Below are 108,822 nucleotides of genomic sequence, written 5' to 3'. Positions count from 1 at the left end.
GCCGCCCGCTCGCAGGCGCAGGCGCACCCCTACACCCCGGGCTCCACGGTCTTCGGCCTGGCCCCCGAGGCCACCAGCAGCCCCGAGTGGGCCGCGTGGGCCAACGGCGTCGCCGTCCGCGAGCTCGACTTCCACGACACGTTCCTCGCCGCCGAGTACTCGCACCCGGGCGACAACATCCCGCCGATCCTGGCCGTGGCGCAGCACGCCGGCCGCTCGGGCCGGGACCTGGTGCGCGGCATCGTGACCGGCTACGAGATCCAGGTGGACCTGGTCCGCTCGATCAGCCTGCACAAGCACAAGATCGACCACGTGGCGCACCTCGGCCCGTCGGCCGCGGCCGGCATCGGCACGCTGCTGGGGCTGGACACCGAGACGGTGTTCCAGGCGATCGGCCAGGCCCTGCACACCACCACCGCCACGCGGCAGAGCCGCAAGGGCCAGATCTCCACCTGGAAGGCGCACGCGCCGGCCTTCGCGGGCAAGCTCGCGATCGAGGCCGTGGACCGCGCCATGCGCGGCCAGACCTCCCCCGAGCCCATCTACGAGGGCGAGGACGGCGTCGTCGCGTGGCTCCTGGACGGGCCGGGCGCCGCCTACGACGTGGTGCTCCCCGAGCCCGGCGAGGCGCGGACCGGCATCCTCGACACGTACACCAAGGAGCACTCCGCGGAGTACCAGGCGCAGGCGATCATCGACATGGCCCGCGCGCTGGGCAACGAGCGCCCCGAGCTGCGGGACCCCGCGAACGTCGCCTCGATCGTGCTGCACACCAGCCACCACACGCACTACGTCATCGGCTCGGGCGCGAACGACCCGCAGAAGTACGACCCGACGGCGTCGCGCGAGACGCTCGACCACTCGGTCCCGTACATCTTCACGGTCGCGCTGCAGGACGGCGGCTGGCACCACGTGGACTCCTACGCCCCCGAGCGCGCGCAGCGGCCGGACACGGTCGAGCTGTGGCGCAAGGTCACCACCGCCGAGGACCCGGAGTGGACGCGCCGCTACCACTCGACCGACCCCGCCGAGAAGGCGTTCGGCGGCCGCGTCGAGATCACGCTCACCTCGGGCGAGGTGGTCACGCGCGAGATCGCCGTCGCCGACGCCCACCCGCTGGGTGCCCGCCCGTTCGCCCGCGCGAACTACGTGGCCAAGTTCCGCACGCTGGCCGCGGGCATCCTGTCGGACGCCGAGATCGACCGGTTCCTCGACCTGGCCGAGCGCCTCCCCGAGCTCACCCCCGCCGAGGTCCGTGAGCTCACGATCGTCGCCGCCCCGGGCGTCCTGGACGCCGTCCCGGCCCCGACCGGCCTGTTCGAGCTGGGGCGCGCCTGATGCTCTACTCCCACCTCACCCCCGCGGCCAAGCGCCGGGCCTTCCGCGAGGCCCTCGCCGGGCCGGACATCCTGCGGCTCCCGGGCGCGTTCAACCCGCTGAGCGCCAAGCTGATCCAGGACAAGGGGTTCGACGGCGTCTACGTCTCGGGCGCCGTCCTGTCGGCCGACCTCGGCCTGCCCGACATCGGCCTCACGACGCTCACCGAGGTGGCCGGCCGGGCCGGCCAGATCGCCCGGGTCACCGACCTGCCCGTGCTCGCCGACGCCGACACCGGGTTCGGCGAGCCCATGAACGTGGCCCGCACGGTCCAGACCATGGAGGACGCCGGCGTGGCCGGCATCCACATCGAGGACCAGGTCAACCCCAAGCGCTGCGGCCACCTCGACGGCAAGGAGGTGGTCGGGCTCGGCGACGCCGTCCGGCGCATCCGGGCCGCCGCCGACGGCCGACGCGACCCCGACTTCCTCATCATGGCGCGCACCGACGTGCGCGGCACCGAGCCGGGCGAGCGCGGGCTGAGGCTCGCGATCGACCGCGCCAAGGCCCTGGCCGACGCCGGGGCGGACGCGATCTTCCCCGAGGCGATGAAGGACCTCGCCGAGTTCGAGGCCGTCGCCTCGGCCCTCGACGTGCCGGTGCTGGCGAACATGACGGAGTTCGGCAAGTCCGAGCTCTTCACGGCGAAGCAGCTGCACGACGCCGGGGCGCAGCTCGTGATCTATCCCGTCACCCTGCTGCGCATCGCGATGGGCGCCGCCGAACGGGCGCTGGACCAGATCTCGGCGTCGGGCACCCAGGCGGACCTGGTGCCGCAGATGCAGACCCGGGCGCGGCTCTACGAGCTGACCGACTACGCGGCCTACAACCACTTCGACTCGAACGTCTTCACCTACGAGCCCTGATCTCGAAACAAACCCTGACTTAGTCTCGACACGAAGGAGTGCGCATGACCGAGACCACGGAGATCCGCAAGGGTCTGGCCGGAGTCGTCGCCGACACGTCGGCGATCTCGAAGGTCAACCCCGACACGAACTCGCTGCTGTACCGGGGCTACCCGGTGCAGGAGCTGGCGGCGAAGAAGTCCTTCGAGGAGGTCGCCTACCTGCTGTGGCACGGCGAGCTGCCGACGCCCGCGCAGCTCACCGAGCAGACGGCGGTCGAGCGCGTGCACCGCGAGCTGCCGGACAACATCCGGGACGCGATCCTGGAGCTGCCCACCGACTGCCACCCCATGGACGTGTGCCGCACCGCGGTGTCGATCCTGGGCGCGCACGACCCGCAGGCCGAGGACTCCTCGGTCGAGGCGGAGCTCGCCAAGGCGCTGCGGCTGTGGGCGGTCCTGCCCGCCGTCGTCGCGCTGGACCAGCGCCGCCGGCGCGGCCAGGAGATCGTGCACCCGCGCGAGGACCTCGGCTACTCCGCCAACTTCCTGTGGATGACCTTCGGGGAGGAGGCCGAGCCCGCCGTCGTGCAGGCGTTCGAGGCCTCGATGGTGCTGTACGCCGAGCACTCGTTCAACGCGTCCACGTTCACCGCGCGCGTCATCACCTCGACGCTCGCCGACCTGCACTCGGCCGTCACGGGCGCCATCGGCGCCCTCAAGGGCCCGCTGCACGGCGGCGCGAACGAGGCCGTGCAGGCCACGTTCGAGGAGATCGGCTCGGCCGACCGGGCCGAGGCCTGGCTCGAGGACGCGCTGGCGCAGAAGAAGAAGATCATGGGGTTCGGTCACCGGGTCTACAAGAACGGCGACTCGCGCGTGCCGACCATGCGCGCCGTGCTCGGCGACCTCGCCGCGCACTACGGCGACACGGAGGTGATCGCCCTGTACGACACCCTCGAGAACGCCATGGTCAGCCGCAAGAACATCAAGCCGAACCTGGACTACCCCGCCGGGCCGGCGTACCACCTGATCGGGTTCGACACGAACATCTTCACGCCGTTGTTCGTGGCCTCCCGGATCACCGGGTGGACGGCGCACGTCATGGAGCAGCGGGCCGCCAACTCGCTCATCCGGCCCGTGTGCGAGTACGTGGGGCCGGAGCAGCGCGAGGTGCCCTGACAAGTTCCCAGGACGCCCGTTCCGAACTCCCAGGTGACACCCCTAGGATTTATGGACGGGCGTCCTACTTCGTGCTGGGCAAAGCCGACATCCCGCATGAGGCGGACGATCGCGTCGGGCTGCACGCCACGCGGACGCCACGAGAGACACCGATGACCCGGCAATCTCGTGACATTGAGGCAGACTGAGAGGTGGAAAAGACTGATGGACGAAAGTCCCCGACACGTGAGGACACCACTGGTGGACGACGAAGTCGTACTCTCTGCCCCCCTCTTCGCGGACATGGAAGGCGAGGAGACGCACGCGCTCTTCGAGTCCATGGTGCCCGTGGAGCTGGTCCGGGGTGACGTGCTCTTCCGCGAGGGCGAACCGGGCGACCGGCTCTATGTCATCGCGCAGGGCAAGATCAAGCTGGGCCGCCGGTCGAGCGACGGCCGCGAGAACCTGCTGTCGATCCTGGGCCCGGGCGAGATGTTCGGTGAGCTGTCCCTGTTCGACCCGGGTCCCCGCACGGCGTCCGCCTCGTCCGTCTCGGACTCCGTGGTCTACGAGCTGCGTCACGACTCGCTCGTGAAGTGGATCGCGGACCACCCGGGAGTCGCGACCCAGCTCCTGGGTGCCCTCGCGCGCCGGCTGCGTCGCACCAACGAGACGCTCGCCGACCTCGTGTTCTCCGACGTCCCCGGCCGCGTCGCCAAGGCGCTGCTGGACCTCTCGACCCGCTTCGGCGAGCCCAACGACGACGGCATCCGCGTCGCGCACGACCTCACGCAGGAGGAGCTGGCACAGCTCGTCGGCGCCTCGCGCGAGACCGTGAACAAGGCCCTGGCCGACTTCGCGACCCGCGGCTGGGTGCGCCGCGAGGGCCGCGCCGTCGTGCTGCTGGACCTCGACCGCCTGGAGCGCCGGGCCCGCTGACCCGTCCGCCGGGGTAGAACCGCTGGTTCTACCTCGGCGCCGCCGTCAGCGTCATCAGCGTCGCCTCCGGGCGGCACGCGAAGCGCACCTGGGCGTACGGCGACGTTCCGGCGCCCGCCGACACGTGCAGCCACGCCGAGTCCTCGCCGCCCTCGCGGTCGGGGCGCGGGCCGGGCCAGCCGTGCAGGCCGGACGCCCGGCCGCGGTCCAGGTCGCAGTTGGTCACCAGGGCGCCGTAGTACGGCACGCAGAGCTGCCCGCCGTGCGTGTGGCCCGCGATGATCGCGTCCACGCCGTCGTCCTTGAGCTGGTTCAGCACCCGCTGGTACGGGGCGTGCACGACGCCGAGGCGCAGCACCGCGTCCTCCTCGCCGGGCGCGCGGCCCGGCTCCGGCATGACGTCGAGGTCGAGGTGCGGGTCGTCCATGCCGACCAGCCCGATGGTGCGCCCGTCGCGCAGCTCCACGAGCCCGCGCCGGTTGTCCAGGTCCACCCAGCCGGCGTCGGTGAACGCCTTCCGGAGCGACTCGGTGGGCAGCGGAATCTTCTCGCCGCCCTCGGTGCGGGCGTCCGGCAGCAGGTACCGGGCGGGGTTCTTGAACGACGGCGCGTAGTAGTCGTTCGACCCCATGACGAACGCACCCGGCACGTCCATGAGCTGACCCAGGACGTCGAGCAGCGGGGCCAGCGACTGCTGGTGGCCGAAGTTGTCGCCCGTGTTGATCACCAGGTCGGGCTCGAGCGCGGCCAGCGACCGGACCCACGCCTGCTTGGTGCGCTGGCCCGGCGTCAGGTGCAGGTCGGCGACCTGCAGGATCCGGACGGGCCGCTGCCCCGGGGACAGCACCGGCACGGTCACCCGGCGCACGCGGAAGAGCTTGGTCTCCACGTGCGCGTAGGCGATACCCGCGACGGCGATGCCTCCGACGATCCCGAGGGCCTTGCCGACGTTACCCAGCGTCCCCATGCGGATCAGTCGTCTCCGCCCGGGCCGGGGCCGCCACCGCCGGGTCCACCGCCACCGGGTCCGGCCTCGCCACCGGCGTCGCCGCCACCGCCACCGCCGGCGCCGGTGTCGCCACCGTTGCCGCCGCCGGTGTCACCGTCGCCGCCCTTGTCCGAGCCCTCGTCGCCGTCGTTGCTCTCCTCCGTCTTCGGCGGGGTCGGAGCCTTGCCGACGAGGGCGGGGTCGGGAGCGGGGAACGCCGTCTTGGGCAGGTCGGCCATCGCCTGGTCCATGTACCGGCGCCACGTCGGCGCGGCGATCGTGCCGCCGTACATCGGGCCGGCCTTGGCCGAGGCGCCGTACCAGGACATCGACGGCAGGTAGACGTTCATGTGCGGCACGTTGCCGCTGGCCTCGCCCACCCAGACCGAGGTGGAGAGCTCGGGGGTGTAGCCGGTGAACCAGCTCTGCATCGCGTCGTTGGTCGTACCGGTCTTGCCCGCCACCGGACGACCGTCCGCGAGGCCCGGGGCGATGCCCCAGGCCGTGCCGAACGGGCTGGTCTGGAAGACCTTGGTCATGGCGTAGGCCACCGTGTTGGCGACCTCGGGCTCGAGCGTCTGCTTGCAGTCGGCCGACGGGACCGGGACGTCCTTGCCGTCGTGGTCCTTGACCTCCAGGATCGCGACCGGGTTGCAGTAGATGCCGCCCGAGGCGAACGTCGCGAAGGCCGACGCCTGGTTGATCGGCGTCGAGGCCTGCGTACCGAGCGTCATCGACGCCAGCACGTCGATGTCCGCCTGCTGGGGGTTGTCGATGGTCCGGAAGGTACCGGTGCCGTCGCGGGTCAGGCCCGACGTCATCGGCCGGAAGCCGGCGTCCCACGCCGTCTTCTGCACGTTGCACAGGTCGAGCTGCTGCGACATCCGGGCGTAGACCGTGTTCAGCGACTGGAAGGTGCCCTGGAGCACGCTCACCGTGCCGCTGGCGGCGCCGTCGACGTTGGACACGTTCCAGGGCTGGTGCGTGAAGGCGTGCACGCAGCCGTTGGCCTGGAACGACGTCTCGTAGGCGGAGAAGGCGTTGGCGCTGACGCGGTCCTGGAGCGTGCGGCCGCTGCGCAGCCACTCCGCCAGCACGAACGGCTTGAAGTTGGAGCCCACCTGGAAGCCGCGCGAGTTGCCGTGGTTGTAGTCGGCCGAGTAGTTCTGCGCCGTCGTGCGCGCCGCGGGTTCGGCCCGCGCGTCGTACGGCACGTTCTGCGCCATGGCCTTGATCTGCCCGGTGCCCGGCTCGACCGACGTGACGGCCGCCTCGAGGTCGTAGGCGTTGTCTGCCGGGACCGAGTCGTTGATCGTCTTCCAGGCCGCGGCCTGCATCTTGAGGTCCAGCGTGGTGACGATCCGCAGGCCGCCGCGGTACAGGAGGTCGTACCGGTCGTCCCTGGTCTCCCCGAACTCGGGGTTGGCCATGATCTCCTTGATCACGTAGTCGCAGAAGAACGCCGCGCCGCCCGCCGAGTCGCAGCCGACGTCGATGGGCTGCACGTCGAGCGTGTCCTCCAGCTTGGTCGCCATCGCCTCGTCGCGCTCGGCGGTGGAGATGTAGCCGAGCTGCCACATCTTGCCGATCACGAGGTTGCGGCGCACCGACGCGTCCTCGGGGTTGGCGACCGGGTCGAACTGGCTCGGCGCCTTGGTGATACCGGCGATCGTGGCCGCCTCGACGATCGAGAGGTCCTTGGCGGACTTGTCGAAGTAGTGCTGCGACGCCGTCTCGACGCCGTACACGCTCGTGCCGAACTGCGCGATGTTGAGGTAGCCCTGGAGGATGTCGTCCTTCGACATCTCCTTCTCGAGCGCGATCGCGAGCTTCGCCTCACGGAGCTTGCGGGTGAGCGAGTCCTCGCGGGCCTCCAGCACGCCGAAGGTGTCGCCGGCGCGGTCGGCCTCCTCGATCAGCACGTTCTTCACGTACTGCTGCGTCAGCGTCGACGCGCCCTGGGTGTCGCCGCCGCCGAAGTTCTGCACCGCGGCGCGGGAGATGCCCTCGGGGTCGACGCCGCCGTGGGTGTAGAAGCGCTCGTCCTCGATCGCGATGACGGCGTTCCTCATGTTGGCCGACACCTTGTCGAGCGGCACCACGATGCGGTTCTGCGCGTAGAACGTGGCCAGCTTCGTCTTGCCGTCGCTCGCGTAGATCTGCGACTGCTCCGACAGGGGCCCGGGCACCAGCTCGGCGGGCACCTCCTCGAACACCTCGACGCCGGTGTCGACCGCGGTGTCCATGCCGGACGCCAGCGGGATCACCAGCCCCGCCGCGATCACACCGCCTGCGCCGGCGGTGAGCACGAATGCGAGAAGAAGTCCGATGAGCTGAGCCGCGGGTATGGTCCGAGTGATCCGGCGCGGCTCGCGAGGGTTCGCCATGGCCATGCGCCCAGGTTACGGGGTGTCACTGACAGGGCGCGCCGAAAACCTCCCCGGCCGGTGTGCAGGTCTCGTGGGGAATCGCCGTCGCCGATCGCGGGCTAGCATCGTCGGCATGGCAACGAAGTGGGAGTACGCGACGATCCCCCTCCTCATTCACAACACCAAGGCGATCCTCGACCAATGGGGCTCGGACGGCTGGGAGCTCGTGCAGGTGGTCCCCGGACCCGACGGCACCGGTCTCGTCGCCTACCTGAAGCGCCCCACGGGCGGTGACGCATGAGCCACGAGCAGCGGCTCGCCGAGCTGGGCATCAAGCTCCCCGAGGTGGCGGCCCCGGTCGCGGCCTACGTGCCGGCCGTGCAGACCGGCCGCTACGTCTACACGTCCGGCCAGCTGCCGTTCGCCGAGGGTGCGCTCCAGGCCACCGGCAAGGTCGGCGAGGGCGAGGGCCTGGTCTCCCCCGAGGACGCCGCCCGCTACGCCCGCACCTGCGCGCTCAACGCGCTGGCCGCCGTCCGGTCGGTCACGGGCTCGCTCGACTCGATCTCCCGGATCGTCAAGGTGGTCGGCTTCGTCGCGAGCGACCCGTCCTTCACTGGCCAGCCCGGCGTGATCAACGGGGCCTCGAACGTGCTCGGCGAGATCTTCGGCGACGCCGGCCTGCACGCCCGCTCCGCCGTCGGCGTGGCAGTCCTCCCGCTGGACTCGCCGGTCGAGGTGGAGCTCGTGGTCGAGCTCGCGTAACGCTCTCGCAGCGGCCCGGAACGGGCGTGACCGGAGCCACTACGGATTCGGTTTCCGTTCCGGGCCATGCGTCGGCTATTCTGAGCAGGCTTCCGCGGAAGGGCTTCGTGCCTGATGCGCGGTCGACTCCATCGGGGTGTGGCGCAGCTTGGTAGCGCGCTTCGTTCGGGACGAAGAGGTCGCAGGTTCAAATCCTGTCACCCCGACCATGTGAGAGGCCCTCCGGCCAGCAGAAATGCTGAGCCGGGGGGCCTTTCTCGTTGCGCAGGCGCGGTTGCGCCGGGCAAGTGCGCTGGGCACGGGAGCCGGCCCGGAACTGGTGCCCCCATCCAGCTCGGGTGCAAGACTGATCGCCTACCCCAAGCCCGGGAGCCCGAGCCCAGGAGGAGTCCTATGAACCCGCACGTTCTGGTCGGTGGTGGACTGACGACGGCCCGCGCGGCGGAGGCGCTGCGCAAGGAGGGATACCGCGGCGATCTCGTAGTCGTCACCAGCGAACCCCATCATCCGTACGAGCGCCCGCCGCTGAGCAAGGACTACCTGCGCGGCGAGGCGGAGCGCGACGCCGTCTTCCCGCTGGACGAGACCTGGTACCGCGAGCACGAGGTCACCGTCCGGACCAACGAGACCGTGGTCGGGCTGAACCCCGACGAGCACACGCTGACCCTGTCCGACGGCACGACGCTCCCCTTCGCCAAGCTGCTCCTCGCGCCCGGGTCGACGCCGCGGCCGCTCGACGTCACGGGCACCGATCTCGCGGGCGTGCACTACCTGCGCACGATCGACGACTCCGACCGCATCTCCAGCATGCTGCTCGAGGCCTCGCTGGAGGGCGTGGGCCGGGTCGCCGTCGTCGGCGACGGCTGGATCGGGCTCGAGGTCGCGGCGTCGGCCCGGACCCTCGGGCTGGACGTCACGGTCGTGGGCCGCGGGACGCATCCCCTGGGCCGCGTCCTGGGACCGGAGATGGGCGACTTCTACGCCGGGGTCCACGTCGAGCACGGCGTGCGCCTGCTGCGTCGGACGTCGGTCTCGGGGTTCCAGGGCGCGGAAGGCCGGGTCACCGGCGTCGACCTGTCGGACGGGACGCGCATCGGCGCCGACGTCGTCGTCATCGGCGTCGGCGCGACCCCGAACATCGGGCTCGCCGACGTCGCCGGCCTGGACCTGCGGGCCGCCTCGGAGGGCGGCGGCATCGTGGTCGACGGCACGCTCGCGACCTCGCACCCGGACATCTTCGCCGCGGGCGACGTGGCCAGCATCCCCTCGCCGCACTACGGGCGACCGCTGCGGGTGGAGCACTGGGCCACGGCGCAGCGGACCGGCGCGCACGCCGGCCGGGCGATGCTCGGCGCCGCCGACCCGTTCGACCGGCTGCCGTACTTCTACAGCGACCAGTACGACGTCGGCATGGAATACACCGGCTGGGTGGACGTGCCCGGCGGGTACGACGACGTGGTGGTCTCCGGCGACCTGGGCGCCCGCGAGTTCGTGGCGTTCTGGCTGCTCGACGGGCAGGTCGTGGCCGGGATGGCCGTGAACGTGTGGGAACAGATGGACCGTGTGGAGGAACTGATCAGGTCTCGGAGGAAGGTTCCGCGCGAGGAGCTGGACGCCTTCGTGAGCTGAGGCGCGGTGGGACGATCGCGGGGTGCCGCCACTCCGCCGGGTCCTGCTGCTCGCCACCGCGTCCGCGCTCGTCCTCGCCGGGTGCACCCCCGGGCCGCCGGACGAGATCGAGTCGGCCGCGGAGGCGGTGCGCGCTCTCCCCGGCGTCGCCGACGTGGCCGTGACCAGGACGTTCGGGCCTGAGCCCGTCCAGGGCAACTTCGGGCAGCGGAGCGAGACGAGGCCGAGCACCGTGCGCGTCGAGGTAGTCCTGGCGGGGGCTCTCGACCCGGGAGAGGCGGGCGAGGCCGCCGGCTCGGCCCACCGGCTCCTGTCGAGTGCGGCGAGGGACGTGGACGAACGCGAGAACGTCACCGTGGCGTCGGACTTCGTCGGGTCCGGACTCCGTGTCGGTGCCGGCCCGGACACCGCGGCCGACGCCGTGGTCGACGCCGTCGAGGACGGTTACGACCTGCTCGCGGCAGGAGCCACGACCGTCGGCCTCGCGCTGGGCGAGGGCAACGGCTCCGACCCGATCGCCGCGACCGCGCACGTGGCCGCGGCCGCTCCGAGCGACCTGGTCGACGTCGCCGAGGCGGCCGACGAGCTGGACCGCCGGGCCGAGCTGGAGGCCCCCGGCGTCCGCTACCGGTCCGCGGGCAGAGTGCCCGACGTCGACACGGTCCGGCTGCTGGTCGCAGCGGCCGGCCGGCCGGGTGTCCAGGACGCCACCTACCTCGCCCAGGAACGACGGATCACGCTCCAGACCGATGCCGAGTCGGGCGCCCAGAGCCTTGCTGACCTGCGACGTTGGCTCGAGGCGCAGGACTTCGCCACGGCGGACGCCCCGTTGGCCTACACCGTCCTGGACGCCGGGTACGCCGAGACGACCGGCTGGGTGTCCGGCGCGGAGCCCGCTCCGTCGTCCCCCGAGCCGGCCGGGGGCGCGACCCCCTGGCCCGACGACGCCGCCGCCCCCGACTGCACGGGGCCGGACCTGGACGTCACGCTCGGCGTCGTCGACTCGGCGGCGGGCACGCGGGGTGTCTCGGTCCGGGCCCGCAACGTGTCGGGCCGGCCGTGCGCCGTCCAGGGCGTACCCGACCTCGTCTTCGAGAACACGGCCGGGCAGCCCCAACAGGACGTCACGGTCCAGCCGGCCGAGCCCGGCCTGGTGCCCGCCCGCGTGGTGGTGCCCGACGGCGAGGCCGTGCTCGCCCTGCTGCTCTGGCACACCATGTCGACGGCCAACGACCCGGACACCACCACGACGGTCCAGGTCACCCCGATCCCGGGCGCCGACCCGGTGCCGCTCGACGCGACGACGGACGGGACACCGGCGACGGGGCTCGACGTCCTCGACGGCGCGGAGGTCCGCGTCGGCCCCTGGACGCGGGGCGACTAGCGCCCTCAGGCCTCGCACGCCTCCTGCAGCGCACGGTCGAGCCGGGCGGCCGTGGGCTCGCCCCCACCCACGGCGATCGTTCCTCGCAGCGGCATGGGGAGCTCACGCTCCACGCCGAGCACGCGGACGGCGAGCTCCGCGGTGTCGTACATCATCCAACCGTCGGCAGTCGGGAGGTCGCCCTGCGGATCGACGATCCACATGGTCGCCTCACGGTCGGGCGGGATGATTACGTGGTCGGAGGTCAGCGAGCGGTCCGGTGCGCCGTCCGCGACATCCTGCAGGGGCAGGTAGTCGTCAAGGAAGTCCTCGGCCATCGGCTCGAACCGGAACACGTCGGGATTCGTGCTGATCACCGTGACCGGCCACCGGGAAGCGTTCCGCACCGACTGCACCAGCACCACGTCCTCGTCGGTACCGAACATCGCCCACAGGTCTTCCCCGGGAACGCAGTCGGGGAGCGTCGCACCGGCCCCACTGTTGCTCCACGAACCCGTCTCCACCACGGCCGTCCGAGCCGCGACCTGCCAAGCCGCGACCCCAGCGACCAGAGCCAGCGCCACGCAGGCACCCACGATCCGGACGACCCGCCGCCCGCGGGGCCGCTCGCCCTGCACGGGCTCCGCCGATTCCACCGCTGCGCCGCTGGTCATGGCCGGACAGTAGGGCCGGACCGCACCGGCAGTCCACGAAAACGCCCTCAGGCGCGGCACGCCTCCTGCAACGCCGCACCGAGCTGGTCGCCGTCCTTGCCACCGCCGACGTAGAGCGTGCCGGGAAGCTGGACCGAGGACTCGCGCTCCACACCGAGCGTCCGCAGCGTCACGGGCACCTCGCTGAACTCGTACCAGACAGTGGTGGAGTCCTGGATGCTGTGGCGCTGCGGGTCCACGATCCACATCGTGACCTCACCCCCCGGCGGGAGGACGACCTGGCCGGAGGCATCGGCGGGTGGGGCGCCGTCGGCGGACGAGACGCCCGCCGGACCGTCGCTCGGCACCTCGAACCGGTAGACCTCCGGGTCGGAGCTGGTCACCGTGACCGGCCACCGTGACGGGTTGCGCACCGTCTGCCCCACGAGCACGTCGTCGGTGGTGCCGTACACGGCGAGGGCCATCCGGGGCAGACAGTCCGGGAACTCCATGCCTCCGCTCAGGGTGGCGCCCTCCGCCACGATCCGAGTGCTGCGGGCCGCGTACTGCCAGACGCCGGTGCCGGCGACCAACCCCACGACCACGACGGCCGCGCCCACGATCCAGGCGGTCCGACGGGACCGCCGCCGTCCCGATGCTCCGACAACCTCGACCCCACCCGTGTCCACCATCCGCACAGGATAGGGGCGGAAGCACGGAGCCGGCCGGGCGACAGGCCCGGCCGGCTCCGAAAAGAGATCAGGTCAGCCGCGCCGCTCGCGGACCGCCTTGGCGAGGTCGCGGAGCAGGTCCTCCGTGGTGTCCCAGTCCATGCACTTGTCGGTGACGGACTGGCCGTACGTGAGCTCCGACAGCGGGCCCGGCTGCTGCGCGCCGGCCTCGATGAAGCTCTCCATCATCAGGCCCGTGATGCCGTGCTCGCCGTCGGCGATGCGGTTGGCGATCTCGTGCACGACGCCCGCCTGGCGCACGTGGTCCTTGCCCGAGTTGCCGTGGCTCGCGTCGACGATCACGCCGTTCTCGACGGCGCCGCCGAGCCCGGAGGTACGCGCCACGCGCAGGGCGGCGGCGACGTCCTCGGCCGAGTAGTTGGGGCCCGACCGACCGCCACGCAGGATCACGTGGCAGTCCGGGTTGCCCGTCGTCTCGACGGCGGCGGCACGGCCCTCGGCGTCGGCGCCGAAGAAGGTGTGCTCGCTCGCGGCGGTGATGCAGCCGTCCACGGCGATCTGGACGTCGCCGTCGGTCGCGTTCTTGAAGCCGACGGGCATCGACAGGCCCGAGGCGAGCTGCCGGTGCACCTGCGACTCCACGTTGCGCGCGCCGATGGCGCCCCAGGTCACGGCGTCGGCGATGTACTGCGGGCTGGTGGGCTCCAGGAACTCGGCCCCGGCGGGCACTCCGGCGTCGAGGACGCCGAGCAGCACCTCGCGGGCCAGGTTCAGGCCGTGCCGCACGTCGTGCGAGCCGTCCAGGTGCGGGTCGTTGATGAGGCCCTTCCAGCCCACCGTGGTACGCGGCTTCTCGAAGTACACCCGCATCACGACGACGAGGTCGTCGGACAGCTCGCGCCGGAGCGCGGCGAGCCGGGCGGCGTAGTCGAGCGCGGCCACCGGGTCGTGCACCGAGCACGGGCCGACGATCGTCAGCAGCCGGTCGTCCTCGCCGGTCAGCACGTCGCGCACCTCACGGCGGGACGTCGTGACGAGGTCGCTGCGGGCGGTGCCGAGCGGCATCGCCTCCAGCAGGCTCCGCGGGGCGGGCAGCGGGTCGAGAGCGCGGATGCGCAGGTCGGAGGTGCGGGTACCGAGGTCGGTGGTCGCCTCGGTGCTGGGTTCCGCGGGGGTGATGCTCATCGGGATCGGGGCTCCTGGTTGGAGGGGTCTGGTTCGAGGAACCGGACGGCCCGCCACCGACTCCTGGTCCGGAGCGGCCCGTCTCGGTAAAGACGAAGGGCCTGGACGCGATCAGCGTCCCAGGCCCTGGCTCCGGGTGGAAGGTTGGTCAGGCGTACGCCCGCCGAGCTCCACCAGGAGCCGACGTAAAGCGCCAATACCAACGGATGTCCACGGCCAAAACGGTAGCCCCACCCCCGGCGACTGTCTACCGGATCCCAGGATGCGGTCGATCACACCCGGGCGTAGCGCTCCACGAACGCGCGCAGCACGCGGAGCGGCTCGGTGACCGATACCGCGAGGCAGCGCTCCCGCACCGCCTCCGCCTCCTCGGGCGGGAAGTAGCCGTAGTCGCGGTAGACCGCGATCCGCTGGTCGATGCCCGGGCCGTCGAGCTCGGGGTGGAACTGCGTGGCGTACAGGTTCTGCTTGACCCGGAACATCTGGACCGGGCAGCCGGCCGACGACGCGAGCAGCACCGCGTGGTCGGGCAGCTTGCGCACCGCCTCCTTGTGGCCGACGTACGCCGCGAAGGACTGCGGGAGCCCGGCCAGCAGCGGGTCGTCCGCCGCGTCCGGGGTGAGCTCGATGGTCACGGGCCCCACCGGCTCGGCGTAGGTCGCGTCGATCACCGCGCCCTGGTGCGCCCCGAGCGTGCCGACGCCGTAGCAGGCGCCCAGGAACGGGAAGTCGCGCGCCACGACCTCGTCGAGCAGCCCGGACAGCTCGGCCTCGACCCGCCGCTGCGCGGGACCCTTCGTCTCCTCGGGGTCCGAGGAGTTGAAGGGTCCCCCGCCAACGAGGACGCCCGAGTAGTCGTCCAGGTCGATCGGCGGCAGCGGCTCGCGCTCGAGGCGGACCCGGTGCAGCTGCTCCGGTTCGAGGCCTCCGTACCGGAGGAACGCCTCGTGCTCACCGTCTGCGGCGAGGTCCTCCGCACGCGTCGCGAGCAGCAGAAACGGCTTCATGACACGAGCGTAGGGGACCCCTGACCAGGGGTCACGTCCAGCGGAAGAGCTTGACGCCGAGGGGGAAGAGCACCACGGTCCAGCCGACCAGGACGAGCACCTGGGCGAGCGGGAAGCCGTCCGTCCCGAACCAGCCGACGGTGAGCCCCTGGGCCGCGGCGCCGAGCGGCAGGTAGAGGCCGATCGTCTCCATCCAGTCCGGCATGACGGACAGCGGGACCCACACCCCGGAGAACATCAGGGACGGGAAGTAGAGCAGCATGCCCAGCCCGGACGCCGTCGCGCCCTTCTCGGCCCGCGCCGCGACGAGCAGCCCGAGCGAGAACATGGCGGTCGTCGACAGCACCAGGACGAGCAGCACCGTCAGCGGGTCGGCCGCGAACGGGACCCCCAGCACGACCATGCTGCCGACGACGGCCGCGCTCGTGGACACGATGAGTGCCAGCACGTTGATCACCAGGTGCGCGCCGATCAGGTTCTGCGGCGGCATCGGGGTGGTCGACAGGCGCTTGAGGATGCCCTTCTCGCGGAAGGTCGCGAACTGCACCGGCATGGTGGTCAGCGCGATGGTCCCCACCGCGAGCGCGATGATGGTGGGCAGGTAGCTGGTGACGCCCGGCGCCTCGTTCCAGGGCGGCGGCGCGTCGGTCATCGGCTTCGAGAAGTCGGGGATGGCCAGCCCGAGGCCGAGCAGCAGCAGGCTGGGGAAGACGAGCGCGAAGAAGACGCCGGTCGGCTCCCGCAGCCACACCCTGAGCTCGGTCGCGAACAGCGTGCCGAAGCCCCTGGCCCGCAGGCCCCGCGGGACGACGGCGGTCTGGACGGCGGTCATGCCGCCACCTCCTCGTTCTCCTCTGCCCGGTACGCACGACCGGTGACCTGCACGAACACGTCCTCCAGGGTGCGTTCGACGGTCCGCACGTCGTCCGGGACGACATCGGCGGCCGCGAGCGCCTGCACGACGGCGAACAGCACCTTGCGGGTGCCGGTCACCTCGATCTCGTCCCCGGCGGGGACGACGCCGGCGACGTCGGCGTCCCGCTCGGAGAGGGCGGTGAGCAGCAGGGCCGCGCGGTCGCGGGCGGCGTCGTCCGCGAACCGGAGCCGGACGCCGCGGTGGCCCTCGAGCCCCTCGATGAGGGCGGCCGGGGTGCCCTCGGCGACGACGCGGCCGGCGTCGATCACGACGAGCCGGTCGCAGAGCCGCTCGGCCTCGTCCATGAAGTGGGTGACGAGCAGCACGGTCACGCCGGAGTCGCGCACGCGTTCGACGAGGTCCCAGGTGGCGCGCCGGGCGGCGGGGTCGAGACCGGTGGTGAGCTCGTCGAGGATGGCGACCTGGGGCCTGCCCACGAGGGCCAGGGCGATGGAGAGCCGCTGCTTCTGCCCGCCGGACAGCTTGCCGAACTGCTGGTCGCGCTGCGCGGTCAGGTCGAGCAGATCGAGGAGCTCCGCGGAGTCCGCGCGCTGTGGGTAGAAGGAGCCGAAGACGTCGAGCGCCTCGCCGACGGTGATCTTGTCGTGCAGGGCGGCCTCCTGGAGCTGCACGCCCACGTGCTCGCGTACCGCGGCCGGGTCGGCCTGGGGGTCGTGGCCGAGGATCCGGACGGTTCCGCCGTCGGCGTGCCGCAGCCCGGCGACGCACTCGACGGTGGTGGTCTTGCCGGCGCCGTTGGGGCCGAGGATCCCGAAGATCTCGCCGCGGGCGACCTGGAAGGACACGTCGGCGACGGCGGTCTTGGGGGCGGCGCCGCGACCGGCGCCGGGATAGGCCTTTCTGAGGTGGCTGACTTCGACGACTGGGGACGTCATGGTCACACTCTTTCTGGGTCGGGTCGGGTCGGGTCCGGTCGGGTCGGGCGGGTTCGGATCGGGTCGGTTCAGGCGGCGCGCACGGGCGCCGTGCGCAACAGGGCGCGGAGCACGACGGCGGCGATGACGGCGGCGAGCGCCGCCCCGCCGAGTCCGATCAGCAGCGTCGCGAGGCCCTCGGACGGGGGCACCTCCGCGTGCTCGATGTCGGGCACGAACTGGATGTTGGCGATCGTGCCGATCACGCCGCTGCGGGTCGCGAGGTCGGCGAGCACGGCGGGCAGGGCCAGCGGGACGATCAGGAGCGTCCCCCAGGCGCCGGTGTGCGTGAAGCCGAGGCCGATGCACGCGCCGACGAGGATGTAGGTGGTGAGCACGAGGGCCTCGGCGACCGTGCTGCCGAGCACCGTGAGGGGCGAGTCGAAGGGCAGTGCCCCGAGCCGGCGCCAGGTCATCCCGAGCGACGTGCTGAGCAGGCGCTCGCCCAGCAGGGCGAGGGTGGTCACGACGCCGAAGCCCGCGCCGACGACGACGGCGCCGCGCACCACGCCCTCGGCCAGGGACCGGCGGCTGCCGCCGGCGGCCACGTGCAGCGTGAGGATGCCGGAGGACGCGAGGACGCCGAGCGCGATCATCGGCCAGCGGGCGGCGCCGAGGGTCACGTCGAGCGCGCTGATCTCCAGGTCGTTGCCGGCCAGGGCGTTGCCGACGGTGAGCCCGACGGCGTAGAGCGCGTAGACGCCCCAGAACCAGATCCCGACGGTGACGCCGGATCCGCGGAGCCGCCGGGCCACGGCCGCGACGCCGCGCAGGTGCCCGGCCCGGGTCAGCTCGTTGCGGCTCATCGTGCTCTCCTCGATGGTCGGTGTTGTCATGGTCGTGCCCCTCAGACGGAAGGTCGCAGCGGGACGGAGCGCAGCGGCGTGCCGAACAGCCAGGCCGCCAGCGCGACGGCGACCGCGCCGCCCGCCAGGCCGAGCAGCACGCCGGCCCCGCCGTCGGGCAGGTTCTGCGGGCCCGCGATCAGGGCGGTGACGCCCGTGTGCGTGGCCAGGTCGACGAGCGCCGCCGGGACGAGCGCGGCGAGGACGTAGAGCGAGCCCCGCACCCCGCCGAGGCGGTAGTAGCCGGCCGAGATCGCGGCGCCCACCAGGTAGTACGTGGCCGCGACGAGCGACTCGGCGACGAACGTCAGGGCGATGCCCCCGTAGCCGTCGACCGGCAGCCCGAACTCACGTGCCCAGGTCAGGTCCAGTGCGGCGAACAGCGCGCGCTCGGCGACCAGGTAGAGCGCGGTCACCGCCCCGATCAGCAGCCCGCTGACGAGGGCGCCCTGGAGGGTCCCGGTCGTCATGGACCTGCGCGTGCCGCCGGCGGCGACGTGCAGCCGGAGGTACGCGGCGGGGACGATGATGCCGAGCACCAGCACGAACCAGCGGGACGAGCCGCCCATCTGGGCGTCGACGATGCCCTGGTCCAGGTCCCCGCCGTACCGGGCGTTACCCAGGATGACCGCGAGGGCCACGACGGCGAAGATCGCCCAGTACCACCCGCCGATCGTGCTGACGACGCGCAGGGTCATGCCGGCCGCGCGGCGGGCGCCGCGCCGCTCGGCCTCGCGGACCAGCGTGTCCCGCCCGGGGCTCGTCACGGCCGACGTGGTGGCGCTCATGATCGCCCCGGGCCGGTCAGGCGGACGAAGAGGTCCTGCACCGGGACGGAACCGACCTCGACGCCCGCACCGCGGGCGGCGGCCAGCTCGTCGTCGTCCAGCGCGCCCTCCAGCGTGACCTGCACGGTCGCGCCGAGCTGCTGACGGTGCAGCACCCGGCGCTCCCCCGCGACCCGCTCGACGGCGTCCTTGGAGCCCGTGAGGCTGAACCCGCGCGCCCGCATCTGGTCGGCGGGCTCGGCCAGTAGCACCCGGCCCCGGTCGATGACCACGACGTCCTCGAACAGCCGCTCGACCTCCTCGACCAGGTGGCTGGACAGGAGGATCGTGCGCGGGTGCTCGGCGTAGTCGGCGAGGAGCTCGTCGTAGAACGCGTACCGCGTGGGCGCGTCCATGCCGAGGTACACCTCGTCGAAGATGGTCAGCGGCGCGCGCGTGGCCAGGCCGATCGTGGCGCCGACCGCCGAGCGCTTGCCGCGCGACAGGGCCGACGGGTGCTTGCGGACGTCTACCTCGAACAGGTCGAGGAGGCGTTCCGCCGTCTCCGCGCTCCAGTCCGGCCGCATGTCGGCGTAGTACTTGAGCGAGGTGGAGACCTTCTCGTCGGTCATCAGGTCGCCGCTCTCGCGGACGAGCTGCGTGCCGGAGGTGATCCACGGGTTCTCCCACGGGTCCTCCTCCTCGCCCTCCGGCCCGACGCGGACGGTGCCGCTGGTGGGGCGGGTGAACGCCGCCAGCAGCGAGAGCATCGTCGTCTTGCCGGCGCCGTTGCGGCCGAGCACGCCGGTGATGACCCCGGGGCGGATCGCGAGCGTGGCGCCGTCGAGCGCCGTGCTGGCCTCGTCCCGGATCAGGGTGCCGTTCTGCAGCACCCGGTGGCTCCTGCCGAAGTGGACGACGACGTCGTCCAGGCGGGCACCGAACGGTGCGGTGGTCGTCATGACTCCTCCGTCTGTCGCTTGCCGGCGCCCAGGACGTAGGCGACGACGTCTTCGGTCGGGATGCCGAGGATGTCCGCCTGCTGGAGCGCAGGGGCCAGGACCTCCTCGAAGTAGCGCTTGCGATGGTCCGCGAGCAGGCGCTCCCTGGCCTGGGGCGCGACGAACATTCCGAGGCCACGGCGCTTGTAGAGCACGCCCTCCTCGACCAGACCGGCGAACGCCTTCTGGGCGGTGGCCGGGTTGATGCGGAACGTCGTCGCGAACTGTGTGGTGGACATGACCTGTTCCTCCTCCTTCAGCTCACCGGCGAGTACCTGCGCGCGGATCATCTGCGCGATCTGGATGTAGATCGGCTCGGGCCCGTCGAACACCGGCTCACCCCCTCCGTTGGTTCATTACTTGACTAATGAACCATAGATGCAGGAGTCGGCGCAAGCATCTCGGGGAAACTCGTGCGAAGAAGATTCGTACGAAGACAGAGAGGGGCGGGACGGACAAGTAGTCCGTCCCGCCCCTCGGCGGCGCTGCGGCGGGCTCTACGTGTCGGCCGCCTCCGCGGCATCGAGCACCGCGAGCTCCGCCAGGTCGTTCGCGATGAGCTCCGCGATCTGGATGGTGTTCAGGGCCGCCCCCTTGCGGAGGTTGTCGTTGCTGACGAACAGGACGAGGCCGCGGCCGTCCGGCACGGACTGGTCCTGCCGGATCCGGCCCACCAGGGACGGGTCGACGCCGGCCGCCGCGAGCGGCGTCGGGACGTCGGCGAGCTGGACGCCCGGGGCGTCGGCCAGCAGCTTGCGGGCCTCGTCCGGGGTGATGGGCCGGGCGAACTCGGCGTGGACCGACAGCGAGTGCCCCGTGAACACGGGCACGCGCACGCAGGTGCCGGCGACGGCCAGGTCGGGCAGGCCCAGGATCTTGCGGGACTCGTTGCGGAGCTTCTGCTCCTCGTCGGTCTCGCCCGAGCCGCCGTCGACCAGGTTGCCGGCCAGCGGCAGCACGTTGAACGCGATCGGCGCCGCGTAGATCGTGGGGTCGGGCAGGTCGACGGACCCGCCGTCGTGCACCAGCCCCTCGATCTCCTGCCCGACGGCGGCCCGCACCTGCCCGGCGAGCTCGGCCACGCCGGCCAGCCCGGAGCCGGACACGGCCTGGTACGTCGCGACGCGCAGCCGCTCCAGCCCGGCCGCCTGCGCCAGGGGCGAGAGCACCGGCATCGCGGCCATCGTGGTGCAGTTCGGATTGGCCACGATGCCCTTGACGGCGTCCCCGATCGCGTCGGGGTTCACCTCGGAGACCACCAGCGGCACCTCGGGGTCGCGCCGCCAGGCCGACGAGTTGTCGACCACCAGCGCGCCCGCGTCCGCGAACCGCGGCGCGTGCTCGCGCGACGTCCCGCCGCCGGCGGAGAAGAGCGCGATGTCGATGTCGGCGAGATCCTCGGTCGACGTCGCGGCGACGTCCTCGACGGGCACGTCCACGCCCGCGAACGGGAGGGTGGTGCCCGCCGAGCGGGCCGAGGCGAAGAACCGGATCGCCGCCACGGGGAACTCCCGCTCCTCCAGCAGGCGGCGCATGACGGCGCCCACCTGGCCGGTGGCGCCGACGACAGCGACGTTGACGCCCTGATCGGAGATGGCAACCATGTCAGCGCCCCGTTCCCGCGTAGACGACGGCCTCGCCGTCGGACGCGTCGAGCTCGAACGCGGTGTGCACAGCGCGCACCGCGTCGTCCAGCGAGTCCGCGCGGGTCACCACGGAGATCCGGATCTCCGAGGTGGAGATCATCTCGATGTTGATGCCCGCGTCGCGCAGCGCGCCGAACAGCCGCGCCGAGACGCCCGGGTGCGACTTCATGCCGGCGCCCACGAGCGACAGCTTGCCGATCTGGTCGTCGAACTGCAGCGAGTCGAAGGCCAGCTCGCCCTGCACGGCGGTCAGCGCGGCCATGGTGGCGGGGCCGTCGCCGTCGGGCAGCGTGAACGAGATGTCGGTCAGGCCCGTGGCCGCGGCCGACACGTTCTGCACGATCATGTCGATGTTGGCGCCGGCGCCGGCGACCACCTCGAAGATGCGGGCGGCCATGCCGGGCACGTCCGGCACACCGATCACGGTGATCTTGGACTCGGAGCGGTCGTGCGCGACACCGGAGATGATCGGGGCTTCCATGGCGTTCTCCTTCGACTTCTCGGCCGCGACCACGCGCGTGCCGTCGTGGGCGCTGAACGAGCTGCGCACGTGCACCGGCACGCCGTAGCGACGCGCGTACTCCACGCTGCGCAGCGCCAGCACCTTGGCGCCGCAGGCTGCGAGCTCCAGCATCTCCTCGTAGGAGACCTGGTCGATCTTCCGGGCGGCGGGGACGATGCGCGGGTCGGCCGTGAACACGCCGTCCACGTCGGTGTAGATCTCGCAGACGTCGGCGTTCAGGCCGGCGGCGAGCGCCACCGCGGTGGTGTCGGAGCCGCCGCGGCCGAGGGTGGTGACGTCGTTCGTCGCCTGCGTGACGCCCTGGAAGCCGGCCACGATCGCGACCTGGCCCCGGTTCAGGGTCTCGCGGATGCGGTGCGGCACGACGTCGACGATCCGCGCCCGCCCGTGCACGGCGTCCGTGATGACGCCGGCCTGCTGGCCCGTGTAGGACTTGGCCTTCACGCCCAGGTTGGTGATCGCCATCGCGAGCAGCGACATGGAGATGCGCTCGCCCGCGGTGAGGAGGATGTCGAGCTCGCGCTGGGGCGGGAGCGGGGTGATCTGCTGGGCGAGGTCGAGGAGCTCGTCGGTGGTGTCGCCCATGGCGCTCACCACCACGACCACGTCGTTGCCCGCTCGCTTCGCCTCGGCGATCCGCTTCGCGACGCGCTTCACGCTGCGCGCGTCCCCGACCGAGGATCCGCCGTACTTCTGCACGACAAGTGCCATGCGCCTGCCTTCCGTTGCCGGCCTCCGTCTGTCTCAACGGCCCGCCGGGTGGTTGGGTTTGCGGATCGATGGTACGACGGCGGGCATCTCGGACGCCGTGCCGGTTCACCGTGCGGGACGGCGCCGTCCTAGCCTGCGAAGACGTCCCAGGCGAGGCGGGCGATCAGAGCCCCCACCACCACGACGAAGATCACGCGGACGAACTTCGAGCCCTTCGCCACCGCCATCCGGGCGCCGACGTAGGCGCCGATGATGTTGGCCACGCCCATCCCCAGGCCGAGGGCCCAGATCACGGCGCCGCTCGGGACGAAGAAGAGCAGCGCACCCAGGTTGGTCGCGAAGTTCACGATCTTGGCGATGGCCGACGCCGGGAGGAACGAGTACCCGAGGAAGCTCACCAGGCTGATCACCAGGAACGTGCCGGTGCCGGGGCCGAGCAGCCCGTCGTACGCGCCGATCAGCAGGCCGATCAGGGCCGCGATGCGCCGGTGCCCGTTGCCGACCCACTTCAGGTCGTCGTGCTGCCCGACGTTCGGCTTGAGCAGGGTCCAGGCCAGCACGCCGACGAGCACCACGAGGATGATCGGCTTGAAGAGCTGGGCGGGGATGTGCGACGCCCCGACCGCGCCGCCGAACGCGCCCACCAGGGCCGCGAGCGCCATCGGCCCCGCGGTGCGCAGGTCGGGCTGGACGCGCCGGTAGTAGGTGAGGGCGCTGGTGGAGGTGCCCATGATGCTGGCGAGCTTGTTGGTCGCCAGGGCCTGCACGGGGCTGATCCCGGGGACGAGCAGCAGCGCGGGGAGCTGGATCAGCCCGCCCCCGCCGACCACGGCGTCGACCCACCCGGCGGCGAGGCCGGCGAGCAGGAGGAGGGCGATGGTCGTCAGATCTAGTTCGGGCACCCGTGCATTGTGCGTGAACCTCGCGCTTCACCCGGCCTCGTCTCGCGCTCGCATGTCGGTGCCGCCCCGTAGGCTGACCTCTTGTGTACGAAGGCGCGGTCCAAGACCTGATCGACGAGCTCGGCCGGCTTCCCGGCGTCGGGCCCAAGAGCGCGCAGCGCATCGCGTTCCACCTGCTGGCCACGGACAACCACGAGGTCAAGCGGCTGGTCGACGCCCTCACCGAGGTGAAGCTGCGCGTGCGGTTCTGCGAGTTGTGCGGCAACGTGGCCGAGGCCGAGCGGTGCCGCATCTGCCTCGACCCGCGGCGCAGCGACGACGTGATCTGCGTCGTGGAGGAGCCCAAGGACGTCGTCGCCATCGAGCGCACCCGGGAGTTCCGCGGGCGCTACCACGTGCTCGGCGGGGCCATCAATCCCATCGAGAACGTGGGCCCGGACGACCTGCGGATCAGCGAGCTGCTGGCCCGCCTCGCGGACGGGACGGTGCAGGAGGTCATCCTCGCCACCGACCCCAACGTCGAGGGAGAGGCCACGGCGACCTATCTTTCCCGACTGATGGCCCACATGGGAATCACTGTCTCGCGGCTGGCCTCGGGTCTGCCCGTGGGTGGAGACTTGGAGTACGCGGACGAGGTGACGCTCGGTCGTGCGTTCGAAGGCCGCCGTGTCATCGGCAACGACAAGTAGGTGGGGATCACGATGAGCGAGATCACGCCCGGGTCGGACCTCCGAGAGGTCGCAGACCAGGTGTCCGTACAGGCACGGACGTTCCTGTCGACGGTGACCCAGGTCGCCTCCGGCGCGATGCCCGGGGCGGAGCTCTCGCTGCTCGTGCTGGCGACGTCCGACCTGCTGGCCGCAGGCGCGCGGCTCGCCGCGATCGTGGACGTGGTGCCCAAGGAGCGCTACGAGCCCGACGCCGGCCCCGACACCGACCTCGACCCGCTGCGCGAGGCCCTGTCCAAGATGTTCGACGGGTTCGACGACTACACCGAGGTGGTGGACCCCGTGCTCGGCGAGGACGTCGGGTCGGCGTCGCTGTCGGGCGACCTCGCGTGCGTCGCCGAGGCCCTGGCCAAGGGGCTCCAGCACTTCGACAGCGGCCACGAGCTCGAGGCCCTGTGGTGGTGGCAGTTCTCGTACTTCTCGCTGTGGGGCGAGCGCGCGGCCTCCGCGCTGCGCGTGCTCCAGGTGCTGCTGGCGCACCTGCGCCTGGACGTGGAGGACGACGTCGCCGCCGAGGCGGAGTACGACGCCCTCCACTCCTGACGGTCAGGCGACGCGGGTGCCCTGCGGGAGCTGCGCCGTCGGGACCCGCAGGCGGTTGACCGCCACGATCACGCCGGCCGCGCCGAGCAGCAGGTCGAACCCGAGCCCCCACGGCCAGACGAGCTGGTCCGTGACCTTGACGGGCTCCACGGGCGACTCGGCCTGCGGGCCGCCGTCCATGTAGACCCCGGAGCACCAGTCCTGCGGCCCGGTGTCGCCCGTCCGGGCGTACCGGACGCCGTACTGCAGCAGCGCGAGCACGTTGCCGTCCTCGGAGAGCGCCTCCGGGTCGCCGAGCGGCTGCGCGTCCGCGACCACCACGAACGGGTTGGGGGCCAGCAGCCACCACGTGCGCTCGCTGTGCCACACGTCGACCTCCTGGGTCTGCCACTCGCACTCGGGCGCGGTGGTCTCCTCCCAGGTGTACCCGGCCTCGACGCCCCACACCCGCACGTTCTCGGTGGTGGTCGTCGCGGGGACGAGCAGGCCGAACATGATGGGCAGCACCGCGGTGATGCCGCCCACCGTGAGGTAGGTGAGCACGGCCGACCCCGACGTCTTGGAGACCACGGCCGAGAAGCCCAGCCCGATGGCGCACACGACACCGAGCACGAGCGCCAGCATGAGCACCGTGGTGAGCAGCGCGAGCCAGGACACGCCGCCGCCGACCAGCGCCCACACCAGGAACGGGATGCTCGCCACCAGGAAGGCGAGCGCCGCGATCCAGGCAGCGGCGAGCTTGCCGAGCACGATCTCCGCGGGCGTCAGCAGCGTGACCTGCAGGGTCGCGAGCGTTCCCGCGTTCCGGTCACCGTTGATCGCGCCCGACGACAGGGTCGGCGCCACCAGCAGGCCGAGGAACAGGACGAAGCCGACGACGATGCTGTAGACCATCCCGCCGAACGTCTCGTCGGTGCTCTCGCCCGAGATGATGGCGAACGCGCCGGTGGTCAGCATCGTGATCACGCCGACCACGACGAACCACACGATCAGCGCGGTCTTCCACCGCGTGGAGCGCACGCGCTGGCGCAGCTCCAGCACCGTGACGGTGCGCAGGCCGTGCCAGGACAGGGACCAGGTGCCGCGCCCGGCGGGCTCGCCGCCGTGGGCCGACGCCGGCTCGGTCACTTCCACGTCAACGCTCATCGCCGCTCCTCCTCAAGGGCCAGGTAGGCCTGCTCCAGCACGCCGCCCGCGGGGGCGAGGCTCGACACGTCGACGCCGGCCTCGACCGCGGACCGCAGCAGCGCCGCGGCCGCGGCGTCGCCCGCCAGCTCGACGAGCACGGCGGGGCCGTCGGGCTCCCGGCGGTAGGCCGGGCCGTCCTGGTCCAGCCAGGCCGTGAGCGCCTCCGGGTCCAGCGCGGTCAGGCGCCACTCGCGCGGCCGGTCGCCGTCGGCCACCGACTGCGTGGCGACCGTGCGCCCGCGCGAGATGAACACGGCGTCGTCGGCCATCTCGTCGAGCTCGGTGAGCACGTGCGAGGAGACCAGCACCGTCTTGCCCTCGGCCGCCAGCCGGCGCACGAGCACACGCAGGTCCACGCGGGAGCGCGGGTCCAGCCCGGAGGCGGGCTCGTCCAGCAGCAGGACGGCGGGGTCGTGCACCAGGGCACGGGCCAGGCCGAGGCGCTGCTTCTGGCCGCGGGACAGGACGTGCGCGGGCTGGTCGGCGAGCTCCGACAGGTGCACCAGCTCCAGCAGCTCGCCGGCGCGGGCCTGGCCGGCCGCTGCGTCCATCCGGTACGCCGCCGCGACCGTCGTCAGCACCTCGCGCGCGGTCAGCGAGTCCCACGTGCCGAACACGTCGGGCATCCAGCCGGTGCGCGAGCGCGCGGCGTAGTTCTGGGTCACCGGGTCCGCCCCGGCGATGCTGATCGTGCCCGCGTCGGGCGTCAGCAGCCCCGCGAGCATCAGCAGGAGGGTCGTCTTGCCCGACCCGTTGGGACCGATGAGCGCCGTGACGCGGCCCGGTGCGGCGACCAGGTCGACGTCGGCCACGGCGTGGACCGGCCCGAACGAACGCCGCACGCCCTGCGCGCGGATACCACCGTCTGGTGTCATGCGGGGACAGTAGCGTGAGTCGCCCACACCGGCCGTCGACCCCCGGGATGAACCGGGCGTACGACCAGGGGATGACGTCGCAGGTCAGACGCGGCGCGCCGTGCCCTTCACGGCCAGCAGCCCACGCTCGCCGAAGGCCACGTTCTGGTCGATCGTCACCACCACGTCGTCGCCGGAGAACCGCAGCTCCAGGCGCCACTCGAACGGGGTGCCGAGGAAGACCATCCGGCCGCGCAGCGTCGACTCGTCGGCCCAGGCGGCCGCGGTCGCGACGTCGGCCGGGGTGCCCAGGAGCGAGCCGCTCCCCGATACCCAGGCTTCGTGCCCGAACGACACGGCGTGGTCCAGCCCGCCGACGGTGAACGTGATCTCGGTCCGGTCGTCCGCGGCGCGGCGCACGGCGAGCGCGGTGATGTCCCGCTCGTTCGGCTCCAGCGCGTAGGTGGCGCCGCTCTCCGCGAGCGGGGACGACGCCGCGCCGGCCGGCGTCGGCAGAGCCTGCTCGAACGGGGCTGCCTCCGCGTCCGGCGTCGCGGCCGGGGCGACCCAGGCGGCGTCGGGCAGCAGGGTGTCCCAGACCACGTCCAGCACGGACTGCAGGTCGGAGAGGCCCGAGGTCATGGTGATGACCAGGTCCTTCTCCGGCCAGACGACGACGTACTGCCCGAACGCGCCGTCGGCCCGGTAGGCGCCGTGGCGGCACTGCCAGAACTGGTAGCCGTACCCCTGGTTCCAGTCGGGCCAGCCGTGCGGGCCGTTCGGGACCTGCGCGGAGGTCGCCGCCGCCACCCACTCCGCGGGCACGAGCTGCCGCCCCTGCCAGACGCCGCCCTGCAGGCAGAGCTGCCCGAACGCCGCCATCTCCTCGGTGGTGACGGACAGCCCGAAGCCGCCCACGTCGATGCCGTCGGGGTCCTGCTCCCACGTGGCGTGCGTGATGCCGAGCGGCTCCAGCAGGCGCGGCGTCAGGTAGTCGAGCAGCCGCTCGCCGGTGAGCCGGTGCAGGATCGCCGACAGCAGGTAGGTCGCGCCCGTGTTGTAGACGAAGTGCGTGCCCGGCTCGTGCTCCACGGGCTGCGCCAGGATCGCGCGCGCCCAGCCCGCGCCGGGCAGCGAGATGGTGCGGTCGATGCCCTCCATCGTCGAGGCGCTGTGGCCCGTCGTCATGGTCAGCAGGTCGCGCACGCGCAGGGCGCGCAGGTGCTCGCCCGGGTCGGCGGGGGCGTCGTCCGGCAGGAGGTCGACGACCCGGTCGTCCAGGGTCAGGAGCCCCTCGTGGACCGCGATGCCGACCGCCGTGGACGTGAAGCTCTTGCTCACCGAGAACATGACGTGCGGGCGGTCGGCCGTGTGCGGGTGCCACCAGGCCTCGCCGACCACGCTGCCGTGCCGCAGCACCATCACGCTGTGCACGTCCTCCAGGGCGTCCAGGCGGTCGACCAGACGGCGCAGCGCCGCGGGGTCGAGCCCCTCGGCCTCGGGGGTGGACCGGGGCAGGATCCGCGACATGCTGGAGCACGTCCTCTCGCTCGGCGACGCGCCATTGTCGCGGACCGGGCACGACGCCGGAAGCCCCGGCCCGGCATGCGATACGGCGGTCAGCCGACGGGCTGGGGAACGCCGCCGATCAGCCGCCGGAACACGTCGTCCGCGAGGGACCAGGCGCGGTCGCGGGCTCCGTCCGCGCGGGACGGTGCGGTGTCCGCCAGCGTCGCCTCTGCCAGCCGCAGCTCCGCCTCGACGAACTCCGGCAGCACGTCCGGCACCGCGATCGCGCCCATCTCCCGCGTGGCCGACTTGTGGCGGACCAGCTCGTCGACGGCCGCCCGGACGTCGGCGGGCACGGCGGAGCCCGCGACGAGCGCCGGCAGGTCCATCGGCGGCGTCGCCGCGCCCTCCCGCACGCGCATCCAGCGCAGCGCGACCGCCGGCCGCAGGGCGTAGAGGAACTTCTTGGCAGCGCCGGTCGACGCGTACAGGCCCAGGCTGTTCCTGCCGACGTGCAGGTAGTGGTTCCTCAGGGCGCGCCGGTCCGTGACGTCGTCCGACAGGGCCAGCAGCTCGTCGCGGACGGCGGCGTCACCGCGGTACACGATCGGCGAGCGCAGCCACTCCCCGACCGTCGCGTTGCCCTTGACCATCAGCCCGAGCGCCTTGCGCACGTCCCAGCCGTTGACGTCGAAGATCTTGTCCAGCGGCGTCTCGATCACGTCCCGGCGTGCGCGCAGACCCAGGTAGTCGTGGGCGCGGCGCACGTACAGGAACCGGCAGTCGTAGTCCGAGTCCGGGGACGGGAAGCCCCAGGCCCGGCTGCCGCTCTCGATCGCCCACAGGACGCGGACGCCGTACTGCTGCTCGACGTGGTCCAGGCGTGCGTCGACGGCCCGGACGACGTACGGGTCCATCGAGTCGGGGATGCTCCGCATGCCCGGACCGTAGCCGCCGGACGCAGCCTCAGTCGTGGTCTTTTCGCAGCCGTTCCCGGGCCTCCATCAGGGCGAAGCCCAGCAGGTTGAGGCCCCGCCAGCCCGCCGGGTTCTCGGCGTCCTCGTGGTGGGCGCCCATCCCGATGCCCCAGACGCGGTCGCGCGGGCTGGCCTCCACGAGCACCCGGGACCCGGTACCCACCAGGTACTCGCGCAGGCCCGGATGGGCGGCGAACTTGTGCTCGTTGCCGCGCACCACGATCTCGAAGCGCTCTCGCACCCACACCGCGTCGTCGAAGTCGCGGACCGTGCGCCCGGCGGCCTTCGCGAGCGCGGGGTTGGACGCGTCGACCGCAGCGCGCTCCGCCTCGGGGTCGTCGAACAGGCGCGCCTTCTGCGCCATCATCCAGTGCTCGGCCGTGCGGTACCGGACGCCGTCCACCTCGAACTCCGCCTCGAACCACTGGCTCAGGCTGCCCTTCCCTGCGGTCCCGCCCGGCTCCGGCTGGTGCCCCCAGAAGTGCAGGTACTTCGGTGTGGCCCCGGCCTCGACGAGCATGCGGAGCTCGTCGACGGTGCGGGCGGAGGCAGGTCGGAGCGTGGTGGGGTCAGGCATGCCGGGAAGTGTGCCAGGAGCCACTGACACGCCCCGCTACACCGTCCGCGCCGCGACCCTGACCGCCTGTTCCCGCATGGTCGCGGTGGTGAGCTCCACCCACCGCGCCACGACCAGCAGCTCGTCGGCGGAGAACTGCTCGGTCACGCGGCCCATGGCCTGCGCCATCTCGGCCACAGCCGCGTTCACCCGCGGCGACGCCGGTGCGGTGGCCTCGATCACGAGCCGGCGCCGGTCCGTCCCGTGCCGGGTGCGCCGGGCGTAGCCGGCGTTCTCCAGGCGGTCCACGAGCCCGGTGACCGCCCCGGCCGTGAGCCCGGTCCGGTCGGCGATCTCCCGCGCCGACATCGGCCCCTCACGCCGGATGACGCCCAGCGCCTTGTTGTCGGCGGCAGAGAGGCCCATGAGGGCGCCGAGCGCCTCGTGGAACATCACGACGGCGTCGCTCAGCTCGGTACCGAGCCGGGCCCCGGGATCGGTGGGTGTTGACATGAGCCCATTGTGCACCCCACCATATGATTCAGTTCACTAAATCATTTAGCGGAGCGAATGGAGTTGACGATGGTCACCGAAGCAAAGGCCACGAGGCCGGGCGCCTGGCGCGACGCCGTCGGGATCCTGGCCGAGGCCTGGCGGTTCTTCGCGCGCCACTACCCGGTCGTGTTCGCCTTCGGCGCCCTGGCCTCGGCGCAGCGCTTCCTCTCGGTGAGCGGCACGGTCGACTGGGCCGGAGGCGCGGGCGGCGAGATCTTCACGGCAGCGGCCCGCGTCGCGTTCATCGCCTGGGCGGTCGCGACGCTCCTCCGCGGCACCCACGCCGGGTGGTCGGACGCCAGGGCGCGGTGGTCGGCCTGGAACACGCGGAACTGGCCCACGGTCCTGGCGACGACGGGCCTGCTCCTGGCGTTCCTGCTCGTCTTCAAGGCCGTCCCGGACGCGCTCGCCGGGCGGGTCGGCGGCATCGACCGGGAGACCTGGCTGTCCTGGGAGCTGGCGATCAAGAACGTCACGGTGATCCCGTTCACCATGCTGTGGATGACGGTCCTCCTGGCGGTCCGCCCGCTCAGGCAGGCTCAGCCCGCGACGACCTCGACCTCGTAGCCGTCCTCGTTCTCCAGGTAGGCCGCGTAGTGGTCGGGGCCGCCGGCGTGGGGGTGCCTGTCGGGGAAGAGGAGCGCCCAGCCGTGCGCGGCCGCCTCCTCGACGAGCCGGTCCACCTCGCCGCGCGTGCCGCCGTGGAACGCGAGGTGATTGAGACCGGGCGCGAGGCGGTCGTGCGGGCCGGCACCCTGCGCCGGGCTGTGCTCGACGACGACGTAGGTGCCGTCCAGGATCCAGCTCACCCCGGCGGACCAGCGCTGGTGCTCGGTGTAGCCGAGCGTGGTCAGGAGCCAGCCCCAGGAGCGCTCGGCGCGGGCGAGGTCCGGGACCCAGAGCTCGACGTGGTGCAGGCGGCCGCGGGTCACGGGGCGGCCGCCGCGATGACGCGGGTGAGGCTGCGATGGAGCAGCCCGAGCTCCTCCGCGGACATGCCCAGGCGCTCCATGATGGCGGGCGGCACGCGCAGGGCCTGCTCGCGCAGCGCGCGACCCTCCTCGGTGAGCTCCACGGCGAGGGCGCGCTCGTCGCGCGGGTCCCGGCGCCGGCTCACGTAGCCGATCGCCTCGAGCCGCTTGAGCAGCGGGGACAAGGTGCCCGGGTCGAGCTGCAGCAGCCCGCTGAGCTGCTTGACCGACAGGGGCGACTGCTCCCACAGGGCGAGCATGACCAGGTACTGCGGGTGCGTGATGCCCATCGGTTCGAGCAGCGGCCGGTACAGCGCGATGACGCTGCGCGACGCGACGGCCAGGGCGAAGCACACCTGACGGTCCAGGGCCAGCAGGTCCTCGGGGTCGGGCGCGACGCCGGCATAGGACGTGACGGTCATGCGGCTCCTCTCGGATCTTGACCAGCGTAACAGTTGGTGTGCAAACTATTGGTACACCAATTAAACGGAGGCAGAACATGCGCAACCGCGACGGCCTGACCCTGGGCTACCGCGTCCTGTGGCGGCTCAACTGGCTGCTCCTGCACGTGGCGGGACCGGCCGAGCAGTCCGAGGACCGCGACCCGCGGCGCAGGCTGGAGCGCGAACGCGCCGAGAAGGTGGCCCGGTACCGGGCGCAGCACGCCGGGGACTGACAGCCCCGGACTCAGTGCCCGGCCGCGACCAGCAGGTCGCGCGACAACGGCGCGATCGGGTAGCTCGCCACCGGGTCCGCGGGATCGATCCACACGAGCTCCTCCAGCTCCGCCCGGACCGCGATCTCCGCGCCCGGCCGCAGCCGCACCCGGTAGGCGTGGGCGTCGACGACGTGGTCGGGCTCGTTCGCGGCGGGCGCCCCGAACCGGCCGAGGCTCTCGATGTCCGCCGGGTCGAGCCGCAGCCCGACCTCCTCCTCGAACTCGCGGACCAGCGCCGCCAGCGGCTCCTCGCCCGGCTCGATCTTGCCGCCCACCTGCATGAACGCCTCGGTGCCCCGCTTCCGGACCAGCAGGTGCCGGCCGTCGGCCCGCTCCACGACGGCGGCGACGATGCGCAGCGTCGTGATCCCGTTCTCCGCGCTCATCCCTGCTCCACGATCTCGTCGATCACCGTTCCGCCCAGCACCTGCACCACGAGCGACACCCCCGCGAGCCCGCCCGAGACGATGTCCGGATCGTCGTCCGAGGGCTCGTCGTAGTACTCGGACGTGTCACCCGGCGGCGTCGCCTTCGAGGCGGCCGGGCTCGCCGTCCGCGGCTCCGCGGACGCGCCGCTCGCGGCGGCCCGGGCGCGGCGCTCGGCCGCCTGCCGGAGCGCCTCGCGCGCGCTGACCGCACCCGACATCGGCGGCCCCGCCGGGGGCGGGGCCTGGTCCTCGTAGACCGGCTCGGGCTCCGGCATGTCGTAGTCCGCGGGCGGCTCGGTCGCGCTGGCGCCCGACAGCCAGGCCTGGTCGGCCGCGCTGGCCGCGGACGGCGGTGCGGCCGCGGGACGCGACGGCTCCGGGCGACCGGCCTCGGGGCCGGACGGCTCGGGCCGGGCCGGCTGGGGACGCTCGGCGACGGCGACGGCCCCCTGGGCCGGGGCGGCCGGCTGGCGCGCACGGGTCGTCGCGGCGGGGCTCGTGGTCGCGGCGGGGCTGACGGTCGCGGCAGACGGCGCCGACACCGTGGCGACGCTGCCGCCCGGCGTCGGCACGTCGGGCCAGTCCGGCTCGGGTGCCGCGGCGGGGGCCGGGGCCTCGTGCCGCGGCTCGCCGGCCGGCGCCGCCTGGCCCGAGCCGCCACCCGACGGGCTGCCGCCGGGCGCGCCCCCGCCGCCGGACGAGCCGCCGCCAGGGCCTTCGTCGAGTGTCGCCTCGACCCGGACCCGGATGCCGAGGGTCTGGTAGACCGCCTCCTCGACGGCGCTGGTGTGCCGCGCGTTCGAGAAGGCGCGGGCCAGGCCGGGGGCCGCGAAGCCGAGCTTGAGCGTTCCGCCCTCGAGGGCCGCGACCTGCGCGTTCGGGCCGACGAGCGACCACGTCACACGCGCGGCGGCGAGCGCCCCGAGCACCTCCTGCCAGCGGCGGCGGATCGTCTCGGTGGTGACCTCGGGGTCGGTGCCGGAGGGCGCGGGCGTGCTCGCGGCGGGGGCCGCCGTCGGCTCGGGCCGCGCCGGCTCCGCCGCGGACTGCTGGGGCTCCGGAGTCGCCTCGGCGGCGGGCTCGGGCTCCGCGGGTGCCGGCGATGTGGACGCCGACGGGGCAGGGCTCGGTTCCGGCTCGGGGGCCGCCTCGACGGCCGGGGCCGGTTCGGGCGTGGGAGTGGGGGTGGGCGCCGGCTCGGGGGCCCGTGCCGCAGGTGCGCGGCCGGCCGCGGCGGGCTGCTCCCCCCGCTTCTTGCGCGCGTCGAGCACCGCCCGCGCGGCGGCGGAGCCGGCGAGCCCGACGGTCGCCGGGTCCTGGGCCGGGACGGCCTCGTCCGACGGCGCCGCGCGGCCGCCAGGAGCGGCCGAGCCGCCGCCGGGGGCGACCCCGCCGCCCGCCGGACCCGCGACACCGCTCGACGCCACGATGCCGCCCCGTTCGAGGCGGTCGATCCGCGCGGCGAGACCCGCCGCGCCGTCGTCGGCCCCGGGCAGGAGCAGGCGCGCGCACAGGAGCTCCAGGTGCAGGCGCGGCGAGGTGGCGCCGGTCATCTCGGTGAGGGCCACGTTGACGAGGTCGGCCGCCCGGGAGAGCTCGGCCACCCCGAGCCGCCCCGCCTGGGCGCGCATCCGTTCGAGCTGGTCGGAGGGGATGGCGCGCAGCACGGCGTCCGCGGCGTCGCCCGAGACCGAGATGACGATGAGGTCGCGCAGCCGCTCCAGGACGTCCTCGACGAACCGGCGCGGCTCGTGCCCCGTCGCGATGATCTGGTCCACGACCCGGAAGATCGAGCCGCCGTCCCGCGCGGCGAGCGCGTCCACGACGTCGTCCAGGAGGGTCGCGTGGGTGAAGCCGAGCAGGCCCACGGCGAGGTCGTAGTCCACGACTCCGCCCGTGGCGCCCGCGATGAGCTGGTCCATCACGGAGAGGGAGTCGCGCACCGAGCCGCCGCCCGCGCGCGTGACGAGCGGGAGCACCCCGCCGCCCACCTCGATGCCCTCGGCGCCGCAGAGCTGCTCCAGGTAGGGGGACAGCACGTCCGGCGGCACCAGGCGGAACGGGTAGTGGTGCGTGCGCGAGCGGATGGTGCCGATCACCTTGTCCGGCTCCGTGGTCGCGAAGATGAACTTGATGTGCGGCGGCGGCTCCTCGACGATCTTGAGCAGCGCGTTGAAGCCCTGGGGCGTCACCATGTGCGCCTCGTCCAGGATGAAGATCTTGTACCGGTCGCGGGCCGGGGCGAACGTGGCGCGCTCGCGCAGGTCGCGCGCGTCGTCGACGCCGTTGTGCGACGCGGCGTCGATCTCCACCACGTCGAGGGAGCCGGGGCCACCACGGGCCAGCTCGACGCACGACGGGCACTCGCCGCACGGGGTGTCGATGGGCGACTCGGGGGTGTTCCTGGCGCAGTTGAGCGTGCGCGCCAGGATCCGGGCCGACGTCGTCTTGCCGCAGCCGCGTGGGCCGCTGAACAGATAGGCGTGGTTCACCCGTCCGCTGCGCAGGGCCTGCATGAGGGGGCCCGTGACGTGGTCCTGGCCGATCACCTCGGCGAACGTCTCGGGCCGGTAGCGGCGGTAGAGGGCGGTGCTCACCCCCGCAACGATAGACGCCACCACCGACACTGACGACGTGGCCGTCCACAGGTGGACGGCCACGTCGTCAGGTCACGCCGCGGTACCGCCGAGGGCCTGCGGCGTGCGCCGCACGCGCGCCCGCATGACCAGGCCGGGGATCCCGGCGCCCAGGAGGAGCGGGAACACGGCGACGATCGCGAACCAGAGGAAGATCGCGAGGTAGCCGTACGCGGCGGCCCCGCCGCTGGGGCTGTTGTCCGCCACGACGAGCAGCACGATGCTGGCCACGACCGCGACCACCACGAAGGCCAGCAGGATCACCGCGATCCAGAGCAGGGCGGTGGCCCACTTCCGGTATGCGGGGCTGATCGGCTGCGGCGCGAGCGGCTGCTGGGCCGGGTACGGGGCTTGCTGCTGGTCCGACATGGGCCACACTCTCCCACGTCAGCGGCGCAGCGCGCGGCGCGCCAGGCCGTTGCCGAGCCACTGCACCGCCTGGACGATCACCACGATGATCACCACCACGACGGCGGTCACCGCCCAGTCGTACTGCCGGTAGCCCTGGACGATCGCGAAGTCACCCAGGCCGCCCGCACCCAGGTAGCCGCCGATCGCGGACATGTCGAGCACACCCACGAACAGGAAGGTGTAGCCGAGGACCAGGGGCGCGAGCGCCTCGGGCACCAGCACGGTGCGCACGATCCGGAAGGGCGACGCCCCCATGGCCCGTGCCGCCTCGACCACACCGGGGTCGATCGAGACGAGGTTCTGCTCCACGAGCCGCGCGAAGACGAACGTCGCCATGATCGACATCGCGAACGTGAACGCCTCGATGCCGATCGTCTTGCCGACGACGGCGCGGGTCAGCGGACCGAGCGCCACGAGGAAGATGATGAACGGGATGGGCCGCACGATGTTCACCGCGAGGTTCAGCACGGCGAACACGAACCGGTGCTGCAGCAGGTTGCCCGGCCGGGTCAGGTACAGCCCGAGCCCGAGCGCCAGGCCGAAGAACCCGCCCACCGCCAGGGTGATCAGCACCATGTAGGCCGTCTGGCCGGCGGCCTCCCAGAGCAGCGGCGTCAGCCGCTCCCAGTCCGCGCTCATGCGTCCGCCCTCCCGTGATCGTCCACCCAGGTCACGGCACGCAGTGCCGCGACGGCGGCCTCCACGGAGCCGCCGTCGCCGACGAGCTCCACCGTCAGCGACCCGTACGGCCGCTCCGCGACCTCCGTGATGCCGCCGTACACGACCGTGCCGTCCACGCCGTGCTCGCGCAGGGTGCGCGTGAGCACGGCCGACGACCCGGCCACCTCGTCCACACCCACGGTCACGATGTGCCCGGTGTGCCGCGTCCGCAGGCGCGCCAGCACCTCGGGCGACGGCCGGTCGCGCAGCGCGGTGGCGACGAACCGCCGCGTGGTGTCGTGCCTGGGCGAGCTGAAGACCTGGTAGGCCTCCCCCACCTCGACGACCCGCCCCCGCTCCATCACCGCGACGCGGTGGCAGATCGAACGCACGACGTCCATCTCGTGCGTGATGACGACCACGGTGATCCCGAGCTCACGGTTGACGCGCTGGAGCAGGTCCAGCACGTCGCGCGTGGTCTCGGGGTCCAGGGCCGACGTCGCCTCGTCCGCGAGCAGGATGCGCGGGTTCGTGGCGAGCGCGCGGGCGATCCCGACGCGCTGCTTCTGCCCGCCCGACAGCGTGGACGGGTAGACGCCCGCCTTGTCCGCCAGGCCGACGAACTCCAGCAGCTCGGCGACCCGCGCGTCGCGCTTCGCGCGCGACCAGCCGGCGACCTCCAGCGGGTAGGCGACGTTCCCCGAGACGGTCCGGGAGGTCAGCAGGTTGAACTGCTGGAACACCATCCCGATCCCGGCCCGGACCGGCCGCAGGCGCGCCTCGCTCAGCGAGCCGAGCGAGAGGCCGTCGACCACCACGTCGCCGCCGGTGGTGCGTTCGAGCGCGTTGATCAGCCGCACCAGGGTGGACTTGCCCGCACCCGACTGCCCGATGACGCCGAAGATCTCGCCCGTACGGATGTCGAGCGTGACGTCGTCGACGGCGCGCACCTCGACGCCCTTACCCCGGCCCGGGAACACCTTGCTGGCGCCCTCGAACCGGATGATGCTGCTGGTCGCCGCAGGCATCAGGAGGCGTCCTCCTGGATGCCGGCCAGGATCTCCTGCAGCTCGGCGGCCGAGTTGTCCTTGATGACGCCGGTGCCGCCCGAGGCCTCGAGCACGCCCTTCTCGACCTCCGGGGAGTGGTAGATCTCGACGAGCTGCTGGAACACCTCGTTGTCCGCGTCGTCGCCGCGGGCCACCCACACGTTGATGTACGGCTCGGCGGCCGAGGCGTCCGGGTCGTCGGAGAAGATGGCGTCGTCGGAGGTCAGGTCGGCGTCGCCCACGAAGTCGTTGTTGATGATCGAGGCGTCGACGTCCTGCAGCGCGAGCGCCGTCTGGGCCGCGTCGACCGGGGTCACGGTGACCTTCGACTCGTCCTCCAGCACGTCGGCCGGCGTCGAGAACGCGCTGCCGCCGTCGCGCAGGGCGACCAGGCCGGCCTCCTGCAGCACGAGCAGCGCGCGGGCCTGGTTCGTGTCGTCGTTCGGGATGGCGATCTCGCCGCCCTCGGGGATCTCCTCCACGCTGTCGTGCTTGAGCGAGTAGAGGCCCAGCGGGTAGACGGCGGTGGCCGCGATCGGCGTGAGGTCCGAGCCGGTGGCGGTGTTGTAGTTGGCGAGGAACTGCAGGTGCTGGAACTGGTTCAGGTCCAGGTCGCCGTCGGTCAGCCCCTGGTTGGGGAGCTGGTAGTCGCTGAAGTTCACCAGCTCGACGCTGATGCCCTCCTCCTCGGCCAGGTCGGTGAACGTGGTCCAGTAGTCGTCGCCGGAGTTGACGACGCCGATGCGGACCGGGTCTTCGGCGGAGCCGGCGGCGGGCGCGGCCTCTTCGGCGTTGCCGCAGGCGCTCAGCGCCAGGACGGCGGTGACGGCGAGGCCGGTGGTCAGGACAGAGGTGAAACGAGACATGGGTGGTCCTCTCGGGCGCACGGGCGCGGGTATGCCTGTGCTCAGGATGCGGGGGGCCTGCGTCGGGCGCAGGCCGAGGGTGTGAGACGACGGCGGGCCACGGCCATCAGCAACGTGGCGAGCTCGGGACGATGCGGGGCGGTCCGGGAGGGACCGCGGGAACGTGCGGCGCTGTCAGCGCTCGCGCATTCGCCCGCCACGCACGCGGCCGCGACACATGGCGTCGCGACAGGTGCGCGACGTCGTGGCGGAGGTCCGGGTGCGGGTCATACGGACATCGTGCGTCACTGCACGGCGTCGAAGCCAATCCCTGCGGGGAAAATCCCACGATGCGGACCAAAATCCGTCCACATTGTGGCGGACCCGCGAGATTCCGGGCATGAAAGGACCCCTCGCACACCCACCAGAGCTCACTTACCCTTGCTGCCTTCCGGCCCTGGGGGAGTTCGGCGAGATGGTGCCGCACGAGGGGTCTGCCGCAAGCCTAACCGATCCGGCGGCCCGGACCGAACCGGGCAGAACCCGCTGTTCGCGACCTCACAGCGCCGCTCCCGGATTCCGATTCGTTGTCCGGGCACGGCGTCCGGTATCCTCGTCAGGCCGCGCCAGACTCCGGTCCGTGGTCGCGCGCCCGCCCTGGTGCGGAGCGCGAGGAGGATTCGCCTAGTGGCCTATGGCGCACGCTTGGAAAGCGTGTTGGGTTAACGCCCTCGGGGGTTCGAATCCCCCATCCTCCGCAGTCCGATGACGCGAGACATCCACCGATGTCTCGCGTCATCGTCGTTCTCAGGACTCTTCCCCGGCCCGCGCCGTGGCGTCGTCGAGGACGGCGAGCACCTCGTCCAGGGCCGCCAGCCGGTCCGGGCCTAGGTCGCCGAAGATCCGCCGCAGGATCTCGTCGCCCGCCGCCTCACCGACGGCGAGCGCCCGGGCACCCTCCTCGGTCATCGTCACCTCCTTGGCGCGCAGGTCCGCCGGATCCACGGCACGCCGGACGAGGCCGTCCCGCTCCATGCCCTCGACCGCCTGGGTGATCGAGCGCGCCGCGTACCCGAGCTCCACGGCCAGCCGCGCCTGCCTCATCGGGCCGCTCCGGGCCAGCACCTGCAGGATCTTCGTCTGCGCGAGCGACACCCCGCTCCCGGCCAGGTGCTCGTCCACCGTCCGCCGCAGCCGGGCCGACGTCGTCAGGTAGCGCAGGCCGATCTCCCCCGCGCCGTTGCTGTCGCCCATGCCCGCTCCCTTGATTTCGTGAGGTACCTCAGTATCGTGCATCATTGAGGTACCTCACGATAAGGGAGATCCCTCATGACCACCGCCGTCATCACCGGAGCGACCCACGGGCTCGGCCGGCTCGTCGCGCTCGACCTCGCCCGACAGGGGCTCGACCTGGGGATCGTCGCCCGAAGCGCAGCCCGGGCGGACGCGCTGCGCGCCGAGATCGCGCACGTCGCCCCGGCCGCCGCCGTCGACGTCTTCGTGGCCGACCTGTCCTCCGCGGACGACGTGCGCCGGGTGGGCCGGGCCGTCGGGGCGCGCTACGACCAGATCGATGCCCTCATCAACAACGCCGGGCTGCACGCGTTCAGCAGGCGTCTCACCGTGGACGGCCTCGACGAGATGACCGCAGTGAACTACGTTGCGCCCTGGCTCCTCACGAACACGCTGCTCGACCAGCTCGTCGCATCCGCGCCGGCCCGCGTGGTCACGGTCGCGTCCGAGGCGGCGCGGCACTCCGGCGGCATCGACCCGGCCCGCGACCTCACTCTCACGACCCCGTACGGCCGGCGCGCGTCGGCCGCACGCTATGGGCGGACCAAGCTGATGGACATCATGTTCAGCCAGGAGCTGGCGCGCCGGCTCGCGGGCACGGGCGTCACGGCCAACTGCTGCGACCCCGGGTTCAACACCACCGGCCTCGGGCGCGAGCTCCCGTTCGCCGGGGTCCTGGAGAAGACGCTGCACCGCCTGCGGATCGGCGACCCCGCACGCGGAGCCGGGATCATCACGCGGCTGGTGACCGATCCAGGGCTCGCGACCCGCACGGGCGGCTACTTCTCCGTGCGGGACGCCAGGCCGCTGGAGTGCCCGGAGCCGGGCCGTGACCCGGCCGTCCAGCGCACGCTGTGGGAGGCGACCGAACGGCTGCTCGCCTGACCCCGCCGCCGCCGGTCAGGCGCCGCCGTCCGTCAGGCGGCGTCGGGCACCGGGACCAGCCGCACCGCCGGACTAGGCACCAGGCCCACCAGCTCCAGGAGCGACCGGTTGAGCTGGGGGATCGCGTCGCCGAACGCGCTCACGGGGCGGGCGGCCGGGTCGAACGAGAGCATGCACAGGAAGCCGAAGATCTGCCGCCAGCCCACGGTCATCAGGTAGACGACGCCCAGCGGCAGGTCGTCCCCCAGCGCGGGGTTGGCCCGCAGGAGCAGCCGCCGGTACACGCCGAGCTGGGCGGCCAGCTCCGGCGGGATGTCGGCGTCGGGCGGGCAGGGCGCACCGGTGCGCCGGACCCGGTCGAACAGGGGGACCCAGGCGCCGCCGAGCCGGGAGGCGACACTCTGCCGCACGGCCGCGCGGGCGCCGACGGCCTGCCGGAAGCCCGGCCCCATGAGGAGGTCGAACCCGGCACGATCGGTGCCGCACCAGACGACGATCGCGTGCGTGCCCGCCTCGACCTGCGCCGCGAGGTCGTCGGGGTCCTGCTGGGCCACCGCCGCGCCGAGGAACGCCAGCAGGCGGTCCATCGTCGACTCGTACAGGGCCTCCAGCAGCGCCACGCGGTCCAGGCCGGCGCGGCCCAGCTCGGCGTCCGGCACGCCGAGGTCGCGGGCGACGGCGGACGACGTGACGCCGCGGACGCCGTCGGCCTCCAGGAGCCGGCGCGCGGCCAGGAGCGCGTCCCGTCGCAGATCGCGCTCCATCCGACTCCCGTCCCGGGCGAAAACTCCGAAGTGACCGGCGCAGCACTCTATCCGGACAGCCGGCTCCGGGGCGAGGAAATCAGGGCTCGACGAGGCGCACCCGGGGGCTCGGCTCGAGCCCCAGCGACGCCAGGAGCCCCCGCATCATGTCGTCGAACATCGCGTCGAAGTTGCCGAACGCGTAGTCGAGCTGGTCGTAGGCCACCATGCAGAGCAGGCCGTAGACCTGGCGCCAGAACACCATGATCGTGTGGACCACGCCCACGGGGAGCCCCTCGGCCACGCCGGGGCTGTCCTGCGTGAGCACGGCCCGGTACGCGTCGAGCTCCGGCGCCAGGCCGGGGGCGACGTCGGCGTCCGCCGGGAAGGGGACACCCTGCCGCCACAGGGCGGCGAAGCTCGGCACGAACACGGAGCCGAGCCGGTGCACGAAGTGCGGCCGGGCCGCACCGGAGACCCCGACCGCGTGCTGCGCGTCGGCCCCGAGCAGGAGGTCGAACTCGTTCCGGTGGCCCCGGCACCACACGAACAGCGAGTGCGTCGCGGCGTGGAGCCGCGCGGCGTGGTCGTCGTCCGGCTGCCGCGCGACCGCGGCCTCCAGGTAGGCGACGAGCTCGTCCAGCGTGTCGTCGTAGACGGCGGCGAGCAGCCCGGGGCGTCCCTCGAAGTACCGGTACATCCCCGGGCCGGCGATCCCGACCTCCTTGGCGACCGCGACCATCGTCACGCCGTCCACCCCGTGCTCGGCGAGGAGCCGGCGGCCGGCGGCACGCGCGTCACGCAACAGCTCGGCACGTAGTCGCTGCCTGCGCGTCGGGGTGGCGGTCACGGTCCTCCTGCGGTGCTGCTCACGCGCCACTCGTCCGGCGCGTGAGCTCCCAGTCTTGCACGCGGGACCGCCACCCCGACGGCCGGTCAGGCGCGGCGGCGGGTGACCAGCGCGACGCCGATCCCGACGGCGCCGACGAGGATCCCGGCCGCGCCGAGCCAGCGGCCCACGGGGTCGACGGCGGGCTCGTCGCCGTCCGCCGCGGCGCCGTCCGCGCCGGACGCCGCGGCGTCCGTGTGGCCGCCGCCGTGCCCGTCGCCCTCGGCGGCGGTGGTCGTGAACAGGGGCGCGGGCGCCTCCGGCTCCTTGCCGTCGTCGCCGGCCAGGTCGTCCCAGTCGACGACGCTGCCGTCGGTGTACGTCTGGTGGGCGGGGAGGACCACCTCGGTGCCCTCGGCGGGGAGCGCCCCGACGCGCACCGCGAACTCCTGGTACTCGTGCGGCGGCACCTCGTGCCCCTTCTGGGCAGTCCAGGTGACGCGCGCGGGGGCCTCGTCGACGGTCGCGCCCTCGACCTCGAACGGCTCGTCGAGCTTCTCCACCTCCACCTCGACGTCCCAGCCGGGCAGGCTGCGCGGCGTGACGCTGAGGAACGGGGTGTCCGTGGGCAGGTCGACGACGAGCTGCTCCGTCGACGCGGTGTCCGACTCGGTCGGCACGCGGAACGTGAGGCTCGCGTAGCTCTCGGCGGCGGTCGTGTCGGGGCTCACACCGACGTGGGCGTAGGCCACGGTCGGCAGCAGCACCAGGACGGCGGTGGCGGGGACGGCCGCGAGGGCGCGGCGGGTGGGCAGGCTGAAGCGAGTCATGTGCTCGGTCCTTCGGTACGGGGTGGGTGGGGGCGTGCGGCTAGGCCGGGGCCCACACCGGCGGTCCCCGCTCCGGCGCCACGTGCACGTCCACCCGGCCCGGCACCGTGCGGAGCACCGCCCGCACGGGGGCGCGGCGCACGGCCGGGAGCCGCAGGGGCTCCACCGTGAGCGGCCGGACCAGCCACGTCGCGAGCAGCCAGACACCACGCTCGACGCCCACGAGCAGGCCGACCGAGACGACGGTCGCCACCGCGTGCCACGCGAGCATCCCGGGGGCGATCGCCGCCGGCTCGGCGGCTCCGACGCACGCCCCGTACACCCCGGGGACGGCGCCCGCCAGGTGCGCGTGCGCCCCGGACGCGGCCCCGCCGTCGGGCAGCGCGGACGGCGGGCAGGCGCCGGCGAGGAAGGAGAACGCCTGGTGCGAGGCGTACTGGCCGAGGCCCGCCAGGGCGAGGCCGCCCGGCCAGCGGATCTGCCGCCGCACCGCGACCGCGGCGGCCGCGAGGAGCAGGGCGCCCAGCAGGGCGATCGCCTCGGTGGGCGGCACGTGACCGCCCGCCTCGAAGTGCGCGGTCAGGGACAGCGCGAGCACGACCGCCGCCCACAGGAGCGCGCGGCCGAGGCCCACTGCTCCCGAGGACGGCGTCAGCACGGCACAGACCCTACTTGGCGGGCTGGCCCTCGTCGCCGGTCTTGGTCCGCTTGACCTGCTCCACCGGCTCGATCGACTTCGCGGGCACGCAGCCCTCGGCGTTCAGCAGCGGCTGGTCGGACGCCAGCTCGACGTCCTCGACGTCGAGCGGCGCTTCGAACTCCTCGCCGATGAGCAGGTCGATCTTGCGGTCGGTGCGGTCGTCGAGGACCAGCCGGATCTCGGGGAACTGCGCGGCGAGCGTGTACGCCTGCACGATCCCCTTGCGGCCGAACCGGATCTCCGACTCCTGGAGCTGCATCGGCACGTTGCCCTTGGCCACGATGCTGAACCCGCGGTCCGCGAGCACCGACTCGTGCGCGCTGGCCAGGCCGATCTCCTCCGACGCGTTCAGCAGGCGGACCTCGACGTCCGAGTAGGCGGTCGGCAGGGCGCCGTCGGGCTGGCCCTTGATCGGCGGCAGGCACGGGACCGGGTAGGTCTCCTGCTCCCCCACGCCGACCGTGGTGAAGGGGCGGTTGAACGGCGAGCTGATCGCGCCGGAGTAGACCGCGAGCGCGAAGATGCCACAGACCGCCAGGAAGGCGATGAGCACACCGAAGACCACGGCCTGGCGCTCGTGCTCTCGGCGCCGGCGCTCCACGCGCGCCTGGTCGTACCCGGGGGATGTCACGCGACGAACCTACCTGAGGTCAGCGGATGGTGAGCACGCGAGCGTGCAGGACTGGACGTTGCTGGAGGGCGGCGCGGACGGCACGGTGCAGGCCGTCCTCCAGGTAGAGCGTGCCCTCGTACTCCACGACGTGGGCGAACAGGTCGCCGTAGAACGTGGAGTCCTCCGCGAGGAGCTGGTCGAGGTCGAGGGTGCGCTTGGTGGTCACCAGCTCGTCGAGCCGCACCTGGCGTGGCGGCACGTCGACCCAGTCACGGGTGCGCGTCCGCCCGTGGTCGGGGTACGGGCGGCCGTCTCCTACGGCCTTGAAGATCATCGGTCCGTCCTCACTGGACTCGGCGGGGGCACGGTCCGGGAGCGGCTGTGCGAACCTGCCTGCTGACACCGGACGGCGTCCTGAACCCTACCGGAACGCGGAACCCGAGAACAGTTGGCCCCCTGCCCGGCGGCGGTCAGACGACCGGCACGTCGCGGCGGCGGAATCCGGCGAACGCGAGCGTGAGCAGGGCGAACGCGATCAGGAGCAGCCAGCCCAGCGGGGCCCGGTCCACGTCGGCCCACGCCACTGCCGGCACGGCCGGGGCGTGCGCGAACGGCGACAGGTCGACGACGGCGTCCGGCAGGTCGAGCAGGCTGCCGAGCAGCGTCACCAGGAAGCTCGCCGCGATGACGGCCCACCCCAGGCCCACCAGCCGCGGGAACCAGCCGAACAGAGCGGACGTGAGTCCGATCACGACCAGCACGGCCGGCACGTGCACCACGGCCGCGCCGAGCCCGTCGCCGAGCGACTCGCCCCACCCGGTGTCGGACGCCAGGGCGTTGCCCGCCCCGAGGGCGAGCCCCGCCACGCCGAGCAGCAGGATCGCCCCGCCGACCGCCCCGGCCAGCCAGGCGCCGAGGTATCCGGACCGGGACGTACGGGTGGCGAGCACCGCCTCGGTGCGCCCCAGCGCCTCCTCCCCGCGGATGTCCTGGACCACCGTCACGCCATACCCGGCACCCGCGTAGGCCGTCCAGGACATGATGAGCGCGGCGAAGCCCGCGGCGATGTCGGAGCCCCGGACGCCCATCGCGGCGATGTAGTCGGCGAACTGCTCGTTCTCGGTCACCAGGTCCCCGGCGGTCGCCATGAGGTACCCGACGAAGAACATGTAGACGCCGATCGAGACCGCCCAGACGACGAACGAGGAGCGGGTGAGCCGGGCCATGAGCGCCCCGGTCGAGGTGAGCGACGTGGAGTGCGCCGGCCCGCGCCGTTCCGCGATCAGGCCCGCGCCCAGGTCGCGGTGCAGCGTCAGCCAGCCGGCGGCCGCCCCGCCCACGACGAACAGCGCGGCGCACAGCAGGAACGGCCCGTAGTCGTTCGCGCCGTAGGGGTCGATCTGCTGCGCCCAGCCGACCGGCGAGACCCAGTGGAGCCAGCCCAGCGCGTCCGGGTCGACGTCGGCCCCGCCGCGCAGCAGGTAGCCGCCGATGACGACCCACACGCCGAGCGCGTTCGCCGCGCGGGACGACGAGGCGACCTGCGCCGCCACCGCCGCGAGGCCGGCCGCCGCCAGCCCGATCCCGGCGACCTGCGCGCCGAGGGCCACGGCGCCGGCGGACGGCCCCTCGGACCACACCACCGCGGTCGTCAGCGCGCCCGAGACGACCGAGAAGATCACCCCGATCACCAGGCCGGTGACCAGCGGCGCCAGCGAGCCCACCCGGGCGGCCCGCACGAGCTCCAGCCGGCCGAGCTGCTCCTCCTTGCGGGTGTGCCGCACCACCGCCATGGCGGCGAGCACGCCGAAGACGGCGACCATGAAGATGCCGACGCGCCACGAGACCGTCGACGCGATCGACCCCGTGTTCTCGTAGGGCCCGAGCAGCACCAGGAACGCCGGGTTGGTCACCAGGGTGGCCTGGATCGTGTCGCGCTGCTCCTGGGTCCCGTACAGCTCGGACACCGAGCTCAGGGTGCTTACGAACAGCAGCACGCACACGAGGATCTGCGCGGGCAGGAGCACGCGGTCGCGCCGCAGCGCGAGCCGCAGCAGGTCGCCCGTGCCCGCGAAGGCGCCGCGCAGGGCGAGCGCGGGGCGCTCCAGGACCGGGACGGCCGGCAGCGTCGTCGCGGTCATCGCCGGCCCGCCTTCAGGGAACCGCCGTCGGCGTGCGCGTCCTCGAGCCGCTCGAGCTCGTCGCCGTACTGCCGCAGGAACAGCTCCTCCAGCGACGGCGGCTCGATGGTCAGGCCGTGCGGCTCCAGGCTCGCCAGGACCTTCGTGACCTGCGGCAGCGCGTCGTCGTCCACGTGGAACGCGACGCGGGACGACGCCGCACCCGACGCCGCCGCGCCCCCGCCGTCGCTCACGACGAGGTCGTGCACGCCCGCGACCGAGTCCAGCGCGGTGACGTCCCCGCTGACCACGGCCGAGACCTTGGACCGCGTGAGGTGGCGCAGCTCGGCGAGCGTGCCGGACTGCACGTCCTTGCCGTTGCGGATGATCGTCACGGTGTCGCACAGCGCCTCGACCTCGCCGAGGATGTGGCTGGAGAGCAGCACCGAGGTGCCCGTGGCCGTCGCCTCGCGGATGGAGTCCTGGAACACCGCCTCCATGAGGGGGTCCAGCCCGGAGGTCGGCTCGTCGAGCACCAGCAGCTCCGCGTCGGCGCTCAGCGCCGCGACCAGGGCGACCTTCTGCCGGTTGCCCTTGGAGTACGTGCCGGCCCGCTTGGTCGGGTCGAGCTCGAAGCGCTGGAGCATGCGCTCCTTGCGCGCCCGGTCGACCTTGACCCCGCGAAGCCGGAGCAGGAGGTCGATCGCCTCGCCGCCCGTGAGCTTGGGCCAGAGCGTGACGTCGCCCGGCACGTAGGCGAGCCGCCCGTGCAGGTCGACGGCCTGGGCGAACGGGTCACCGCCGAGCAGGCTGGCCCGTCCGGAGTCGGGCCGCAGCAGGCCGAGCAGCACGCGGATGGTGGTGGACTTGCCCGCCCCGTTGGGGCCGAGGAAGCCCGCGACCTCCCCCGGGCGGACGGTCAGGTTCAGGCCGTCGAGCGCCTTCACGGCGCCGAAGGACTTGTGCAGGTCGTGGATCTCGATCGCGGGTGTCACGGTCATGAGTTGCTCGCTCCCGGTTCTGGGACGTACTGGAGGTACTCGTCGAGCGTGCGGCGAGAGGTGAGGAACCCTTCGGTGAACAGCTCCATCATGGGCAGGTAGCTGTTCGTGAAGAAGGTGCGGACGATGCCCACCAGGTCGGCGGGGTCCGACGGCGGGCTGAGCGTCACCTCGAGCAGCAGCGCACCGAGGGACGAGAGCGTGAGGTACCGCGCCCGGGCGGCGTCGTCGCGGCTGGGCACGATCACGCCGGCGGCCACGCCCTCCTGGAGGTAGCCGACGGCGTCGGTGACCATGTGGTCGATGAACTCGCGGGCCAGCGGGCTACCGTCCTGCATGGACCGCAGGATGTAGCCGACCAGGGGCGCGTTCTCGTCCACGGCGGCGAACCGGTGGAAGAAGCTCTGGCCCGCCGCGACGATGGCGACGTTCTCCTCCTTGAGCCGGCGGATCGTGGCCAGCACCTGGGCGTCGCACTCGGCGCGGAGGTTGTCCTTGGAGCCGAAGTGGTGCATCACCAGGCCGGCGCTCACCCCGGCGTCCGCCGCGACCGTCCGGACCGGCGCGCCGAAGCCCTCCACCGCGAACCGGTGGATCGCGGCGTCGCGGATCCGGGCGCGGGCCGTGAGGTCCTCGTCGGCTGGTCCGGGGCGGGCTGAACGCATGTTCAACATGCTAACCACGCGTTCAGCCCACTGTCCATACCCGTGTCAGACGTACAGGTCACCGGGGTGACCAGCACGCCTGACAGGTGGTGGGGATCAGCCCTGGGCGGTGCCGCGCCAGCGGCCGATCGCCCGCATGACGTGGTAGATGACCAGGGCCGCGGCGGTGCCGAGCGCGATGCCGCCGAACTCCAGGTCGCCGACGATCCACGTGAAGTTGGCGATGCCGATGATCAGCGGCACGGCCGCCGTGGTCAGGTTCACCGAGTCGGAGAAGTCGACCTTGGCCTGCACCCAGATGCGGGCACCGAGGATGCCGATCATCCCGTAGAGCATGGTCGTGACGCCGCCGAGCACGCCCGCCGGGACGGTGTTGATCAGCGCGCCGAACTTGGGCGAGAGGCTGAGCGCCAGCGCGCCCAACGCGGCCACCCAGTAGGCGGCCGTGGAGTACACGCGGGAGGCGGCCATGACGCCGATGTTCTCCGCGTACGTGGTGGTGCCCGAGCCGCCGCCGAGGCCGGCCAGGGTGGTCGCGAGGCCGTCGGCGAAGAGGGCCCGTCCGGTCAGCCGGTCGTAGTCCCGGCCGGTCATCGCGGCCACCGACTTCACGTGGCCCACGTTCTCCGCGATGAGCACCAGGACCACCGGGAGGAACAGCCCGAGCACGTTCGGGTCGAACGACGGCGCGGTGAAGTGCGGCAGGCCGAACCAGTCGGCCTTCGTCACCGGGGAGAAGTCGACCTCGCCGCGCACGCTCGCGAACGCATAGCCGATCACCACGCCGAGCAGGATCGCGAGGCGGCCGATGATCCCCTGGAACAGCACCTGGATCAGGATGATCGAGGCAAGGGTGACCACGGCCGTCAGCGGGGCGAGCTGGAAGTTGCTCCACGCCACCGGCGCCAGGTTGAGCCCGATGAGCGCCACGATCACACCGGTGACCACGGGCGGCATGATGAGCTGGATCCACCGCGCTCCCGCGAAGTGCACCACCACGCCCACCAGTGCCAGGAGGAGGCCGGTGGCGAGGATGCCGCCGACGGCGACGGACTGCCCGCCCGACGCCGTGGCCGCTGTGATCGGCGCGATGAACGCGAAGCTCGACCCCAGGTAGCTCGGCAGCCTGTTGCCCGTGATGAGCAGGAAGGCGATGGTGCCGATGGCCGAGAAGAACAGCGTGGTCGCCGGGTCGAACTTGGTCAGGACCGGCACCAGGAAGGTGGCGCCGAACATCGCGACGACGTGCTGCAGGCCGATCCCGACGGTCCGTGGCCAGCTCAGCCGCTCGTGGGGGGCGACCACCTCTCCGGGTGCGATGCGGGCACCGTCACCGTGCAGCTTCCAGCCGAGTCGCATTGTGTTGTCCTTGATCTCGCAACGGGATTGTCGCGCGGATCCTATAGGTCAACAGGTGCGGCCGGGTCAGCAGGTGCTGCGGTACTCGCTGATCTGCTCGTCCGGCTCCGGGGCGGGGCAGAGGAACCGGGCGTAGCGCTCGTCGTCGTCCACGTAAAGCTTGAGCCACGAGATGCTGTACCGGGCGATGGTCGGGTCGGGGAAGTTCGGCGCGTCGTGCGCCGCGCCGCGCAGCTCCAGGTAGGCCTTGTCGCCGCCGCCCGGGAGCGACTCGTACATCGGCTCGGCGTGCAGGCGCACCCGGGCGACCGTGTCGCGCTCGGCCCCTACCACCAGGGTGGGCGCGCTGACCTCGGGAAACGTCTTGTCCACGTTCCACGGCGTGAGCGGCACGACGGCGCGCAGCGTCGGCCGGTCCTTGGCCGCCTCCAGGCTGCCGCCGCCGCCCATCGAGTGGCCCATCACGGCCAGCCGGGCGGGGTCGATCCGGTCGGCCACCTCGGTGCCCCGCAGCTGGTCCAGCGCGGCGAGGAGCTGGTCGCCGCGACTGGCGGGCGAGTCGCCGCCCGTGAACGTGTCGATGGTCACGACGACGAAGCCCTGGGAGGCGAGCCGCGGGCCGAGCCACGCGATGCTCGCCTGCGTGCCCGTGTAGCCGGGCGAGACGGCGACCGCGCCGAACGTGCCCTCGGAGGTGTCGGTCGGGTAGTAGACGGTGCCGCCGCCGAACCCGACGGCGGCGGCCCGGGAGATGACGGCCGCGCCGACGTCGAACGGGCCCAGCGCCGCCGCGACGCTCGCCTCGGTCGGGTCCGGCCCCCGCCGGAAGCTGTCGACGGCGGAGGCGGCGGGTCCGACGACGAACATCCCGGCGACGAGCGCCGTGGCGGCCAGGGAAGCACGGGCGGCACGAGAAAAGCTCTGCATGACTTCTCCTGGGTGCGTCGCAGGGAGCGGCTGGCACGACCCTAGGGAACATTCACCGCGACGGCCTGCGGAAGCGGACGGGCCGCCCCGCGGTGGCGGGGCGGCCCGGGAGCCAGGCGGAGCGGCGTCAGCCGAGCTGCGACCGCACCTCGCGCGCCACCAGGTCGAGGTGGTCGAGGTCCGCCAGGTCGAGCACCTGCAGGTAGACGCGCTGGACGCCCTCGGCCTCCAGAGCCTTGAGCCGGTCCGCGGCCTCGGCGACGGTGCCGGCGATGCCGTGCTCGCGCAGCTCGCCGGGCTCGCGCCCGATCGCGGCGGCGCGGCGGGTGAACTCGGCCTCGTCCTGGCCGATCGCGGCCACGAGCGCCACCGACTGGACGATCGAGCCGGGCTCCCGCCCGGCGTCGGACAGCGCCTTCTCGACCACCTTGATCCGCGGGCCGATCGCGCTGATCTCCGGGAAGGACTGGTTGTACTCGTCGCCGTACCGCGCGGCCAGCGCGGGCGTGCGGCGCGGGCCGCCGCCCCCGACGAGCACCGGGATCTTCGCCTGCGCGGGCTTCGGCAGCGCCGGCGAGTCGGTGACCTGGTAGTGCTCGCCCGAGAAGGAGAACTTCTCGCCCACGGGCGTGCCCCACAGCCCGGTGACGACGGCGAGCTGCTCCTCCAGGATGCCGAACCGCTTCTCGGGGAACGGGATGCCGTACGCGGCGTGCTCGGCGGCGAACCAGCCGGTGCCGAGGCCCAGCTCCACACGGCCGCCGGACATCTGGTCCACCTGCGCCACCTGGATGGCCAGCACGCCCGGGTGCCGGAACGTCGCCGAGGAGACGAGCGTGCCGAGCCGCACCGTGGACGTCTCGCGGGCGAGGCCGGCGAGCGTGATCCAGGAGTCGGTGGGGCCGGGCAGGCCGTCGCTGTCACCCATGGCGAGGTAGTGGTCGGAGCGGAAGAACGCGCTGAACCCGAGCTCCTCGGTCGCGCGCGCGACGGCGAGCTGGTCGTCGTAGCTGGCGCCCTGCTGGGGCTCGATGAAGATACGCAGGTCGAGAGTCATGTTTCCTCTGGTGCCGGTGGGTCTGGTGCCGGTGGTGGTCAGTCGAACTGGGGGTCGGTGGTGCGCGACCGCTTGATCTCGTAGAAGTACGGGTAGCGCGCCAGCGTCACGGAGGCGTCGAACAGCGCGCCCGCCTCCTCGCCGCGCGGGATGCGCGTGAGCACCGGGCCGAAGAACGCGACGCCGTCGACGTGGATCGTGGGCGTGCCGACGTCGTCCCCGACCGGCTTCATGCCGGCCTCGTGGGACGCTGCGAGCTCCTCGTCGTAGTCCTCCGAGGTGCCCGCCTCCGCGAGCGCGGCGGGCAGGCCGGCCTCGGCGAGCGCCGCGACGGCCACGTCGTCGAAGGCCTTGTCCTGCTGGTTGTGGATGCGCGTCCCGGCGGCGGTGTAGAAGGCCGAGAAGGCCTCGGGGCCGTGGTCGGTCTGCACCGCCGCGGCGATGCGGCCGATGCCCCGGGAGCGCTCGATGCGGGCCCGGTAGTCGTCCGGGATGTCCCGGTCCTTGTTGAGCAGGTAGAGGCTCATCAGCTTGAAGGTGAGCTCGACGTCGCGGATCTGGGCCACCTCGAGGGCCCAGCGCGACGTGATCCAGGCGAAGGGGCACATGGGGTCGACGTAGACGTCGACGACGGGACGGGCTGCGGTCTCGGTCACGCGCAGCAGACTACGCTCAACCGCGTGACCGGGATCCGATGGGGAAGCCTCGCCACCGTCGTGGCCGGCGGGGTGATCTTTCTGGTGTGTCTGGTGGGCGTGCTCCTCGGTCACCCGTGGTCCGCCGTACCCGGTGTTCTCGGCCTGCTGACGGCCGTCCGCGAGGTGCGCTACCTGCGCAGACTGCAGTCAGGGAAGATCTCCGGCAAACGGGAAAATTCGCATCATGAACCGCATTCTTCGCTCAAAGACTCTTCACGGCGCCCGGGGAGCACGCGGTAGCCTGCCTGGCATGACCGCCGTCCGTACCCACACGCACGCACAGGCAGTCGACGCCGCGGTGGACCTGTTCACTCGACAGGGGTACGAGGGAACCACCGTCGAGGAGATCGCCGACGCCGCGAAGGTGAGCCGCGCGACGTTCTTCCGCCGGTTCCGCTCGAAGGAGGACGTGGTCTTCGCGGACCACGAGCTGCTGCTCGAGGAGGTGGTGGTCATGCTGGCCGCGACCCGCCCCGACGCGCGGGCGAGCGAGGAGTCCGGCCACGACCTGGGGCGCGCCTGGGACCCCGACGTCGACCCGTACCTCGAGGTGTGCCGTGCGGCGCGCATGGTGTTCGACCACCACGTGGGCCAGCGCGAGACCTCCCTGGCCCGGTACGCGCTGCTGCAGCAGGTCCCGGCCCTGCGCGACCGCGAGCTCATCACCACGCACCGCTACGAGCGGGCGTTCACGCACTACCTGCGCGACACCCTGCCGCCCGAGCGCTCCGCCTCCACGGCGTCGATCGCGTTCGCGGCCTCGGTGGTCGCGGTGCACAACGCGATCCTGCGGCGCTGGCTGCGCACGCCGTCGCTCGAGCTGCGGCCCGAGCTGGAGGAGGCCTTCGCCGACCTGCGCCGGGCCGCCGTGCTCGGCACCGCCGCCAGCCCCCTGGCCGACGACGGCACCCCGGTCACACGCCGCGTCGTCGTCACCGTCGTCGAGGGCGTGGCCGGGCCCGACGAGGTGGCCCGCGCCGTCCGGGACGCGCTGGTCTGACACCCGGGGCCTGCGGCGCTTCCGGCCGGGAATGCCGTCGTGGCATCCTGTGTTCCGCTAGACATCGTGCAGCAGCAGTTGCACACGTGCTCCGGGGTCGGTGAAATTCCGAGCCGGCGGTAATAGTCCGCGACCCGGGTGCTCCTTCGGGAGAACCCGGTTGACCTGGTGGAACTCCAGGACCGACGGTGAAAGTCCGGATGGGAGGAAGCACGTGCGGCGCGCGCCGTCGACCCCTCGGGGTCCCGGCACCGCACCGTCGTCGGCGCCCTCGTGGCGCGCCGGCCCTCACCCCGGAGTCCAGTGTGCGGACTTCGGAAGAGGGAAGAGACATGGACTGGTTCCGCGCCGCCTACGACGCGACGTTCCTGGTCGGCGACCAGCAGATCTACTGGCGCGAGGTCATCGGCAACCTGTTCGGCCTGGCCTCCGCGCTGGGCGGCCTGCGCCGCAAGGTGTGGGCGTGGCCGGTGGGCATCGTCGGCAACATCCTGCTCTTCACCGTCTTCATGGGCTCCTGGTTCGGCGAGACGGGCCGGGCGGACATGCTCGGCCAGGCCGCCCGCCAGATCATGTTCATCGCGGTCTCGATCTACGGCTGGTACCGCTGGCGGGAGACCCAGCGGGCAGGCGGGGCCGGCACGGTCGCCGTGCACCCGCGCTGGGCCTCGTGGCGGGTCCGGATCGGCCTCGTGACCGGGATGCTCGCCGGGACCCTGCTCCTGACCCCCCTCTTCCGCGCCCTCGGCTCGTACGAGCCGGTCTGGGCCGACGCCTGGATCTTCACGGGCTCGGTGCTCGCCACCTACGGCATGGCCAAGGGCTGGGTCGAGTTCTGGCTGATCTGGGTGGCCGTCGACCTCGTGGGCGTCCCGCTGCTCTTCTCCGCCGGGTACTGGGCCACCGCGATGATGTACGTGATCTACGGCGCGTTCACGCTGTTCGGCTTCTTCGCGTGGTGGCGCATCAGCCGCCGGGAGAACGCCGGCCCGGACCGCACGGCGGTCGCGACCGCCTGATCGCGTACCGTCGGCGCTCGTGAACGCACAGGAGCGCACGGCCAGGATCGGGATCGTCGGCTCGGGCTTCCGCGCCCGCACCATGCTGCGGGTGCTGCACGCCCTGCCGGACCGCTTCGAGGTGGCCGGGATCGCCACCCGCAACGCGGCGGACCGCGCGGCCCTGGCGACGCGCGGCCTGCCGGCCGCGAGGCTGCCGGGGCTGCCCGCCCCGGCCTTTGCCACCGTGCGGGAGCTGCTCGACGGCGGCGCCCCGGACCTGGTGCTGCTGACCCTCCCCGCGGGCGCGGCCCAGCCGGTGATCCGCGACCTGGCCGCCGCCGGCGTCCCCGTGCTCACGGAGACGCCGGCGGCCGGCACGGTCGGAGAGCTGGCCGCGCTGCAGCAGCTCGTGGACGACGGCGCCTGCGTGCACGTGGCCGAGCAGTACCACCTGGAGCCGCTGATCGAGGCCCAGCTCGCGGTCGCGGCGTCCGGCCGGCTCGGCGCGGTGACCGACGCGCACGTCGCGGTGGCGCACGACTACCACGGCCTCAGCGTGCTGCGCCGCGCCCTGGGCGCCGGCTTCGAGGACGTCGAGATCACGGCCCGGCGCGACGCCCGCCGGGTGCTGCCGAGCCCCAGCCGGGCGGACGACCCGGACGACCTCACCCTGGTCGACACGGTGCACGCGACCGCGTGGCTGGACTACGGCGACCGCCTCGGCACCTACGAGTTCGACGACGTCCAGTACCGCTCCTGGGTGCGCTCCCCCGCGCTGCTGGTGCGCGGCGAGCGGGGCGAGCTGCGCGACGACGTCGTCCGCACGATCGGCGCCGACGGGCAGCCGCGGCGCTCCACGCTGGAGCGGGTGGCCGCGGGCGGGGCCGGCAGCCACGAGGGCCTGTTCCTGCGCGGGTACACGCTCGACGGCGAGTGGCTGCACCACAACGCGTTCCGCCCGGCCCGCCTGCCCGACGACGAGCTGTCGATCGCGCGCATCGTGGCCGACATGGCCGACCACGTGCTGCACGGGGCGGCGGCGCCGTACTCCGTGGCCGAGGCGGCGCAGGACCAGTACCTCCAGCTCGAGGTGCGGCGCGCCGCGGCGTCGGGCGAACGGGTGCGGACCCGGCCGCAGCCGTGGGCGCACGGACGCGCCTGCCACCACGCCGAGGCGCCGATCGGGTGAGACGTAGTATCGCTTGACCTGAGATCCGGTACCGGCGCACCATGGGGAGCATGACTCAGACCCCAGGAGTGACGGCGCCCGACTACGACGTCACGCAGCCGCTCGACATCGACTTCGCCGGCGCCTTCGCCGACATCACGGCGGAGGAGCGGGCACAGCAGCTCGCCGTCCGCCAGTTCGTGCAGGACGAGGTGCTCCCCGTCATCGACGGCTACTGGGAGCGGTACGAGGTACCGATGGACCTGGTCAAGCGCATGGCCGAGCTGGACTTCCTGCGGGACGGCGTGGACGTGCCCGGCTTCCCGAAGATCTCCAAGATGGCCGAGGGCCTGTCCGCGATGGAGATGTCGCGCGGCGACGGCTCCGTGACCACCATCTGCGGCGTGCAGGGCGGCCTCGCGCTGCGCTCGATCGTGATGCTCGGCTCCGACGAGCAGATCGAGAAGTACGCCGGCCCGATGGCGCGCGGCGAGATCCTGGGCGCCTTCGCCCTCACCGAGCCCACGCACGGCTCGGACTCCGTGGGCCTGGAGACCTCTGCGGTCAAGGAGACGCGCGACGGCGTCGAGGGGTACGTGATCAACGGCGAGAAGAAGTGGATCGGCTTCGGCTCGATCGGCGACATCTCCGTGGTCTGGGCGCGCGGCGAGGACGGCCAGGTCCACGGCTACATCGTGCCGCAGGACACCCCCGGCTACGAGGCCACGACCATCCAGGGCAAGCTCTCCCTGCGCGCCATCCACCAGGCCCACATCGTGCTGGACGACGTGTTCGTGCCGGCCGACGCCCTGCTGCCGAAGTCGCGGTCGTTCAAGGACACCGGCCGGGTGCTGTTCGCCACGCGGCTCGGCGTGGCCTGGGGCGCCGTCGGGCAGGCCATCGCCTGCTACGAGACCGCCGTGGCCTACTCCAAGCAGCGCGTGCAGTTCGGCCGCCCGCTCGCGGCGAGCCAGATGGTGCAGGAGCGCCTCACGAAGATGCTGTCGATCCTCACGCAGATGCAGCTCCTCGTGAAGCAGATGACGCGGCTCGACGAGGCCGAGCAGCTCACCGGGCCGCGGGCCTCGCTCGCCAAGTACACCTGCACGCGCGGCGCCCGTGAGATCGCGTCGATCGCCCGCGACCTGCTCGGCGGCAACGGCATCCTGTTGGAGAACCGCGTGGCCCGGCACTTCGCCGACATCGAGGCCCTGCACACCTACGAGGGCACCGAGAGCATGCAGGCCCTCATCATCGGCCGCGAGATCACGGGCACCAGCGCCTTCGCCTGAGCACTCCGTAGGTAGGGAAAACCCCACCCGCACCCGGTGGGTGCACTCAATGTGCCGGGGGCGCCGGTCCGCCTAGTGTCGTGTCCATGACCAGCGATGACGGCCCGACGCCGGCGCCCCCGCCCCGCACCCTCGCGGACCAGGTAGCCCCCGCGCTGACCTCGGGCGCGGGGTTCCTCCGGGGCCCGTACGACCCCGCGACCCGGCGCGCCGTCGCCGCGCTGGCCGTGGGCTGGATCTGGCACCTGACGGCCGGCCTGGTCCTCTGGATCCTCGTCCTGGTCTCGGCCGGGCTCGTCCCCGCGCTCGGCATCGGGGTGCCGATGCTCGCCTTCTGCCTCGTCCTCGCCCGCCGGTACGGCACGGCCGAACGCGCCCGCGTCGCCCGGCAGACCGGCGTCCGGATCCCCGCCCCGCAGCCGCCGCCGGCGCCGGTCCGGCCCACCTTCTGGTCCCGGCTGTGGGCGCCCGTCCGCGACGACCGCGCCTGGGCCGCCACGCTGCACGCCTTCCTCGGGATGCTCACCACCTGCGTGTTCTTCTCGGTCACGACCGCCCTGGCGGCCGCGGCGGTCGCCGCCGTCGTCTTCACGCTGGTGGGCCGGGACAGCGCGCTCGCGCAGTGGTCCGGCCTGCCCTGGCCGGCCACGGTCGTCGGAGCCCTCGGCGGCGCCGTCGTGCTCGTCTGGGCGGCCGCCGCCCTCGCGCAGTACGGGTCGTACCTCATGGTGCGCCTCTCGACGGTGCTGCTCGGCCCGTCCGCGGCCGAGGTGGCCCACGCCCGCGCCGCCGCCGCCGAGCGGGAGACGCGCCTGGCCGAGGCCGCCGCGCACACCGCCCGCGAGCGCGCCGTGGTGCTCACCGAGTCGCGCACCGCGGCGGTCTCCGCCGCCGACACCGAGCGCCGCCGCATCGAGCGCGACCTGCACGACGGCGCCCAGCAGCGCCTGGTCGCCCTCGGCGTCGAGCTCGGCGTGGCCCGCCGCCTGGCAGACAAGGACCCCGAGCACGCCGTCGCCGCCCTGGAGCTCGCGCACCGCGAGATCAAGGAGACCCTCGCCGAGCTGCGCGACCTGGTGCGCGGCATCCACCCCGCCGTCCTCTCGGACCGCGGGCTCGACGCCGCCCTGTCCGCGCTCGCGGGCCGCAGCCCGGTCCCGGTGCGCGTGGAGGTGACGGGCGACCTCTCGCCCGCCAGTCCGGCCGCGCAGGCCGCGGCGTACTTCGTGGTCGCGGAGGCGCTGACCAACGTGGCCAAGCACGCCGCGGCGGACAGGGTCCTGGTGCACGCGAGCCTCGTGCCCGACGACCACCCGGTGCGCCTGCGCGTCGCGGTGTCCGACGACGGCCGCGGCGGGGCCGGGCTCTCCGCCGGCAGCGGGCTCGCCGGCCTGCGCGGCCGGGTCGCGGCCCTGGACGGCACCTTCGAGCTCGACAGCCCGCCCGGCGCGGGCACCCGCCTGACCGTGGAGGTCCCGTGCGCATCGTGATCGCGGAGGACTCCGTCCTCCTCCTGGACGGCCTCACCCGCCTGCTCGCGGCGGAGGGGCACGAGGTGACCGGGTACGGCACGGCGGACCACCTGGTCCGCGCGCTGTCGACGCCGGGGACCCCGCTGCCCGACCTGCTCGTCACCGACGTCCGCATGCCGCCGTCGCACACCGACGAGGGGCTGCGCGCCGCCGTGCACCTGCGCAGCCTGCACCCGGACCTGCCCGTGCTCGTGCTGTCGCAGTACGTGGAGCAGAGCTACGCGAGCGAGCTGTTCGCCCGTGGCGCGCGCGGCCTGGGCTACGTGCTCAAGGACCGCGTGGCCGACGTCGACGAGTTCCTCGACGCCGTCGCCCGGGTGTCCGGGGGCGGCACCGTCGTCGACCCCGAGGTGGTCACGCAGATCATCGCCCGCCACCCCGGCTCCGACCTCGACGTCCTGACCCGCCGCGAGCGCGAGGTGCTCGCGCTCATGGCCGAGGGACGCTCCAACGCCGCCATCGCGGACCGCCTCGTCGTGGGGCTGGCCGCGGTGGAGAAGCACGTCACCAACATCCTGACCAAGCTCGGCCTCCCGCCGGCCGCCGACGACCACCGCCGGGTGCTCGCCGTGCTGCGCTGGCTCGACCAGAACGGATCCCGCTGATGACACAGCCTGCTCCCGACAGCTACCCCCAGGACGCCGGGTACGCGCCCGGCCCCCCGCAGCGAGGCGCGACCGCCCGCGTGCTGACCACGCTCGGCGTGGTGCTCGGTGTGGTCGTCGTCGGCTTCGGGGCGCTGTTCCTCGTCGACCTGATGATGTCCGACACCACCACGACCCGGCACACCTACGCGGCCGCGGGGACCGTCGAGCTGGTGTCGGACGGCGACGTGACCGTCACCGCGGCCGACGGCGACGTCGAGGTCGACGCGATCGCGCACAGCGGCGTGCGGTCGCCGCGGTACGCGGCGGACGAGTCCGCGAACCGGCTGGAGATCACGCACCGCTGCGGGTGGTCCGTCATCTTCTCCCGCTGCTCCGGGGAGCTCGACGTGACCCTGCCCGCCGACACGGAGGTGGTGATCCGCACCGAGAACGGCGACGTCGTCGCGAGCGGCGTGGCCGGCGACGTGTCCGCGCAGTCGAGCAACGGCCACGTCGAGGCCATCAACCTCGACGGACAGCTGTCGGCCCGCTCCAGCAACGGCGACATCACGGTCGCGAACGCGGGCGCGGACGTGGACGTCTCCACCTCCAACGGCGAGATCTCCGTGAGCGACGTGGACGGTACGGTCACCGGAGACACGAGCAACGGCCGGATCACCCTCGAGTCGGTGCGGGCCGACGCCTCGGCGACGACCAGCAACGGGTCGATCGAGATCTCGGCCGTGGCAGGGAACGTCTACGCCGAGACCAGCAACGGCCGGATCACGGTGCACGGCGACGGCGGGCCGGTGGCCCTGACGATGCAGACGTCGAACGGCGACGAGATCGTCGAGGGACCAGTCGACCCGGACGCCGCCCGCACCGTCGAGATGCGCAGCTCGAACGGCGACGTCGCCTACCTCGACGAGTAGACGCCGCCGCACCGCACCGCCCCGCCCAGCCCCACCCCGCCGCACCGCCCGACGCTCAGCCGGTGAACGTGAGCCAGAGCAGGGTGACGTTCAGCGCCACGATCACGCCCGCGACCACCCAGGCCAGCACCTGGGTGGTCACGGCGTTCCGGTGCTCGCCCAGCAGCTCGGGGTCCCGGGTGAGCCGCACGAGGGGGATCATCGCGAACGGGATGCCGAAGCTCAACACCACCTGGCTCACGACCAGGAGCCAGGTGGGCGAGATCCCGGTCATGAGCAGCACGATCGCGGGCAGCAGCGTGACCACGCGGCGGGTCAGCAGCGACACGCGCACCTTCAGCAGGCCCGACATGATCTCCGCCCCCGCGTACGCCCCGACGGACGTGGACGCCAGGCCCGAGGCCAGCAGCCCGACCGCGAACAGCACGCCCACGACCGGACCGAGGGTGCCTGCGATGGCGGCGTGCGCGCCCTCGATGGTGTCTGTCCCCTCCCGGCCCGCGAGGTTCGCGGCCGCGAGCAGCAGCATCGCGATGTTCACGCTCCCGGCCAGGATCAGGGCCAGCACCACGTCGACGCGGGTGGCGCGAAGGATGCGCGGCACCGACGTGGACGGCGCGTGCAGGTGGTCGCGGGCCAGCGAGGAGTGCAGGTAGATCGCGTGCGGCATCACCGTGGCGCCGAGCATGGACGCGGCCAGGAGCACGGAATCGGCGCCCTGGAGGCGGGGCACGAGGCCGGCCAGCATGGCGGCCGGGTCGGGCGGCGAGAAGAAGAGCCCGGCGCAGAAGCCGACCGTGAGCACGGCGAGCATCGAGGTGACGACGCCCTCGAACGCCCGCTGGCCGCGCTTCTGCTGCACCGCGAGCACCAGCAGGGACACCACCCCGGTGATGACGCCGCCCAGCACGAGCGGCACACCGAACAGCAGGTTCAGCGCGATGGCGCCGCCGATCACCTCGGCGAGGTCGGTCGCCGCGGCGACGACCTCGGCCTGCGCCCAGTACGCCAGGCGCGCCGGGCGGGGCAGCCGCTCCCCCAGCACCTCGGGCAGCGACCGGCCGGTGACCACGCCGAGCTTGGCCGACAGGTACTGCACCAGCACCGCCATCGCGTTGGCCGCCACGAGCACCCAGACGAGCAGGTACCCGAACCGCGCGCCCGCGGTGAGGTTCGCGGCCACGTTGCCGGGATCCACGTAGGCGATGGCCGCCACGAAGGCAGGTCCGAGCAGGACGAAGAGGCGGGCGCGGCCGGTGCGTGGCTGCGCGGCGGTGCGAGTCATCTGGGCTCCAGAAAGTTCGGGTACCCGAACTCTAACTCGCGAATGTCCGAACTTGTACCCGTCCGGGCCGATCGCCGACGCGATCCTCGATCAGTGCAAAGATGTGGCCCGTGCCGAGCCCGTCAGACCTGTCGACATCGCCCAAGGCCGTGGGCCAGGACATCCTGCGGTCCGCCGTCCGCGTGCTCTCGTCCTGGCCGGCCCTCTGGGTCGCGTTCGCCCTCACCCACGCCTGGATCATCTTCCAGACCTGGGTCTTCGGGGGGCAGATCCTCGGCGACGTCAACCTGTACGAGTGGTGGGTCCGCAACGGCATGAACACCGGCTCGTGGCCCGTGTTCACCTACGCCTGGGTCTACCCGCTCGGCGCCCTGGGGCCGATGACGGTCCCCGCGCTGTTCACCGACACCACGGTCGCCTACGACTGGGTGTGGATGGGCATGGTCACCGCCGCCAACGCCGGGGCCGTCGCCCTGCTCGGCCGGGCCAAGCCCCACGGGCGCGCCGCCGTCTGGTTCTGGCTGTTCTTCCTCGTGATGCTCGGGCCCATCTGGATCGGCCGCCTCGACGGCCTGCTCGCGCCGATCATCCTCGTCGCGCTGCTCATCGCGGTGAAGCGGCCGGCCGTCGCGATGGCCCTGGCCACCGTGGGCGCGTGGATCAAGATCGCCCCGGGTGCGGTGGCCCTGGCGCTGGCCGCCACGGCGAGGGACGCCAAGGCCTTCCTGAGGAACGTGGTGCTGCCGGGCGCGGCGGTGTCCGCCGTCGTCATCGGCATCGCCTTCGCGGGCGGCGGGCAGGACAACGTGCTGGACGTGTTCGGCGAGCAGGGCGACCGGCAGCTCCAGGTCGAGGCCGTCGCCGCCACGCCGTTCACGGTGGCCCGCCTGTGGGACTCCTCGATCCAGGTCGAGTACGACGACGTCATCTACACCTACGAGGTGCTCGGCGACGGCGCCGACGCCGTCGCGCAGGCGCTCGACGTCGCCCTCCCGCTCGCCGCGATCCTGATCGCGGCCCTGATCTGGTGGGCGGCCCGGCGCCGGCCCGAGCGGGTCGGCGACATCCTGCTGGTCGGCGCGGCCGCGGAGCTGCTCGCGCTGATCGTCTTCAACAAGGTGGGCTCGCCGCAGTTCATCGCGTGGATCGGCCCGCCCGTCGCGGCGGCGATCGCGCTCGGCAGCCGCAGCCAGGGCACCCGGCGCACATGGTTCGTGCCCGCCGTCGGCACGCTCATCGTGGCCCGGCTGACCATGGAGATCTACCCGCTGCGGTACGGCGAGTTCCTGGGCGGCTGGCCCTTCGCGACGAGCGTCGGCGCCCTGCGCAACGCGCTGCTGGTGGCCCTGCTCGTCGGCGCGCTCGTCCGCCTCTCGCAGCTCGCCTTTGCCCGCAAGGTGCCGACCAGAACGAGTTGAGGGTCACTTCAGGGGTGTTCCCCATGCCAGGGGCGTGGTGGCTCCGCTACGGTCAGGATTGTGACTTCGTGTGTAGCGGTTACCGTCTCGACGCCACCCGTTCCCCGACTCGCCGCACGGAGGACTTCGTCCGGACATCGACGACCGGCAGGTTCGTAGCGTGCGAGTAGCCATCGTTGCGGAGAGTTTCCTCCCGCAGGTGAACGGGGTCACCAACTCCGTCCTGCGGGTCCTCGAGCACCTTCACGAGCGGGGGGACCAGGCCATGGTCCTCGCGCCCGACGCCGACGCGTCGATCGGCCACGTCCCGCCCTTCGTGAGCGGCGCCCCCGTGGTCGAGCTCGGCTCCATCGGCTTCCCGGGGTACCCGGACGTGCGCCTGGTCGTGGGCAAGAAGTGGCGCACCGAGCGCACACTGGCCACGTTCGCGCCCGACGTCGTGCACCTCGCCTCCCCCTTCATCCTCGGCTGGCGCGGCATCCTCGCCGCCGAACGGCTGGGCCTGCCGAGCGTCGCCGTCTACCAGACCGAGGTGCCCGGCTATGCGGCGCGGTACGGCCTGGGCCACTTCGAGCCGCTGCTCTGGAAGCGCGTAAAGGACATCCACGAGCGCGCGACGATGACGCTCGCGCCGTCGACCGCGACCATGCGCCAGCTCGAGAACCACGGCATCCCCAACCTGCGCCTGTGGGGCCGCGGCGTGGACACGCAGTCGTTCCACCCGGGGTTCCGGGACGAGGCCTGGCGGCGGAAGGTCGGCGCCGGGCGCGAGATCCTCGTGGGCTACGTGGGCCGCCTGGCCGCCGAGAAGCAGGTCGAGGCGCTGCGCGTGGTGCAGGACCTGCCGAACGTGCGCCTCGTGATCGTCGGCGACGGGCCCGAGCGGGACGAGCTGCGGCACGTCCTGCCGGCCGCCCACTTCACCGGGCTGCTGCGCGGGGCCGAGCTGTCCCGGGCGATGGCGAGCCTCGACGTGTTCGTGCACCCGGGCGAGCTGGAGACCTTCGGCCAGACGCTGCAGGAGGCGCACGCCAGCGGCGTGCCCGTCGTCGCGCCCGCCGCGGGCGGCCCGCTGGACATCGTCCGGCACTCCCACGACGGCTGGCTGTACCCTCCAGGTGACCACGAGGCGCTCCGCGCCCGCGTCGTCGACCTGGTGGGCGACGAGCGCAAGCGGCGAGCCTTCGGGGCCGCGGCGCGCGAGCGCGCCGAGGGCCGCACGTGGCACGACATCTGCTCCGAGCTCATGGGGCACTACGACGACGCGATCCGGGTGCACGCGAGAGCCGGCTCAGCGGAGGTATAACTTGCGAATCGTCCACGTCGCGAACTTCTACAGCCCTCGTTCCGGGGGCATCCGAACTGCGATGCACGCCATGGCCGGGCAGTACCTCTCCCGGGGGCACGAACCCGTGCTCGTCGTGCCGGACAGGCGGGACGGAGTGACGCACGTGGACGGGGTGCGCGTGGTCAGCCTGGCGGCGCCGCGCGTGCCGTTCAGCGGCGGGTACCGCGCCGTGGTGCGGCCCGGCAAGATGCGGGGGCTGCTGGAGACGCTGGCACCCGACCGCCTCGAGGTGAGCGACCGCACCACCCTCGCCGGCCTGGGCGACTGGGCCCGCGAGGCCGGCATCCCGTCGCTGATGATGCTGCACGAGCGGGTCGACGGCGTGCTGCGGTCCTGGCTCCCCGGCGGCGCCGAGGGCGGCTGGGCGGCCGAGTTCGGCGCGGCGGTGACGCCCGCGGTGGCCGACCGGTACAACCTCGCCACGCTCACCCGGTTCGACCGGCTCGTGGCCACCACCCACTTCGCCGCGGGCGAGGTGGAGCGCCTCGCCGAGCGCGTGCGGGGCACCAGGCTGCCGCCGCTGTACCGCGTGCCGCTCGGGGTCGACCTGGAACGCTTCCGGCCCGACCGGTACTCGGCCGAGGCCCGCGCCGAGTACGCGCCGCCCGGCACCGCGCTCATCGTGCTCGCGAGCCGCCAGTCCACGGAGAAGCGGCCCGACCTCGCGATCGACGCCGCCGCCCAGCTCGTGCGCGACGGACGCCCCGTGCGGCTCGTCGTCGCCGGCTCCGGACCGCTCCTGCCGAAGATGCGGCGCCGGGCCGAGGCCGCCGGGCTCCCCCACCGGTTCCTCTCGTTCATCCCGGACCGCGACCGGCTCGCAACCCTGCTGACCTGCGCCGACGCGGTCATCGCCCCCGGGCCGATCGAGACGTTCGGCCTCGCGGCGCTGGAGGCCCTGGCCTCCGGGACGCCCGTCGTCTGCAGCTCGTCGAGCGCGCTCCCCGAGGTGGTCGGCACCGCCGGGGCCGCCGCACCGCCGGAGGCGTCGGCGCTCGCCCTCGCCCTGCACGAGGTGCTCGACCGCGACGTGGAGGTGCGGCGCAAGGAGGCCCGCGCTCGCGCCGAGCTCTTCCCGTGGAGCGCGACCGGCGACGCGATGCTCGACCTGCACTCCCGCAAGGCCTTCGACCTGGCCGACGTCGGCGCCGGGGGGCGACGGTGAGATGACGGCGCCGGCGGGACGCGAGAGCTGCTTCCGACTGGTCGCCCTCGGTGACTCGATCACCGCGGGCGTGGGTGACACCGTCGGCCCGGACGCCGCTCACGGCCCCGGCTGGGCCGCGCACCTCGCCGCCGTGCTCGGCGTGGCGGAGTTCTCGAACCTCGCCACCAACGGCGCCCGCTCCCGCGACGTCGCGGACACCCAGCTCGACGCCGCGCTCGCGCTCCGCCCCCGGCTCGCCACCGTGCTGGTGGGCGGCAACGACGTGCTGCGCAGCGACTTCGACGCCCGGTTCACGCTCGCCGACCTGCACCGCTGCGTCGGCGAGCTGCGCCGCGCCGGGACCGACGTCGTGCTCGTGCGGCTCCCCGTGATCGGCCTGTTCGAGCTCACGCCCCGGCTGGTCCGGCACGTGATGCGGCGCCGGGTCGCACTGATCAACGCGGCGGTCGACGAGGTCGCGGCGGCCGTGCTGCCGCCCCCGTCGAGCTCGGTCGGTCGCACCGAGATCGGTCCGTCAACCGACCGGTCTCAGGGCAACGGACCGAGCTCGCCCGCGGCCCGGCCCGGCCGGGTGGTCGTCGTCGACGCCGTCGAGGCCATCGCTCCCGCCGGGGCCAAGGCCTGGCACATCGACCGGGTGCACCCCTCGCCCGCCGGGCACCGTCGGCTGGCGCTCGGCGTCGCGACCGCCCTGGCCGACGTCGATCCCGCCTACGCGGCGGCGGCCCGCGCCACCCGGCTGCCCGCTGCGCCCGACCCGCCGTCGGCGCGGCAGCGACTGGTCTGGCTCCTGCGGGCCGGGCTGCCGTGGTGCGTGCGCCGGGGACGCGACTTTCTCCCGGGCCTGCTCCGCTCCGTGGTGCACGACCTGCGCTCGGAGCGGGCGTTCGAGCCCGGGAGCATGGTCACGAGCCTCGCCGACTCCGGCCTGGACCCCCGCCGGCGGATCGGCCGGGGCTGACCGGCCGCATCGCGTCGATGATGCGGGTCCAGTTGTCGCCGCCGTGACCGTGCTCGCGGGCCCACGTGTAGTACGCGCGGACCGCGGCGGGCAGGCCGGTGTCGACCCCCGCGGCCTCGCTCGCGGCCACGATGTGGTCGGCGGTCGCGCCCATCATCGTCACGGTGCTCAGGTGCCCCGGGTGCTCGCCCGCCTCGAGCTGCGCGGCCGGGTTCTCGCCCACCTCCAGCATCTCGGCGGTACCGGACAGGGTCTGCATCAGCTCGGGCATCGACGCCGTCGCCGTGACGCCCGCGGTCTCCAGCAGCGCCGTGGCGTGCATCAGCGCCGCGAGCGCCGTGAGGAACACGTCGAGGTTGGCCTGGTACATGAGCTGCGCCAGCCCGGGGTCCGCCCCGAGGTAGCGCGGTGCGCCGATCGTGCTGAGCGCCGCCCGGTGGGCCTCCAGCAGCTCGGCCGGGCCGCTGTAGTACACGTACGCCGCCTCCGTGCCCACCATCGGCGCAGGGTTCATCACGCCGCCGGTCAGGAACCGGGCGCCGTGCTCCGCGGCCCAGGCGGCGGCCTCGCGGGACCGGTCGGGCGAGTCCGAGCTGAGGTTCACGAGCGTGCGGCCCGCGAGCGCCGGCGGTGCCGGGGTCGTGGTCGTCGTCGTTGTCGTCGGCGTTGTCGTCGGCGTTGTCGTCGGCGTTGTCGTCGGCCCGAGGATGTCGTACATGGCCTGGTAGTCGGTGAGGCTGAGGAGCACCAGGTCGCTCGCGGCCACGGCGTCGGCGGGCGTGGCCGCGAGCCGCGCGCCCGCGGCGACGACGTCGGCGGCGCGGCCGGGCGTCCGGTTCCAGACGGTGACGGGGTGGCCCGCGGCCAGCAGCGACCGGACCATGGCCTGGCCCATGGGCCCCAGGCCGATGACGGTGACGGTGACGGAGTCGCTCATCGCACGGCCTCCGCCCGGCCGGCCCGGAGGCTCTCGTAGAGCCGCGCGAAGCCCTCGGCGCCGTGGCCCGCGGCTCGCTGGCGGCCGATGAGCTCCTGGACCGCGGCGACGGGTGCGGGGTCGACGCCCTGCTCCTCGCTGGCCCGCACGATGTGGCCGAGGTCGGAGAAGTCCAGGCTCTGCTGGCCCGGGACGGTGTAGTCGCCGCCGTCGACCACCGCGGCGTCGTGGGCGAAGCCCGCCGTCATCGCGCTGAGGAACGGCGTGGCGCGGGCGGCGAACTCGGTGGCGGTGATGCCCACGGAGCCGACCATCGCGGCCCCGTGCAGGAAGCCCGCGAACATCGTGTACATGCCCGAGAGCATCGCGAGGTCGTACAGGGAGGCCAGGCCGCTGTCCGCGCCGTCGTAGGTGCTGGTGGCCCAGCGGTCGAGCACGGGCCGCACGGCGTCGAACACCTCGGCGGAGCCGCTGTACAGGATCGACGCCTCGGCGGTGCCGATCATCGGCGGGGTGGCCATGATCGCGCCGTCGAGGTAGTCGACGCCGTGCCGTGCCGCCCACTCGGCGAGCTCGCGCGCCTCGTTCGGGGTGGTGGTCGTGAGGTTGACCAGCGCGCTCCCCCGCATCGCGCCGATCACGGGGTCGAGCGTCTCGTGCACGGAGGCGTGGTCGAGCAGGCAGGCCACGACCAGCCGGTGCGCGGTCACGGCACCTGCGAGGTCGGACGGCGTCGTGGCCCCGCGGGCGGACAGGGCGGCGGCGCGGGCGGGGGTGCGGTTCCAGACGGTGGTGGGGTGGCCGGCGTCGAGCAGCGCGACGGCCAGGGCGCTGCCCATCGCGCCCAGTCCGAGCACCGTGACGCCGGTGCTTCCAGGGGTGGTCATTCGGGGGAACTCCTCAGGTCGGTGGGGACCTGACCATGCTCACCGGGCGACGTACCATCGTGGAAGTACCCACTATTTACTGGGGTACTTACCTTTTGGTAAGCACCTCCGGGCCCGAGGAGCACACGATGGCGAAGGCACCCCGCAACGGCCCCTACATCTGCGGCATCGACGCCGCGCTCGACGTGGTGAGCGGCAAGTGGAAGGGCCTGATCCTCTGGGAGCTCGACGAGCACGACGTGCGCCGGTTCGCCGAGCTGCGGCGCGGGCTCCCGGGCGTCAGCGAGAAGATGCTGACCCAGCACCTGCGCGAGATGGAGGCGGACGGCCTGGTGCACCGGCGGGTGCACGCCGAGGTGCCGCCGCGCGTCGAGTACACGCTGACGGAGCACGGCCGCACGCTGAACGCCGCGCTCGCGCCGCTCGGGGCCTGGGGCGTGGACCGGCTCAGGCGGGAGCGGTCGGAGCTGGTCGAGCACCGCGACGCGGCGGCGCTGCCGCGGCCCTGAGGTCGGTGCCCGCGAGGTTGCCCAGCAGGCGGAGCTGGTCGTCGGCGGCGCCGGGCTGCGGAGTGAACACCACCATGACCGGTCCCGGGTTGCCGGGCAGCGGGTACGCGTCCCACTCCATCGCGATGTCGCCGACCCGCGGGTGGTGGATCAGCTTGGCGCCGTGCACGCTCTCGCGCACGTCGTGCCGCGCCCAGAGGCGGCGGAACTCCGCGCTCCGGATGCTGAGCTCGCCCACGACCGCGACGGCGCGGGGATGGTCCGGGTCGGCCGCGACGGCGACGCGCAGCATCCCGATGTAGTCGAGGGCGGTGGCCTCCCAGTCCGCGCAGTGCAGCCGGGCCCCGTCGTCGTCGAAGAGTGCCATGAGAAAGTTGCGCCGGTCCGGGGTGTAGTCCGCCGGGTCGCCGAGCAGCTCGGCGGCGAGGTCGTTCCAGGCGAGGACGTCCAGGTGGCGGCCGAGCACGACGGCGGGCACGCCCATGTGGGGCAGCAGGCGCGCCGTGCTCGCGGGCACCCGTTCCGGCCGACGCCGGACGGGCGGCGCAGGCTGTCGTGTGGCCCGCGCCAGCATGAGCATGTGGCGCCGCTCGATCTCGTCGAGCTCCAGGGCGTCCGCGAGCGAGTCGAGCACGGCGTCGGACGGACGCACGTTCCGGCCCTGCTCCAGGCGCTGGTAGTAGTCGGTGCTCAGGCCGGCGAGCATCGCGACCTCCTCGCGGCGCAGCCCGTCGACCTTGCGCCGCGGCCCGGGCTCGAGCCCCAGGTCCTCCGGCGTGGTGCGCTCGCGCCGGGACCGCAGGAAGTCGCCGAGCTCGCGCGCGTAGGTCTGTTCCGCCGTCATGCTCCCCAGTGTGCGCTCCTGCCCTACGGCCAGGGTGGTCCTGCCAGACCGAGGGAGGCGAGAACGCGTGGCGCGCGGGCGGCGCGATCTAGCGTCGCCGACCATGAACTCCTGGAACGCCTCCGACATCCCTGACCAGACCGGCCGGCTCGCCGTCGTGACCGGGGCGAACTCCGGCCTCGGGCGCGTGACGGCGACCGAGCTCGCCCGGCACGGCGCCGACGTCGTCCTCGCCGTCCGGAACGTCGCGGCGGGCGACGACGCCGCGCGCGCCATCGCGGCCGCCGTACCGGGTGCCAAGCTCCGGGTGCGGGCGCTCGATCTCGCCTCGCTCGCGTCGGTGCGGACGTTCGCCGACCGCCTCACCGAGGAGACCGGGCAGGTCGACCTGCTCGTCAACAACGCCGGGCTCGTGCTGCTGGGGCCGCGGCGGACGACGTCCGACGGCTTCGAGCTGCACCTCGGCACCAACATGCTGGGCCACTTCGCTCTCACCGGCCTGCTGCTCCCGCTGCTCGCCCGCGGGGACGCGCCGCGCGTCGTCACGCTCAGCTCCATCACCCACAAGACCGCGCACCTCGACTTCGACGACCTCATGGTCGAGCGCGGCTACCGCGCCTCCCCGGCCTACGGGGCGTCGAAGCTCGCGAACACAGTGTTCGGCATCGAGCTGGACCGGCGCCTGCGCGCCGCGGGCTCGCCCGTGCTCAGCACGCTCGCCCACCCCGGGCTCTCCGGCACGAACCTCACGCCGCGCGCCTGGGAGGACAGGGGCCGGGCCGGCTGGTGGGCGGCGCGGATCGGCCTGCTCGTGACCCAGTCCGTCGAGCGCGGCGCGCTCCCCCAGCTCCACGCAGCGACGGCGGCCGGGGTGCACGGCGGGCAGTTCTTCGGCCCCGGCGGGTTCCGCGAGGTCCGCGGGCGCGTCACGGAGGTGCGGGCCTCCGCCGAGGCGACCGATCCCGCCGTCGGACGGCGGCTGTGGACGATCGCGCAGGAGCTGACCGGGGTGGCGTTCCCCTGAGTCGCGAGCCGGCGGCCGGCCGGGTCGGTCAGGTCAGCGGCAGCAGACCGCGCTCGGCGAACACGCGCTTCGCGGTGGCGACGGCGTTCAGCGCCCGCGGGAACCCGCAGTAGACGGAGCTGTGCAGAAAGACCTCGATGATCTGCTGCGGGGTGAGCCCGACGTTGAGCGAGGCGCCGATGTGCACCTCGAGCTGCGGCTCGCTGCCGCCCATCGCGGTGAGGATCCCGAGCGTCACGAGCTGGCGCTCCCGCGGGTCGAGCTCGGACCGGGACAGGATGTCTCCGTACCCCCAGGCGACGATCTGGTGCCCGAGCTCGGGCGCGATGTCGGCCAGCGACTCGATGACCCCGTGGCCCGCGTCGTCATGGATGGCGTCGAGGGCCGCCTTGCCGGATGCGAACCGCTCCGCGCGCAACGTCTCGTTCTCGGACATCGATTTTCTCCTTCTGGGCTGCCGGCAAGGGGTGCTGTGGGCTCGTTCGATGGCCACAAGGGCACGCGCCTGTGGGCGCGATCCCCAGTCCAGCCCATGACGGGCCGGGGATGCAAGATCTCGCGGGTGATATATGCCCAGGTCAACCGGTCTTTCCGAGGCCGAGAGCCCCAACAGTGCTGGTCAGGGCCGAACCCGGCATCTCAGTACGTCTCGACAGCAAACGGACGGCGCAGAAGAATCACCCCATGGACGCAGGGTTGCGGGCGACGGCGGAGCGGGCGCTGGAGCGAGCCCTGGGCCACCAGCGATGGCGCGTCGACGGGGAGAAGGTCATCGCCACGTTCGCGTTCGGTGGCTCCCTCGCGATCAACGCGACGGCCTGGGAGGCCGGCGCCACGACCGGTCTCTGGCCGACGGTGGGCGTGGCGATCCTGGCGCTGGCGGCCGTCGCGACGGTCGTGCTGTACATGGCCGACCGCATCCGCGAGCCGGACGTCACGGCCACGCTCGCCCGGTCCCGGCGTGAGCAGTGGGACGCCGCCCGGACCGACCTCGAGTTCTTCCGCGCCCTGTACATCCGGGTCGCCTTCAACGAGTACGTGCTGCGGACGACGTACATCCTGACCTGGGTGTGCGTGACGCTCTCGGTGCTCGCCCTGGTCGCGGGCTCGCTGGCGATGCTCACGCTCCCGGCCGGCCGCCCATGAGGGACGACAGCCTCAGGCGGGCGGGCTGGGGACCGATGCGGTGGCCCTGGGAACGATCCTGGATCCGGCGGGCCGAGGAGGTGGTGGACCGGGAGCTGGCGCGGTGGTTCGACCCGCCGCGCGACGGGACCCCGGTATCGGACGACGGGTCCCCGGTGCCGGACGACGGGTCCCCGGTGCCGGACGACGGGTCCCCGGTGCCGGACGCCCCGGACGACGAGGCCGTGCACGTCGAAAATCCTGACGGCACGGGCGCGCGGCCGGGCTAACGTCGTCCGGTGCGCAGGGTGTCGGTGGTCGGAGCAGCAGGGTCGGGCAAGTCCACGTTCGCGCGACGGCTGGCGGCACGCCTCGACGTCCGGCACGTGGAGCTGGACGCGCTCTACTGGGGGCCGGCGTGGACCCCGCGTCCGCGGGAGGACTTCGTGCGGGACGTCGAGCGGGTGCTCACCGACGACGCCTGGGTGGTCGACGGCAACTACTCGGACCTGCGCCCCGCGATCTGGGCGCGCGCCGACACCGTCGTCTGGATCGATCCGCCGACGCCGCTCGTGATGGCGCAGGTGTACCGGCGCACGCTGTCGCTGGCGGTGAGCCGCGCCGAGCTCTGGCCGGGCACGGGCAACCGCCAGCCCTGGGGCGACGCGCTCGCGCCCTGGCGGGAGGGAACGATCGTCCGCTGGTCGTGGGACCAGCGCAAACGCCACCCCGAGCGCTACGGCGCCGCGATGACCGACCCGGCGAACGCCCACGTGACGTTCCACCGGCTGCGGTCCCGGCGGGAGACGGACCCGTTCCTGGAGCAGGCCGTGCTGGGGTGAGCCCGGGCTCGTGGACCGGCAGCGGACACATACCGGGCATCCCAGTACGATCCCCACATGCCGGACGACGCGAAGTTTGAGGGAAAAGAGCTCAGTCGCCTCGGGGACACGCCCCGAGCAACATTTGCGAGCCGTCAGGTCGACGTGCTGCGGACGCAGCTCGGGCAGTTCCGCTATCTCGTCGCCGACCTGCGCAAGGTCGGACGTTGGGTGACGGACAAGCTGTCGGGTCGCCGCGGGGCCTAGGCCTAGGCTCCGCCGAGCTGGGTCAGGCGCTCAGCGCCGCGACGGTCAGCGTGCCGGCGTCCGCGTCGAGCTCGCACTCGACCCCGAGCGGCACGGAGACCGGGTCTTCCAGGTGCCCGAGCGGGAGACCCGCGAGGATCGGCACGCCGAGCGGGCTGAGCCGGTCCCTGAGCACGTCCAGGACGTTCCAGCCGCGGTCCTCGTAGTCGTCGAACCCTTCGAGCGTGCCCACCGCCACGCCCGAGATCCCGTCGAGCGCCCCGGACAGCAGGAGCTGGGTCAGGGCGCGGTCGACCATCCCGAGGCCGACCGTCCGGTGGATCTCCAGCAGCAGGACGTGGCCGTCGAGATCGTTGTCGACGATGCCGACGCTGCGCGCGAGCATCTCGAGGTTCCCGCCGAACAGCGGCCCCGAGGCCGTGCCCGTGGTCGTGAGATACGCGCCGTACTGGCCGTTGTCCCTGCGCACCGGCTCACCGGTCTCGCCCCGCAGGAGGCGCAGCACGGTCTCCGCCCGCGTCCCGGCCACGGCGCCGTGGACCGACGGGACGCCCGCCTGGTGCCAGACCTGGTGCAGGGCGGTGATGTCGCTGAACCCGATCAGCGGCTTGGGGTCCGCCCGGAGCGCGTCGGTGTCGACGTCGCGCAGCAGGCGAAGGCTCCCGCTTCCCCCGCGCAGGGTGAGGATGGCGCGGACCTCCGGGTCCCGGATCGCGACGTTGAGGTCCGACGCGCGCTCCGGGTCACCGCCGGCCATGTAGCCGAACCGGTCGTCGGCGTGCTTGCCGAGACGCGCCTTGAAGCCCCACGACTCGACGGTCGCGACGCTCTCCGCCAGCCAGGACTCGTCGCTCCAGCTCGCCGGCGAGACGAGCGCGACGGCGTCGCCGGGCTCCAGCCTCCGGAGGGGTGCTACCTGGGGCCGGGGCTGTGCGACGCGCGACATGCCCCGGACGTTACCCGCTCGGCGCGAGGGTGCTGATCAGTCCGCGGTGATCCCGTGCAGCAGGCCGGTGGTCTGCCCGATCTCGATGAGGTAGCCGTCCGGGTCACTCAGGTAGCACCGCAGCTCAGCCCCGCGATCCTGGGGTTCGGTGAGGAAGTACGCGCCCTTCGCCCGCGCGTCCGCGTAGAACCCCGCGATGTCGGCGACCCGGACGTTGAGGAACGCCGAGACCGGGTCGCCTGGCTCCGGCGGAGTGAGGACGACGTCGGGCTTGTCCGGGGTCGGTCCGCCGCCGGGATTCATGATGATCCAGGTGTTGGCCACCCGGACGGTCGCGGGGTTCTCTGCCCGGACAACCCGCCCGCCGAAGATGTCGGCGTAGAACTCACGCGACACCGCGACGTCGCGGACGGTCAGAAAATGGGTCACGACCAGCCCCTGCTCAGGGGCGGGGAAATCGTCGGTGCTCACGCTGCTGCTCCTGTCCTTGGCGGCCTCGGCGAGCCGCCGACATGCCGACCGGACAGCCGCCGCATCTGTGACCGCGTTCCCCTTGATACCTGCGGTGCCCGCCGAGGCACTGGAATCACCCCGGACATCCATTGTTCGCCGAAGCGCCGAGTGGGAGTGTGCGGCCATGACGACGGCCGACACCCCCAGGAAGGGCTTCTGGCAGCAGGTCGGACGACCGTTCCGAGCTCTCGGTCGCGGTCTGGGCCGGGTGTTGGAGGCCCTGGACCTCGTCAGCCTGATCGTCAACCTCGTCCGCGGCGTCATCTGGCTCTTCCGCAGCATCGGGCGCACGATCTCCGACGCGTCCTGGTAGGGCGCCGGCCCCGTGCGATCCTGCACGCATGGATCAGGTCGTTCAGGAAGCCACTCGGACAGCTCTGCTTGAGCTTTGCCGGAGCGGCTCGCCGATCGTCCGCGAAGAGAACGCCAACGAAGTGATCGCCGTCGCCGCGCGGCGCTGGCGATCATTCGAGCGACGTAGCGCCAAGCGCTCAGGCGATCTCGACGCAAGGACTGAGGACCTCGCCAAGGGACTACGAGAGCACTTCGAGGGGCGGACGCACCTCGTGGGCCCACTCATGGAGGACTACCGGTTCGTGGCCGGCGTCCTTGCAACTGAGTTCACACAGAGGATCTGAGCCGGCGACCTGACATGGGCAAGGCGCTACCGGATCGACAGACGGCATCACGCCAGCGTTGCGAGGTCGGCAGGTTGCGTCGAAGTCGGCACAGGCCTGTGCCGACCTGAATGCAACCTGCCGACCTGACCTGCGAACTGCCGACCTCGCCGCGCACCACAAACGAAAGAGCCCCTGACCACATGGGTCAGGGGCTCGTTCGTCACTCAGGGTGCGGTAGCGGTGGGATTTGAACCCACGGTGGACTTTCACCCACACACGCTTTCGAGGCGTGCTCCTTAGGCCGCTCGGACACGCTACCTTCGCCCGCCACATCAGTAGCAGACCGTAGGAGGATACCCGGTCGGAGCCCGGTTCCACGAATCGGTTCTCCGACGGCCTCCGGCAGGCCCTCGACGCCCGCCCCCGCGCCGCCTAGCACCGGCCCGCCGGGCACCAAGACTCCCAGCCACCTCCCAGCAGAGCACAGGCTCAGCCCAGCCGTACCCCAGGAACCGGCTGGGTCCATGCGTTTACCTCGTGTTCATCACCCCGATAACCCCGGAGATCCGATGAACCAGCTCATGCTCTACGCGGTCGACCTCGTCGCCGTCACCATCCTCACCTTCGCGCTCTACTTCCCGCGGCACCGCCGGCGCGACCTCGTCGTCGCCTACCTCGGCGTCAACGTGGGGGTGCTCGCGGTGTCCGCGACGCTCTCCGCGAGCGCCGTCGCCGCGGGTCTCGGCCTGGGCCTGTTCGGCGTGCTGTCGATCATCCGGCTGCGCTCCACGGAGCTGTCGCAGCACGAGGTCGCCTACTACTTCGCGTCGCTCGCGCTCGGCCTGCTGGGCGGGCTCGGGACGAGCGCCGGCTGGCTCGGGCTCGCGGGCAGCGGCCTGATCCTCCTGGTGATGGCGCTGGCCGACCATCCCCGCCTGTTCGCGAGGCACCACAGCGAGCTGGTCGTCCTCGACCGCGCGATCCCCGACCAGACGGAGCTGGTCGCGTACCTGGAGCAGCTCCTCGGGGCTCGCGTGCACGCCCTGTCCGTGCAGCGCCTGGACCTCGTGAACGACTCCACCTGGGTCGACGTCCGCTACTCCGAGGCGCGCCGCCTGCCGATCGTGACCGACGACGGCACCGGCGCCCCCACCACCCTGCACCCGAGCACCCCGCAGCAGGGAACCACCGGCAACGGGCACCCCGAGCTGGCGGCAGCCCGATGATCGACACCCTCGCCCCCGTGACCCTCGACGAGCTGAACGAGGCCGCCGCGCTCCAGACCCGGCGCGACCGCAAGTACGTGCTCACCCCGGACGAGCTCGACGACCTGCTCGCGGCCCTGCCGCCGGCCCGGGTGCTGGAGATCGACGGGTCCCGCTCGTTCGCCTACGACTCCACCTACTTCGACACCCCGGAGCTGGACGCGTACCGCCTCGCGGCGACGCGCCGCCGTCGTCGGTTCAAGGTCCGCACGCGGACCTACGTGGACACCGGAACCTGCTTCGTCGAGGTGAAGACCCGGGCGGGCCGCGGCACCACGGTCAAGGAGCGGCAGCCGCACGACGACGCCGACCACCTCGGCCCGGCCCGCACCTTCGTCGCCGACCGCCTGGCCGACGCCGGGGCGCCGTCGGCGCCCGTGCTCAACCCGACCCTGCGGTCTCGCTACCACCGCACCACCCTGCTGCTCGACGACGCCCGCGTCACGCTCGACACCGGCCTCGTCTGGGACCTGCTGGTCCCGGCCGCACCGGACAACGCCGACGCCAGGCTCACCGACGCCGACCACACCGAAACCAGCCCGGCCGACGCCTCAGTGCTCCGCAGCGCCACGATCGGCGACCTCGTGGTGGTCGAGACCAAGACCGCAGCCGGCTCCGGGCCCTCGTCCGTGGACCGTCTCCTCTGGCGCGCGGGTCACCGTCCCGACCGCATCTCCAAGTACGCCACCGGGCTGGCCGTGCTGGAGCCCGGCCTGCCGGACATGCCCTGGCGGCGCCTCGTCCGCCGTCGGCTCACCGTGAGCGCGCCCACCACCGCACGACACCTCCTGACCAGCGAGAGGACCTCAGCATGAAGATCCGCCGACCCCGCCCATTCCTGACCGCCACGATCTCCGGCGCCCTCGTGCTCGGCGCCCTCGCCGGGTGCAGCACGGCCACCGCCGAGACCACGAGCGGCACGGGCACGACCACCACGACGACCATCTCGGAGGTGGCGACCACCACCGACGACGCACTGGCCGACAACGAGGACTACACCGACCTCGCGGCACTTGCCGAGGAGACCTGGGACACCGCGGACGAGACCACCGTCTCGCTCGACGGCGACAGCGCCACGGTCTCCGGCGACGGCGCCACCGCCGACGGCTCCACCGTCACCATCTCGGCGCCGGGCACCTACCGGATCAGCGGCACCCTGGACGACGGCCAGGTCGTGGTCAGCTCCGAGGCCGACGGCCTCGTGCGGCTCGTGCTTGACGGCGCGGACATCACCAGCTCGACCGGGTCCGCGGTCGCAGTCACGCAGGCCGACGACGTGTCCGTGGTGCTCGCGGACCGCTCCTCCAACAGCCTGACCGACGCCGCGACCTACACCGACACCAGCGAGGACGCGCCCAACGCCGCCCTGTTCTCGGCCGACTCGATGGTCATCTCGGGCACGGGCTCGCTGGACGTCACCGGCAGCACGAACGACGGGATCGCCTCGAAGGACGGCCTCGTGATCGCGGGCGGCGACATCACCGTCACCGCGGTGGACGACGGCGTGCGCGGCAAGGACTTCCTGGTCGTCACCGACGGCACGCTCGACGTCGACGCCGAGGGCGACGGCCTCAAGGCGGACAACGAGGACGGCACCAACGACGACGGCGAGACCGTCGGCTACGCGGCCCTCCTCGGCGGCACGGTCACCGTCACGTCCGGCGACGACGGCGTGCACGCCGAGAGCGACCTCGTGGTCGACGGCGCCACGGTCACCGTGGCCGAGTCCGTCGAGGGCCTGGAGGGGGCGCACATCCTGGTCGCGAGCGGCACGGTGGACGTCACGTCGTCCGACGACGGCTTCAACGCCGCGGGCGGCACGAGCACGACGACCGACACCGCCACGACCGACGACTCCGGGGCGGACGCCGCGACCGGCCAGGACTCCGGCGCCCAGGCCCCCGCGCAGGGCGAGGCGGCCACGGGAGGCGAGCCGCCGGCGTCGGGCACCATGCCGGACGGCGAGCCGCCGCAGGGCGGAGGCGGCGGCGCGGGTGGCGGTGGCGGCATGCCGGGCGAGGCCGCGGGCGACTACTCGCTCGTGATCACGGGTGGCGACGTCACGGTCGACGCCGGGGGCGACGGCCTGGACTCGAACGGGACCCTGACGATCTCCGGCGGCGACGTCACGGTGTTCGGCCCGACGGACGGCGGCAACGGCACCCTCGACAGCGCCGGCGCGCTCACGGTGCAGGCCGGCACGCTCCTCGCCGTCGGCACGTCCAGCATGCTGCAGACGCCGGGCGACGGTTCGGAGGGCTGGGTCGCCGCGACCTTCGACACCCTGGCCGCGGGCACGGAGCTCACGGTGGTCGACTCGTCCGGCACCACGGTGGCGACAGTGACCCTGGCCAAGGACGCCCAGTCCGTGGTCCTGGCCTCCGAGGCCGTGACCACGGGCGAGGAGTACACGATCCAGGCCGACGGCACGGACGTCGCCACGGCCACGGCGGGCGAGTCCCCGGCGAGCACCGGCATGGGTACGCAGCCCTGACCGTCGGCCGCAAAGACGTGTCAGACGCTCAGGTCACCCCGGCGACCTGAGCGTCCGACACGTCGAGGGGGCGGCTCAGTAGACGTAGGGCCAGCCCGCGGAGTCGTAGCCGAGGAGGTTGATGCCCAGCCGCGAGGCCCCGCTGTCGGTGTAGTAGTGGTAGAAGAGCGCATCGGCGTCGCTGTCCGGGAGCACCGCCTGGTGGCCGGTCCCGTGGAAGCTTCCGTGGCCGGCCAGGATCTCGGTACCGCCGCCCGACGTCATGGCCGTCCCGGCACGGTCCACGTAGGGACCCGTGACCGACGTCGACCGGCCCACCATCACGCGGTACGTGCTGCTCGCGCCCTGGCAGCAGGCGTCGAACGAGACGAACAGGTAGTAGTACCCGTTGCGGTAGTGGATGGTCGGCGCCTCGATGGCCCCGCCGCCCCGGCCTGCGATGCTCCGGAGCTCGGACCCCGAGCGCCTGCCCGTCGAGGAGTCGAGCGTGATCAGCTTGATGCCCGACCAGAACGAGCCGAAGCTCAGGTACCAGCGGCCGGACTGGTCGATGACGAGGTTCGGGTCGATCGCGTTGAAGCTGTCCGACGTGTTCGACTCGATGACGAGGCCCTGGTTGGTCCACGACCCCTGCGCGCCCGTGGTGCTCGTGGCGAGAAAGATGCCGGAGTGGTTCGAGCCGAAGGTCGACGCCGAGTAGTACAGGTAGTAGCGGCCGTTGACGTAGGTGATGTCGGGCGCCCAGAGGTGGTTGCTGCCGTTCGTGTACGCGTGCGTCCAGGAGGCGCCGTTCGGGAACACGGCCCCGGCGTCGCTCCAGCGGGTGCGGTCCGTCGACGTCTTCAGGGTGATCCCGTCGCCCGTGTGGGCGAGCAGGTAGTTGCCGCCGGGCGACTTGGCCACCTCCGGGTCGTGCACCCCGGTGCTCCCGGTGACGACGCCGGGGTCGGGGTAGGCCATCATGGCGGCGGGCGCCGCCGGTGCGATCGCGAGCCCTGCGGCGACGAGCAGCGCGACGGCCGCCTGTCGGCGTCGGGCGCTGGGGGTGAGACGTGCTCGGAACTGGTGCATCGTTGCCTCCGTCCGGTACGTGCCGGGCACGACGGAGCGGTGGCTGTGAGCGCTCACAATCGCCGCCGGACCTTCGTCGCTCCGGCTTCTACAAGGTTGTAGAACAGTGTGGAGGTGGGTGAATCAGCGCGTCAAGGGGCAGCCCGGGTCCGTCGAATGGCCTGTGAAATGTCCGGGGTCGCGGGGTAGTGTTCCGGACACCGCCGAGGGAGGACACCGATGCCCGCGCCCACACTCTTCGACTACGCGGACCACAGTCCGTACTCGAACCCCGGAAATCACACCGGATACTTCACCGAGCTGAGCACCGACCCGGAGGAGCTGCACCGGTTCGTCTGCACCGCCGTCGTGCACTACCGGGCCGATGGCCCGACACTGACCGACGAGCAGAAGAGCGACCCCGACCGGCGCTGGCTCACCTCGATCCTGGACGCCGCGGAGCTGCGCGCGCCCCTCGACGGGCCGCGCACGCAGGCGCAGCAGGTCGCGGGCTGCTGCCGCGACCACACGCTGCTGACGCTCGGCGTGCTGCGCACGCACGACGTGCCGGCGCGCTCCCGGATCGGCTTCGCCAACTACTTCGTGCCGAGCTGGAACGCCGACCACGTGGTGGGCGAACGCTGGGACGGGAAGCGCTGGGTGCGGTTCGACTCCGAGCTCGACCAGAAGGACTTCGACTTCGACGTGCACGACATGCCCACCGGGCCGGAGTCGCCGTTCGTGACGGCGGCGGAGGCGTGGCTGGCGATCCGCGCCGGGACCGTCGACCCCGCGACGTACGGCGTGACGACAGAGGTGTCGTACCTGCACGGCAAGGACTTCGTGCGCTCCTACGTGCTGTACGAGGTGGCGCACCGGCACCGCGACGAGCTGCTGCTCTGGGACTTCTGGGGACCGCAGCTCGGCACGTCCTCCGTCCAGGAGGCCGCGGGCGGCCAGGCCGCGGCCTGGGTCCGGGACGCGGGGCTGGCGGGCGTGGACGTGTCCGACGCCGAGTTCGACGCCGTCGCCGACGAGCTCGCCTACCTGCTCGTGGCTGCCGACGCCGGGGACGGCGAGGCCGCCGACCAGCTCGCCGAGCTGTACCACGGGGACTCGCGGCTGCACCCGGGCAACCGTGTGCTGACGCTCTCCCCCACGGGCCACGACGGCATCACGGACCTCACCACCCGCTAGCGGAACGCGTCAGGCGGGCGCCGGGAGGCGGCGGACCAGCTCCTGCAGGACGTCGCTCGTCCCGGCGTCGACCTTGACCGTCGCGTACTTGTCGCCGCGCGTGATGCCGCGGTTCACGATGACGACGGGCTTGCCCGCCTCGGCCGCGTGCCGCACGAACCGCAGCCCGCTCATCACGGTCAGCGACGAGCCGGCGACGAGCAGCGCGTCGGCGGCGTCGACCAGCGCGAACGCCCGCTCCACCCGCTCGCGCGGCACGTTCTCGCCGAAGTAGACGATCTCCGGCTTGAGCACGCCCCCGCAGAACTCGCAGGGGGCCGGCTTGAAGTGCGCGGTCGACTCGATGACGGCGTCGGCGTCGGGCGCGATCTCCACGTCCGCGACGTCGCCCACGGACTCCAGGAAGCCCGGGTTGAGCTCGGTGAGCCGCTCCGCGAGGTGCGTGCGCGAGATGACCCGGCCGCAGTTGAGGCAGATCACGCGGTCGTAGCGTCCGTGCAGGTCGATGACGTTGCGGGAGCCCGCGTCCTCGTGCAGGAGGTCCACGTTCTGCGTGATGATGCCGGCGAGGATGCCGCGCTCCTCCAGCTCGGCGAACGCGCGGTGGCCGGCGTTCGGCGCGGTGCGGTCCACGTGCTGCCAGCCCACGTGGTTGCGCGCCCAGTAGTGCCGGCGGAACTCTTCGTCACCCACGAACTGCTGGTAGGTCATGGGGCTGCGCGGCGGGGAGTCGGGGCCGCGGTAGTCGGGGATGCCGGAGTCGGTCGAGACCCCCGCGCCCGTGAGCGCGGTGATCCGGAGGCCCGAGAGCACGTCCACGACGTCGTCCACGGTGGTGCGGGCGACCTCGACGGGCTCGGGCTGCCACGTGGTGGGTCGAGCTTGAGGGAACACGCTTACGAGGGTATGCCGCCGACTGCCCGGCGCACCCGTGGTGTGTTCCATTTCGCACCGCGGTTCGTCGTGCCGGTCGACGAGGACGCGCCGCCGCCGCGCCCGTCAGCCCCGCCGCGCCCCGAAGAACTCCCGGAGCAGCGCCCCGCACTCGTCCTCGCGGAAGCCGCCCAGCACCTCGACCTCGTGCAGCGCGCGCTGGTCGCGCACGAGGTCCCACACGGAGCCCGTGGCACCGGCCTTCGGGTCCCACGCGCCGAGGACCAGCCGCCGCACCCTCGACTGCACGAGGGCGCCCGCGCACATCGGGCAGGGCTCCAGCGTGACGACGAGCGTGCAGCCGGACAGCCGCCACTCGCCGCGTGCGGCCGCGGCCGCCCGCATCGCGAGCACCTCGGCGTGGGCGGTCGGGTCCCCCGTCGCCTCCCGCTCGTTGTGCCCGACGCCGATCACCTCGCCCGCCTCGTCGAGCACCAGGGCGCCGACCGGCACGTCGCCGGTGTCCAGGGCACGCCGGGCCTCGTCGAGGGCGACGCCCATCCACCGTTCCCAGTGCGCGCGGCGCTCCGCGGCGCTCAGTCCTGCTGTGTCAGACACACAGGTCACCCTAGTGACCTGTGTGTCTGACGGGGCGGTGCGGGGCCGGAGTGTGGGACTGGCGACTTTCCGGGGCTCCGCACCGCCCCGGCGTTCGACCGCCCGGTAGCGTTGGCCCCATGCGCCTTCACGTCGTCGATCACCCCCTGGTAGCCCACAAGCTGACCGTCCTGCGGGACGAGACCACGGACTCGCCCACCTTCCGCCTGCTGGTCGACGAGCTGGTGACGCTGCTGGCCTACGAGGCCACGCGCGAGATCGCCACCGAGCCGCACGAGGTGAAGACGCCGATCACCACCATGACGGGCACGCGCCTCGCGTCCCCGCCGCCGCTGGTGGTGCCGATCCTGCGGGCGGGCCTGGGCATGCTGGACGGCATGAGCCGCCTGCTCCCGACGGCGGAGGTCGGGTTCCTCGGCCTGGTGCGCGACGAGGAGACGTTCAAGGCCGTCACGTACGCGAACCGCCTGCCCGACGACCTGACCGGCCGCCACGTGTTCCTCATCGACCCGATGCTCGCCACGGGCGGCACGCTGGTCGCGGCGATCGACTACGTGCTGGAGCGCGGTGCGCGCGAGGTCACGGCCGTCTGCCTGCTGGCCGCCCCGGAGGGCATCGCGCTCCTGGAGGAGCACGTGGGCGACCGCGCGAACCTGTCGGTCGTGGTCGCGGCCGTGGACGAGCGCCTCAACGAGAAGGCCTACATCGTGCCCGGCCTGGGCGACGCCGGGGACCGGCTGTACGGCATCGTCTGACGCCGGCGTGGCGCCCCGACCGGGGCGCCCCGGGCGCTAGGCCTGCTCGCCCTCGGAGGTCGCGGGCTCGCAGCCGTCGAGGCCCATCAGCCGCCGCCAAGGGCTGTCCGTCGGCGCCCTGTTCACGGTCCGGGTCGTGAACGCGGCCTGCTCGGCGGACGGGTCGTCCGTCGTCGGCTCGCAGGTGGGCTCGGGCAGCACGCAGTTCTCGCCCTTCACCGCGAACGACTTCTCCACCGTGAAGGAGTTGCCCTCCAGCTCACGCGTCAGCCGCACGGTGACGTTGCCGTCGAGCGTGAACAGGGGCTGATGGGGCAGGGTGAACGTGGTCGACCCGGCCGGGACCGCCTGCTCCTCGCTCGTCGCGCCGGTGGCGTCCTGCACCAGCACACCGCGCCACTCGCGGCCGGTGCCGTTCTGCACCGTCGCCTTGATCTGCACGTTCTGGTCGACGCACTCGGCCGCGGCCTCGACCGTGAGCTGCTCCGCCGTCGGCCAGGTCACCTCGGCACAGGACTTGAAGGCGACGTCGAGCTGGTCGAGCGTCTGGCCCGCCGCCGTCAGCGCCACGGTGTTGGTGCCCCAGGCCACCGGGAACTCGATCACCTCGGTCTGCCCGGCGGGCACGGTCCGGGTGACGTCCCCGACGTGGAACGGCACGGGCAGGGTCGAGGCCGTGTTGTCCGCCGTGACCTGGAAGGTCTGCACCGAGTGGTCCTTCTCGGCGTCGAACACGCAGGACTCGGCCGCCATGGTCCGCTCGCCCGCCGCAGGCTGGATCTGGGCGGCGGCGAAGGACTGCGTCGGGTTGTTGGCGGGCGTGCTCGACGCGTCGGCGAGGTCGCCGTCGGAGTCCGCGACCTCGCGGGAGAGGTGGAACGTTACGTCGCCCGCCGGCATGTGCGTGCGCTCGGTGTTCACGGAGAGGTCCACCGAGCCGCCGGCCGCGACGGGCAGCTTGACGGTCTTGAGCGTGTCCTCGCCCACGGGCACGGACATGACGGCCGACATCGACTCGTTCGTCTTGTTGGTGATCGTGCCCTGGACGGCCACGGTGCCGCCCGAGTTGACGGTCTGCACGCTCGTCGTGGTGTCCCACGCGGGCTGGTAGCAGTCCACCGAACGGTGGTCACCGGCGGCGACGCGGGTCTCGTAGGTGTTGCCGTCCACGGCCGTGGTCAGCACGAACGTGGCCTGGCCGGCCGGAACGCGCAGGCCGTCGTGCACCGTGACCCGGGCGGACTCGCCGGGCGCCACGTCCTTGCCCGTGGACTCGCGGCTGCCGGCCGCCTCGAGGGCGACGCGCACGACGCGCTGGGTCGTGTTGGTGTAGCTGCCGATCACGGCGGCGTCGGCCTTGTCGACCCCGCCGGTGGCGAGGCAGGACGCGGTGACGGTGCCCACGCCGGCACCGGCGTTGGCCCAGGCCGAGGTGGCGACCAGCGTGGCCGAGGCGGAACGTGCGCTGCCGGCGAGGACCGGCCGGACGTTCGCCACGCCCAGCTCGGCGGGCTGCGCCGTGGACGACGCCGCGGTGGTCACGTTCAGCGACACGTCGACAGCGCCGTCCGGCTCGATCTGCGACGACGACAGGTAGGACCCGGAGATCGGCGAGCACAGCCAGGAGTTCGGCAGGTCACCGGCCCCGCACGAGAGCTGCGCCTGCTCCGACGCCGGCTTGACGCCGTCGGGCAGGGACACGGCGACGGCCCAGCCAGGACCGACCGTGCGGTCACCGGTGCTGACCAGCGTGACGGGCAGCGGCGCGCTGCCCGGGCTGGACAGCGAGACGTCCCGGGTCTGCGCGGACAGCTCCGGGCCGAACGCCGCGACCGTGCGGCTCGGCAGGTCGACGTTCATCGCCTGGAGGCCGTCGGCCCAGACCTTGGCGCTCACCGGGTAGTCACCGCCGGCGTTGGCCTGCACCGGCACGACCACGCTGCGCGTCGCGCCCTGGGCGAGCTCGCCGATCGAGCAGAGCACGACGTTGGCCCGCTCGGTCGGCGTGCAGCCGACCGGGGCCTCGACCGGGACGGAGCCCTCGGTGGTGGGCGCGCTGGGCGACGCGCTCGGCGACGTCGGCATCTCGATCTCGCTGGTGGACGAGCCCGCCGAGGCGTCGGCCTTCGCCTCCGACGACGTGCCACCGGTCGCGACGGGCGTCGGCGTGGCCTCGGCGGTGGGCGGCGCACTGCTGGAGATCAGGCGGCCGCCGATCCCCGTCCCGAAGGAGCCCTCCGGCTTCGCGGCGCTGAGCCCGTTCGGGAGCGTGACCTCGAGCTGGGCGCCGGTCGCGTCGGCGGCGCCCGTGTTCTCCACGGTGAACGACAGGTTCTGGCTCTGCCGGGGTGCCAGCGGCTGCGCGGCGTCCGCGTAGTCGACCTCGATGTACGCGGTGTTCTCGTTGGGCACGACGTCGGTCGGCAGCACGGGGTTGCCGCCCTTGACCTCCTCGGCGGAGCCGCCGCCCGGCAGCTCCCGGCCGTCGTTGGTGGCGATCACCGTGTCGATCAGCGTGTCCGCCTCGGGCGGCGCCGTGATCTGCAGCGCCGCGACCAGGCCGACGGCGGCGACGGCGAGCGCGCCCGCGGCCACGCTGCCACCCGTCGCGGCGGCTGCGGCCGACGCGACGGCGCCCGCGGTGGTGGAGACGGCGGACGACACCGCGCCGGAGAACGAGCCGCTCGACGCCGCGCTCATGGCGGAGGCGGAGTGCGCGCCACCGGCCGCCGCGCCCGCGCCGGCCTTCGCGGCGACGACCATGCCGCCGATCGGGGCGCCGGCACCGACCAGGGCGAGGCCGCCCGCGCCCAGCACCAGCGGGGCGATGACGGTCTTCATGCCGTGCGCCACGTCGTGCAGCTCGAGCACGAGGGCGCTGCACGTGGCGCAGGTGGACAGGTGCTCGTCGATCTTGGTGGTCTCGCGCTTGGACAGGCTCGCCCGCACGTACCCGCCGAGCAGCGGGTTGACGGTGCGGCAGGTGTCGGACGGCGCGTGCGTCAGGTGCTGCTGGAGGTACCCGGCCCGCAGCGCCTCCTTGGCGCGGTAGAGCAGGGCGGACACGCCGTTGGGGCTGAGCCCGAGCACGGGCGCGACCTGGGCCGGCTTGAGCTCGTCCACGAGCACGTACCAGAGGACCTCGCGCCACCGCTCCGGCAGGTCGACGTAGGCCTTGGCGATCACGCTGCGCTCGAAGCCCTCGAGCGCCGGGTCGTCCTTCGAGGCCACCCGGCCGAGGACGGACTCGATCTCGTCGTCGGTGCTCGGTCGGGTGCGCGCGGCGCCGCGCGACACGTCGAACGACCGGTGGCGGACCATCGTGTACAGGTACGGGCGGAACCCGGCGTCGGGGCCGACCCCGCGGCGCAGCATCTCGAACAGCTTGCTGAACGCGTCGGCGACGACATCCTCCGCGTCGGCGGCCGGGACGTACTGGCGGGCGAGGGCGCGAGCGGCGGCCGAGTGACGCTCGTAGAGCACGCCAAAAGCATCGCGGTCACCTGACCTGACCTGCAGGATCAGTTCCGCGTCGCTAGGGGTTTCCCCTGTGCTGCTCTCGACTTGCCTCACGTCTACCCAGACTCTCGCGGTGGTCGCGCTGCCGTTGACTGTCGCCGTCCTGCCAAGACTATAGAGCCAGGCGCAAGATTTAGGGGGTGGAATTCCAGATTCCGGGGTGATGCCCGGGTGAAGTCCGGCACGTCACCTCCGAAGGTGCGTCATGATGTATCCCCGTGAGGGTCCCATCAGTATGAGCGAGGCACAGCAGGAGGCGCGGGTGCGTGTGCACGACCTGCGCGAGCGGTGGCGCGCTACGAGTCTGGCGTCGGTATGGATCCGGCCGAACGACTGGGAGCACCCCGCCGCAGAAGCGCTAGCAGAGGCACTGGCCGAGGGCCGTGGCGTGATCGCGCCGGCCGAGCGGCTCGGTGCGGCGCGCGCCGGTGTGGGTGCCGGGATCACCGAGGCCCTGGACGACGTCGCCTGCCTCTACGCCGCCTTCGGGCGCCCCACGGACGTCGGCGCGCTGCGCGCCGCGGCGATCGGCTGGGTCGGGGAGCGCGAGCGCGTGCCCTACCAGATCGCCACGCACGACCCCTCGACCGGTCTGCCCACGGGTGAGTACCTGGGCGAGCGGCTGCGCGAGACCTACGGCGTGGCCCAGCGCACCGGCTCGACCGCGGGCGAGTCCCACTGCCTGCTGGTGCTCGACGTGGGCCTGGAGAACCTCGACACCTGGCAGCGCCTGGCGCGCTCCGCCGCGATCGGCCGCACCCTGCACCAGGTGTTCGGCGAGGGCCACCCGATGGCCGCCGTGGGCGACGGCACGTTCGTGGTGCTGTGCGAGCGCGGTCCGACGACGGCGGAGCTCGGCCAGTCGCTGCGCCGCGTCGTGGAGCGCAACGCCGAGGTGCTCGGCCTGACGACAGAGGTGCGCCGCCCGACCCGGGTGTGGGTCGAGCGGCTCCCCGGGACGCACGGCGACGCCCTGCTCCTCCTGGACCACCTGGCGCGCTGAGGGTCCGGGTGCTCGACGACGAGCACCCGGACCCTCGGCCCTGCCTGACGTACTCAGACCTGCTGCGCTGCGCCGTTCGGCTCGAAGGTGAGGCAGTCGGCGTGGCCCGGGTCCTCGGGGCCCGGTCCCACGCGGATCGACGTCGCGTTGCACTCCAGGTGGTCGTTGTGGGCGCACTCCGCGCGCTGGCAGGCGCCGACGTGGGCGATCACCTTCTCCAGGCCGCCCTTGGTGCTCAGGGGGATGAACGTGGCACAGGCGGCGTCGCCCGCGTGCCCTCCGATGGTGACGGCGCCGGCGTGGCAGCCGTGCTCGTGGTTGTACCCGCAGCCGTCGATCGAGCACTCGACGACCTCGGGCATTTCCATCAGCGTGCTCATGGCATCTCTCCTCGCTCGGTGCGTCACTCCTGCGGAATACACCGATCGTATTCCGAAATGGCGGATCGCGTAGAGCAAGGAATGCCTTACCTATACTCGGGCGTGCATTCTTGATTAACGAAAGAATGGCATTGCTGAAATCAGCCGCGCACCGAGGAAGCGGTCACTCCTCGCGCCGCGGGGCCGGCCGCCAGAGCACCACGGCGCCCCCGCCGGCGGCACGGTGCTCCAGGTCGACGCGCACCGCCGCGCTGCGGACGCGCTGACCACGCTGGACCACCACGACGTCGCCCGCGGCCGGCCCGGCGGCGAACACGCGCCCCTCCTCCTGGACCCGCATCAGCAGGTCGCCGAGGCGCTCCTCCAGGACGGAGACGTGCGCCTCCAGGTCGAGGATCCGCTTGATCCCGGCGAGGTTGATGCCCTCGCCCTGGGCGAGCCGCTGGACCTGGAGCAGGCGTGCGATGTCGCGCCGCGAGTACCGGCGGCCGCGGCCGCGCGTACGCCGGGGCACCACCAGGCCGAGCCGGTCGTACTGCCGCAGCGTCTGCGGGTGCATGCCCGCGAGCTCGGCGGCCTTGGACACGGTGAGCACGGGTGTGTCGTCGTCGACCATGCGCACCTCCCAAGTCTGTTTTGCACTGTTGGTGCGGGCAGGTTAGCCGAACCCGGTGCGGCAGGGCAGCCGCCCCACCGCACCGGTCGTCATTCCGCCGCCCGCGCGGCCAGCCCGGCGCGCACGTCCTCGCCGTCGCTCTCGGCGGCGAACGTCTCCAGCGCCTGCCTGGCCTTCTTGCTGAGCTTCTGCGGCACGGCCACCTGCACGGTGAAGAGCAGGTCACCGGTCGCGTTCGCCGTCCGCACGCCACGGCCCTTGACGCGCAGCACCCGGCCCGACGGCGTGCCCGCGGGCACCTTGAGCCGCACGGTGGCGCCGTCCAGGGTGGGCACCTCCAGCGTGGTGCCGAGCGCCGCCTCCGCGAACGTGACGGGCACGGTCATGCGCAGGTCCACGCCGTCCAGCGTCCAGACCGGGTGGGGCGTGACGTGCACGGTGACCACGAGGTCGCCCGCCGGACCGCCGGCCACCCCGGGCCGGCCCTTGCCGCGCAGCCGGATCTTCTTGCCGTCGTTGATCCCCGCGGGGATCCGGGCCGTGATGGTGCGGCCGTTGACCTCGAGCTCCGCCGTCGTACCCTCCACGGCTGCCCGGAACGGCAGCGTGACCTGGGCGACGACGTCCGCGCCCGGGGTCGGGGTCGTGTATCCGGTGGTTCCCGCGCCGTAGGCCGTTCGGCCTGCGCCGGCGCCGAACATGGAGCCGAGGATGTCCTCGAAGCCGCCGTTCCCGCCCTGCGGGTAGCGGACGCGCGGCCCGCCCCGGCCGCCCGTGCCCTGGGCGCCGCCGAACATGGCGCCCATGATGTCCTCGAACCCGCCGGCCCCGGCACCGCCGGCACCCGCCGAGAAGCGGGCGCCGCCCGCCATGGCGCGCACCGCGTCGTACTGGCGGCGCTGCTCCGCGTCGGAGAGCACCGCGTAGGCCTCGCCGATCTCCTTGAACTTGGACTCCGCCGCGGCGTTCCCCTGGTTCTGGTCGGGGTGGTACTGGCGCGCGAGCTTGCGGTAGGCCTTCTTGACGGCCGCGTCGTCGGCGTCCTTGGACACGCCCAGCACGGCGTAGAAGTCCTTCTCCATCCAGTCCTGACCGGTCATGGCACCTCCTTCCGCACTGTGGCCCGGAAGCCGGGCCCGCCCCCTCAGGGTCGGGCCCGGCCGCCGGGACCAGGACTACTCGGGCCCGACGACGCCTACGCGCGCCGCCCGGACCACCTTGTCGCCGATCTTGTACCCGGGCTCCACCACGAGGTTCACCGTGGCGGCCGTCGCGTCCGCGTCGGTCGAGTGCATGAGCGCCTCGTGCAGGGTGGGGTCGAACTCCTCCCCCACCTTGCCGAACCGCTCGACGCCGAACTTCTGCAGGCTCTGGTCGAGCTTCTCCGCGATCGCCGCCATGGGACCGCTCAGCTCGCCGTGCTGCTTCGCGCGCTCGACGTCGTCGAGCACGGGCAGCAGCGCCGCCAGCACGTCCTGCACGCCCCGGTCGCGCGCGGCGTCCTGGTCGCGCAGCGCCCGGTTGCGGTAGTTCGTGAAGCTGGCCCGCTCGCGCTGCAGCGCGTCCAGGTGCTCCGCCGCCTCGGCCTTGGCCTTGAGGACCGCGGACGCCTCGGCGGCGTCACCGGAGGGCTCGAAGTCGAGCCCGGCCAGCGGGTCGCCAGACGCGTCCCCCTGGGCGGGGGCCGCGGCGGAGTCGTCCGCCGCGGCGGCGTCGTCCGCCGGAGCGGGCTCGGCCGGGCGCGCCTCGTCGCCGGAGGCGTTCACCTTGCGCTTGTCCGTGAACTGGAAGGGGTGCTCCCCCGAGCCCTCGGGCTCGGGGGGTCCCTGCTGGTGCTCGTCCGTCACTTGCGCTCGTCCTCGTCGTCCACGATCTCGGCGTCGACGACGTCCTCGTCCTTGGCGGACTGGGCGTTCGCCGGCTGCGGATTGCCCTCGGCACCCTGCGCCGCGGGCTGCTCGGCCGCGTACAGCGCCTCGCCGATCTTCTGCGACGACGCGCCGAGCTTCTCGTACGAGCTCTTCACGGCGTCGGCGTCCTCGGCCTCGAGCGCGGCCTTCACGGCGGCGATGTCGGCCTCGACCTCGGTGACGACCTCGGCCGGGAGCTTGTCGCGGTTGTCCGCGATCTGCTTCTCCATGGAGTACGCGAAGGCCTCGGCCTGGTTGCGGGTGTCCGCCTCCTCGCGCCGCTTCTTGTCCTCCTCGGCGTGCAGCTCGGCGTCCTTGACCATGCGGTCGATGTCGTCCTTGGGGAGCGCGGAGCCGCCCGTGATCTTCATCGACTGCTCCATGCCCGTGCCGCGGTCCTTGGCGGACACGTGCACGATGCCGTTCGCGTCGATGTCGAACGTGACCTCGATCTGCGGCACGCCGCGCGGGGCCGGCGCGATGCCGGTGAGCTCGAAGACGCCCAGCGGCTTGTTGTCACGGGTGAACTCGCGCTCGCCCTGGAACACCTGGATCGCCACGGACGGCTGGTTGTCGTCCGCCGTGGAGAAGACCTCGCTGCGCTTGGTCGGGATCGCGGTGTTGCGCTCGATGAGCTTGGTCATCACGCCACCCTTGGTCTCGATACCGAGGGACAGCGGGGTGACGTCGATCAGCAGGACGTCCTTGCGGTCACCGGAGATGACGCCGGCCTGCAGCACGGCGCCGACGGCGACGACCTCGTCCGGGTTCACGCCCTTGTTGGGCTCGCGGCCACCGGTGAGCTCCTTGACGACCTCGGTCACGGCGGGCATGCGGGTGGAGCCACCCACGAGCACCACGTGGTCGATGTCGGAGACCGAGATGCCGGCGTCGCGGATCACGGCGTGGAACGGCGCCTTGGTGCGGTCGATGAGGTCCTGCGTCATCTGCTGGAACTGAGCCCGCGTGAGCTTCTCGTCCAGGTGGATGGGGCCGTTCTCGCTCATCGAGAGGTACTGCATCGAGATGTTGGTGCTCGTCGCGGACGAGAGCTCCTTCTTGGCCTGCTCAGCGGCCTCACGGAGGCGCTGCAGGGCGATCTTGTCCTTCGACAGGTCGACGCCCGAGGAGTTCTTCACCTGCTTGATGAGGTGCTCCACGACGCGCTGGTCCCAGTCGTCACCACCGAGGCGGTTGTCGCCGGAGGTGGCGCGCACCTGGATGGTCGAGAAGTCGTCCTCGTCCTTGCCCACCTCGAGGAGGGAGACGTCGAACGTGCCGCCACCGAGGTCGAAGACCAGGATGAGCTCGTCCTCCTTGCCCTTCTCCAGGCCGTAGGCGAGCGCGGCCGCGGTGGGCTCGTTGACGATGCGCTTGACGTCCAGGCCGGCGATCTGGCCGGCGTCCTTGGTCGCCTGACGCTCGGCGTCGTTGAAGTACGCCGGGACCGTGATGACGGCCTCGGTGACGGGCTCGCCCAGGTACTCCTCGGCGTCGCGCTTGAGCTTGCCCAGGATGCGGGCCGAGATCTCCTGCGCGGTGTACTTCTTGTCGTCGATGTCGACGGTCCAGTCCGTGCCCATGTGGCGCTTGACCGAGGAGATGGTGCGGTCCACGTTGGTGACGGCCTGCCGCTTGGCGACCTCACCGACCAGGACCTCGCCCGTCTTGGAGAACGCGACCACCGAGGGGGTGGTCCGCGAGCCCTCCGCGTTGGCGATGACGGTGGGCTCCCCGCCCTCGAGGACTGCCACCACCGAGTTCGTCGTACCGAGGTCGATACCTACTGCGCGTGCCATGTCTGCTGCCTTCCTTCGACAGATTGAGTCTGCTGCACTCAACTTAAGCCGGTGTTCGCGAGGAAGCAAGCCGACCCTCGCAAAGTTGAGTCCACTTCACTCAACTATGAACCGGGCTGAAAAGTTCCCGGCGGGATTATCGTGAGCAGCATGCCCTTCCATGCCGCACTGACGGCCGACGTCGCGCTGCGCGAGCTCAGCAAGGACGACGCCGTCGCGCTCGCCGACGCCTACGTCCGCAACCGCGCGCACCTCGCCCCGTGGGAACCCGAGCGGCCCGAGGAGTTCTACACCGCCGACTGGCACCGGGAGCGCCTGTGGACACAGGTCCTGGAGAACTCGACCGGCCGCGGGCTGTACACCGTGCTCGAGTCGGACGGCCTGATCGTTGGCCGGCTGAACCTCACCGACGTGGTCCACGGGGCCTTCGAGAACGGGCACCTCGGCTACTGGCTGGACGCCGGGTACACCGGGCGCGGCCTGATGACCAGGGCCGTCGGGGCGCTCGTGGCCCACGCCCGGGACGACCTGGGCCTGCACCGCCTGCAGGCGGCCACGCTGCCGCACAACACGGCGTCGCAGGCCGTGCTGACGCAGGTCGGCTTCGAGCGCATCGGGTTCGCGCCCAGCTACCTCAAGATCGCCGGCGAGTGGCAGGACCACGTCGTGTTCCAGCTCATCCTGCACGGTTGATCCGGCCGGCCGGAGCACCACGACACCCCGCCGTCCGCCATCTTTTCGCCCCTGTCAACAGGCGCGACGCTCTCACGTGCGGTACACAAGGGTGCACGGCCGAGGCCACAGGGGGTGGGGCATCGGACGAGTACCCCGCGGGCCAGCCCGCGGGTGCCTGATGCCCGGGACTCCGGGCCCCGACCGGGGGAGACCACCATGGCAAGCATCCACGGGAGCTCGTTGTCGATCGCGCTCCTGACAGCGCTGCTCGATCCCGAAGAAGACGGCCTCAGATCACCTCACGTCCAGGACCTGCTGCAGGAGGCGCTCGAGACGCGCGAGGACGCACGCGACGTGATCGTCGCGCTGCTCGCGTCGTCCGGGTCGATGCTGCGGCAGATCAGCTACCACAACGAGCAGGAACCCCTGGAGTCGCTGCAGAAGGTGGCCCTGGGCTTCCAGCGCAAGGTGGTCCAGCTCCCGAGCTGAGTCACCCCTGTGCGGGACCGGCCGCCACCGACTCCGCGTCGCGCAGCACCCGCAGCGTGTTGCCGCTGGTCAGCTTGCCGAGGTCGGCGTCGGACCAGCCGTTGTCCGCGAGGGCCGCGAGCAGGCGCGGGTAGCCCGTGACGTCCTCCAGCCCCTCGGGCAGGTTGGGCGTGCCGTCGTAGTCGCCGCCGAGGCCCACGTGGTCGACGCCGGCGACCTCCCGCACGTGCTCGACGTGCGCGACGACGTCGGACAGGGTGCTGCGCGGCTGCGGGTGCTCGTCGCGCCACCGCGCCATGAACGGCTCGAACGCGCCGAGGTCCGTGTTGGCGATGCCCTCCTCCGCGGCGGCCCGGGCGCCCTCGGCCCGCCACTCCGCGACGGCGGACGACACGAACTGCGGCACGAACGTCACCATGCACACGCCGCCGTTGGCGGCGAGGGTGCCGAGCACGTCGTCGGGCACGTTGCGGGGGACGTCGCAGACGGCGCGGGCGCTGGAGTGGCTGAAGATCACCGGGGCCGAGGTGACCCGCAGCGCGTGCCGCATGGTGCCCGCGGAGGTGTGCGAGAGGTCCACCAGCATGCCGATGCGGTTCATCTCGCGCACCACGTCCTCGCCGAACGGCGAGAGGCCGCCCAGCACCTCCTCGTCGGTGGCGGAGTCCGCCCACGGCACGTTGTCGTTGTGCGTGAGCGTCATGTACCGCACCCCGAGCGCGTGGAGCATGCGCAGCACGCCCAGCGACCCGTCGATCGAGTGGCCGCCCTCCGCGCCCATGAGGCTGGCGATGCGGCCGTCGCTCCAGGCCTGCTCGACGTCGGCCGCGGTGCGGGCGAGCCGCAGGCTGTCCGGGTACCGCTCGACCAGGCGGTGCACGCAGTCGACCTGCTCGAGCGTGGCCGTCACGGCGGCGCCGCCCTGGAGCTGCGAGGGCACGTACACGGACCAGAACTGGGCGCCCACGCCGCCGTCGCGCAGGCGGGGCAGGTCCGTGTGGGTGGTGGTGAGGCGCTGGGCGATGTCGACGGCGGAGAGGTCGTAGGACGACTGCTCGCGCAGCTCCCACGGGAGGTCGTTGTGCCCGTCCCAGACGGGGTGCTTCTCGAGGAGCGCGGCGAGGCGGTCTGCGGTCGTCATGCGGGCGACGCTACCCCGCCGCCCGGACCCTGCTGAGCCGCGCCCGGAGCTCGTAGGTCGTGAGCAGCTCGCCCGCGCGGCGCACGAGCTGGCCCGTCCGGGCCTCGACGTACTCCAGGTCGGTCCGCTCGGCCGCGACCGTCGTGTACCCGGCCCGCGCCTCCCGCACCTGGCGCCGGGCGGCCGACCGGTCGAGCAGGCCGCCCGCGGCGATCCCGGCGACGGCGACCGCGGAGGGCAGGAGCGCCCAGACCCAGAGCCGCGCGTCGAGGAACAGCAGGACCAGGACGAGCACGGCGGCGGTCATCCCGGCCACCGCCGCGCCGAGCGAGAGCCCGGCGAGCTCGGCCTCGGACCGGCCGGGCAGGAGCTCGCGCCGGATGCCGGGGCGCCACTCGTCGGCCAACGTGCCTCCAGGTCTCCGTGCGGGTCTCAGCAGACAGGTCAGGCCTGCAGGTCACCCCTCGGCGACCTGCAGGCCTGACGGTAGCGACGTCAGCTCACCCGCTGCCAGGTGCAGTTGGCCGTCTCGAACCCCTTGGCCGTGGAGGGCAGCGTGACCGTCGTCGGCTCGGTCACCGAGCCGGACTCCACGAGCTGGTCCCGGCTCGCGTCGGCGGTGAACTCCTTGAGGACCGCGTAGTAGCAGGAGCTCCCCTCGCCGCCGACCGGACCGGTCGTCACGTAGGTGCCGCGCTGGAGCTGGTCGCCGAGCACGTACACGCCGTTGTTGAACGTGCGCGTCTTCGGCGCCGCCATGCCCGAGTAGTACTTGCTCCACGCGCCGCACTCGTCGGACCAGAAGCCGTAGTCGGTCGACTTCACGGCGGCGATCCGCTGCCCGAACCCGTAGTCCCAGCCCAGGACCTCGGTGCGGGACTCCCGCTGCCACGCGCAGAACCGCGTGCCCGCCTGGGCCACGTAGGTGCCCGGGGTGACGTTGTTGCCGCCCACGAGGAACCCGCCGTTCGCGGGGATCGCCGTGGCCGGCTTGGCGACGGCGCCGGTCGGCCCGCCGGTCCGGACGACGGTCGCGTACCCGAACTTCCGGGCGGTGACGACCACCGAGATCTTCTTGCCGAGCTGCGGCCCCTTGACGGTGTACGACGAGCTGGTGGCGCCGGAGATCGGCACGCTGTCGGCGAGCCACTGGTAGGTGAACGCGGGCGACGGCTTCCAGGTACCGGTCTTGACCGTGAGCTTCGCGCCCACCCGGGCGCTGCCCGAGATGGTGGGCGTGGGCGACGCCGAGAACTTGGCGTCGACCGTGGAGTGGGCCGAGGTCACGGACTTCGTCGAGATGCCGGGACGCTTGCCCGTCACGGTCACGGTGAGCTTGCGGCCGTCGTACGACGTCGGGATCTTGAACGTCGACTTCGTCGCGCCCGAGATGTTCTTGCCGTCGATCTTCCACTGGTACGTGGTGGTGGTCCGCGCGGGCGTGGCCGGCGGGGCGACCGCGGACACGGTGGCGCCCGGGTAGGACATCCCGGAGATGCGCGGCGCCGCCATCACGAACGCGCCGTAGCCCACCGTGACGGCCGGGCTCGTGCGCGACTCGGGCGTGTAGCCCGCCCGCTTGCCGGAGAGGGTGACGGTCAGCTGCTTGCCGCGGTGCGTGCTGGTGGGCACGAAGGTGAAGCCGGTGGCGCCGGAGATCGCCGTGCCGTTCGCGAACCACTGGTACGTGAACGTGGTGCCCGAGGTCCAGGTGCCCGACTTCGCGTAGAGGGTGGTGCCCACCTTGGCGGTCGGGCTGATCGTCGGAGCGGTGGAGGAGAGGTCACCGATGCCGATGGGCTCGGTGGGCTCGCTGGTCACCGCGGTCGGGAGGTAGCCCTCGGCCGAGCCGACGACGGTCACGGTGATGCGCGCGCCCATGTCCGCCGGCTGCGGCTGGTACAGGAACTTGTTCGCGCCGGAGATCATCGCGCCGTCCCGGCGCCACTGGTAGGTGAAGTCGGCCACCGGGTCCCAGACCGGGTCCGGGTCCACGACCAGCGCGCCGCCCACGGACGGCTCGATGGCGTGGATCACCGGTGCGGGCGTGGCGGCGAACGTCTGCCCCTGCGCCGCCTGGTACGCCGCGAGGACGTCGAGCTTGCCCTCGCCCCACACGTTGTTGTCGTCGGCGTTCCCGCCGCAGGAGGTGTCGTTCACATCCTTGGCGGAGCCGTCCAGGAGCGCGCGGGTGGCGGGCACGTTGCCCACCAGCGCCGGCACGGCGTCCCACAGGAGCGCGACGGCGCCCGCGACGTGCGGGGCAGCCATCGACGTGCCGTCCCACTGCTCGTACCCGCCGCCGGGGACGGCCGAACGGACCTTGCTGCCGGGCGCGGCGATGTCGGGCTTCACGGTCCCGCTCTGTCCGGGACCGCGCGAGGAGTAGGGCGCGATGGTGCCCGACTGCGTGAACGCACCGACCGAGTAGGACGCCTGCCGCGAGCCCGGGCTGCCGGAGGACTCGCAGCCCAGCTCGCCGTCGTTGCCGTTGGACCAGGTGCTGAAGATGCCGGCCGCCTCCCAGGCGCCGATGACGTCCTCCATGAACGGGTCGCTCGACAGCGACAGGCCCCACGAGTTGTTCACGATGTGCGGGCGCTTGGCCGGGTCGGCGCCGGTGCCGTCGAGCCGGGTGGGCGCCAGGAGCCACTGGCCGGACGCGATGAGCGTGGCGTCCGCGCAGTCGTCGGCGCAGCCGTTCGCCGCGATCCACTCCGCACCGGGGGCGACGCCGATGTTCGTCGCGCCGTCGTCGGTGCCGACCATGGTGCCCATGGTGTGCGTGCCGTGCCCGTTGTCGTCCCGGGGGCTGGTGGCGCCGGCGCCCGTGGAGTCGAACCAGTTGTAGTTGCTGCCCGACGTCGCGCCGCGGTACTGCGCGGACAGCGCCGGGTGGGTGCGGCTCACGCCGGTGTCCAGGCCGGCCACGACGATGCCGTCGCCGGTGAAGCCCGCGGCCCACATGTCGTCGGCGTTGATCGCCTTGATGCCGTACGTCGAGGTGGCCGCAGCGTCGGGCGCGGCGCCGTCCGTCGACTCGGGCTCCTCGAGCGCGTGGCGCGTCGTCGGGCGCACCTCCAGGACCTGCGCGTCCGCCGCGAGGTCGGTCGCCAGCGCGAGCGAGCCGTCCTCGACCAGGATCGCGTTGGTGGCCCAGTACGAGGTGTACTCGGTGCCGGACTCCTCCAGGGCGGCGATCGCCTGCTCCTGGGACGCGTCGGCGGCCGCCTTGAGGGTCTCGTACACGTAGTCGCCGCGCTCGGACCAGCTCGTGATGCCGCCGGCCGCCGACAGGTCGGTCTCGCCGGCGAACCGCAGCCAGAAGTCGGTCTCCTCCTCGGCGCGGAAGGCCTTCGTGGCCGCGGTGGTGATCTTGTCGGCCGGGTCGACGGCGCTGCGCGCCACCTGCGGGGCCGCGCTCGGGCGGGATGCCGGTCCGTCCTCGTTGGCGGGGTCGGGCGCCGCGACGGCCGCGGCCGGGGAGGCGAGGAACGCGACGGTCGCCGCGGAGGCGACGGCGCGGGTCACTAACGTGCGACGAGACATAGGGCCGCTCCGAAAGGGTGATGGGGTGCCCCGTCACGGGCGGAGACCCCGCCGGTCACGGCAGGGAAGACAGCCGCACACTAGCGGCCGGACCGCCCACAGACCCCGTAAACTGGCAGAAATCACCCGCTCGGGCTCCCGCCGGGGGAAGCGCTCTCAGCCCCGTCCGCGCAGCCGGTCGATGTCGCGTCGCTCCCGCTTGGTGGGTCGCCCGGTACCCCGGTCACGCAGCCCGACGGCCTCGCGCTCCACCCGCGTCGGCAGGGCGGGGCTGTGGTCCAGGTACGCCTTGACTGCCAGGGGCGCCCCGACCCGCTTGAGCAGCAGCTCGACGACCTCGATGTCCCGGTCCCGGAGCGGGTCGCGCCACGTCACCCGGTCGCCGACGGCGACGGACGCCGACGGCTTGGCCACCTTGCCGTTGATCCGGACCCGGCCGCTCCGGCACAGCTCCGCCGCGACCGACCGGCTCTTGGTCAGCCGCACCGCCCACAGCCAGACGTCGATGCGCACCGCCCCATCCTCCCACCGCCGCGCCGTCAGGCGGACGGCTGGTACTCGAACCGCTCCACGGTAACGATCCCGGCCGACGGCGCGCCGTTGCTCGTCGCGACCAGGCCCAGCCACACACCCAGGAAGCCTCCTGCCGAGACGCTGTCGAGGGTGCGCCCGTCGGCGGTCGCGACCGGCGTCGGCAGCTCCTCCCCGACCCCCGCGAGCAGGACGTAGTCCTGCCCGCCGGCCTGCACGGCCAGGGTGACGGGGGCGTCGCCCGCGGGCAGCGGCCGCTCCCCGAGCACGGTGGCCACGCCCGCCCGGTGGTGTATCGCGAGCACCCGGCGGTCGCCGGTGTCGAGCGCGCCCGCCACCACCAGCAGCACGTGGTCCCGTTCGGACTGCCGCACCGCGAGACCCGCGTGCTCGTCCGGCCCCGCAGGGTCGAACCGCAGCACGGTCCGCACCGTGACGTCCTGGTGCTGCTGGCGCACGCCCAGGAAGGCCGGCGTGGCCGCATCCGTCAGGTTCTGCGGGAGCACGCGCAGCAGCCAGCCGTCCCCGTTCGGCTCGGCGAAGTCCGCGGGGCCCCGCAGACCGGTCCACCGCAGGTCGCCGGGCAGCACCGGTCCGGCGGGCGGCCAGGCGGCACGCGGGCCGGCAACGACGCCGTCCGCCCGGACGCCGTCCGGCACCTCCACCACCGCCGGCACGCGGCCCTGTCCCGGCGCGAAGACCGGCCAGCCGTCCTCCCACGTCACGGGTACGAGGAACGTCTCCCGGCCGAGGTTGTAGTGGTAGCCGCCGTACGGGCGCATGGCGAGCAGCACGGCCCACCACGACCCGTCGGGCGCCTCCACCAGATCGGCGTGCCCGACGCCGACGACGTCCACGTCCCGCCCCAGGTGCCGGTGCGTCAGCACCGGGTTGGCCTTGTTGCCGACGTACGGGCCGGTCACCGACTCGGACCGGGCCACGGAGATCGCGTGGTGGAACTCGGTGCCCCCCTCGGCGGCGAGCAGGTAGTACGTCCCGTCCACCCGGTAGAGGTGCGGCCCCTCCGCCCACACGGCACCCAGCACCGCGCCCCGCCAGAGCACGTGCTCGGGTCCGGTCAGCCGCATCGTGGCCGGGTCGAGCTCGCGCAGCCAGACCTCGGTCTGGTCGTGCCACTCGGGTTCGCGGGCGAGGCGGGTCCCGTGCAGCCAGACCCGGCCGTCGTCGTCGAAGAACAACGAGGGGTCGATACCGTCCTCGTCCAGCCAGACGGGGTCGGACCACGGCCCCGCCGGGTCGGTCGCGGTCAGCACGAAGTTGCCGCCCCGCGTGCTGTCCCGCTGGTCCACGAGGGTGCAGACCAGCCAGAACACCCCGTCGTGGTGCCGCAGCGTCGGCGCGTACAGCCCGCCCGAGGACGCGATCCCCTGCATGTCGAGCTGCCCCGCCCGGTCGAGCGCGTGGCCGATCTGCTCCCAGTGCACCAGGTCGCGGCTGCGGAACACCGGCAGACCGGGAAAGTACTCGAACGTCGAGGTGACGAGGTAGTACTCCGCCCCGACCCGACAGATCGTCGGGTCGGGGTAGCAGCCCGGCAGGACGGGGTTGCTGACAGCCGTCACGGCGCCGCGGTGGTGTCGACCCACCGGCTGTCCGACGTCGTGACCTCGTGCACGTCGCCCGTGATGGCGACGATGCGGCGGGCCGACGGCGGCAGGACGGGCGCGGAGTCGTTCGGCTCGTTCAGGTCGGCGATGCCCTCGGCCACCACCCTGACAACGTTGTCAGCCGCGTGCGCGCCGACCCAGACCTCGACGTCCCCGGGCTCGACGATCCGGACCATCTTGCGGTCGCTGAACGCGAACCGCGTGGTCGGCACGTCGAACGCGATGGTCGTCGACTCCCCCGGCGCCAGGTCCACCCGGTGGTAGCCGAGCAGCTGCGTCGTGGGCCGCGCGACCGAGCTCACCACGTCGTGCCCGTAGAGCTGCACGACGTCGGAGCCGGCCACCTCGCCCGCGTTCGTCACCGCGACGACGGCGCGGAACGTGCCGCCCGCCTCGACCGACGGGTCCACGGACACGAGCTCGCGCTCGAACGTCGTGTACGACAGGCCGAACCCGAAGGCGCGCACCGGCGTGGAGTCGGTCGACGTCACCTCGGACGCCCCGCCCAGGATCGGGTGCAGGTACGAGTAGGGCTGCGCACCGGCCGACCGCGGCAGCGACACGGGCAGGCGCCCGGACGGGTTCACGCGGCCCGAGAGCACGCCCGCGAGCGCCGTGCCGCCCTCCTCGCCCGGGAAGAACGCCTGGAGGACGGCGCCGGGCGTGCGCCCGCCGGACCCGTCGCCGTCGAGCGCCCAGCCGATCGCGTAGGGGCGGCCGGTGAGCAGCACCATCACGACGGGCTTGCCGGTGGCGAGCACCGCCTCGACCAGCTCGCGCTGCACGCCGGGCAGGTCGAGCGACTCGCTGTCGTTGCCCTCGCCCACGGTGCCGCGGCCGAACAGCCCGGCCTGGTCGCCCACCACGACGACCGCCACGTCCGCGGCGTCGGCGGCGGCGACGGCCTCGGCGAACCCCGAGGTGTCGTCGCCCTCGACGGCGCAGCCCCGTGCGAAGGTGAGCTCGGGCGCGCCCGGGCCGCCGAGCTCCGTGGCCAGGGCCTCGGCCAGGGACGGGATCTCGAAGCCGTTGGGCACACCGGGGTGGTGCGCCAGCACGTGGTTGGCGAACGAGTAGCAGCCCATCAGGGCCTCGGGCCGGTCGGCGTTGGGCCCGATCACGGCCACGCGGGCCGGCTTGTCGTGCCACGCGCCGAGCGGCAGCACGCCGTCGTTCGCCAGCAGCACCACCGACTCCTCGGCGAGGCGCCGGGCGACGTCGCGGTGCGCGGGCGAGTCGAGGTCCACGACGGCCGGCGGCTCGTCCTCGTACACGTCCGGCTCGAGGAGCCCGAGCTCCTCCTTCTGCTTGAGCGCGCGCAGCACGGCCCGGTCCACCACCTCGACCGGCACGTCGCCGTCCTTGACGAGCGCGGCCAGCGGTTCGAGGTAGGCGTCACCGGAGGGCAGCTCGACGTCGACGCCGGCCTGCAGGGCAGCCGCGGCGGCGGCGCCCCGGTCGGCGGCGATCGCGTGCATCACGCTCAGGAACGCGACACCGAAGTAGTCGGCGACCACGACGCCGTCGAACCCCCACTGCTCACGGAGCAGCTCCGTGAGGTACTCGTGCGACGAGTGCATCGGCACGCCGTCGACGTCGTTGTACGAGGCCATGACGGACCGCACCCCGCCGTCGACCACGGCCATCTCGAAGGGCGGCAGGAAGACGTCCGCGATCTCGCGCGGGCCCGCGCTCACCGGGGCGTGGTTGCGCCCCGCCTTGGAGGAGGAGTACGCGACGAAGTGCTTGAGCGTGGCGTGCACGCCCGCGCCCTGCATGCCGCGGACGTACGAGGTGCCGACCGTGCCGACGAGGTACGGGTCCTCGCCGATGCACTCGTCCACCCGGCCCCAGCGGGGGTCCCGGACGACGTCGAGCACCGGCGCGAGGCCCTGGTGGATGCCCAGCTCCCGCATGGACTCGCCGATGAGCCGGCCCATCTCCTCGACCAGCTCCGGGTCGAACGACGCACCCCACGCGAGCGGCGTCGGGAAGGTCGCCGCCTTCCAGGCGGCCAGGCCCGTGAGGCACTCCTCGTGGACCAGCGCGGGGATGCCCAGGCGCGTCTCGCGCTTGATCCTGCGCTGCTCGTCCCAGAGCCACGCGGCGCGCTCGGCCGGGTCCACCGGCCGCGTGCCGTACACGCGGGTGTAGTGCCCCAGGCCGTGCCGCGTGATGTCCGGGAGCGCGACGGTGCCCTGGCCGCCCGCCATCTCGCCCTGCATCGGGGCCACGACGTTGCCGCCCTGGTCCAGCCAGTACCCGACAAGCTGGGCCAGCTTCTCCTCGAGGGTCATCCGTGCGTGCAGGTCACGCACGCGCTCCGATACCTCGGGCATCGCCCTCAGCGCCGACGACAGCTCCGTCATGGAACGTGTTCCTTTCTCGGTCCTACGTGTGATGGCCTGCGTGGTGGTGGTGCAGGTGCCGGACGGCGCGGGTCAGCCCTTGACCGCGCCCGTGAGGCCGCCGACGATGCGTCGCTCGAAGAGCGAGAAGAAGATCAGCGCGGGGATCATGGACAGCGACGTGAAGGCGAGCACCCGTGCGGTGTCGACCGAGTACTGGGACGCGAACGCCTGGACGCCGAGCGGCAGGGTGTACGACAGCTCGTCGTTCAGGATGAACAGCGGCAGCATGTACGAGTTCCAGGACGCGACGAACGCCAGGATGCCGACCGTGACGACGCCGGGCAGCGACAGCGGCACGACCATCCGGAAGAAGAACCCGATGCGGCTCGCACCGTCGATCGAGGCCGCTTCCTCGATCTCCTTCGGGATGGCCCGCAGGAACGGCACCAGGATGATGATCGTGGTCGGGAGTGCGAACGCGATCTGCGGCAGGACGATGCCGCCCATGGTGTTCATGAGGCCGAGGTCGCGGATCAGGATGTAGAGCGGCGTGATCGCGACCGTCATCGGGAACATGAGACCGGCGGCGAACAGCGAGTACATGGCCGCGTTGAGCTTGAAGTCGTACCGCGCCAGCACGAAGCTGACCATGAGCCCGAGCGCCACGACGCCGACGGTGGTGAGGATTCCGGCCACCGCCGAGTTGGCGACCTGGCGCCAGAACACCTCGCTCACGAGCACGCTGATGTAGTTGTCGACCACCCACGGCGCGGGCAGGCCCGACGGGTCCGTGGTGATCTGTGCGTTCGTCCGGAACCCGCCCAGGATGATGTAGAGCACGGGGGCGATGCAGACGCCGACGAACAGGAACGCGACGGCGTAGGTCATCGGGCTACCCCAGGCGACCTTCGGCTGCCGGCGGAGCGTCTGCCCGGTCGTGGTGGTGGGGGCTTGGAGCAGCGTCGCCATCACTTCTTTCCTTCCGTGAGCGCACCCTCGGTGTCCCGGCGCAGCACGTACCGCTGGTAGACCAGCGCGATGACCAGCGAGATCAGGAACAGCACGACGGCGACGGCGTTGCCGTAGCCGAAGTTCCCGGCCAGGCGCCCGTTCAGGACCATGTAGGTCGCCATCGTCGACGTACCGGCGGTGGCGGAGATGTACTGGCCCCAGATGATGTAGACGAGGTCGAAGAGCTGGAGCGAGCCGATGATCGACAGGAACGCCCAGATACGGAGCGTCGGCCCGAGCAGCGGCAGCGTGATCGTCCGCTGGATCTGCCAGTACGAGGCGCCGTCGATCGCCGCCGCCTCGGAGAGCTCCTCGGGGATGCTCTGGAGACCCGCGAGGAACAGGATCACGGCGAAGCCGATGTACTTCCAGCTGATGATGATCATCAGGGACCAGAGGGCGATCTTGGGATCGGACAACCAGTCGACGGCGAGGGCCCCGAGGCCGACCTTCTCCAACAGGTCGTTCACCGCACCGGAGCTCTGCAGCAGCAGGCTCCAGCCGGTGCCCACGATGACCTCGGAGATCACGTACGGCACGAAGATCAGGACCCGGATGATCGAACGCCCGCGGATCTGCTGGTTCAGCAGGAGCGCCAGTGCGACGGCCGCCGGTCCCTGCAGGATCAGCGAGAGCACGACGATGTAACCGTTGTGCAGGAGCGCGTCGTGGAACGCCGAGTCCCGGAAGATCGTCAGGTAGTTGTCGAGCCCGACGAACTCGGTCGGCGGGCCGTAGCCCTTCCACTTGAAGAAGCCGTAGTAGGCCGCCAGGAAGACGGGGAAGATGACGAACGCGAGGAACACGACGATGGCCGGGCCGGACAGCACGGTGATCTCGAGCGTCTTGCGCCAGTCGGTCCGCCTGCCCCGCCGCGGCCCAGGGGCCGGGGACGACGTCTGCACGCCGTCCCCGCCCGCCGTGGGACCCTCAGGCGAGGCCGTCCTGGTTGCTGAGTTCTCGCCCAGGGAGTGAGTCATCTGGCTCGTTACTCCATCGCGGCCGCGGCGTTCACGGCGTCGACGATGCTCTGCGGGGTGCCGTCACCGGCCAGCATCTCCACGACGCCGGCGTTGAGCGCGTTGCCCACGTTCTGGCCGTAGAGCGTGTCCAGCCAGACGGAGACGTACGGCGCCTCGTTGTAGGCCGCCAGCACGGACTGCAGCGCAGGGTCGGTCACGACGCCCTGCGCCTCCTTGCTGGCCGGCAGCGTCACGAACGCCTCGGCGTAGTTCTCCTGGTACTCCTTCTGCATGAAGAAGTTCAGGAAGTCGGCGCACTCCGGCGGAGCCTCGACGAAGCAGGAGTAGCCGTCGACGCCACCCATGAACGCGGCCGGGTCGCCGTCACCGCTCTCGGTGGCCGGGAACGGGAACCAGCCGAGGTCCTTCAGCGGCTTCTGGTCCGGGGTCAGCCCCGCGATGACGCCCGGGTCCCAGGCGCCCATGAGCTCCATGGCGGCCTTGTGGTTCGCGATGAGACCCGCCGAGGAGCCGGCGCCCTGCTGGGCGGTAGCCGTGAGGTAGCCGTCCTGGAACGGCTCGGTCTCGGAGAGTGCCTGCAGGTCCTCGCCGGCGGCGATCCAGCAGTCGTCGTCGAAGCTGCGGGACTGGGCCGCGGTCTCGAGCGTCTCCTGCGAGCACTCGCGGAGCGCGAAGAAGTAGAACCAGTGGGCGGCGGGCCATGCGTCCTTGGCGCCCAGGGCGATCGGGGAGATGTCCTTGTCCTTCAGGGCGGACACCGCGTCGTTCAGCTCGTCGATGGTGGTCGGCGTCTCGGTGATGCCGGCCTCGTCGAACAGGTCCTGGCTGTAGAACAGGCCACCCGGCAGGATGGCGGTCGGCATGCCGTAGATCTTGCCGTCGACGGTGAAGGCGTCGAAGCCGGCGCCGACGTTGGTCTTCGTCGCCTCGTCGATCGAGTCGGTGAGGTCCATGATCTGGCCGGCCTCGACGACGTCGGCCAGCTTGCCGCCGCCGCGCGCCATGAAGATGTCGGGTGCGTCGCCCGAGTTGAGGGCGGTCTGCAGCTTGCCGTCCATGTCCTCGTTCTGGATGGACTGGACGTCGATCGTCACACCCGGGTTGGCCTCCTCGAAGGCGGCGACGGTGTCTTCCCAGAACGCCTTGCCCGGCCCGGTGGTGGAGTTGTGCCAGAAGGTCATCGAGACCTCGCCGTCCGAACCTCCCTCATTGCCCCCGCCGCCGGAACAAGCCGTGGCCAGCAGGGCAACGGTGGCACCCAGGGCAACGATGCCCGAGGCCCGCGTTTTCCTCATCATTGTGGAACCCCTTGTAAGTCGTCATCGACGGTTGGCAGGAGCCTGCCTCTTGGACGGACCAAGGAGTCCGTCAAGCAGGAGAGTGTCAGGAGCGCCATGCTTTCGTCAAACGGTTTCGATATCGATTTCGAAACGGATCGGCCCGTCGGACACACCCCCGCGCCCGGATGTACTGTCTCTTCCGTGCACAGTGGGACAAGCTCACCCGGGTCCACCGCCGGACCGGGTGACGGCGTGACGGACGACTCCGAGACCTTCGGACCGTCCGCCACCGAGGAGCGCGCGACCGGCCGCGCCACCATCACCGACGTCGCGCGCGTCGCCGGGGTCTCGGTCGCCACCGTGTCGAAGGTCGTCAACGGCCGGTACGGCGTGGCCGCCGCCACCGCCGAGCGCGTCCTCGCCGTCGTGGCCGACCTCGGGTACGAGTCGTCCCTGGTCGCACGCAGCCTGCGCCGTCGGCAGACCAACGTGATCGGCGTGCTCGTGGCCGAGTTCGAGCCGTTCTCCACCGAGCTCCTCAAGGGCATCTCCGCGGCGATCGCGGGCACCGGCTACGAGCTCCTCGCCTACTGCGGCGACGCCGGCCGCTCCGACCACGTGGGCTGGGAGCGCCGCTCCCTGTCCCGTCTCGCGGGCACCCTGATCGACGGCGTGGTCATCGTGACGCCCACGCTCGCCCTCCCGCAGCACGACGGCGTGCCCATAGTCGCGATCGACCCGCACACCGGCCCCACGGGACCGGCCACCGTCGACTCCGACAACCTGGGCGGCGCCCGCACCGCCACCGAGCACCTGATCGGCCTCGGCCACACGCGCATCGGCTACCTGGGCGGACGCGCCGACCTGGAGTCGGCCCGCCTGCGCGAGCTGGGCTTCTTCGAGGCGATGGAGGCGGCGGGGCTCACCCCGGACCCGAGCCTGGTGCTGGAGGGCGGCTACCGCCCGGACCGGTCCGACCGGCCCACGCACGACCTGCTCGAACGCCCCGACCGGCCCACCGCGGTGTTCGCCGCGAACGACCTGTCCGCGATCCACGTCATCCAGGTGGCCCAGGAGCTGGGCCTGCGCGTCCCGGAGGACCTGTCCGTCATCGGGTTCGACGACGTCCCCGAGGCCGCCGGGTCCACCCCGCCCCTGACGACCGTGGCGCAGTCCCTGCACGAGATGGGTGCCGAGGCGCTCCGCATGGTCATCTCGATGCTGGAGTCCGGCCCGTCGGCCGGCCACCACACGCGCCTGCCCACGCGGCTGGTGCAGCGGTCGAGCACGGCTCCCCCGCCGGCCTAGCCCACGAGCAGCGCCGGCAGGACCGGCGCCACCAGACGCTCCGCCAGGCCGGGCCGGCCGACGCCGCCTCCGCCGTCGCCGGTGCTGCCGTCGCCGTCCTCGCCCCAGAACGTCGCCAGGAACGCCTGGTACAGCGCCGCGCCCACGAGCAGGCGCGCGACGGCCTCGACGTCGGCGTCCGCGCGCACCCGGCCGGCGTCGCGCTCCGCCTCCAGGTAGGCCTGCAACCTCAGCTGGGGCATCTGCGGGCCCGCCCCCTTCGCGGCGATGGACTCGCGGTGGCGGGCCAGGAGCACGCTGCTGGAGAAGATCGAGGCCGAGATCGGAAAGCTCCCGACGTAGAAGTCGAGCAGCCCCGAGACGAACCGCACGAGGTTGGCCTCCACGGTGGAGGTGCCCACGGCGTCGTCGGGCAGGGCGAAGCGCGGCAGGCGCTCCTGCAGCACCGCCATGAACAGGCCCTGCTTGTCGTCGAAGTGGCGGTACAGCAGCGCCTCCGAGCAGCCGGCCGCCCGCGCGATCTCCTTGGTCGTCGCGTGGGCCACGCCCTGCTCGCGCATCACGCGCGCCGCCGCGTCGAGGATCCGCTCCCGTGTGCTCATGCCAGACATTCTCCCTGCTCCCTTGACCTGCGGTCCGACCCCGTGGCACGGTGTGAGTAAGTATTCACTCACCCCTTGAGATGCACCACCTGGACCCGAGGAGATGCCATGCAGATCGCTGTTGTCGGAGCGAGCGGCCGCACCGGCCGCGAGCTCGTGAGGACCCTGACGGCGGCCGGCCACGACGTCGTCGCCGTCGTGCGCGACCCGGCCCGGCTGGCCGGGGCGTCCGGCGCCCCCGGCGAGGTCCGGGTCGCCGAGGCCACCGACGTCGCGGCCCTCGCCGCCGCGTTCGAGGGGGTCGACGCCGTCGCGAGCTGCCTGGGACCGGTGCCCGGCGAGTCGCCGCACGTGCTGCGCGACGGGATCACGGCGGTCATCGCCGCCATGGACCGCGCGGGCGTGCGCCGGCTGGTCGCGATCAGCGCGAGCGGCTGGCTGGTCGACGGCGACGACCCGCTCTCCCGCTACGTCGCCAAGCCCATCCTCAGGCGGGCGCTGGCCGTCGCGAACGCCGACCTGGAGGCCATGGAGCAGGTGATCCGGGCCAGCCACGTCGACTGGACGATCATGCGGCCGCCGCGCCTCCAGGACCGCCGGGGCACCGGCCGCTACAAGTCCCGGCGGGACGGCAACGTGCGGTGGGCCTGGACGATCGCCCGACCGGATCTCGCCCTGGCGATGCGCGACGCCCTGACCGACCGGACCGCCGTCGGGCAGGCGATCTCCGTCGCCGCCTGACCCGGCGCCCCGCACGCCGTCGAAAATCTGTCGCCGCCCGACGGCGTGCGGGGCACCCTGGTCGTATGACCTCCCCGACCGGCTACGCGCCCGAGCCGACGACGTGGCGCATCCTCGAGGTGGCGGCCGTGCCCGCGACCGACCACCCCGACGCCTGGGCGTACCACGGCATCGCCGCCGTCGACCGCGCCGTCGAGACCGCGAACCTCGGGTACGACGACCTCGCGCGCACCGTGCAGACGCTCGTCAGCGACATGCTGCACCAGGAGTACTCGGACAAGCGGCGGTTCGTCGCGGTCCTGGACCGGACGGACGGCGAGGCGCCGACCGCCGACGACGTCGTCGGCTACGGGTTCCTCAGGCTGCCGCGGGACGACAACACGCACACCGCCGACGTCTACGTGGGCGTCCACCCCGACCACCGGCGCCGGGGCATCGGCAGCGCCCTGGCCGAGCAGGCGGAGCGGGCGGCGGCCGATGCCGGCCGGACCACGTTCTTCGGCTGGTCGCTCTCGCCGCGCGAGGCCGCCCAGGACGAGGAGGCGCTGGTGCCGGCCACCGGCGCCGGACGGCTGCCCGCCGACGCGGGCGGGGCGCGGTTCGCGCTCGGCCGCGGGTACACGCTGGAGCAGGTGGAGCGCATGTCACGGCTCGACCTGCCGGTCGACGCGGACGGGCTGGCCGCGTTCGAGGCGGAGGCCCGGGCGAAGGCCGGCGCCGACTACGTGACCCACACCTGGGAGGGCCTCCCCGAGGAGTGGCACGAGGGATACGCCCAGCTCATGACGCGGATGTCGACGGACGTGCCGCAGGGCGAGCTCGACTTCGGCGAGGAGACCTGGGACGCCGCGCGCGTGCGCACCTACCTGGCGGCCCGGGCCGACGGCGGCGAGCGCCTGCTGACCACCCTGGTGGTGCACGTCCCGACCGGCGAGATCGCGGCCGGCACGTCGTTCCTGCTGCAGGACGGCAAGCCGGCCTACGTGTTCCAGGAGGAGACGATCGCGCTCAAGGAGCACCGCGGGCACCGGCTCGGGATGCTGGTCAAGGCCGTGAACCTGCGCGAGCTCGCCGCGCGGCACCCGGCCACGGAGCGGGTCCACACGTTCAACGCGGAGGAGAACGCGCACATGCTGGGCATCAACGTGGCCCTGGGCTTCCGCCCCTCAGGCGCAGAAGCCGCGCTCCAAAAACGCCTCTGACCCACCCGCCCGCCCGCCCCTGCCCGCCCCGTTGGGTGGTTTGGGTTTTTTTTTTTTCCCTCCTTTTTCGGAGAAAAAACACCCAACACCACCACAAAGAA

Annotated in this window: 113 protein-coding genes, 3 tRNA genes, 1 other RNA gene and 1 riboswitch (1 of these 118 cut by a window edge); of the genes, 46 read left to right on the top strand and 71 right to left on the bottom strand. The window is 72.6% G+C overall.

What is annotated here, in order from left to right:
- The 4 genes from ACFV9Q_RS22220 to ACFV9Q_RS22205 form a co-directional block, all read left to right on the top strand.
- A protein-coding gene (locus tag ACFV9Q_RS22220) for an MmgE/PrpD family protein (protein ID WP_377236193.1) crosses the window boundary here: on the top strand, positions 1-1,338 show its 3' portion. Its footprint begins 195 nt before the window's first position; 1,338 of the gene's 1,533 nt are visible here — the last part of the coding sequence; its start codon lies off the left edge, out of view; its stop codon occupies positions 1,336-1,338.
- Entirely contained in the window at positions 1,338-2,243 is a 906-nt protein-coding gene (prpB, locus tag ACFV9Q_RS22215; protein ID WP_377236192.1) for a methylisocitrate lyase, read from the top strand. Before ACFV9Q_RS22220 ends, prpB begins: the two co-directional genes overlap by 1 nt.
- Positions 2,244-2,287: 44 nt before the next feature.
- Positions 2,288-3,403, top strand: a complete 1,116-nt coding sequence (locus ACFV9Q_RS22210; RefSeq protein ID WP_377236191.1) for a bifunctional 2-methylcitrate synthase/citrate synthase — start codon at positions 2,288-2,290, stop codon at positions 3,401-3,403.
- A gap of 240 nt (positions 3,404-3,643) precedes the next feature.
- Positions 3,644-4,321 (top strand): Crp/Fnr family transcriptional regulator, encoded by a 678-nt coding sequence (locus ACFV9Q_RS22205; protein WP_026366137.1) that lies wholly within the window; start codon positions 3,644-3,646, stop codon positions 4,319-4,321.
- 28 nt (positions 4,322-4,349) lie between these two features.
- Here the strand turns inward: ACFV9Q_RS22205 and ACFV9Q_RS22200 are convergent, their stop codons facing one another.
- On the bottom strand, positions 4,350-5,288 hold the full coding sequence (locus ACFV9Q_RS22200) for a metallophosphoesterase (protein WP_377236190.1): 939 nt from the start codon (positions 5,286-5,288) through the stop codon (positions 4,350-4,352).
- A gap of 5 nt (positions 5,289-5,293) precedes the next feature.
- Entirely contained in the window at positions 5,294-7,702 is a 2,409-nt protein-coding gene (locus tag ACFV9Q_RS22195; RefSeq protein ID WP_377236189.1) for a transglycosylase domain-containing protein, read from the bottom strand.
- 109 nt (positions 7,703-7,811) lie between these two features.
- Between ACFV9Q_RS22195 and ACFV9Q_RS22190 the strand changes: the two genes are divergently transcribed.
- The 5 genes from ACFV9Q_RS22190 (at position 7,812) to ACFV9Q_RS22170 (ending at position 11,456) form a co-directional block, all read left to right on the top strand.
- A complete protein-coding gene (locus tag ACFV9Q_RS22190; RefSeq protein WP_020017885.1) occupies positions 7,812-7,979 on the top strand; it encodes a DUF4177 domain-containing protein in 168 nt (55 codons plus the stop codon).
- Positions 7,976-8,443 (top strand): RidA family protein, encoded by a 468-nt coding sequence (locus tag ACFV9Q_RS22185; RefSeq protein ID WP_285108037.1) that lies wholly within the window; start codon positions 7,976-7,978, stop codon positions 8,441-8,443. The genes ACFV9Q_RS22190 and ACFV9Q_RS22185 overlap by 4 nt, the downstream gene beginning before the upstream one ends.
- A 132-nt stretch (positions 8,444-8,575) precedes the next feature.
- Positions 8,576-8,652 (top strand) — tRNA-Pro (locus ACFV9Q_RS22180).
- A gap of 184 nt (positions 8,653-8,836) precedes the next feature.
- A complete protein-coding gene (locus tag ACFV9Q_RS22175) occupies positions 8,837-10,072 on the top strand; it encodes an NAD(P)/FAD-dependent oxidoreductase (RefSeq protein WP_377236188.1) in 1,236 nt (411 codons plus the stop codon).
- 22 nt (positions 10,073-10,094) lie between these two features.
- Positions 10,095-11,456, top strand: coding sequence for a DUF4232 domain-containing protein (locus ACFV9Q_RS22170; RefSeq protein WP_377236187.1), 1,362 nt, complete (start codon positions 10,095-10,097; stop codon positions 11,454-11,456).
- Positions 11,457-11,461: 5 nt separating this feature from the next.
- On the opposite strand, the gene ACFV9Q_RS22165 is transcribed toward ACFV9Q_RS22170, so the two are convergent.
- From ACFV9Q_RS22165 to ACFV9Q_RS22105, 13 genes are all read right to left on the bottom strand, one after another.
- Positions 11,462-12,109 (bottom strand): hypothetical protein, encoded by a 648-nt coding sequence (locus tag ACFV9Q_RS22165; RefSeq protein WP_377236186.1) that lies wholly within the window; start codon positions 12,107-12,109, stop codon positions 11,462-11,464.
- A 47-nt stretch (positions 12,110-12,156) separates the two neighbouring features.
- Complete coding sequence (locus ACFV9Q_RS22160; RefSeq protein WP_377236185.1) at positions 12,157-12,780, bottom strand: hypothetical protein; 624 nt, start codon at positions 12,778-12,780, stop codon at positions 12,157-12,159.
- A 72-nt stretch (positions 12,781-12,852) separates the two neighbouring features.
- Positions 12,853-13,965, bottom strand: a complete 1,113-nt coding sequence (locus tag ACFV9Q_RS22155) for a 3-deoxy-7-phosphoheptulonate synthase (RefSeq protein WP_377231953.1) — start codon at positions 13,963-13,965, stop codon at positions 12,853-12,855.
- A 272-nt stretch (positions 13,966-14,237) separates the two neighbouring features.
- Positions 14,238-14,972 carry a glutamine amidotransferase gene (locus tag ACFV9Q_RS22150; RefSeq protein WP_377231954.1) on the bottom strand — a complete coding sequence of 245 codons (735 nt, stop codon included), beginning with the start codon at positions 14,970-14,972 and terminating at the stop codon, positions 14,238-14,240.
- A 31-nt stretch (positions 14,973-15,003) separates the two neighbouring features.
- On the bottom strand, positions 15,004-15,804 hold the full coding sequence (locus ACFV9Q_RS22145; RefSeq protein WP_377236184.1) for an ABC transporter permease: 801 nt from the start codon (positions 15,802-15,804) through the stop codon (positions 15,004-15,006).
- The gene (locus tag ACFV9Q_RS22140; protein WP_377231956.1) at positions 15,801-16,784 is read right to left on the bottom strand and encodes an ABC transporter ATP-binding protein; all 984 of its coding nucleotides are present in this window, start codon (positions 16,782-16,784) and stop codon (positions 15,801-15,803) included. The genes ACFV9Q_RS22145 and ACFV9Q_RS22140 overlap by 4 nt, the downstream gene beginning before the upstream one ends.
- Positions 16,785-16,852: 68 nt before the next feature.
- Positions 16,853-17,659, bottom strand: coding sequence for a hypothetical protein (locus ACFV9Q_RS22135; RefSeq protein WP_377231957.1), 807 nt, complete (start codon positions 17,657-17,659; stop codon positions 16,853-16,855).
- A gap of 11 nt (positions 17,660-17,670) precedes the next feature.
- Positions 17,671-18,456, bottom strand: coding sequence for a hypothetical protein (locus ACFV9Q_RS22130; RefSeq protein WP_377236183.1), 786 nt, complete (start codon positions 18,454-18,456; stop codon positions 17,671-17,673).
- Positions 18,453-19,397, bottom strand: coding sequence for an ATP-binding cassette domain-containing protein (locus ACFV9Q_RS22125; RefSeq protein ID WP_377236182.1), 945 nt, complete (start codon positions 19,395-19,397; stop codon positions 18,453-18,455). The genes ACFV9Q_RS22130 and ACFV9Q_RS22125 overlap by 4 nt, the downstream gene beginning before the upstream one ends.
- The gene (locus tag ACFV9Q_RS22120; RefSeq protein WP_377231960.1) at positions 19,394-19,768 is read right to left on the bottom strand and encodes a GntR family transcriptional regulator; all 375 of its coding nucleotides are present in this window, start codon (positions 19,766-19,768) and stop codon (positions 19,394-19,396) included. The genes ACFV9Q_RS22125 and ACFV9Q_RS22120 overlap by 4 nt, the downstream gene beginning before the upstream one ends.
- A 165-nt stretch (positions 19,769-19,933) precedes the next feature.
- Positions 19,934-21,040 carry an aspartate-semialdehyde dehydrogenase gene (locus ACFV9Q_RS22115; RefSeq protein ID WP_377236181.1) on the bottom strand — a complete coding sequence of 369 codons (1,107 nt, stop codon included), beginning with the start codon at positions 21,038-21,040 and terminating at the stop codon, positions 19,934-19,936.
- A 1-nt stretch (position 21,041) separates the two neighbouring features.
- Complete coding sequence (locus ACFV9Q_RS22110; protein WP_377230644.1) at positions 21,042-22,316, bottom strand: aspartate kinase; 1,275 nt, start codon at positions 22,314-22,316, stop codon at positions 21,042-21,044.
- Between the two features lie 128 nt (positions 22,317-22,444).
- On the bottom strand, positions 22,445-23,218 hold the full coding sequence (locus tag ACFV9Q_RS22105; protein ID WP_377236180.1) for a TSUP family transporter: 774 nt from the start codon (positions 23,216-23,218) through the stop codon (positions 22,445-22,447).
- A gap of 83 nt (positions 23,219-23,301) precedes the next feature.
- Between ACFV9Q_RS22105 and recR the strand changes: the two genes are divergently transcribed.
- Entirely contained in the window at positions 23,302-23,907 is a 606-nt protein-coding gene (recR, locus tag ACFV9Q_RS22100) for a recombination mediator RecR (protein WP_377230642.1), read from the top strand.
- Between the two features lie 12 nt (positions 23,908-23,919).
- On the top strand, positions 23,920-24,489 hold the full coding sequence (locus ACFV9Q_RS22095; RefSeq protein ID WP_377230641.1) for a DUF5063 domain-containing protein: 570 nt from the start codon (positions 23,920-23,922) through the stop codon (positions 24,487-24,489).
- Positions 24,490-24,492: 3 nt separating this feature from the next.
- Here ACFV9Q_RS22095 and ACFV9Q_RS22090 read toward each other — a convergent pair whose 3' ends face one another.
- The 6 genes from ACFV9Q_RS22090 to ACFV9Q_RS22065 all read right to left on the bottom strand — a co-directional run bounded on the left by ACFV9Q_RS22090 (position 24,493) and on the right by ACFV9Q_RS22065 (position 30,086).
- The gene (locus tag ACFV9Q_RS22090; protein ID WP_377236179.1) at positions 24,493-25,635 is read right to left on the bottom strand and encodes an ABC transporter permease; all 1,143 of its coding nucleotides are present in this window, start codon (positions 25,633-25,635) and stop codon (positions 24,493-24,495) included.
- On the bottom strand, positions 25,632-26,552 hold the full coding sequence (locus ACFV9Q_RS22085; RefSeq protein WP_377230639.1) for an ABC transporter ATP-binding protein: 921 nt from the start codon (positions 26,550-26,552) through the stop codon (positions 25,632-25,634). The genes ACFV9Q_RS22090 and ACFV9Q_RS22085 overlap by 4 nt, the downstream gene beginning before the upstream one ends.
- Before the next feature lie 84 nt (positions 26,553-26,636).
- Entirely contained in the window at positions 26,637-28,061 is a 1,425-nt protein-coding gene (locus ACFV9Q_RS22080; protein ID WP_377236178.1) for a serine hydrolase domain-containing protein, read from the bottom strand.
- 89 nt (positions 28,062-28,150) lie between these two features.
- Complete coding sequence (locus tag ACFV9Q_RS22075) at positions 28,151-28,978, bottom strand: DNA polymerase beta superfamily protein (protein WP_377236177.1); 828 nt, start codon at positions 28,976-28,978, stop codon at positions 28,151-28,153.
- A gap of 28 nt (positions 28,979-29,006) precedes the next feature.
- The gene (locus ACFV9Q_RS22070) at positions 29,007-29,594 is read right to left on the bottom strand and encodes an NADAR family protein (RefSeq protein ID WP_377236176.1); all 588 of its coding nucleotides are present in this window, start codon (positions 29,592-29,594) and stop codon (positions 29,007-29,009) included.
- A 36-nt stretch (positions 29,595-29,630) separates the two neighbouring features.
- A complete protein-coding gene (locus ACFV9Q_RS22065) occupies positions 29,631-30,086 on the bottom strand; it encodes a MarR family winged helix-turn-helix transcriptional regulator (RefSeq protein WP_377236175.1) in 456 nt (151 codons plus the stop codon).
- 69 nt (positions 30,087-30,155) lie between these two features.
- On the opposite strand from ACFV9Q_RS22065, the gene ACFV9Q_RS22060 reads away from it, so the two are divergent.
- Positions 30,156-30,695 (top strand): hypothetical protein, encoded by a 540-nt coding sequence (locus tag ACFV9Q_RS22060; protein WP_377236174.1) that lies wholly within the window; start codon positions 30,156-30,158, stop codon positions 30,693-30,695.
- Here the strand turns inward: ACFV9Q_RS22060 and ACFV9Q_RS22055 are convergent.
- Complete coding sequence (locus ACFV9Q_RS22055) at positions 30,668-31,060, bottom strand: VOC family protein (RefSeq protein WP_377236173.1); 393 nt, start codon at positions 31,058-31,060, stop codon at positions 30,668-30,670. The genes ACFV9Q_RS22060 and ACFV9Q_RS22055 overlap by 28 nt on opposite strands.
- Positions 31,057-31,521, bottom strand: a complete 465-nt coding sequence (locus ACFV9Q_RS22050) for a MarR family winged helix-turn-helix transcriptional regulator (protein WP_377236172.1) — start codon at positions 31,519-31,521, stop codon at positions 31,057-31,059. The genes ACFV9Q_RS22055 and ACFV9Q_RS22050 overlap by 4 nt, the downstream gene beginning before the upstream one ends.
- Positions 31,522-31,598: 77 nt before the next feature.
- On the opposite strand from ACFV9Q_RS22050, the gene ACFV9Q_RS22045 reads away from it, so the two are divergent.
- Positions 31,599-31,775 (top strand): hypothetical protein, encoded by a 177-nt coding sequence (locus tag ACFV9Q_RS22045; protein WP_377230630.1) that lies wholly within the window; start codon positions 31,599-31,601, stop codon positions 31,773-31,775.
- Positions 31,776-31,786: 11 nt separating this feature from the next.
- Here ACFV9Q_RS22045 and ACFV9Q_RS22040 read toward each other — a convergent pair whose 3' ends face one another.
- The 7 genes from ACFV9Q_RS22040 to ffs all read right to left on the bottom strand — a co-directional run bounded on the left by ACFV9Q_RS22040 (position 31,787) and on the right by ffs (position 38,344).
- Positions 31,787-32,203, bottom strand: coding sequence for an NUDIX domain-containing protein (locus tag ACFV9Q_RS22040; RefSeq protein WP_377236171.1), 417 nt, complete (start codon positions 32,201-32,203; stop codon positions 31,787-31,789).
- Complete coding sequence (locus ACFV9Q_RS22035; RefSeq protein WP_377236170.1) at positions 32,200-34,842, bottom strand: DNA polymerase III subunit gamma and tau; 2,643 nt, start codon at positions 34,840-34,842, stop codon at positions 32,200-32,202. Before ACFV9Q_RS22035 ends, ACFV9Q_RS22040 begins: the two co-directional genes overlap by 4 nt.
- A gap of 72 nt (positions 34,843-34,914) precedes the next feature.
- Complete coding sequence (locus ACFV9Q_RS22030; RefSeq protein ID WP_377236169.1) at positions 34,915-35,250, bottom strand: hypothetical protein; 336 nt, start codon at positions 35,248-35,250, stop codon at positions 34,915-34,917.
- An 18-nt stretch (positions 35,251-35,268) separates the two neighbouring features.
- A complete protein-coding gene (locus tag ACFV9Q_RS22025; protein ID WP_377228142.1) occupies positions 35,269-35,931 on the bottom strand; it encodes a methionine ABC transporter permease in 663 nt (220 codons plus the stop codon).
- On the bottom strand, positions 35,928-36,980 hold the full coding sequence (locus ACFV9Q_RS22020) for a methionine ABC transporter ATP-binding protein (protein ID WP_377236168.1): 1,053 nt from the start codon (positions 36,978-36,980) through the stop codon (positions 35,928-35,930). The genes ACFV9Q_RS22025 and ACFV9Q_RS22020 overlap by 4 nt, the downstream gene beginning before the upstream one ends.
- Positions 36,980-37,867 (bottom strand): MetQ/NlpA family ABC transporter substrate-binding protein, encoded by an 888-nt coding sequence (locus ACFV9Q_RS22015; RefSeq protein WP_377236167.1) that lies wholly within the window; start codon positions 37,865-37,867, stop codon positions 36,980-36,982. Before ACFV9Q_RS22015 ends, ACFV9Q_RS22020 begins: the two co-directional genes overlap by 1 nt.
- 380 nt (positions 37,868-38,247) lie before the next feature.
- Positions 38,248-38,344: signal recognition particle sRNA small type (gene ffs, locus ACFV9Q_RS22010), an RNA gene on the bottom strand.
- Between the two features lie 175 nt (positions 38,345-38,519).
- Between ffs and ACFV9Q_RS22005 the strand changes: the two genes are divergently transcribed.
- Positions 38,520-38,604: transfer RNA gene (locus ACFV9Q_RS22005), tRNA-Ser, on the top strand.
- A 49-nt stretch (positions 38,605-38,653) separates the two neighbouring features.
- Here ACFV9Q_RS22005 and ACFV9Q_RS22000 read toward each other — a convergent pair.
- Positions 38,654-39,100 carry a MarR family winged helix-turn-helix transcriptional regulator gene (locus tag ACFV9Q_RS22000; protein ID WP_377236166.1) on the bottom strand — a complete coding sequence of 149 codons (447 nt, stop codon included), beginning with the start codon at positions 39,098-39,100 and terminating at the stop codon, positions 38,654-38,656.
- Positions 39,101-39,175: 75 nt separating this feature from the next.
- Between ACFV9Q_RS22000 and ACFV9Q_RS21995 the strand changes: the two genes are divergently transcribed.
- On the top strand, positions 39,176-40,024 hold the full coding sequence (locus ACFV9Q_RS21995) for an SDR family NAD(P)-dependent oxidoreductase (protein ID WP_377236165.1): 849 nt from the start codon (positions 39,176-39,178) through the stop codon (positions 40,022-40,024).
- Between the two features lie 32 nt (positions 40,025-40,056).
- Here the strand turns inward: ACFV9Q_RS21995 and ACFV9Q_RS21990 are convergent, their stop codons facing one another.
- From ACFV9Q_RS21990 to ACFV9Q_RS21930, 13 genes are all read right to left on the bottom strand, one after another.
- On the bottom strand, positions 40,057-40,788 hold the full coding sequence (locus tag ACFV9Q_RS21990; RefSeq protein WP_377236164.1) for a TetR/AcrR family transcriptional regulator: 732 nt from the start codon (positions 40,786-40,788) through the stop codon (positions 40,057-40,059).
- Between the two features lie 79 nt (positions 40,789-40,867).
- The gene (locus ACFV9Q_RS21985; RefSeq protein ID WP_377236163.1) at positions 40,868-41,617 is read right to left on the bottom strand and encodes a TetR/AcrR family transcriptional regulator; all 750 of its coding nucleotides are present in this window, start codon (positions 41,615-41,617) and stop codon (positions 40,868-40,870) included.
- 86 nt (positions 41,618-41,703) lie between these two features.
- On the bottom strand, positions 41,704-42,426 hold the full coding sequence (locus ACFV9Q_RS21980; RefSeq protein ID WP_377236162.1) for a YcnI family protein: 723 nt from the start codon (positions 42,424-42,426) through the stop codon (positions 41,704-41,706).
- Positions 42,427-42,466: 40 nt separating this feature from the next.
- Complete coding sequence (locus tag ACFV9Q_RS21975) at positions 42,467-43,084, bottom strand: hypothetical protein (RefSeq protein ID WP_377236161.1); 618 nt, start codon at positions 43,082-43,084, stop codon at positions 42,467-42,469.
- 10 nt (positions 43,085-43,094) lie between these two features.
- Positions 43,095-43,757, bottom strand: coding sequence for a LytR C-terminal domain-containing protein (locus ACFV9Q_RS21970; protein WP_377228133.1), 663 nt, complete (start codon positions 43,755-43,757; stop codon positions 43,095-43,097).
- Positions 43,758-43,776: 19 nt separating this feature from the next.
- A complete protein-coding gene (locus ACFV9Q_RS21965) occupies positions 43,777-44,073 on the bottom strand; it encodes a type II toxin-antitoxin system VapB family antitoxin (protein ID WP_377228132.1) in 297 nt (98 codons plus the stop codon).
- Positions 44,074-44,209: 136 nt separating this feature from the next.
- A complete protein-coding gene (locus tag ACFV9Q_RS21960) occupies positions 44,210-45,880 on the bottom strand; it encodes an ABC transporter permease (protein ID WP_377236160.1) in 1,671 nt (556 codons plus the stop codon).
- Positions 45,877-46,860 (bottom strand): ATP-binding cassette domain-containing protein, encoded by a 984-nt coding sequence (locus ACFV9Q_RS21955; protein WP_377236159.1) that lies wholly within the window; start codon positions 46,858-46,860, stop codon positions 45,877-45,879. The genes ACFV9Q_RS21960 and ACFV9Q_RS21955 overlap by 4 nt, the downstream gene beginning before the upstream one ends.
- Positions 46,857-47,525, bottom strand: coding sequence for a TetR family transcriptional regulator (locus tag ACFV9Q_RS21950; RefSeq protein WP_377236158.1), 669 nt, complete (start codon positions 47,523-47,525; stop codon positions 46,857-46,859). Before ACFV9Q_RS21950 ends, ACFV9Q_RS21955 begins: the two co-directional genes overlap by 4 nt.
- A 96-nt stretch (positions 47,526-47,621) precedes the next feature.
- The gene (locus ACFV9Q_RS21945) at positions 47,622-48,884 is read right to left on the bottom strand and encodes a uracil-xanthine permease family protein (RefSeq protein ID WP_377236157.1); all 1,263 of its coding nucleotides are present in this window, start codon (positions 48,882-48,884) and stop codon (positions 47,622-47,624) included.
- Between the two features lie 66 nt (positions 48,885-48,950).
- On the bottom strand, positions 48,951-49,811 hold the full coding sequence (locus tag ACFV9Q_RS21940) for a serine aminopeptidase domain-containing protein (protein WP_377236156.1): 861 nt from the start codon (positions 49,809-49,811) through the stop codon (positions 48,951-48,953).
- Between the two features lie 127 nt (positions 49,812-49,938).
- Positions 49,939-50,868 carry an LLM class F420-dependent oxidoreductase gene (locus ACFV9Q_RS21935; protein ID WP_377236155.1) on the bottom strand — a complete coding sequence of 310 codons (930 nt, stop codon included), beginning with the start codon at positions 50,866-50,868 and terminating at the stop codon, positions 49,939-49,941.
- Between the two features lie 38 nt (positions 50,869-50,906).
- Complete coding sequence (locus tag ACFV9Q_RS21930; protein WP_377228125.1) at positions 50,907-51,524, bottom strand: DsbA family protein; 618 nt, start codon at positions 51,522-51,524, stop codon at positions 50,907-50,909.
- 24 nt (positions 51,525-51,548) lie between these two features.
- Between ACFV9Q_RS21930 and ACFV9Q_RS21925 the strand changes: the two genes are divergently transcribed.
- The 8 genes from ACFV9Q_RS21925 (at position 51,549) to ACFV9Q_RS21890 (ending at position 59,078) form a co-directional block, all read left to right on the top strand.
- Positions 51,549-51,806: a hypothetical protein gene (locus ACFV9Q_RS21925; RefSeq protein ID WP_377236154.1), complete on the top strand. Its 258-nt coding sequence runs from the start codon at positions 51,549-51,551 to the stop codon at positions 51,804-51,806.
- Positions 51,807-51,816: 10 nt separating this feature from the next.
- The gene (locus tag ACFV9Q_RS21920) at positions 51,817-52,566 is read left to right on the top strand and encodes a helix-turn-helix domain-containing protein (protein WP_377219627.1); all 750 of its coding nucleotides are present in this window, start codon (positions 51,817-51,819) and stop codon (positions 52,564-52,566) included.
- Between the two features lie 82 nt (positions 52,567-52,648).
- Positions 52,649-52,784: riboswitch (FMN riboswitch) on the top strand.
- A gap of 114 nt (positions 52,785-52,898) precedes the next feature.
- The gene (gene pnuC, locus ACFV9Q_RS21915; protein ID WP_377236153.1) at positions 52,899-53,585 is read left to right on the top strand and encodes a nicotinamide riboside transporter PnuC; all 687 of its coding nucleotides are present in this window, start codon (positions 52,899-52,901) and stop codon (positions 53,583-53,585) included.
- Between the two features lie 19 nt (positions 53,586-53,604).
- The gene (locus ACFV9Q_RS21910) at positions 53,605-54,756 is read left to right on the top strand and encodes a Gfo/Idh/MocA family protein (protein WP_377236152.1); all 1,152 of its coding nucleotides are present in this window, start codon (positions 53,605-53,607) and stop codon (positions 54,754-54,756) included.
- A 50-nt stretch (positions 54,757-54,806) separates the two neighbouring features.
- On the top strand, positions 54,807-56,027 hold the full coding sequence (locus ACFV9Q_RS21905) for an acyl-CoA dehydrogenase family protein (protein WP_377236151.1): 1,221 nt from the start codon (positions 54,807-54,809) through the stop codon (positions 56,025-56,027).
- Between the two features lie 86 nt (positions 56,028-56,113).
- The gene (locus ACFV9Q_RS21900; protein WP_377236150.1) at positions 56,114-57,517 is read left to right on the top strand and encodes a histidine kinase; all 1,404 of its coding nucleotides are present in this window, start codon (positions 56,114-56,116) and stop codon (positions 57,515-57,517) included.
- A complete protein-coding gene (locus tag ACFV9Q_RS21895) occupies positions 57,505-58,164 on the top strand; it encodes a LuxR C-terminal-related transcriptional regulator (RefSeq protein WP_377228119.1) in 660 nt (219 codons plus the stop codon). The genes ACFV9Q_RS21900 and ACFV9Q_RS21895 overlap by 13 nt, the downstream gene beginning before the upstream one ends.
- The gene (locus ACFV9Q_RS21890; protein WP_377236149.1) at positions 58,164-59,078 is read left to right on the top strand and encodes a DUF4097 domain-containing protein; all 915 of its coding nucleotides are present in this window, start codon (positions 58,164-58,166) and stop codon (positions 59,076-59,078) included. The genes ACFV9Q_RS21895 and ACFV9Q_RS21890 overlap by 1 nt, the downstream gene beginning before the upstream one ends.
- A 55-nt stretch (positions 59,079-59,133) precedes the next feature.
- On the opposite strand, the gene ACFV9Q_RS21885 is transcribed toward ACFV9Q_RS21890, so the two are convergent.
- Positions 59,134-60,363, bottom strand: a complete 1,230-nt coding sequence (locus ACFV9Q_RS21885; protein WP_377236148.1) for an Nramp family divalent metal transporter — start codon at positions 60,361-60,363, stop codon at positions 59,134-59,136.
- 101 nt (positions 60,364-60,464) lie between these two features.
- Here ACFV9Q_RS21885 and ACFV9Q_RS21880 point away from each other — a divergent pair, with 101 nt between their 5' ends.
- The 4 genes from ACFV9Q_RS21880 to ACFV9Q_RS21865 all read left to right on the top strand — a co-directional run bounded on the left by ACFV9Q_RS21880 (position 60,465) and on the right by ACFV9Q_RS21865 (position 65,258).
- The gene (locus ACFV9Q_RS21880) at positions 60,465-61,781 is read left to right on the top strand and encodes a hypothetical protein (protein WP_377236147.1); all 1,317 of its coding nucleotides are present in this window, start codon (positions 60,465-60,467) and stop codon (positions 61,779-61,781) included.
- A 199-nt stretch (positions 61,782-61,980) separates the two neighbouring features.
- Entirely contained in the window at positions 61,981-63,087 is a 1,107-nt protein-coding gene (locus ACFV9Q_RS21875; RefSeq protein ID WP_377236146.1) for a glycosyltransferase family 4 protein, read from the top strand.
- A 1-nt stretch (position 63,088) separates the two neighbouring features.
- Positions 63,089-64,294, top strand: a complete 1,206-nt coding sequence (locus ACFV9Q_RS21870) for a glycosyltransferase (protein ID WP_377236145.1) — start codon at positions 63,089-63,091, stop codon at positions 64,292-64,294.
- A 1-nt stretch (position 64,295) separates the two neighbouring features.
- A complete protein-coding gene (locus tag ACFV9Q_RS21865; RefSeq protein ID WP_377236144.1) occupies positions 64,296-65,258 on the top strand; it encodes an SGNH/GDSL hydrolase family protein in 963 nt (320 codons plus the stop codon).
- On the opposite strand, the gene ACFV9Q_RS21860 is transcribed toward ACFV9Q_RS21865, so the two are convergent.
- Positions 65,203-66,195: an NAD(P)-dependent oxidoreductase gene (locus tag ACFV9Q_RS21860; RefSeq protein ID WP_377236143.1), complete on the bottom strand. Its 993-nt coding sequence runs from the start codon at positions 66,193-66,195 to the stop codon at positions 65,203-65,205. The two genes, ACFV9Q_RS21865 and ACFV9Q_RS21860, sit on opposite strands and share 56 nt — an antisense overlap.
- On the bottom strand, positions 66,192-67,082 hold the full coding sequence (locus ACFV9Q_RS21855) for an NAD(P)-dependent oxidoreductase (RefSeq protein ID WP_377236142.1): 891 nt from the start codon (positions 67,080-67,082) through the stop codon (positions 66,192-66,194). The genes ACFV9Q_RS21860 and ACFV9Q_RS21855 overlap by 4 nt, the downstream gene beginning before the upstream one ends.
- Before the next feature lie 128 nt (positions 67,083-67,210).
- Here ACFV9Q_RS21855 and ACFV9Q_RS21850 point away from each other — a divergent pair, with 128 nt between their 5' ends.
- Positions 67,211-67,591: a winged helix-turn-helix transcriptional regulator gene (locus ACFV9Q_RS21850; RefSeq protein WP_377228110.1), complete on the top strand. Its 381-nt coding sequence runs from the start codon at positions 67,211-67,213 to the stop codon at positions 67,589-67,591.
- Here the strand turns inward: ACFV9Q_RS21850 and ACFV9Q_RS21845 are convergent.
- Positions 67,530-68,435 carry a helix-turn-helix transcriptional regulator gene (locus ACFV9Q_RS21845; protein WP_377236141.1) on the bottom strand — a complete coding sequence of 302 codons (906 nt, stop codon included), beginning with the start codon at positions 68,433-68,435 and terminating at the stop codon, positions 67,530-67,532. The two genes, ACFV9Q_RS21850 and ACFV9Q_RS21845, sit on opposite strands and share 62 nt — an antisense overlap.
- 103 nt (positions 68,436-68,538) lie before the next feature.
- On the opposite strand from ACFV9Q_RS21845, the gene ACFV9Q_RS21840 reads away from it, so the two are divergent.
- Positions 68,539-69,459 carry an oxidoreductase gene (locus ACFV9Q_RS21840; RefSeq protein WP_377236140.1) on the top strand — a complete coding sequence of 307 codons (921 nt, stop codon included), beginning with the start codon at positions 68,539-68,541 and terminating at the stop codon, positions 69,457-69,459.
- A 28-nt stretch (positions 69,460-69,487) separates the two neighbouring features.
- Here the strand turns inward: ACFV9Q_RS21840 and ACFV9Q_RS21835 are convergent, their stop codons facing one another.
- Positions 69,488-69,895, bottom strand: coding sequence for a carboxymuconolactone decarboxylase family protein (locus ACFV9Q_RS21835; protein ID WP_377228107.1), 408 nt, complete (start codon positions 69,893-69,895; stop codon positions 69,488-69,490).
- 248 nt (positions 69,896-70,143) lie between these two features.
- On the opposite strand from ACFV9Q_RS21835, the gene ACFV9Q_RS21830 reads away from it, so the two are divergent.
- The 4 genes from ACFV9Q_RS21830 to ACFV9Q_RS21815 are packed head-to-tail and all read left to right on the top strand — an operon-like array spanning position 70,144 to position 71,672.
- A complete protein-coding gene (locus tag ACFV9Q_RS21830; protein ID WP_377236139.1) occupies positions 70,144-70,605 on the top strand; it encodes a hypothetical protein in 462 nt (153 codons plus the stop codon).
- Positions 70,606-70,640: 35 nt separating this feature from the next.
- Entirely contained in the window at positions 70,641-70,874 is a 234-nt protein-coding gene (locus ACFV9Q_RS21825) for a hypothetical protein (RefSeq protein WP_377236138.1), read from the top strand.
- Positions 70,875-70,883: 9 nt separating this feature from the next.
- On the top strand, positions 70,884-71,426 hold the full coding sequence (locus ACFV9Q_RS21820; RefSeq protein WP_377236137.1) for a toxin: 543 nt from the start codon (positions 70,884-70,886) through the stop codon (positions 71,424-71,426).
- A gap of 57 nt (positions 71,427-71,483) precedes the next feature.
- A complete protein-coding gene (locus tag ACFV9Q_RS21815; RefSeq protein WP_377236136.1) occupies positions 71,484-71,672 on the top strand; it encodes a hypothetical protein in 189 nt (62 codons plus the stop codon).
- A 22-nt stretch (positions 71,673-71,694) separates the two neighbouring features.
- On the opposite strand, the gene ACFV9Q_RS21810 is transcribed toward ACFV9Q_RS21815, so the two are convergent.
- Both ACFV9Q_RS21810 and ACFV9Q_RS21805 read right to left on the bottom strand, forming a co-directional pair.
- On the bottom strand, positions 71,695-72,618 hold the full coding sequence (locus ACFV9Q_RS21810; protein ID WP_377236135.1) for an LD-carboxypeptidase: 924 nt from the start codon (positions 72,616-72,618) through the stop codon (positions 71,695-71,697).
- Between the two features lie 36 nt (positions 72,619-72,654).
- Complete coding sequence (locus ACFV9Q_RS21805; RefSeq protein ID WP_377228101.1) at positions 72,655-73,089, bottom strand: VOC family protein; 435 nt, start codon at positions 73,087-73,089, stop codon at positions 72,655-72,657.
- Between the two features lie 166 nt (positions 73,090-73,255).
- Between ACFV9Q_RS21805 and ACFV9Q_RS21800 the strand changes: the two genes are divergently transcribed.
- Both ACFV9Q_RS21800 and ACFV9Q_RS21795 read left to right on the top strand, forming a co-directional pair.
- Positions 73,256-73,444, top strand: coding sequence for a hypothetical protein (locus ACFV9Q_RS21800; RefSeq protein WP_377236134.1), 189 nt, complete (start codon positions 73,256-73,258; stop codon positions 73,442-73,444).
- Positions 73,445-73,472: 28 nt separating this feature from the next.
- Entirely contained in the window at positions 73,473-73,769 is a 297-nt protein-coding gene (locus ACFV9Q_RS21795; protein ID WP_377236133.1) for a hypothetical protein, read from the top strand.
- A gap of 214 nt (positions 73,770-73,983) precedes the next feature.
- On the opposite strand, the gene ACFV9Q_RS21790 is transcribed toward ACFV9Q_RS21795, so the two are convergent.
- Positions 73,984-74,070: transfer RNA gene (locus ACFV9Q_RS21790), tRNA-Ser, on the bottom strand.
- 250 nt (positions 74,071-74,320) lie between these two features.
- On the opposite strand from ACFV9Q_RS21790, the gene ACFV9Q_RS21785 reads away from it, so the two are divergent.
- The 3 genes from ACFV9Q_RS21785 to ACFV9Q_RS21775 are packed head-to-tail and all read left to right on the top strand — an operon-like array spanning position 74,321 to position 77,510.
- Complete coding sequence (locus ACFV9Q_RS21785) at positions 74,321-74,977, top strand: DUF4956 domain-containing protein (RefSeq protein WP_377236132.1); 657 nt, start codon at positions 74,321-74,323, stop codon at positions 74,975-74,977.
- Positions 74,974-75,831, top strand: a complete 858-nt coding sequence (locus tag ACFV9Q_RS21780; protein WP_377236131.1) for a polyphosphate polymerase domain-containing protein — start codon at positions 74,974-74,976, stop codon at positions 75,829-75,831. The genes ACFV9Q_RS21785 and ACFV9Q_RS21780 overlap by 4 nt, the downstream gene beginning before the upstream one ends.
- Entirely contained in the window at positions 75,828-77,510 is a 1,683-nt protein-coding gene (locus tag ACFV9Q_RS21775; RefSeq protein ID WP_377236130.1) for a carbohydrate-binding domain-containing protein, read from the top strand. Before ACFV9Q_RS21780 ends, ACFV9Q_RS21775 begins: the two co-directional genes overlap by 4 nt.
- A gap of 75 nt (positions 77,511-77,585) precedes the next feature.
- Here ACFV9Q_RS21775 and ACFV9Q_RS21770 read toward each other — a convergent pair whose 3' ends face one another.
- The gene (locus ACFV9Q_RS21770; RefSeq protein WP_377236129.1) at positions 77,586-78,581 is read right to left on the bottom strand and encodes an arabinan endo-1,5-alpha-L-arabinosidase; all 996 of its coding nucleotides are present in this window, start codon (positions 78,579-78,581) and stop codon (positions 77,586-77,588) included.
- A gap of 219 nt (positions 78,582-78,800) precedes the next feature.
- Between ACFV9Q_RS21770 and ACFV9Q_RS21765 the strand changes: the two genes are divergently transcribed.
- Complete coding sequence (locus ACFV9Q_RS21765) at positions 78,801-79,757, top strand: transglutaminase domain-containing protein (protein WP_377236128.1); 957 nt, start codon at positions 78,801-78,803, stop codon at positions 79,755-79,757.
- A gap of 9 nt (positions 79,758-79,766) precedes the next feature.
- Here ACFV9Q_RS21765 and ACFV9Q_RS21760 read toward each other — a convergent pair whose 3' ends face one another.
- On the bottom strand, positions 79,767-80,651 hold the full coding sequence (locus tag ACFV9Q_RS21760; protein WP_377236127.1) for an NAD-dependent protein deacetylase: 885 nt from the start codon (positions 80,649-80,651) through the stop codon (positions 79,767-79,769).
- A gap of 105 nt (positions 80,652-80,756) precedes the next feature.
- Positions 80,757-81,191, bottom strand: coding sequence for a nucleoside deaminase (locus ACFV9Q_RS21755; protein WP_377236204.1), 435 nt, complete (start codon positions 81,189-81,191; stop codon positions 80,757-80,759).
- Between the two features lie 176 nt (positions 81,192-81,367).
- On the opposite strand from ACFV9Q_RS21755, the gene upp reads away from it, so the two are divergent.
- A complete protein-coding gene (gene upp / locus ACFV9Q_RS21750) occupies positions 81,368-82,003 on the top strand; it encodes a uracil phosphoribosyltransferase (RefSeq protein ID WP_026366119.1) in 636 nt (211 codons plus the stop codon).
- Between the two features lie 36 nt (positions 82,004-82,039).
- On the opposite strand, the gene ACFV9Q_RS21745 is transcribed toward upp, so the two are convergent.
- Positions 82,040-85,486: a sigma-70 family RNA polymerase sigma factor gene (locus ACFV9Q_RS21745; RefSeq protein ID WP_377236126.1), complete on the bottom strand. Its 3,447-nt coding sequence runs from the start codon at positions 85,484-85,486 to the stop codon at positions 82,040-82,042.
- A gap of 271 nt (positions 85,487-85,757) precedes the next feature.
- On the opposite strand from ACFV9Q_RS21745, the gene ACFV9Q_RS21740 reads away from it, so the two are divergent.
- Positions 85,758-86,525 (top strand): hypothetical protein, encoded by a 768-nt coding sequence (locus ACFV9Q_RS21740; protein ID WP_285107839.1) that lies wholly within the window; start codon positions 85,758-85,760, stop codon positions 86,523-86,525.
- 53 nt (positions 86,526-86,578) lie between these two features.
- On the opposite strand, the gene ACFV9Q_RS21735 is transcribed toward ACFV9Q_RS21740, so the two are convergent.
- From ACFV9Q_RS21735 to dnaK, 5 genes are all read right to left on the bottom strand, one after another.
- Entirely contained in the window at positions 86,579-86,905 is a 327-nt protein-coding gene (locus ACFV9Q_RS21735) for a DUF1540 domain-containing protein (RefSeq protein WP_377236125.1), read from the bottom strand.
- A gap of 163 nt (positions 86,906-87,068) precedes the next feature.
- The gene (locus ACFV9Q_RS21730) at positions 87,069-87,521 is read right to left on the bottom strand and encodes a heat shock protein transcriptional repressor HspR (protein WP_377236124.1); all 453 of its coding nucleotides are present in this window, start codon (positions 87,519-87,521) and stop codon (positions 87,069-87,071) included.
- Positions 87,522-87,610: 89 nt separating this feature from the next.
- Entirely contained in the window at positions 87,611-88,621 is a 1,011-nt protein-coding gene (locus ACFV9Q_RS21725; RefSeq protein WP_377236123.1) for a DnaJ C-terminal domain-containing protein, read from the bottom strand.
- Between the two features lie 75 nt (positions 88,622-88,696).
- Entirely contained in the window at positions 88,697-89,368 is a 672-nt protein-coding gene (gene grpE / locus ACFV9Q_RS21720; RefSeq protein WP_377236122.1) for a nucleotide exchange factor GrpE, read from the bottom strand.
- The gene (gene dnaK, locus ACFV9Q_RS21715) at positions 89,365-91,230 is read right to left on the bottom strand and encodes a molecular chaperone DnaK (RefSeq protein ID WP_377236121.1); all 1,866 of its coding nucleotides are present in this window, start codon (positions 91,228-91,230) and stop codon (positions 89,365-89,367) included. The genes grpE and dnaK overlap by 4 nt, the downstream gene beginning before the upstream one ends.
- A 150-nt stretch (positions 91,231-91,380) precedes the next feature.
- Between dnaK and ACFV9Q_RS21710 the strand changes: the two genes are divergently transcribed.
- Positions 91,381-91,923, top strand: coding sequence for a GNAT family N-acetyltransferase (locus ACFV9Q_RS21710; RefSeq protein WP_377228830.1), 543 nt, complete (start codon positions 91,381-91,383; stop codon positions 91,921-91,923).
- Between the two features lie 198 nt (positions 91,924-92,121).
- Complete coding sequence (locus ACFV9Q_RS21705; protein ID WP_026366117.1) at positions 92,122-92,394, top strand: hypothetical protein; 273 nt, start codon at positions 92,122-92,124, stop codon at positions 92,392-92,394.
- Between the two features lies 1 nt (position 92,395).
- Here the strand turns inward: ACFV9Q_RS21705 and ACFV9Q_RS21700 are convergent, their stop codons facing one another.
- The 9 genes from ACFV9Q_RS21700 to ACFV9Q_RS21660 all read right to left on the bottom strand — a co-directional run bounded on the left by ACFV9Q_RS21700 (position 92,396) and on the right by ACFV9Q_RS21660 (position 104,886).
- A complete protein-coding gene (locus ACFV9Q_RS21700) occupies positions 92,396-93,535 on the bottom strand; it encodes a dipeptidase (protein WP_377236120.1) in 1,140 nt (379 codons plus the stop codon).
- Positions 93,536-93,545: 10 nt separating this feature from the next.
- Complete coding sequence (locus ACFV9Q_RS21695; RefSeq protein WP_377236119.1) at positions 93,546-93,941, bottom strand: hypothetical protein; 396 nt, start codon at positions 93,939-93,941, stop codon at positions 93,546-93,548.
- Between the two features lie 89 nt (positions 93,942-94,030).
- Positions 94,031-97,084 (bottom strand): S8 family serine peptidase, encoded by a 3,054-nt coding sequence (locus tag ACFV9Q_RS21690; protein ID WP_377236118.1) that lies wholly within the window; start codon positions 97,082-97,084, stop codon positions 94,031-94,033.
- A 156-nt stretch (positions 97,085-97,240) separates the two neighbouring features.
- Positions 97,241-97,597: an RNA-binding S4 domain-containing protein gene (locus ACFV9Q_RS21685; protein ID WP_377236117.1), complete on the bottom strand. Its 357-nt coding sequence runs from the start codon at positions 97,595-97,597 to the stop codon at positions 97,241-97,243.
- 26 nt (positions 97,598-97,623) lie between these two features.
- A complete protein-coding gene (locus ACFV9Q_RS21680) occupies positions 97,624-99,198 on the bottom strand; it encodes a glycoside hydrolase family 43 protein (protein ID WP_377236116.1) in 1,575 nt (524 codons plus the stop codon).
- Positions 99,195-101,612 (bottom strand): beta-glucosidase, encoded by a 2,418-nt coding sequence (locus tag ACFV9Q_RS21675; protein ID WP_377236115.1) that lies wholly within the window; start codon positions 101,610-101,612, stop codon positions 99,195-99,197. The genes ACFV9Q_RS21680 and ACFV9Q_RS21675 overlap by 4 nt, the downstream gene beginning before the upstream one ends.
- A 72-nt stretch (positions 101,613-101,684) precedes the next feature.
- Positions 101,685-102,563 (bottom strand): carbohydrate ABC transporter permease, encoded by an 879-nt coding sequence (locus ACFV9Q_RS21670; protein WP_377236114.1) that lies wholly within the window; start codon positions 102,561-102,563, stop codon positions 101,685-101,687.
- A complete protein-coding gene (locus ACFV9Q_RS21665) occupies positions 102,563-103,585 on the bottom strand; it encodes a carbohydrate ABC transporter permease (RefSeq protein WP_377236113.1) in 1,023 nt (340 codons plus the stop codon). The genes ACFV9Q_RS21670 and ACFV9Q_RS21665 overlap by 1 nt, the downstream gene beginning before the upstream one ends.
- A gap of 8 nt (positions 103,586-103,593) precedes the next feature.
- Entirely contained in the window at positions 103,594-104,886 is a 1,293-nt protein-coding gene (locus ACFV9Q_RS21660) for an extracellular solute-binding protein (RefSeq protein ID WP_377236112.1), read from the bottom strand.
- A gap of 234 nt (positions 104,887-105,120) precedes the next feature.
- Here ACFV9Q_RS21660 and ACFV9Q_RS21655 point away from each other — a divergent pair, with 234 nt between their 5' ends.
- Positions 105,121-106,176 (top strand): LacI family DNA-binding transcriptional regulator, encoded by a 1,056-nt coding sequence (locus tag ACFV9Q_RS21655; protein ID WP_377228840.1) that lies wholly within the window; start codon positions 105,121-105,123, stop codon positions 106,174-106,176.
- Here ACFV9Q_RS21655 and ACFV9Q_RS21650 read toward each other — a convergent pair.
- Positions 106,173-106,778: a TetR/AcrR family transcriptional regulator gene (locus tag ACFV9Q_RS21650; protein WP_377236111.1), complete on the bottom strand. Its 606-nt coding sequence runs from the start codon at positions 106,776-106,778 to the stop codon at positions 106,173-106,175. The two genes, ACFV9Q_RS21655 and ACFV9Q_RS21650, sit on opposite strands and share 4 nt — an antisense overlap.
- A 108-nt stretch (positions 106,779-106,886) precedes the next feature.
- Between ACFV9Q_RS21650 and ACFV9Q_RS21645 the strand changes: the two genes are divergently transcribed.
- Together ACFV9Q_RS21645 and ACFV9Q_RS21640 are read left to right on the top strand one after the other, a co-directional pair.
- Positions 106,887-107,519, top strand: a complete 633-nt coding sequence (locus ACFV9Q_RS21645; protein ID WP_377236110.1) for an NAD(P)-dependent oxidoreductase — start codon at positions 106,887-106,889, stop codon at positions 107,517-107,519.
- 65 nt (positions 107,520-107,584) lie between these two features.
- Positions 107,585-108,721, top strand: coding sequence for a GNAT family N-acetyltransferase (locus tag ACFV9Q_RS21640; RefSeq protein ID WP_377236109.1), 1,137 nt, complete (start codon positions 107,585-107,587; stop codon positions 108,719-108,721).
- The last annotated feature ends 101 nt before the right edge of the window (positions 108,722-108,822 follow it).

The sequence above is a fragment of the Promicromonospora sp. NPDC059942 genome, assembly GCF_042731755.1.
In the GTDB taxonomy this organism is placed as follows: Bacteria; Actinomycetota; Actinomycetes; order Actinomycetales; family Cellulomonadaceae; genus Promicromonospora.
This window is presented reverse-complemented; position numbering and strand designations above follow the sequence as displayed.

Coding starts and splice junctions, on each gene's coding strand:
- ACFV9Q_RS21935 (WP_377236155.1), bottom strand. CDS start 50,868: ATGACTCTCGACCTGCGTATCTTCATCGAGCCCCAGCAGGGCGCCAGC.
- ACFV9Q_RS21840 (WP_377236140.1), top strand. CDS start 68,539: ATGAACTCCTGGAACGCCTCCGACATCCCTGACCAGACCGGCCGGCTC.
- ACFV9Q_RS21650 (WP_377236111.1), bottom strand. CDS start 106,778: ATGAGCACACGGGAGCGGATCCTCGACGCGGCGGCGCGCGTGATGCGC.
- ACFV9Q_RS21960 (WP_377236160.1), bottom strand. CDS start 45,880: ATGACCGCGACGACGCTGCCGGCCGTCCCGGTCCTGGAGCGCCCCGCG.
- ACFV9Q_RS21980 (WP_377236162.1), bottom strand. CDS start 42,426: ATGACTCGCTTCAGCCTGCCCACCCGCCGCGCCCTCGCGGCCGTCCCC.
- ACFV9Q_RS22050 (WP_377236172.1), bottom strand. CDS start 31,521: ATGACCGTCACGTCCTATGCCGGCGTCGCGCCCGACCCCGAGGACCTG.
- ACFV9Q_RS21835 (WP_377228107.1), bottom strand. CDS start 69,895: ATGTCCGAGAACGAGACGTTGCGCGCGGAGCGGTTCGCATCCGGCAAG.
- ACFV9Q_RS21690 (WP_377236118.1), bottom strand. CDS start 97,084: ATGTCTCGTCGCACGTTAGTGACCCGCGCCGTCGCCTCCGCGGCGACC.
- ACFV9Q_RS22025 (WP_377228142.1), bottom strand. CDS start 35,931: ATGAGCGCGGACTGGGAGCGGCTGACGCCGCTGCTCTGGGAGGCCGCC.
- ACFV9Q_RS21845 (WP_377236141.1), bottom strand. CDS start 68,435: ATGACGGCGGAACAGACCTACGCGCGCGAGCTCGGCGACTTCCTGCGG.
- ACFV9Q_RS22020 (WP_377236168.1), bottom strand. CDS start 36,980: ATGCCTGCGGCGACCAGCAGCATCATCCGGTTCGAGGGCGCCAGCAAG.
- ACFV9Q_RS22115 (WP_377236181.1), bottom strand. CDS start 21,040: ATGGTTGCCATCTCCGATCAGGGCGTCAACGTCGCTGTCGTCGGCGCC.
- ACFV9Q_RS21660 (WP_377236112.1), bottom strand. CDS start 104,886: ATGATGAGGAAAACGCGGGCCTCGGGCATCGTTGCCCTGGGTGCCACC.
- ACFV9Q_RS22085 (WP_377230639.1), bottom strand. CDS start 26,552: ATGACACCAGACGGTGGTATCCGCGCGCAGGGCGTGCGGCGTTCGTTC.
- ACFV9Q_RS21830 (WP_377236139.1), top strand. CDS start 70,144: ATGGACGCAGGGTTGCGGGCGACGGCGGAGCGGGCGCTGGAGCGAGCC.
- upp (WP_026366119.1), top strand. CDS start 81,368: ATGCGCCTTCACGTCGTCGATCACCCCCTGGTAGCCCACAAGCTGACC.
- ACFV9Q_RS21765 (WP_377236128.1), top strand. CDS start 78,801: ATGCCCGCGCCCACACTCTTCGACTACGCGGACCACAGTCCGTACTCG.
- ACFV9Q_RS21675 (WP_377236115.1), bottom strand. CDS start 101,612: ATGACGGAGCTGTCGTCGGCGCTGAGGGCGATGCCCGAGGTATCGGAG.
- ACFV9Q_RS22130 (WP_377236183.1), bottom strand. CDS start 18,456: ATGAGCGCCACCACGTCGGCCGTGACGAGCCCCGGGCGGGACACGCTG.
- ACFV9Q_RS21740 (WP_285107839.1), top strand. CDS start 85,758: ATGAGCGAGGCACAGCAGGAGGCGCGGGTGCGTGTGCACGACCTGCGC.
- ACFV9Q_RS21730 (WP_377236124.1), bottom strand. CDS start 87,521: ATGGTCGACGACGACACACCCGTGCTCACCGTGTCCAAGGCCGCCGAG.
- ACFV9Q_RS21770 (WP_377236129.1), bottom strand. CDS start 78,581: ATGCACCAGTTCCGAGCACGTCTCACCCCCAGCGCCCGACGCCGACAG.
- ACFV9Q_RS22070 (WP_377236176.1), bottom strand. CDS start 29,594: ATGCCTGACCCCACCACGCTCCGACCTGCCTCCGCCCGCACCGTCGAC.
- ACFV9Q_RS21785 (WP_377236132.1), top strand. CDS start 74,321: ATGAACCAGCTCATGCTCTACGCGGTCGACCTCGTCGCCGTCACCATC.
- ACFV9Q_RS22015 (WP_377236167.1), bottom strand. CDS start 37,867: ATGTCTCGTTTCACCTCTGTCCTGACCACCGGCCTCGCCGTCACCGCC.
- ACFV9Q_RS22075 (WP_377236177.1), bottom strand. CDS start 28,978: ATGCGGAGCATCCCCGACTCGATGGACCCGTACGTCGTCCGGGCCGTC.
- ACFV9Q_RS22030 (WP_377236169.1), bottom strand. CDS start 35,250: ATGTCGGACCAGCAGCAAGCCCCGTACCCGGCCCAGCAGCCGCTCGCG.
- ACFV9Q_RS21945 (WP_377236157.1), bottom strand. CDS start 48,884: ATGCGACTCGGCTGGAAGCTGCACGGTGACGGTGCCCGCATCGCACCC.
- pnuC (WP_377236153.1), top strand. CDS start 52,899: ATGGACTGGTTCCGCGCCGCCTACGACGCGACGTTCCTGGTCGGCGAC.
- ACFV9Q_RS21865 (WP_377236144.1), top strand. CDS start 64,296: ATGACGGCGCCGGCGGGACGCGAGAGCTGCTTCCGACTGGTCGCCCTC.
- ACFV9Q_RS21810 (WP_377236135.1), bottom strand. CDS start 72,618: ATGTCGCGCGTCGCACAGCCCCGGCCCCAGGTAGCACCCCTCCGGAGG.
- ACFV9Q_RS22190 (WP_020017885.1), top strand. CDS start 7,812: ATGGCAACGAAGTGGGAGTACGCGACGATCCCCCTCCTCATTCACAAC.
- ACFV9Q_RS22060 (WP_377236174.1), top strand. CDS start 30,156: ATGGTCACCGAAGCAAAGGCCACGAGGCCGGGCGCCTGGCGCGACGCC.
- ACFV9Q_RS22140 (WP_377231956.1), bottom strand. CDS start 16,784: ATGACGTCCCCAGTCGTCGAAGTCAGCCACCTCAGAAAGGCCTATCCC.
- ACFV9Q_RS21940 (WP_377236156.1), bottom strand. CDS start 49,811: ATGCAGAGCTTTTCTCGTGCCGCCCGTGCTTCCCTGGCCGCCACGGCG.
- ACFV9Q_RS21850 (WP_377228110.1), top strand. CDS start 67,211: ATGGCGAAGGCACCCCGCAACGGCCCCTACATCTGCGGCATCGACGCC.
- ACFV9Q_RS21645 (WP_377236110.1), top strand. CDS start 106,887: ATGCAGATCGCTGTTGTCGGAGCGAGCGGCCGCACCGGCCGCGAGCTC.
- ACFV9Q_RS21795 (WP_377236133.1), top strand. CDS start 73,473: ATGGATCAGGTCGTTCAGGAAGCCACTCGGACAGCTCTGCTTGAGCTT.
- ACFV9Q_RS22110 (WP_377230644.1), bottom strand. CDS start 22,316: ATGGCACTTGTCGTGCAGAAGTACGGCGGATCCTCGGTCGGGGACGCG.
- ACFV9Q_RS22065 (WP_377236175.1), bottom strand. CDS start 30,086: ATGTCAACACCCACCGATCCCGGGGCCCGGCTCGGTACCGAGCTGAGC.
- ACFV9Q_RS22080 (WP_377236178.1), bottom strand. CDS start 28,061: ATGTCGCGGATCCTGCCCCGGTCCACCCCCGAGGCCGAGGGGCTCGAC.
- ACFV9Q_RS21885 (WP_377236148.1), bottom strand. CDS start 60,363: ATGACTCGCACCGCCGCGCAGCCACGCACCGGCCGCGCCCGCCTCTTC.
- ACFV9Q_RS21955 (WP_377236159.1), bottom strand. CDS start 46,860: ATGACCGTGACACCCGCGATCGAGATCCACGACCTGCACAAGTCCTTC.
- ACFV9Q_RS22045 (WP_377230630.1), top strand. CDS start 31,599: ATGCGCAACCGCGACGGCCTGACCCTGGGCTACCGCGTCCTGTGGCGG.
- ACFV9Q_RS21990 (WP_377236164.1), bottom strand. CDS start 40,788: ATGGAGCGCGATCTGCGACGGGACGCGCTCCTGGCCGCGCGCCGGCTC.
- ACFV9Q_RS22155 (WP_377231953.1), bottom strand. CDS start 13,965: ATGAGCATCACCCCCGCGGAACCCAGCACCGAGGCGACCACCGACCTC.
- ACFV9Q_RS21725 (WP_377236123.1), bottom strand. CDS start 88,621: ATGACCGGTCAGGACTGGATGGAGAAGGACTTCTACGCCGTGCTGGGC.
- ACFV9Q_RS21890 (WP_377236149.1), top strand. CDS start 58,164: ATGACACAGCCTGCTCCCGACAGCTACCCCCAGGACGCCGGGTACGCG.
- ACFV9Q_RS21700 (WP_377236120.1), bottom strand. CDS start 93,535: ATGACGACCGCAGACCGCCTCGCCGCGCTCCTCGAGAAGCACCCCGTC.
- ACFV9Q_RS22175 (WP_377236188.1), top strand. CDS start 8,837: ATGAACCCGCACGTTCTGGTCGGTGGTGGACTGACGACGGCCCGCGCG.
- ACFV9Q_RS21705 (WP_026366117.1), top strand. CDS start 92,122: ATGGCAAGCATCCACGGGAGCTCGTTGTCGATCGCGCTCCTGACAGCG.
- ACFV9Q_RS21995 (WP_377236165.1), top strand. CDS start 39,176: ATGACCACCGCCGTCATCACCGGAGCGACCCACGGGCTCGGCCGGCTC.
- ACFV9Q_RS21815 (WP_377236136.1), top strand. CDS start 71,484: ATGCCGGACGACGCGAAGTTTGAGGGAAAAGAGCTCAGTCGCCTCGGG.
- ACFV9Q_RS21710 (WP_377228830.1), top strand. CDS start 91,381: ATGCCCTTCCATGCCGCACTGACGGCCGACGTCGCGCTGCGCGAGCTC.
- ACFV9Q_RS22200 (WP_377236190.1), bottom strand. CDS start 5,288: ATGGGGACGCTGGGTAACGTCGGCAAGGCCCTCGGGATCGTCGGAGGC.
- ACFV9Q_RS22125 (WP_377236182.1), bottom strand. CDS start 19,397: ATGACGACCACCGCACCGTTCGGTGCCCGCCTGGACGACGTCGTCGTC.
- ACFV9Q_RS21670 (WP_377236114.1), bottom strand. CDS start 102,563: ATGGCGACGCTGCTCCAAGCCCCCACCACCACGACCGGGCAGACGCTC.
- ACFV9Q_RS22160 (WP_377236185.1), bottom strand. CDS start 12,780: ATGGTGGACACGGGTGGGGTCGAGGTTGTCGGAGCATCGGGACGGCGG.
- ACFV9Q_RS21640 (WP_377236109.1), top strand. CDS start 107,585: ATGACCTCCCCGACCGGCTACGCGCCCGAGCCGACGACGTGGCGCATC.
- ACFV9Q_RS21800 (WP_377236134.1), top strand. CDS start 73,256: ATGACGACGGCCGACACCCCCAGGAAGGGCTTCTGGCAGCAGGTCGGA.
- ACFV9Q_RS21775 (WP_377236130.1), top strand. CDS start 75,828: ATGAAGATCCGCCGACCCCGCCCATTCCTGACCGCCACGATCTCCGGC.
- ACFV9Q_RS21905 (WP_377236151.1), top strand. CDS start 54,807: ATGACTCAGACCCCAGGAGTGACGGCGCCCGACTACGACGTCACGCAG.
- ACFV9Q_RS21880 (WP_377236147.1), top strand. CDS start 60,465: ATGTGGCCCGTGCCGAGCCCGTCAGACCTGTCGACATCGCCCAAGGCC.
- ACFV9Q_RS21900 (WP_377236150.1), top strand. CDS start 56,114: ATGACCAGCGATGACGGCCCGACGCCGGCGCCCCCGCCCCGCACCCTC.
- ACFV9Q_RS21920 (WP_377219627.1), top strand. CDS start 51,817: ATGACCGCCGTCCGTACCCACACGCACGCACAGGCAGTCGACGCCGCG.
- ACFV9Q_RS22210 (WP_377236191.1), top strand. CDS start 2,288: ATGACCGAGACCACGGAGATCCGCAAGGGTCTGGCCGGAGTCGTCGCC.
- ACFV9Q_RS22185 (WP_285108037.1), top strand. CDS start 7,976: ATGAGCCACGAGCAGCGGCTCGCCGAGCTGGGCATCAAGCTCCCCGAG.
- ACFV9Q_RS22165 (WP_377236186.1), bottom strand. CDS start 12,109: ATGACCAGCGGCGCAGCGGTGGAATCGGCGGAGCCCGTGCAGGGCGAG.
- ACFV9Q_RS22040 (WP_377236171.1), bottom strand. CDS start 32,203: ATGAGCGCGGAGAACGGGATCACGACGCTGCGCATCGTCGCCGCCGTC.
- ACFV9Q_RS21855 (WP_377236142.1), bottom strand. CDS start 67,082: ATGACCACCCCTGGAAGCACCGGCGTCACGGTGCTCGGACTGGGCGCG.
- ACFV9Q_RS22135 (WP_377231957.1), bottom strand. CDS start 17,659: ATGACAACACCGACCATCGAGGAGAGCACGATGAGCCGCAACGAGCTG.
- ACFV9Q_RS22000 (WP_377236166.1), bottom strand. CDS start 39,100: ATGGGCGACAGCAACGGCGCGGGGGAGATCGGCCTGCGCTACCTGACG.
- prpB (WP_377236192.1), top strand. CDS start 1,338: ATGCTCTACTCCCACCTCACCCCCGCGGCCAAGCGCCGGGCCTTCCGC.
- ACFV9Q_RS21665 (WP_377236113.1), bottom strand. CDS start 103,585: ATGACTCACTCCCTGGGCGAGAACTCAGCAACCAGGACGGCCTCGCCT.
- dnaK (WP_377236121.1), bottom strand. CDS start 91,230: ATGGCACGCGCAGTAGGTATCGACCTCGGTACGACGAACTCGGTGGTG.
- ACFV9Q_RS22150 (WP_377231954.1), bottom strand. CDS start 14,972: ATGAAGCCGTTTCTGCTGCTCGCGACGCGTGCGGAGGACCTCGCCGCA.
- ACFV9Q_RS22090 (WP_377236179.1), bottom strand. CDS start 25,635: ATGAGCGTTGACGTGGAAGTGACCGAGCCGGCGTCGGCCCACGGCGGC.
- ACFV9Q_RS21755 (WP_377236204.1), bottom strand. CDS start 81,191: ATGGGCGTCGCCCTCGACGAGGCCCGGCGTGCCCTGGACACCGGCGAC.
- ACFV9Q_RS22195 (WP_377236189.1), bottom strand. CDS start 7,702: ATGGCCATGGCGAACCCTCGCGAGCCGCGCCGGATCACTCGGACCATA.
- ACFV9Q_RS21825 (WP_377236138.1), top strand. CDS start 70,641: ATGCGGTGGCCCTGGGAACGATCCTGGATCCGGCGGGCCGAGGAGGTG.
- ACFV9Q_RS21965 (WP_377228132.1), bottom strand. CDS start 44,073: ATGATCTTCAAGGCCGTAGGAGACGGCCGCCCGTACCCCGACCACGGG.
- ACFV9Q_RS22095 (WP_377230641.1), top strand. CDS start 23,920: ATGAGCGAGATCACGCCCGGGTCGGACCTCCGAGAGGTCGCAGACCAG.
- ACFV9Q_RS22145 (WP_377236184.1), bottom strand. CDS start 15,804: ATGACCGCCGTCCAGACCGCCGTCGTCCCGCGGGGCCTGCGGGCCAGG.
- ACFV9Q_RS21780 (WP_377236131.1), top strand. CDS start 74,974: ATGATCGACACCCTCGCCCCCGTGACCCTCGACGAGCTGAACGAGGCC.
- ACFV9Q_RS21950 (WP_377236158.1), bottom strand. CDS start 47,525: ATGCGTTCAGCCCGCCCCGGACCAGCCGACGAGGACCTCACGGCCCGC.
- ACFV9Q_RS21860 (WP_377236143.1), bottom strand. CDS start 66,195: ATGAGCGACTCCGTCACCGTCACCGTCATCGGCCTGGGGCCCATGGGC.
- ACFV9Q_RS21735 (WP_377236125.1), bottom strand. CDS start 86,905: ATGAGCACGCTGATGGAAATGCCCGAGGTCGTCGAGTGCTCGATCGAC.